This window comes from Gelidibacter salicanalis, assembly GCF_007997285.1.
In the GTDB taxonomy this organism is placed as follows: Bacteria; Bacteroidota; Bacteroidia; order Flavobacteriales; family Flavobacteriaceae; genus Gelidibacter; species Gelidibacter salicanalis.
Genome location: NZ_VORX01000006.1, coordinates 115,343 through 230,685, shown reverse-complemented (window position 1 = coordinate 230,685; position 115,343 = coordinate 115,343). Strand labels below are relative to the sequence as shown.

The 115,343-nt window shown below is 38.6% G+C and carries 98 protein-coding genes and 2 riboswitches (2 of these 100 running past the window's edge); of the genes, 21 read left to right on the top strand and 77 right to left on the bottom strand.

Annotation, left to right across the window (positions count from 1 at the left end):
• The 6 genes from ES711_RS13235 to ES711_RS13210 all read right to left on the bottom strand — a co-directional run.
• Positions 1 to 1,093, bottom strand: the 5' portion of a protein-coding gene (locus ES711_RS13235) for a putative porin (RefSeq protein WP_146893774.1). The gene continues 830 nt to the left of window position 1, outside the view; only the first 1,093 of its 1,923 coding nucleotides appear in the window; the start codon lies at positions 1,091 to 1,093; its stop codon lies off the left edge, out of view.
• Between the two features lie 540 nt (positions 1,094 to 1,633).
• Positions 1,634 to 2,473, bottom strand: coding sequence for a hypothetical protein (locus tag ES711_RS13230; protein WP_146893773.1), 840 nt, complete (start codon positions 2,471 to 2,473; stop codon positions 1,634 to 1,636).
• Between the two features lie 14 nt (positions 2,474 to 2,487).
• Entirely contained in the window at positions 2,488 to 3,963 is a 1,476-nt protein-coding gene (locus ES711_RS13225) for a SusD/RagB family nutrient-binding outer membrane lipoprotein (protein ID WP_246139192.1), read from the bottom strand.
• A 28-nt stretch (positions 3,964 to 3,991) separates the two neighbouring features.
• Positions 3,992 to 7,081, bottom strand: coding sequence for a SusC/RagA family TonB-linked outer membrane protein (locus ES711_RS13220; protein ID WP_146893771.1), 3,090 nt, complete (start codon positions 7,079 to 7,081; stop codon positions 3,992 to 3,994).
• 658 nt (positions 7,082 to 7,739) lie between these two features.
• A complete protein-coding gene (locus ES711_RS13215) occupies positions 7,740 to 9,215 on the bottom strand; it encodes a RagB/SusD family nutrient uptake outer membrane protein (protein WP_146893770.1) in 1,476 nt (491 codons plus the stop codon).
• Between the two features lie 14 nt (positions 9,216 to 9,229).
• Positions 9,230 to 12,484, bottom strand: coding sequence for a SusC/RagA family TonB-linked outer membrane protein (locus ES711_RS13210; RefSeq protein WP_146893769.1), 3,255 nt, complete (start codon positions 12,482 to 12,484; stop codon positions 9,230 to 9,232).
• Between the two features lie 591 nt (positions 12,485 to 13,075).
• Between ES711_RS13210 and ES711_RS13205 the strand changes: the two genes are divergently transcribed.
• The 4 genes from ES711_RS13205 to ES711_RS13190 all read left to right on the top strand — a co-directional run bounded on the left by ES711_RS13205 (position 13,076) and on the right by ES711_RS13190 (position 18,729).
• Positions 13,076 to 13,678, top strand: coding sequence for a ribonuclease HII (locus tag ES711_RS13205; protein ID WP_146893768.1), 603 nt, complete (start codon positions 13,076 to 13,078; stop codon positions 13,676 to 13,678).
• Positions 13,679 to 13,704: 26 nt separating this feature from the next.
• Complete coding sequence (locus ES711_RS13200; RefSeq protein WP_146893767.1) at positions 13,705 to 16,134, top strand: PQQ-binding-like beta-propeller repeat protein; 2,430 nt, start codon at positions 13,705 to 13,707, stop codon at positions 16,132 to 16,134.
• A 105-nt stretch (positions 16,135 to 16,239) separates the two neighbouring features.
• A complete protein-coding gene (locus ES711_RS13195) occupies positions 16,240 to 17,562 on the top strand; it encodes an OmpA family protein (protein ID WP_146893766.1) in 1,323 nt (440 codons plus the stop codon).
• A 117-nt stretch (positions 17,563 to 17,679) separates the two neighbouring features.
• Positions 17,680 to 18,729, top strand: coding sequence for a nucleoid-associated protein (locus ES711_RS13190; protein ID WP_146893765.1), 1,050 nt, complete (start codon positions 17,680 to 17,682; stop codon positions 18,727 to 18,729).
• Between the two features lie 176 nt (positions 18,730 to 18,905).
• Here ES711_RS13190 and ES711_RS13185 read toward each other — a convergent pair whose 3' ends face one another.
• The 4 genes from ES711_RS13185 to ES711_RS13170 all read right to left on the bottom strand — a co-directional run bounded on the left by ES711_RS13185 (position 18,906) and on the right by ES711_RS13170 (position 20,778).
• Entirely contained in the window at positions 18,906 to 19,388 is a 483-nt protein-coding gene (locus ES711_RS13185) for a hypothetical protein (RefSeq protein ID WP_146893764.1), read from the bottom strand.
• A 3-nt stretch (positions 19,389 to 19,391) separates the two neighbouring features.
• Entirely contained in the window at positions 19,392 to 20,108 is a 717-nt protein-coding gene (gene lipB / locus ES711_RS13180; RefSeq protein ID WP_146893763.1) for a lipoyl(octanoyl) transferase LipB, read from the bottom strand.
• 201 nt (positions 20,109 to 20,309) lie between these two features.
• Positions 20,310 to 20,444: a YqaE/Pmp3 family membrane protein gene (locus ES711_RS16635; RefSeq protein WP_146893785.1), complete on the bottom strand. Its 135-nt coding sequence runs from the start codon at positions 20,442 to 20,444 to the stop codon at positions 20,310 to 20,312.
• A gap of 175 nt (positions 20,445 to 20,619) precedes the next feature.
• Entirely contained in the window at positions 20,620 to 20,778 is a 159-nt protein-coding gene (locus tag ES711_RS13170; protein WP_133757367.1) for a YqaE/Pmp3 family membrane protein, read from the bottom strand.
• Positions 20,779 to 20,920: 142 nt separating this feature from the next.
• On the opposite strand from ES711_RS13170, the gene lysS reads away from it, so the two are divergent.
• The 3 genes from lysS to ES711_RS13155 all read left to right on the top strand — a co-directional run bounded on the left by lysS (position 20,921) and on the right by ES711_RS13155 (position 26,155).
• Positions 20,921 to 22,609: a lysine--tRNA ligase gene (gene lysS, locus ES711_RS13165; RefSeq protein WP_146893762.1), complete on the top strand. Its 1,689-nt coding sequence runs from the start codon at positions 20,921 to 20,923 to the stop codon at positions 22,607 to 22,609.
• A 5-nt stretch (positions 22,610 to 22,614) separates the two neighbouring features.
• A complete protein-coding gene (locus ES711_RS13160) occupies positions 22,615 to 23,520 on the top strand; it encodes an endonuclease/exonuclease/phosphatase family protein (RefSeq protein WP_146893761.1) in 906 nt (301 codons plus the stop codon).
• A 160-nt stretch (positions 23,521 to 23,680) separates the two neighbouring features.
• Positions 23,681 to 26,155: a zinc-dependent metalloprotease gene (locus tag ES711_RS13155; RefSeq protein WP_146893784.1), complete on the top strand. Its 2,475-nt coding sequence runs from the start codon at positions 23,681 to 23,683 to the stop codon at positions 26,153 to 26,155.
• A 90-nt stretch (positions 26,156 to 26,245) separates the two neighbouring features.
• Here the strand turns inward: ES711_RS13155 and ES711_RS13150 are convergent, their stop codons facing one another.
• Positions 26,246 to 26,800: a GDYXXLXY domain-containing protein gene (locus ES711_RS13150; protein WP_146893760.1), complete on the bottom strand. Its 555-nt coding sequence runs from the start codon at positions 26,798 to 26,800 to the stop codon at positions 26,246 to 26,248.
• 4 nt (positions 26,801 to 26,804) lie between these two features.
• Positions 26,805 to 28,088: a DUF2157 domain-containing protein gene (locus ES711_RS13145; protein WP_146893759.1), complete on the bottom strand. Its 1,284-nt coding sequence runs from the start codon at positions 28,086 to 28,088 to the stop codon at positions 26,805 to 26,807.
• A 199-nt stretch (positions 28,089 to 28,287) separates the two neighbouring features.
• Here ES711_RS13145 and ES711_RS13140 point away from each other — a divergent pair, with 199 nt between their 5' ends.
• Complete coding sequence (locus ES711_RS13140; RefSeq protein WP_146893758.1) at positions 28,288 to 28,731, top strand: hypothetical protein; 444 nt, start codon at positions 28,288 to 28,290, stop codon at positions 28,729 to 28,731.
• A 64-nt stretch (positions 28,732 to 28,795) separates the two neighbouring features.
• Here the strand turns inward: ES711_RS13140 and hemL are convergent, their stop codons facing one another.
• From hemL to ES711_RS13120, 4 genes are read right to left on the bottom strand one after another with little or no spacing between them, the layout of a single operon-like run.
• Positions 28,796 to 30,082, bottom strand: a complete 1,287-nt coding sequence (hemL, locus tag ES711_RS13135; protein ID WP_146893757.1) for a glutamate-1-semialdehyde 2,1-aminomutase — start codon at positions 30,080 to 30,082, stop codon at positions 28,796 to 28,798.
• Between the two features lie 9 nt (positions 30,083 to 30,091).
• Positions 30,092 to 30,934, bottom strand: coding sequence for a glucosaminidase domain-containing protein (locus ES711_RS13130; protein WP_146893756.1), 843 nt, complete (start codon positions 30,932 to 30,934; stop codon positions 30,092 to 30,094).
• A 7-nt stretch (positions 30,935 to 30,941) separates the two neighbouring features.
• Entirely contained in the window at positions 30,942 to 31,850 is a 909-nt protein-coding gene (locus ES711_RS13125) for a 1-aminocyclopropane-1-carboxylate deaminase/D-cysteine desulfhydrase (protein ID WP_146893755.1), read from the bottom strand.
• Positions 31,847 to 32,179: a hypothetical protein gene (locus tag ES711_RS13120; protein WP_146893754.1), complete on the bottom strand. Its 333-nt coding sequence runs from the start codon at positions 32,177 to 32,179 to the stop codon at positions 31,847 to 31,849. Before ES711_RS13120 ends, ES711_RS13125 begins: the two co-directional genes overlap by 4 nt.
• Before the next feature lie 47 nt (positions 32,180 to 32,226).
• Here ES711_RS13120 and ES711_RS16285 point away from each other — a divergent pair, with 47 nt between their 5' ends.
• From ES711_RS16285 to ES711_RS13105, 4 genes are all read left to right on the top strand, one after another.
• Positions 32,227 to 32,388, top strand: coding sequence for a DUF5522 domain-containing protein (locus tag ES711_RS16285; protein ID WP_166643253.1), 162 nt, complete (start codon positions 32,227 to 32,229; stop codon positions 32,386 to 32,388).
• A 14-nt stretch (positions 32,389 to 32,402) separates the two neighbouring features.
• The gene (locus ES711_RS13115) at positions 32,403 to 34,397 is read left to right on the top strand and encodes a urocanate hydratase (protein ID WP_146893783.1); all 1,995 of its coding nucleotides are present in this window, start codon (positions 32,403 to 32,405) and stop codon (positions 34,395 to 34,397) included.
• Between the two features lie 17 nt (positions 34,398 to 34,414).
• Entirely contained in the window at positions 34,415 to 34,963 is a 549-nt protein-coding gene (locus ES711_RS13110) for a DUF4136 domain-containing protein (RefSeq protein ID WP_146893753.1), read from the top strand.
• 120 nt (positions 34,964 to 35,083) lie between these two features.
• Positions 35,084 to 36,766 carry a SulP family inorganic anion transporter gene (locus ES711_RS13105; protein ID WP_246139191.1) on the top strand — a complete coding sequence of 561 codons (1,683 nt, stop codon included), beginning with the start codon at positions 35,084 to 35,086 and terminating at the stop codon, positions 36,764 to 36,766.
• A 44-nt stretch (positions 36,767 to 36,810) separates the two neighbouring features.
• Here ES711_RS13105 and ES711_RS13100 read toward each other — a convergent pair whose 3' ends face one another.
• The 19 genes from ES711_RS13100 to ES711_RS13010 all read right to left on the bottom strand — a co-directional run bounded on the left by ES711_RS13100 (position 36,811) and on the right by ES711_RS13010 (position 55,354).
• Positions 36,811 to 37,074 (bottom strand): DUF4097 family beta strand repeat-containing protein, encoded by a 264-nt coding sequence (locus ES711_RS13100; RefSeq protein ID WP_146893752.1) that lies wholly within the window; start codon positions 37,072 to 37,074, stop codon positions 36,811 to 36,813.
• Between the two features lie 61 nt (positions 37,075 to 37,135).
• Positions 37,136 to 39,220: an alpha-ketoacid dehydrogenase subunit alpha/beta gene (locus tag ES711_RS13095; protein WP_146893751.1), complete on the bottom strand. Its 2,085-nt coding sequence runs from the start codon at positions 39,218 to 39,220 to the stop codon at positions 37,136 to 37,138.
• Positions 39,221 to 39,352: 132 nt separating this feature from the next.
• Positions 39,353 to 40,663 (bottom strand): dihydrolipoamide acetyltransferase family protein, encoded by a 1,311-nt coding sequence (locus ES711_RS13090; RefSeq protein ID WP_146893750.1) that lies wholly within the window; start codon positions 40,661 to 40,663, stop codon positions 39,353 to 39,355.
• Positions 40,664 to 40,718: 55 nt separating this feature from the next.
• Positions 40,719 to 41,312, bottom strand: coding sequence for an acyltransferase (locus ES711_RS13085; protein ID WP_146893749.1), 594 nt, complete (start codon positions 41,310 to 41,312; stop codon positions 40,719 to 40,721).
• Positions 41,313 to 41,425: 113 nt separating this feature from the next.
• Entirely contained in the window at positions 41,426 to 42,178 is a 753-nt protein-coding gene (locus ES711_RS13080) for an enoyl-CoA hydratase/isomerase family protein (RefSeq protein WP_146893748.1), read from the bottom strand.
• 48 nt (positions 42,179 to 42,226) lie between these two features.
• The gene (locus ES711_RS13075; protein WP_146893747.1) at positions 42,227 to 42,529 is read right to left on the bottom strand and encodes a GIY-YIG nuclease family protein; all 303 of its coding nucleotides are present in this window, start codon (positions 42,527 to 42,529) and stop codon (positions 42,227 to 42,229) included.
• A 71-nt stretch (positions 42,530 to 42,600) separates the two neighbouring features.
• Positions 42,601 to 45,099: a phenylacetic acid degradation bifunctional protein PaaZ gene (paaZ, locus tag ES711_RS13070; protein ID WP_146893746.1), complete on the bottom strand. Its 2,499-nt coding sequence runs from the start codon at positions 45,097 to 45,099 to the stop codon at positions 42,601 to 42,603.
• A 169-nt stretch (positions 45,100 to 45,268) separates the two neighbouring features.
• On the bottom strand, positions 45,269 to 46,480 hold the full coding sequence (pcaF, locus tag ES711_RS13065; protein WP_146893745.1) for a 3-oxoadipyl-CoA thiolase: 1,212 nt from the start codon (positions 46,478 to 46,480) through the stop codon (positions 45,269 to 45,271).
• A gap of 68 nt (positions 46,481 to 46,548) precedes the next feature.
• Positions 46,549 to 47,412: a KPN_02809 family neutral zinc metallopeptidase gene (gene ypfJ, locus ES711_RS13060; RefSeq protein WP_146893744.1), complete on the bottom strand. Its 864-nt coding sequence runs from the start codon at positions 47,410 to 47,412 to the stop codon at positions 46,549 to 46,551.
• Positions 47,413 to 47,464: 52 nt separating this feature from the next.
• Positions 47,465 to 47,872, bottom strand: a complete 408-nt coding sequence (locus tag ES711_RS13055; RefSeq protein ID WP_146893743.1) for a PaaI family thioesterase — start codon at positions 47,870 to 47,872, stop codon at positions 47,465 to 47,467.
• A 76-nt stretch (positions 47,873 to 47,948) separates the two neighbouring features.
• On the bottom strand, positions 47,949 to 49,130 hold the full coding sequence (locus tag ES711_RS13050; protein WP_146893781.1) for a 3-hydroxyacyl-CoA dehydrogenase NAD-binding domain-containing protein: 1,182 nt from the start codon (positions 49,128 to 49,130) through the stop codon (positions 47,949 to 47,951).
• A 57-nt stretch (positions 49,131 to 49,187) separates the two neighbouring features.
• Entirely contained in the window at positions 49,188 to 49,550 is a 363-nt protein-coding gene (locus ES711_RS13045; RefSeq protein WP_146893742.1) for a four helix bundle protein, read from the bottom strand.
• Between the two features lie 77 nt (positions 49,551 to 49,627).
• Complete coding sequence (locus ES711_RS13040; protein ID WP_146893741.1) at positions 49,628 to 50,407, bottom strand: enoyl-CoA hydratase-related protein; 780 nt, start codon at positions 50,405 to 50,407, stop codon at positions 49,628 to 49,630.
• Positions 50,408 to 50,510: 103 nt separating this feature from the next.
• On the bottom strand, positions 50,511 to 51,011 hold the full coding sequence (paaD, locus tag ES711_RS13035) for a 1,2-phenylacetyl-CoA epoxidase subunit PaaD (RefSeq protein WP_146893740.1): 501 nt from the start codon (positions 51,009 to 51,011) through the stop codon (positions 50,511 to 50,513).
• Between the two features lie 85 nt (positions 51,012 to 51,096).
• Positions 51,097 to 51,852 (bottom strand): 1,2-phenylacetyl-CoA epoxidase subunit PaaC, encoded by a 756-nt coding sequence (gene paaC, locus ES711_RS13030; RefSeq protein WP_146893739.1) that lies wholly within the window; start codon positions 51,850 to 51,852, stop codon positions 51,097 to 51,099.
• Between the two features lie 90 nt (positions 51,853 to 51,942).
• Positions 51,943 to 52,230 carry a 1,2-phenylacetyl-CoA epoxidase subunit PaaB gene (gene paaB / locus ES711_RS13025; RefSeq protein ID WP_133757339.1) on the bottom strand — a complete coding sequence of 96 codons (288 nt, stop codon included), beginning with the start codon at positions 52,228 to 52,230 and terminating at the stop codon, positions 51,943 to 51,945.
• A gap of 88 nt (positions 52,231 to 52,318) precedes the next feature.
• On the bottom strand, positions 52,319 to 53,308 hold the full coding sequence (gene paaA / locus ES711_RS13020) for a 1,2-phenylacetyl-CoA epoxidase subunit PaaA (RefSeq protein ID WP_146893738.1): 990 nt from the start codon (positions 53,306 to 53,308) through the stop codon (positions 52,319 to 52,321).
• Positions 53,309 to 53,470: 162 nt separating this feature from the next.
• Entirely contained in the window at positions 53,471 to 54,544 is a 1,074-nt protein-coding gene (gene paaE / locus ES711_RS13015; protein ID WP_146893737.1) for a 1,2-phenylacetyl-CoA epoxidase subunit PaaE, read from the bottom strand.
• Between the two features lie 219 nt (positions 54,545 to 54,763).
• Positions 54,764 to 55,354, bottom strand: a complete 591-nt coding sequence (locus ES711_RS13010) for a TetR/AcrR family transcriptional regulator (protein WP_146893736.1) — start codon at positions 55,352 to 55,354, stop codon at positions 54,764 to 54,766.
• Positions 55,355 to 55,420: 66 nt separating this feature from the next.
• On the opposite strand from ES711_RS13010, the gene ES711_RS13005 reads away from it, so the two are divergent.
• A complete protein-coding gene (locus ES711_RS13005) occupies positions 55,421 to 55,729 on the top strand; it encodes a rhodanese-like domain-containing protein (protein ID WP_133757335.1) in 309 nt (102 codons plus the stop codon).
• Here the strand turns inward: ES711_RS13005 and ES711_RS13000 are convergent.
• Genes ES711_RS13000 through gldB form a run of 3 tightly spaced genes read right to left on the bottom strand, consistent with a single transcriptional unit; the run spans position 55,724 to position 57,638 of the window.
• Positions 55,724 to 56,335: a DUF4230 domain-containing protein gene (locus ES711_RS13000; protein WP_146893780.1), complete on the bottom strand. Its 612-nt coding sequence runs from the start codon at positions 56,333 to 56,335 to the stop codon at positions 55,724 to 55,726. The genes ES711_RS13005 and ES711_RS13000 overlap by 6 nt on opposite strands.
• Positions 56,336 to 56,343: 8 nt before the next feature.
• Positions 56,344 to 56,679 carry a gliding motility protein GldC gene (gene gldC / locus ES711_RS12995; protein ID WP_146893735.1) on the bottom strand — a complete coding sequence of 112 codons (336 nt, stop codon included), beginning with the start codon at positions 56,677 to 56,679 and terminating at the stop codon, positions 56,344 to 56,346.
• Entirely contained in the window at positions 56,679 to 57,638 is a 960-nt protein-coding gene (gldB, locus tag ES711_RS12990) for a gliding motility lipoprotein GldB (protein WP_146893734.1), read from the bottom strand. Before gldB ends, gldC begins: the two co-directional genes overlap by 1 nt.
• 96 nt (positions 57,639 to 57,734) lie before the next feature.
• On the opposite strand from gldB, the gene nadE reads away from it, so the two are divergent.
• Both nadE and ES711_RS12980 read left to right on the top strand, forming a co-directional pair.
• Positions 57,735 to 58,523, top strand: coding sequence for an NAD(+) synthase (gene nadE, locus ES711_RS12985; RefSeq protein WP_146893733.1), 789 nt, complete (start codon positions 57,735 to 57,737; stop codon positions 58,521 to 58,523).
• Positions 58,524 to 58,672: 149 nt separating this feature from the next.
• On the top strand, positions 58,673 to 59,302 hold the full coding sequence (locus ES711_RS12980; protein WP_146893732.1) for a response regulator: 630 nt from the start codon (positions 58,673 to 58,675) through the stop codon (positions 59,300 to 59,302).
• 2 nt (positions 59,303 to 59,304) lie between these two features.
• Here ES711_RS12980 and dnaG read toward each other — a convergent pair whose 3' ends face one another.
• The gene (gene dnaG / locus ES711_RS12975) at positions 59,305 to 61,269 is read right to left on the bottom strand and encodes a DNA primase (RefSeq protein WP_146893731.1); all 1,965 of its coding nucleotides are present in this window, start codon (positions 61,267 to 61,269) and stop codon (positions 59,305 to 59,307) included.
• Positions 61,270 to 61,366: 97 nt separating this feature from the next.
• Here dnaG and ES711_RS12970 point away from each other — a divergent pair, with 97 nt between their 5' ends.
• Entirely contained in the window at positions 61,367 to 62,560 is a 1,194-nt protein-coding gene (locus tag ES711_RS12970; RefSeq protein ID WP_146893730.1) for a DUF748 domain-containing protein, read from the top strand.
• Between the two features lie 77 nt (positions 62,561 to 62,637).
• On the opposite strand, the gene ES711_RS12965 is transcribed toward ES711_RS12970, so the two are convergent.
• The 16 genes from ES711_RS12965 to ES711_RS12885 form a co-directional block, all read right to left on the bottom strand.
• Entirely contained in the window at positions 62,638 to 63,699 is a 1,062-nt protein-coding gene (locus ES711_RS12965) for a hypothetical protein (RefSeq protein ID WP_146893729.1), read from the bottom strand.
• Between the two features lie 257 nt (positions 63,700 to 63,956).
• The gene (locus ES711_RS12960) at positions 63,957 to 64,688 is read right to left on the bottom strand and encodes a hypothetical protein (RefSeq protein ID WP_146893728.1); all 732 of its coding nucleotides are present in this window, start codon (positions 64,686 to 64,688) and stop codon (positions 63,957 to 63,959) included.
• A complete protein-coding gene (locus tag ES711_RS12955) occupies positions 64,663 to 65,238 on the bottom strand; it encodes an RNA polymerase sigma factor (RefSeq protein WP_146893727.1) in 576 nt (191 codons plus the stop codon). Before ES711_RS12955 ends, ES711_RS12960 begins: the two co-directional genes overlap by 26 nt.
• Before the next feature lie 129 nt (positions 65,239 to 65,367).
• Positions 65,368 to 66,345 (bottom strand): polyprenyl synthetase family protein, encoded by a 978-nt coding sequence (locus ES711_RS12950; RefSeq protein ID WP_146893726.1) that lies wholly within the window; start codon positions 66,343 to 66,345, stop codon positions 65,368 to 65,370.
• Positions 66,346 to 66,515: 170 nt separating this feature from the next.
• A complete protein-coding gene (gene rlmN, locus ES711_RS12945; protein WP_146893725.1) occupies positions 66,516 to 67,556 on the bottom strand; it encodes a 23S rRNA (adenine(2503)-C(2))-methyltransferase RlmN in 1,041 nt (346 codons plus the stop codon).
• Positions 67,557 to 67,836: 280 nt separating this feature from the next.
• Entirely contained in the window at positions 67,837 to 68,886 is a 1,050-nt protein-coding gene (gene queA, locus ES711_RS12940) for a tRNA preQ1(34) S-adenosylmethionine ribosyltransferase-isomerase QueA (protein WP_146893724.1), read from the bottom strand.
• A gap of 184 nt (positions 68,887 to 69,070) precedes the next feature.
• Positions 69,071 to 70,303 (bottom strand): 3-phosphoshikimate 1-carboxyvinyltransferase, encoded by a 1,233-nt coding sequence (locus ES711_RS12935; protein ID WP_146893723.1) that lies wholly within the window; start codon positions 70,301 to 70,303, stop codon positions 69,071 to 69,073.
• 505 nt (positions 70,304 to 70,808) lie between these two features.
• On the bottom strand, positions 70,809 to 71,135 hold the full coding sequence (locus ES711_RS12930) for a nucleotide pyrophosphohydrolase (protein ID WP_146893722.1): 327 nt from the start codon (positions 71,133 to 71,135) through the stop codon (positions 70,809 to 70,811).
• 2 nt (positions 71,136 to 71,137) lie between these two features.
• Positions 71,138 to 73,147, bottom strand: coding sequence for a transglutaminase domain-containing protein (locus ES711_RS12925; protein WP_146893721.1), 2,010 nt, complete (start codon positions 73,145 to 73,147; stop codon positions 71,138 to 71,140).
• A 4-nt stretch (positions 73,148 to 73,151) separates the two neighbouring features.
• Positions 73,152 to 75,053, bottom strand: a complete 1,902-nt coding sequence (locus ES711_RS12920; RefSeq protein WP_246139190.1) for a DUF3857 domain-containing protein — start codon at positions 75,051 to 75,053, stop codon at positions 73,152 to 73,154.
• A 51-nt stretch (positions 75,054 to 75,104) separates the two neighbouring features.
• On the bottom strand, positions 75,105 to 75,557 hold the full coding sequence (gene dtd / locus ES711_RS12915) for a D-aminoacyl-tRNA deacylase (protein ID WP_146893720.1): 453 nt from the start codon (positions 75,555 to 75,557) through the stop codon (positions 75,105 to 75,107).
• Between the two features lie 141 nt (positions 75,558 to 75,698).
• The gene (rsgA, locus tag ES711_RS12910; RefSeq protein WP_146893719.1) at positions 75,699 to 76,646 is read right to left on the bottom strand and encodes a ribosome small subunit-dependent GTPase A; all 948 of its coding nucleotides are present in this window, start codon (positions 76,644 to 76,646) and stop codon (positions 75,699 to 75,701) included.
• A gap of 226 nt (positions 76,647 to 76,872) precedes the next feature.
• Complete coding sequence (locus ES711_RS12905; RefSeq protein ID WP_146893718.1) at positions 76,873 to 77,955, bottom strand: bifunctional 3-deoxy-7-phosphoheptulonate synthase/chorismate mutase type II; 1,083 nt, start codon at positions 77,953 to 77,955, stop codon at positions 76,873 to 76,875.
• Between the two features lie 160 nt (positions 77,956 to 78,115).
• The gene (locus ES711_RS12895) at positions 78,116 to 78,967 is read right to left on the bottom strand and encodes a prephenate dehydrogenase (RefSeq protein WP_146893716.1); all 852 of its coding nucleotides are present in this window, start codon (positions 78,965 to 78,967) and stop codon (positions 78,116 to 78,118) included.
• A 1-nt stretch (position 78,968) separates the two neighbouring features.
• On the bottom strand, positions 78,969 to 80,114 hold the full coding sequence (locus tag ES711_RS12890; protein WP_146893715.1) for a pyridoxal phosphate-dependent aminotransferase: 1,146 nt from the start codon (positions 80,112 to 80,114) through the stop codon (positions 78,969 to 78,971).
• Positions 80,111 to 80,938, bottom strand: coding sequence for a prephenate dehydratase (locus tag ES711_RS12885; protein WP_146893714.1), 828 nt, complete (start codon positions 80,936 to 80,938; stop codon positions 80,111 to 80,113). Before ES711_RS12885 ends, ES711_RS12890 begins: the two co-directional genes overlap by 4 nt.
• A 776-nt stretch (positions 80,939 to 81,714) precedes the next feature.
• Between ES711_RS12885 and gldA the strand changes: the two genes are divergently transcribed.
• Complete coding sequence (gene gldA / locus ES711_RS12880) at positions 81,715 to 82,608, top strand: gliding motility-associated ABC transporter ATP-binding subunit GldA (RefSeq protein WP_146893713.1); 894 nt, start codon at positions 81,715 to 81,717, stop codon at positions 82,606 to 82,608.
• Between the two features lie 6 nt (positions 82,609 to 82,614).
• On the opposite strand, the gene ES711_RS12875 is transcribed toward gldA, so the two are convergent.
• The 19 genes from ES711_RS12875 to ES711_RS12785 all read right to left on the bottom strand — a co-directional run bounded on the left by ES711_RS12875 (position 82,615) and on the right by ES711_RS12785 (position 105,658).
• A complete protein-coding gene (locus tag ES711_RS12875; RefSeq protein ID WP_146893712.1) occupies positions 82,615 to 83,364 on the bottom strand; it encodes a head GIN domain-containing protein in 750 nt (249 codons plus the stop codon).
• Positions 83,365 to 83,374: 10 nt separating this feature from the next.
• Positions 83,375 to 84,469, bottom strand: coding sequence for an acyloxyacyl hydrolase (locus ES711_RS12870; RefSeq protein ID WP_146893711.1), 1,095 nt, complete (start codon positions 84,467 to 84,469; stop codon positions 83,375 to 83,377).
• Positions 84,470 to 84,568: 99 nt separating this feature from the next.
• Entirely contained in the window at positions 84,569 to 85,525 is a 957-nt protein-coding gene (gene metF, locus ES711_RS12865; RefSeq protein ID WP_146893710.1) for a methylenetetrahydrofolate reductase [NAD(P)H], read from the bottom strand.
• A 147-nt stretch (positions 85,526 to 85,672) separates the two neighbouring features.
• Positions 85,673 to 88,348, bottom strand: coding sequence for a methionine synthase (gene metH / locus ES711_RS12860; protein WP_146893709.1), 2,676 nt, complete (start codon positions 88,346 to 88,348; stop codon positions 85,673 to 85,675).
• 83 nt (positions 88,349 to 88,431) lie between these two features.
• The gene (locus tag ES711_RS12855; RefSeq protein ID WP_146893708.1) at positions 88,432 to 89,433 is read right to left on the bottom strand and encodes a homocysteine S-methyltransferase family protein; all 1,002 of its coding nucleotides are present in this window, start codon (positions 89,431 to 89,433) and stop codon (positions 88,432 to 88,434) included.
• A gap of 49 nt (positions 89,434 to 89,482) precedes the next feature.
• A riboswitch (SAM riboswitch) is annotated at positions 89,483 to 89,602 on the bottom strand.
• A 57-nt stretch (positions 89,603 to 89,659) separates the two neighbouring features.
• Positions 89,660 to 90,550, bottom strand: coding sequence for a cysteine synthase CysM (gene cysM, locus ES711_RS12850; RefSeq protein ID WP_146893707.1), 891 nt, complete (start codon positions 90,548 to 90,550; stop codon positions 89,660 to 89,662).
• On the bottom strand, positions 90,547 to 91,308 hold the full coding sequence (gene epsC, locus ES711_RS12845; RefSeq protein WP_146893706.1) for a serine O-acetyltransferase EpsC: 762 nt from the start codon (positions 91,306 to 91,308) through the stop codon (positions 90,547 to 90,549). The genes cysM and epsC overlap by 4 nt, the downstream gene beginning before the upstream one ends.
• Positions 91,309 to 91,370: 62 nt before the next feature.
• Positions 91,371 to 92,420: an NAD(P)/FAD-dependent oxidoreductase gene (locus ES711_RS12840; protein ID WP_146893705.1), complete on the bottom strand. Its 1,050-nt coding sequence runs from the start codon at positions 92,418 to 92,420 to the stop codon at positions 91,371 to 91,373.
• Position 92,421: 1 nt separating this feature from the next.
• Positions 92,422 to 92,997: a precorrin-2 dehydrogenase/sirohydrochlorin ferrochelatase family protein gene (locus ES711_RS12835; protein WP_146893704.1), complete on the bottom strand. Its 576-nt coding sequence runs from the start codon at positions 92,995 to 92,997 to the stop codon at positions 92,422 to 92,424.
• A gap of 3 nt (positions 92,998 to 93,000) precedes the next feature.
• A complete protein-coding gene (gene cobA, locus ES711_RS12830; protein WP_146893703.1) occupies positions 93,001 to 93,768 on the bottom strand; it encodes a uroporphyrinogen-III C-methyltransferase in 768 nt (255 codons plus the stop codon).
• Positions 93,769 to 93,819: 51 nt separating this feature from the next.
• Positions 93,820 to 95,913, bottom strand: a complete 2,094-nt coding sequence (locus ES711_RS12825; protein ID WP_146893702.1) for a HEPN domain-containing protein — start codon at positions 95,911 to 95,913, stop codon at positions 93,820 to 93,822.
• Positions 95,914 to 95,918: 5 nt separating this feature from the next.
• Positions 95,919 to 97,166, bottom strand: coding sequence for a sulfate adenylyltransferase subunit 1 (locus ES711_RS12820; protein ID WP_146893701.1), 1,248 nt, complete (start codon positions 97,164 to 97,166; stop codon positions 95,919 to 95,921).
• 120 nt (positions 97,167 to 97,286) lie between these two features.
• Positions 97,287 to 98,192 carry a sulfate adenylyltransferase subunit CysD gene (gene cysD / locus ES711_RS12815; protein WP_146893700.1) on the bottom strand — a complete coding sequence of 302 codons (906 nt, stop codon included), beginning with the start codon at positions 98,190 to 98,192 and terminating at the stop codon, positions 97,287 to 97,289.
• Positions 98,193 to 98,204: 12 nt separating this feature from the next.
• Positions 98,205 to 98,819, bottom strand: a complete 615-nt coding sequence (locus ES711_RS12810; RefSeq protein WP_211363075.1) for a phosphoadenosine phosphosulfate reductase domain-containing protein — start codon at positions 98,817 to 98,819, stop codon at positions 98,205 to 98,207.
• Positions 98,819 to 99,088: a DUF2061 domain-containing protein gene (locus ES711_RS12805; protein ID WP_146893699.1), complete on the bottom strand. Its 270-nt coding sequence runs from the start codon at positions 99,086 to 99,088 to the stop codon at positions 98,819 to 98,821. Before ES711_RS12805 ends, ES711_RS12810 begins: the two co-directional genes overlap by 1 nt.
• A gap of 125 nt (positions 99,089 to 99,213) precedes the next feature.
• On the bottom strand, positions 99,214 to 99,627 hold the full coding sequence (locus ES711_RS12800; RefSeq protein WP_146893698.1) for an RrF2 family transcriptional regulator: 414 nt from the start codon (positions 99,625 to 99,627) through the stop codon (positions 99,214 to 99,216).
• A gap of 18 nt (positions 99,628 to 99,645) precedes the next feature.
• Positions 99,646 to 100,821 (bottom strand): trans-sulfuration enzyme family protein, encoded by a 1,176-nt coding sequence (locus ES711_RS12795; RefSeq protein ID WP_146893777.1) that lies wholly within the window; start codon positions 100,819 to 100,821, stop codon positions 99,646 to 99,648.
• A 78-nt stretch (positions 100,822 to 100,899) separates the two neighbouring features.
• Positions 100,900 to 104,295: a bifunctional aspartate kinase/homoserine dehydrogenase I gene (thrA, locus tag ES711_RS12790; RefSeq protein ID WP_146893697.1), complete on the bottom strand. Its 3,396-nt coding sequence runs from the start codon at positions 104,293 to 104,295 to the stop codon at positions 100,900 to 100,902.
• 70 nt (positions 104,296 to 104,365) lie between these two features.
• Positions 104,366 to 105,658: an O-acetylhomoserine aminocarboxypropyltransferase/cysteine synthase family protein gene (locus ES711_RS12785; RefSeq protein WP_146893696.1), complete on the bottom strand. Its 1,293-nt coding sequence runs from the start codon at positions 105,656 to 105,658 to the stop codon at positions 104,366 to 104,368.
• A gap of 118 nt (positions 105,659 to 105,776) precedes the next feature.
• Positions 105,777 to 105,899, bottom strand: a riboswitch (SAM riboswitch).
• Between the two features lie 406 nt (positions 105,900 to 106,305).
• Between ES711_RS12785 and metK the strand changes: the two genes are divergently transcribed.
• Complete coding sequence (gene metK, locus ES711_RS12780) at positions 106,306 to 107,601, top strand: methionine adenosyltransferase (protein WP_146893695.1); 1,296 nt, start codon at positions 106,306 to 106,308, stop codon at positions 107,599 to 107,601.
• A gap of 122 nt (positions 107,602 to 107,723) precedes the next feature.
• Here metK and ES711_RS12775 read toward each other — a convergent pair whose 3' ends face one another.
• The 3 genes from ES711_RS12775 to ES711_RS12765 all read right to left on the bottom strand — a co-directional run bounded on the left by ES711_RS12775 (position 107,724) and on the right by ES711_RS12765 (position 113,243).
• Complete coding sequence (locus ES711_RS12775) at positions 107,724 to 109,271, bottom strand: M20/M25/M40 family metallo-hydrolase (RefSeq protein WP_146893694.1); 1,548 nt, start codon at positions 109,269 to 109,271, stop codon at positions 107,724 to 107,726.
• A 315-nt stretch (positions 109,272 to 109,586) separates the two neighbouring features.
• On the bottom strand, positions 109,587 to 112,343 hold the full coding sequence (locus ES711_RS12770) for a carboxypeptidase regulatory-like domain-containing protein (protein ID WP_146893693.1): 2,757 nt from the start codon (positions 112,341 to 112,343) through the stop codon (positions 109,587 to 109,589).
• A 42-nt stretch (positions 112,344 to 112,385) separates the two neighbouring features.
• Positions 112,386 to 113,243 carry a GLPGLI family protein gene (locus tag ES711_RS12765; protein ID WP_146893692.1) on the bottom strand — a complete coding sequence of 286 codons (858 nt, stop codon included), beginning with the start codon at positions 113,241 to 113,243 and terminating at the stop codon, positions 112,386 to 112,388.
• Positions 113,244 to 113,445: 202 nt separating this feature from the next.
• On the opposite strand from ES711_RS12765, the gene ES711_RS12760 reads away from it, so the two are divergent.
• The 3 genes from ES711_RS12760 to ppk1 form a co-directional block, all read left to right on the top strand.
• Positions 113,446 to 114,225, top strand: coding sequence for a hypothetical protein (locus ES711_RS12760; RefSeq protein ID WP_146893691.1), 780 nt, complete (start codon positions 113,446 to 113,448; stop codon positions 114,223 to 114,225).
• A gap of 2 nt (positions 114,226 to 114,227) precedes the next feature.
• Positions 114,228 to 114,842 carry a deoxynucleoside kinase gene (locus ES711_RS12755; RefSeq protein ID WP_146893690.1) on the top strand — a complete coding sequence of 205 codons (615 nt, stop codon included), beginning with the start codon at positions 114,228 to 114,230 and terminating at the stop codon, positions 114,840 to 114,842.
• 114 nt (positions 114,843 to 114,956) lie between these two features.
• Positions 114,957 to 115,343: the beginning of a polyphosphate kinase 1 gene (gene ppk1 / locus ES711_RS12750; protein WP_146893689.1), read on the top strand. The gene runs 1,656 nt beyond the window's last position; only the first 387 of its 2,043 coding nucleotides appear in the window; it begins with the start codon at positions 114,957 to 114,959; its stop codon lies off the right edge, out of view.

Sequence of the window (115,343 nt, the reverse complement as noted above, 5' to 3'; positions counted from 1 at the left end):
TTCCAAAAACACTTCCTTTTAACCGGTTGGTAATTTGCTTGCCATCAATTACGGTTACAGCATCATAGCCGTAATTATAATTGGCATAATCCGCATTAAATTGCAGCTCACCCAAAATCTTGTTTTTATACTGGACAAAAAATTGGTTTGAAAACTCTTCTAAGGTTACTCTATCTTTAATTGCGTTCCCTAAAAAAGACTCCCCAAAAAAGTCATTGCGGGTGGCTTGGGTATATTGATAGAATTTATCTTCAAAGGAAATCACCTGTCCTACACGTATACTATTGGAAGTACTATCTGAAGGTTTAAGCAGATTGTATTGATGGTCTAACAAAAAACGTTTGCCTTCCAAGCTGTTTTCAGCATCTTCAAAATTTGGCGCAAAGACGGATCGATCAATGAATTCAGGGTCTCCCGATTGAAAGTTTGCAACATCAGCATCCGTTAAACCACCATTCTCTTCATTGAGGATGTCCTGCATGACCACATGGGCCCGGGCTTGATACCTATTGTTTTTAGTGCTGTAACTTGTGGTAAACCTGAAATTTCCGGTACTGGTTAATGCATGTTGGTATTTACCCAAAGAACGCAATCCTTTATAAGCTATTGAAAAATTAAATTGTTTGGATGTATTTACGGTGAAAAATGCATCTAACAATTGCCCTTGTTCAAATGCTGTTTTATACATCATCTCAGATAATGGCGTTGGTACATGGTAATAGTGAATATCTTCAATTTCCATATAGTTGAAATGTTTGGCACGTGCGCCAAATACTGGGAGAGACCGATTGGTTTTATAATCGTGAGTGAGACTGTTATAGGTTTGTCCGAGGTTGGCAAACGGCAATAGGCCAAAATCATCACGTCTTAGATAATTGAATTTATAGTCTTTTTTGAGGGATAGTGTAGAATCGACAAAAGTAGTATCTCTGTTTTTATCAATAATCAGATACTGCTCAATTTTGGCAACCTTGTTTTTAGGTGCAGACTGCAGTGTATCTCCTCCACCGCCAGTTCTCGACAACGTGGTTTGACTCATTACGGTACTAAAATTAAAAAGCAGGAGAACCCCAAGTAGAAATACTTTATTCATTATCTGTTATTGTGTGACAAAAATAATCATATAACTTCTATTTGGCTTCTATATTATATAAATATCAATACGTATTGCATGACATCTCATCTATAATTTGTTCGAGAGGACTACTTATATATCATTGAGGTCAATGACTATCAACTATTAACATATAGTCAACCCGATACTGCTATTGACATCTATCAATTAGTTATAATTACAATTATTAGTGTCCGACAATAACTTAAGACCACTGCGCTGATAGACATATGACATAAGACTTGATTCGCAAACCTTTGAAAATTAAGAATATCCGATTTTCCATTTTAATTTCAAAAACAAAAACGCTCTTTAAGGGGCTTTATCAAGATGATATATCTCTAATTTTCCTAACAGCTTGCTGCTGTTAGCAAGATCAAATTTGCTAAGATTTTAATGGGACAACAATGAAATACAATAGATCTTTAAAACAAAAAAAACCTGAACAATATCATATTGTTCAGGTTTAATTAAAATACTATTCTAAAAATCGAAGTGATTAATTAGAAATTTAAATGGTTACTGTTTTACAAGTGTAATTTTTCTTGATCCACCAAAACAACCAATGCTTACACAACGTTTAAACTCTAAATTCATTGAGTAATCACAAGAATTGTAAGTGGATAAACCAGGACTTATTGTTGTAGCCCAAAGATCTCCATAAGTTGCATGCACATATAGAATGGCTTCTTTCTCAATAAAAGTAATTGTAGGTTTTGTAACATCACCACTTAATACTGCTAAAATTTCATCTGTACCATATGCTTCTGCATTAGTAATTAATAATGAATTAGGATAAGGACCCAACTCAACTTTAGATGTTCTTTCACCAGCTACTCTAGTAGTTGTAGACGTATAGTCCCCAACGAAACTGCTCATATCTAGTTCACAAACTGCCTGAAGCACAATATTAGTTTTATTAGATTCAGATACCCCTTGTGATGAGGAATCAATTCGCAACACCAAGGTTTTGGCATCAAAAGGATCTAAATTTTTAGTATCAACTTTAATTTCAGCATTTACAGACATATCTCCTGGCATGATGGTATAAGTCGTCTTTTCCAAAGCGAATTCTACTCCGGCCTGAGCTGTAGAACTTGGGTCAACACTAATAGTAATATCAACAGGTTGACTTAATGGCAAGTTATTTCCTCCAACAATGGCTATGGGCACATTATACGTTGCAACGGTCCCATCTGTAATAAAATTGGCTGTCGTACTTGAACTTTCAAACTGAGCCAAGATTGGACCTTTGCCAAAATCGGTTTCGTTTTGGTCAAGTAGCGTATCGCAAGACACCATAAAGAATACACTTAAAATGGTGGCAATATTTCTTATTTTAAATATTTTATTTTTCATAATCTATTATGTTATTATTTCCAGAATGGAGCTTTAGTAAATACATCTGCCGCAGTTAATTTAGGAACATTTGCAGTGTTTCTTGATACTTCAGAAGCAGGATATAATAATCGTACAGGTCTGCTACCAGCCGATTCAGCAGGAATTGGTAAGCCTAACGGGAATCCAGTTCTTGTAAGGTCAATCCATGACTCAATAGACGAAGTGCCATTTAATGCCACCCATTTTTGAGTGATTATTGCTTCAATTTTATTAGGAGACGCATCCCAAGACACATTTTTAATAGGTTGTGTGTAGTATATTTCAGCTTCTTCAACTGCATCTTCTACGCCGAGTTGAACAAATGATGCCTCGACACCCATTTCATAAAAATCTTTTGCATCTCCAGTAATATAACCTCTTTGCGCAGCTTCCGCCTGAATGAATAAAGCTTCAGCTAAAGACATGATAATTTGATCTTGATTGGCGCTTTTTAGCAATCCAGGTCCAACTTTTGCTAAATCATTACTTGTAAAACCGGTACCAGGTAACGCCGTTGATTGTACTGTACCTTTAAATGCACTTCCAGTTCTTGAAGGAGCATATAACCTTGACAACCTAGGGTCTGCATTATTTTGTAAAAATGAAATTGCAGTGGTCGTAGCAACTGTAAAATCCCCCCTATTTTGCTCGTCTCCAGTTGCAGGCTTACGGAAGTAATCCCAAAATGGATTTTGCTTATTTTCATCCGATGTATATCCAGGATTTGAAGCTACATCATCCATAATGTAACCACCACCATTAGCGTTGATTAAGCCAACTTGGGAGGTGATATACGAATCTTGACCAGTGTTGCTCATACGCACAAGCATTCTTAACTTAATGGTATTGGCAAATTCAACCCAATGGTCCATATCGCCACCAAAAATGATATCCTGACCTCCAGGATTTTCTGCATTGGCAGGTGCATCATTAATCATATCAACTACATCCGTTAGATTATCAATTACAGTCTTGTAAATTGTCTCACCATCGTCATAAGCAGGGGTGGTATTCTCACCACGTAAGTTAGCTTCTGTAAAAGGAACATCCCCATACAAATCAACTAACAATTGGTATTGAAAGCCTTTTATAATTGTTGAGATAGCCTTATAGTTGGTATAATCAACAGCACCCGATGGATCTTCATAATTTTCAATGTAAGTCAAATTCTTAAAGATATCAGCATAAGACGTTTCGAACACATTAGCAAAATCTTGTGAGGTAAAATCATATCGTGAAAAGATAGCATTGGCCTGCCAGTTAGAGGGTGTAGCCCAATTCACTGCCAAGAAATTACCTAAATAGGTCAGGGTTCTCGCATTTAATGCTGCAAAATCTTGCTGTGCAACGGGCAAAGTCAAGCTAGGTGTAGAAATTGGCGGATTGTTAGGATTATCATTAACATCCACAAATTTACTACAGCCCACGCTAATCAGAGCGAGCGATAATATATATATTACTTTTTTCATATTATTTGTTTTCATTTTCATTTTTTTTTTAGAACGTTACATTCAAACTCATACCAAATTGTCTAGTAGGAGCTGTTTGGCTTTGAGTCCCAATACCTACAGCATTACCAGTAGTGAAATTAAATTCAGGGTCAGTGTACACGTTATCCTTAGGTCTCCAAGTCACTAAATTTCTACCAAATAAACTTAACTCAAAAGCATCCACACCAATTTGATCTAAAATTTCACCGTTGAAAGAATACTTTAAGGATAATTCTCTAAGTTTTAAAGTCGTCGCATCGGTAACATAATTTTCCTTGACGTCATTATAACTATCCCAGAATGCGTTACCGCCACCTGAAGTTAATCTGTTGGTGTTTTCAGCATAGGTAGGATTATCTGCTGTACCCGTATTATAAGATGAATTAGGGAATACGAAAGGTTGTCTTCCCGCAGTTGCACTGTGTTTAGATAAACCCGTAAACTCAAGTGCATCTACAAGACTGTTATAAAACACATGACCAGTTCTATAATCAGCTACAGCATATAAACTCCAGTTTTTATAACGAATAGTTGTATTTGCTCCGACAATATAATCTGGTGTTGTTTTACCTTGAATTTGATTATCACTATCTTGAAGAGGGTCTCCATTAGCTCCTACAATAACACGACCTTGAGAATCTCTTTGGTAAGCAGTAGTTTTAATTTGTGGATAAGGCTGGCCCACTTTCGCAATAATTTGGGCGGTTGCAAACCCTCCAAGATCTAGCTCATCAACACCATCAGTTAATGAAATAACTTCAGTTTTTAAAGGTGCCCAATTGACTCCCATGTCCCAAGAAAAATCAGTTGATCTTAAGATGGTTCCAGTCAATCCAACTTCCAAACCTTTATTTTCAATTTCACCAACGTTTACAATAGCTCTTCTAGCTCCTGAAGCCTCAGAGATTTGTACTGGGATGATTTGATCTACAGAATTAGATTGGAAGGCAGCAATTTCTGCTCTTAATCTACTTCTAAAAAAAGCCATTTCCACACCCACTTCTACTGATGTTGTAAACTCTGGATTTAAATCTGGAGCAGCCTCTGTACTTGATTGAGACAGACCAACAGTATTACTGTAAGGGAAATTAGTTGGAGCAAAGAAAATACCTTGCGTTTGATAAACCGAAGGGTCATTTCCTGTCTTCGCATAACTCGCTGTAAACTTTAAATAATTAAGGCCTTTATCAGACACCATACCTGGGAATGCGCTAGTTGGAACAAATGACACACCACCACCATAGTAAAAGAAGGAGTTGGCATCTACAGGTAACGTAGAAGAAATATCATTTCTACCAGTTCCCGTTACATAAAGAAAATCTTTATAACCTACAGTTGCTTCACCATAAAAACTAACTCTTCTATAATTAATTGTTTCTTCTGATACTGATGCTTCTCCTGTTCTTGTAGAAATATTATAAAAATCAGGAATGATTAAATCACCACCGGAGATATCAATTTCTTTAGACTCCGTAAGTCTAATGTTTTGTCCCACGGTCGCCTTAACGTTGATATTCTCACTGACGTTTTTATCAAATCTCAATATAAAATCCGAATTAAAACGAGAGGAATTATATGAACCGTCCGCAGTACGCGCACCGTATTCGTCAATTCTAGAATAGACATGCTCCAATTCAAAAGCATACTTTAACGCTCCAAACTCTCTTTTGTTGGTTTGTCCTGAAAAGGTATAGCCTAGATTTAAAGAAGCAGTTAGCCAATCAGTAATTTGATAATCGGCATTAGCTAACACATTAAATTCATTGTAATCATTTTTTTCTCTTTGCGTATCTACAATAAAATATGGGTTTTCGTAGAAAGCAAAATAAGACGTCTCATTTCGGGTAAACTTCCCTGTTCTCCAGTCCTTCAACTGCTCCATAGGTAAATGTAATGGCGTATTAAGAATGTTCCAGTACAATGCTCTGTCCTGACGTCCACCTTCACCAACAACATTTGAATGCGCTCTAAAGAATGATAAGTTACCACCTACTGATAATTTCTCGTAAGTTCTAGATCCCTTTAACCTAAAGTTAGTTCTGTTATACTCATCCTTAGGAACAATCCCAGAAGTATTGGTTTGATCAAGAGACATTAAGAAGTCTCCAGAATCATCACCTCCACTAACAGTAACACCATGTCTTGTAGTATTCCCAGTTTTAAAGAAGTTCTTGTGATTATCTTTAATAGGAGAAAAAGGCACTTGCCAAACTTCACCGTTGTCTAAAGTCTCACTGGCATCAACGAGTCTTCCGTCAAAACGCGGTCCCCAAGCAACATTTTCCAATGGATATAGTGTTCCATCAGGAAAACCACCCACACCAAATTGATCTTGAACTTCTGGCAAATATGCAGCGTTTTCTATAGTAACTGATCCTGCATAAGAAACTTTTAATTTTCCTTTACCTCTTTTAGTAGTAATTAAAACAACACCATTGGTCGCTTCAGAACCATAAATGGCTGCTGCATTTGCACCTTTTAAAATACTGATATTTTCAATATCATTAGGATTGATACGGTCTAACACCCCTCTACTGGATGGGAAACCATCCACCACAATCAGTGCTTGATTATTTCCCAATAAAGATCTGTTACCCCTTAAAACAACGCGAGTGTTAGGATTAACACCATTATTAGTTGTATTAATTTGTAAACCTGCTACTTTTCCGACCATAGCCGTTGCTACGTTAACTGCTTTAGTTTCCGTAACAGCGTCACTTTCTAATGTGGTAACTGCATAGGAGAGCTCTTTAGCATTTCTCTTTATCCCCAGTGCCGTCACTACTACTTCATCTAAGGTATTGTCTGGTTGTAAGGATACATCCAAAGTATTGGATGTGCCAACCGGTACGTTTTTAGTAGCGTACCCTACGTAGCTGAACACAAGTGTTTGACCTGAGCTTGCTTGAATGGAATACTTCCCATCGAAATCTGTTGAAACACCTGTCGTTGTGCCCCTAATTATTACGGTAGCTCCTGGTAACGGTAAGCCACTTTCATCAGTGACAGTTCCGGAAACCCCTTGCTGCTGTGCAAACGTAATTTGCACCACAAACGCCAATAATAGCGTCAGTAAACTTGTTATTTTTAATTTCATAAAACAATTATTTGAGTTAGTCCTGCACAAACTTCACAATAAAATATTAAAAAAACAAGTAGAATCCTTAAAATAATGTTAATAATTAAAAACCTAAATTTCTTATTTAAAGAGTTAATTAGTTAACCTTTAAATCGTTGAACAAAAAAAGTGATGGCCGATCCAAAATTTAAAACGTATTATTTTTATACATTTATTTTATTTTCCTCTCATAAAGCCTATAAAATTTATAATAAAATCAAAAATGAGCGCTGTTTTATACATTAAATAAAATGATTCTGTTGTGTTACATATCGCAGTATCTAAAACTTAAAATTTGTTAAATCATTAGTTTTTTGTTAATTGTAGATTTGATTGAATCTTATAAGTGTATATATCTATGAACAATGATTTTTTTATAAATATCATGCAGCAAGATTCGAAAAATAATAGTTCGATTTTTAGTGTATAAAAAGAAGTTTATGTAATATCATTAAAAAGGGAACTATGTCTCCAGAAGTTCCTCCGCTTCTTTATATAAAACCTCAATTGAATTACAAAAGGAACACACTAATTGTTCACGGCGCAGTTTTAGCTAATCAGATCAAAAGAACAATTTAAACCAAAAAAAAAGGCAACCTTTTCAGGTTGCCTTTACAATATAAATACTTAAGATGTACTAATTCTGAGTATTGATGAATGGATTATTTTGAATTTCTGATTCTGGAATTTCAAAAGTCAAACGCTCATCATCATAAGGAAGTGTTTGGCCAACATTAGACAAGTGGTTTGTACCTCTTGTTGTTGATTTCTTAAATCTCTTTAAAGCTAAATAAGATTTCCCTTCACCCCAAAGCTCAATACGATTTTGAAGGTAGATTTCATCAAGTAAATTCGCACCTGACAAACCATTTAAATACGCAGAGTCAACGCCTCTTTTTGCCAATAACTCTCCCAAACGGGCTCTAGCTCCAGCTTCATCACCAAGACGTGCAGCTGCTTCAGCATTTAAAAGATACATTTCTGCAATTCTCATATACACATAATCAGTGGTAATTACTCTTTGTCCGCCAATTACTTTAGCTGGATCATAGAATTTATTCAATGGCATTAAGTAATCTCCACCTGGCTCATTAAAAAATTGTCCTTTTCTCACATCGTTAGCAGGAATGGCATCAAAAAGACCTTTATCGATAGTTTTAGGATCTCCTGCCCAAGCATAGCTATACGTATACAAGTCCATTTGTCCCCACCAAGAAACTAAATCCAATCCTAAATCTGTAGTGATATCCTGACCCCACATCCAACCTGGAGTGTTTACATCATTAAATCCACCTACTACTTCAGTAGCACTCATTAAAGGAAAACCACCGTTGTTGATGATGTCTTCAGTTACAGTTTTCATTTGTGCAGCGTCTCCGGTAACCCCATAAACATATGCTAACACACCTTTTGCTACAAAATCATTGATTTGACTTTTGTTTTCACGATTGAAATCAGAAAGCAATGAAATAGCGTCGGTCAAGTCAGCAATAATATAATCAAAAACTTCTTTGGTTGATGATCTTGGCAACGCTTCTTGAGCTGGCTCAACATACAAAGGTAAAATCTCTGCAGATGGGTCATAGCTGTTAGCGAATAATTGTGACAAATAAAAATAAGAATGTGCTCTTAGCGTTTTGGCTTGACCCAATACCCATCTGTTTTCTGCCAATTCTGGCACTGCATCATTCCCACCAAGTGTAGCTATAACCTCATTAGAAGATCTAATGATTCTGTAATAGTATCTCCAAGGCTTATAATTGCTGTTTGATGTAAAGTCTTGCGTCGGAACATATTCCGTGACGCCTCTATACCAGCCATAGTTGGTAGCAGCTAAAACTACGTCTGACGATAAAAAGTCAGAATACAGATCATAGCCTTTTTGACCAAAATCATCATGATCTAAATCAGTACCACCGGTACCAGTTTGAACCATTGTCGTGTAAATACCAGACAAGATACCTGCTACAAGGTCAGGATTATTCTGCGCTGCATCTTGCAAATCTTCAGCAGAAATAAACTCTGTAGGAGCTGTTTCCAAGTAATCTTCTGAACAACCAAGCGCTAAAAAGAGCGAGGCTACGAAAATTGAACGTTTTATATTATTTTTCATATATATAATTATTATTAAAATTTAACTCTTACACCCATTGTGAATGAAGTTAATGGCGTGTATCTGTATTGGTTTGAAACACCTGATTCAGACGTTGAAGGGTTGAAACCGTCTCTTTCACTGAACAAGAACAAGTTGTCACCCGATACCCAGATATTTAAATTATCAATTCCAGCCGCTGCAATTGCATCTGATTTTAAGGTATATCCTAATTTAATATTGTTTAAAGAAAGATAATCAGACTTAGTTAAAAAACGTGTAGAAAGTGATGAGAAACGGTTATCAGTTGCATAGTTATCAGACAATCTAGGTACGTTTGTAACATCACCTGGTTGTTGCCATCTGTCTAAGATATCAACATGCCAGTTATTAGCACCAGCTTGCGCGTTTTGCATCAAGTTAGCATAAGCTGAATCATACGCATAACCACCAATGCTGTATAGGAATTGTGAACTGATGTCAAAATTCTTGTAAGTTGCAGCTATTCTGAATGCTCCTCTTACTTTAGGAATTGCAGATTTACCTACATACTTTGTCGTTGCATTAGCATAGGTTTTAGTAGTTTCTTTCTGAACATTAGCATTTGGATTTTTGTCTAAATACTCAATCATAGAGCCAGATCCATTATCTGCTGTATCAAAACCTTCACCAGCATCAAATTGACCGTTGCTGTTTGCGTCGTCAAAATAACGGTACCACATTGCTCTACCATCTGCAGGATCAACACCAGCCCATTCTCTCATGTAGAAATCGAAAATAGAGTGTCCGTTTGCATATGCAAAACTACTTGCAGCTGTATCAATATACTTTGGCAATCCAGTTGATGGATCAATTGGCATCGTTTTGATTTCGTTGTTTAAAACCTCACCGTTTACAGATACGTCTAGAGTGAAATCATTTGTTTTCACGACATGAGCCGATAAGTTGAACTCAATACCGCTGTTCATTAATTCACCATCATTAACGGTTGTTACCGCAATTCCAGATGATGGGTTATTACGTCTGTCAAATAATAAATCTTTAGTTAATTTTCTATAGTAATCTACAGAACCTTCTAAGAAACCATTTCTACCTAAAGTAAACTCAACACCAGTTTGGAACTGAGTAGATGTTTCCCAAGTTAAGTTAGGGTTCCCGTAATCTCTATTTGAAAGTGCAAAACCATCATTAAGGTTTCCAACGTTATAACTGTTGATCCCTGGATATAGTCCAACACCCGCTTGTTCTCCTACAAGACCGTAACTTGCTTTTAATTTTAAGAAATTAACAAATGATGATCCTTGTAAGAAGTTTTCATTTGATAATACCCAAGCAGCACCTACTGATCCGAATGTACCCCATTTGTTGCCTGGAAGAAATCTTGAAGAACCATCACGTCTGATAGACCCTGTCAAATAGTACTTTTGATCAAAATCATAATTGATCTGTCCAAAATAACTTTCAAGAATCGCTTCTCTTGTCCAAGATGTTGGAGGAGAAGATACAATGATAAAGTTGTTTAAGTCATCAACATAAGGACTTACAGCACCATGCATACTTGCAGTGTTACGTCTTTGTGTCCAGTCGTTTGCTTCATGAGCTGCTAACACTTCAAGGGAGTGATCTCCCCAGCTGTTCTTATAACGTAACAACTGTAAAAAGTTTTTAGCAAAATATTCCGTATCTCTTCTGTAGATCGAACCACCTTGTCCAACAGCCGAACCGTAGAAAGGATTGTTTAAACTAAAGTACTTATCGTTATAATATTGGAAACCAAATCTTGTTTCAAACGTAAGGTTTTTAGTGAATTTCACATCAAAAGAGAAATTACCGTTCAATTCATGTCTTTTAGCACGACTTCTGTCATAATTTGCATCAGCAATTGCATTCGTTAAAGCACCAAAGCCTCTACCGTTGCTACCGTAATCATATACATTGCCGCCAAATTTATCATCAGCAATTGTTTGACCGTTAGCATCTCTTAAATAAAGTGGGTAGATGCTTGGTAAGTTGTCTACAAACCAGAATACACTTCCTGAATCTTCTGATTGACCATTGTTGTTTGTTTCTGAAAGCGCGTAACCTAAGTTTGCACTCGCCTCTAACCATTCTTTTGGTTTGTGAGAAACATTAAGACGTGCAGAATAACGTTCGTAGTCTGAATTGATTAAATATCCTTCTTCATCCAAATAACCGAATGAGCTGAAATATTTAGTTTTGTCATCACCACCACTAAAGCTTAAGTTAGCTTCTTTTCTGTAAGAGGTTTGGAAACCGTAATCTTCCCAATTTTCAGGATTATATCTTCTTGTAACCCCAGATCTTACTGAACGAGTTGAAGGATCAATAAGTTCTCCACCATCAGCTACATTCCACATGTTGTAAAAAGGGGCGATACCACTTGAAGAAAACAAACTGTTGTTTGCATAGGCTTCTGGATCAGCTTCTCCTAAAGCAACACCTTTATTATACTTAGCTTCCCAAGCTAAACCAATATATTGCTCAGGGTTTCTAATCACTTCGTTTCTTGGCAATAAACTTACGTTAAAGCCAGTTTTAACATCCACATTAATTGAAGACTCACCTGCTCTACCAGTTTTAGTAGTAATTAAAATAACACCATTCGCTCCCCTTGCACCATAAATAGCGGTTGCAGTTGCATCTTTTAAAACCGTAGTCGATTTAATGTCAGCAGGATTGATTGCATTAATGTTTTCTGTACCATTATAAGGCACACCATCTACTACATAAAGTGGGTCTCTGTTACCATTTACAGAACCGAAACCTCTAATACGAATTGTTGCGGCAGTACCAGGCTGACCTGAAGTGTTAATTACATTAACACCCGCTACCTCACCAGCTAATGCTTGAGAAACGTTTGAAAATGATTTTACCTCGAGGTTCTCTGCGCTTACAGTTGTTGCAGATCCTGTAAAGGATTGTTTCGTTGCGGTTCCATAACCAACAATTACTACTTCATCTAATGCAGCGACATCTTCTTCCATCGCAACATTGATTGTATTACTAGCACCTACTAATTTTTCAGTACTTTTCATACTTACAAAAGAGAACGCTAATGTTTCACCAGAACTCACGTTAATGGTATAGTTACCATCAAAATCAGTTTGGACTCCACGAGTCGTGCCTTTTACAATTACACTCACGCCAGGCAATGGCAACCCATCTGAAGCAGAGGTTACTGCACCTGACACACTTTTCTCTTGTGCAAGAGAAATTTGCATCACAAACGCCATAAAAAGCGTCATTAACCATGTTAATTTTAATTTCATAAAACAATTATTTGAGTTAGTCTTGCGCAAACATCATAATAAAAACCAAATTAAGCAAGCCTTATACTTAATATTATGTTAAGCTTGAAACGCCCGCTATTACTCATAAAATTGGCTAATTGACTGAGAATTAAGGACCTCAAAAAATCACTAAAAAAAATCTCATGGTTAATATTTTATGAAAAATAAAATGAATCAATCCTCTAAATAAACAAACGATTTATATTTTGGCGATAACCGTATTTTTCGCTAATTTTTTAGCTAATACCTTGCATTTTTACAATTGGCAAATTATGATGTGTTAAAAAATCAACTTATTTTCTTAAAATTTAAGTATCTGAGCCCACAACTTGAGATTTAACCTTAACATCATCTTAAAAAATTGGAAATTAAAAAAGGATATAACAAAAAAAATCTCGGAACATTGACGTTCCGAGATTTATAATATTGGTGACTAAGTATTAGTCCAGATTGTCAGTCAACCTAATTTTGGTCAGCTTCAGAAATATTTGGATTGGCATGCTTTAAATCATTACTTCCTCAATGCCCAAGTAAAAAATTATAACTTTGTCAAAAACTATTTTAAGGCTTTTGAAACTCCAACTTTCGTATACTTTAGATCCTTTTGAATGTGGCACTGATGAAGCGGGCCGAGGCTGTCTTGCAGGACCCGTAACCGCCGCTGCCGTGATTTTACCCCAAGGTTTTAAAAACAAGGTGTTAAATGATTCTAAGCTGCTTACCGAGCTGAAACGTGATCTTTTAAAACCAATTATTGAAGATCAAGCCATCGCTTTCGCGGTTGCTCACGTCTACCCTGAAGAAATTGATAGTATCAATATTCTTAACGCTTCTATTTTGGCCATGCACAAAGCCATTCAAGATTTAAAAACGATCCCAACATTTATCAGTGTAGATGGCAATAGATTCAAACCATTTAATTCTATTCCACACCAAACCATCATTAAGGGCGATGGCAAACACATGAATATTGCGGCAGCTTCCATTTTAGCCAAAACAGGTAGAGATGAATATATGTGCCAAATTCATGAAGAATTCCCCATGTATAATTGGAAGCAAAATAAAGGCTATCCTACCAAAGAGCATCGAGAAGCCATCAAAAGGTACGGCATTACCAAATATCATCGCAAAAGCTTTAGATTAGTGCCACAACAATTTCAATTAGATCTCTAACTTTTTATATTTGCAAGAAACCCTCTATGAGAACAATTTGGTTATTACTTACGTTTATGCTCGTGATCAGTTGTGATACTGACTCTAAGGAACACTCCAATCTCATAAATCTGATACCTGAGAATAGCTCAGTTATTGTAAAAACCACATCCATAGAAGGTCTGATCAATGTTTTTAAGAACAATAGCTTGCTCAGCCAATTCGCCAAAAGCGATGCCCTTATCGATTTAAATTCTAAACTGGAATTTTTAGACCACCTCAAACCTTCGGAAGAGGTATTGCTGACTTTGGGGAATGTAAAAACAGACAGCCTGCAGGTGGCCATTATTACAAAATACCACAAAGATCTTTTTAATTTAGACTCTGTGCCCAACCATTCTGTAGAGACCTTATCTAACAAAGGAAATACGGTTACCAAAACCACAATCGACAACACCATTATATATAGTGTAGTTAAAGACAGTATTTTTTTCGCCTCCAATAATCGTGCGCTCACTGAAAAAGCCTTTAATAAAAGCAGTACTGATCCTGAATTAAAACGCCTGTATGAAACTTCCGGAAATGGCGGCTCAGTAGCCTTTATCATCGACACCAAAGACAAAGCTTTTAAACCAAATTTGTTTTCAGATTCCAACCTCAATGCTGTACAATTGAGCAACTATATGCTGTTGGATGCTGAATTAACCCAAGATCAGCTTAAGTTTAATGGCATTACTACAGCGAAAGACTCCCTTAAAAGTTTAATTAACGTCTTTAAGAACACTGTTCCCCAAGAAAATCAATTACCAAAAATTGCCCCGGCTGACGTGGATGGTTTTTTGAGCTTTTCCTTCAATTCCTATAAAACATTCAATGAGCAGCTGATCTCCTTTAGAAGTGCAGATACTATTGTTGAGAATCCAATTTTTGAAAGCGTGTTGGAAGCAGGAATGCTCTATAAGAATGATCAGCAGGCCCTATTTTTACACAGTATTGATGCGCCTAACATGAGCAATTTTTTAGGCGTGTTGAACACCGTAGAAACCTATAGAGATATTACAATTTATGAGTTCGACCAACCCCAACTTTTTTCAAAAGTGTTTGACCCTTTTATAGCTTATGCAAATGCCACAAACTACATCAGAATAGACGATTATTTTGTGTTTTCAGACTCCATTGATTTTCTTAAGGATGTGGTGAGCAATTACCAAAATAGCACCACCCTAATTACTGATGCCGCATTTGAAAATATGATGGAACACTTAAGTGATGAATCGTCCCTTTTTGTGTACGCGAACTCCAACCATCTTAAATCTATTGTCAACTCCAATTTTAAGGCTGATCCTACTATTAATACAGATGATTTTAACACCTCTGCCATTCAGTTTGTTTACGATACAGATTTTGCCCACGTACACGCCATTACATTAAAGAACAAAAAGAAAGCGACATCGAGTGCTGTTTATGAAGATATGAGTGTTACCCTGGATGCTGACCTGCTTACCAATCCGCAATTTGTAAACAATCATACCAACAGTCAAATGGAAGTGGTGGTGCAAGATGTCAATAATAATGTATACTTGATTTCTAAAGACGGGAAAGTACAGTGGAAAAAGCAATTGAAAAGCAGAATCCTCGGTCGTGTTGAACAGATGGACATCTTCAAAAACGGCCAACTCCAATTGGCATTTGCTACCCAAAACGAAGTGTATGTCTTAGATAGAAACGGCAAGGATGTTGGAGGATTTCCTTTAAAACTTAAGGATAAGATCACGCAACCCCTTTCAGTTTTTGATTATGATAATAATAGAGATTACCGCCTGATGGTTACTCAAGGCAATGCAGTATTGATGTACGACAAAAAAGGCAAAATCGTTTCCGGCTTTACCTATAAAAAGGCCGAAAAAACCATCAACACCCAACCGCAACATTTTAGGATTGGCAAAAAAGATTATATTGTATTTGTACAGGGCAAAGAACTTGAAATTTTGAGTCGTGTAGGTAAAACACGCGTCAACATTAAAAACAACATCGATTTTAGTGACAGCGGCATTTATCTGTACAACAACAAATTCACCACCACTACAGTTAAGGGAGATCTTATTCAAATTGATCAAAACGGAAAACTTTCGAGTGTCAATTTGAGTTTAGGTGAAAAGCACGCCATTAACGCTACTAGTAAAACGTTGGTCACTCTATCTGAAAATGTATTGCACATTAAAACTAACAAAATAGAGCTAGATTACGGCGATTATTCGCCCCCAAAAATCTTTTATGTAAACGATAAAATTTACGTGTCCGTAACTGATTTACAGACCAAAAAAGTTTACCTATTTGACAGTTTAGGCAAATCGATTGACAATTTCCCCGTCTATGGGAATTCCGCCATTGACCTCGATAATATTGACAAGGAAAAACGTCCAGAATTTGTAACTATAGGCGATAAAAACAGTATTATAATTTACCAAATCAATTAAACCTGCCATTCGTACATAAAGTCCTACCATTCATACAGTTTGTTTCCGTTCATCAGAAGTTTTGATTATGTTAAACTTTGCTATTAATCTAAAACAGTATTGATAATGAAAACATCCTTAACATTTAAATACTTATTGAGCATTACGCTTTTAGGTTTCATTTTTATCCCTACGGCCAATGCGCAAGTATGGAAACGCATACAAAAAAGTGCCGAGCGTACCGTAGAACGAAAACTGGAACAAAAAACAGAGAAAGAGACGGGAAAAATGATGGACTCCATTTTGGACCCGAAGGACACATCGTCTAAAAAACCCACACCCAATAAGCCAACACACGGCCCGACTTCAGATGACTCTTCATCACAACCTAACGCTTCAACAGCGTCCCAACAAAAAAATGTATCCGATGATTTAAAAGTGTACAGTAAATTTGATTTCGTTCCTGGTGACAAAATCTTATTTTATGATGATTTTTCTCAGGATTTCGTTGGAGACTTTCCTTCAAAATGGAATACGAATGGTACCGGTGAAGTTGTGAAAATAAACAATGTGGAAGGCAATTGGTTTGAACTAAAATCAGGACACAACGTTTTCTATGTGCCCGATCTTAAAAACCTGCCTGAAGATTATACGATAGAGTTTGACGTTGTCACCCAAGGTTTGGACAAGGATACGAGCTCTAGCGCTTATTTGAAATTAATCTTGAGTGATTCTGACAAACTCACTGCAAGCACCGCTAATTATATTCAAAGCTCTTTTTCCTTATGCCAATACTATTCCTATGGCATCCGTTCTACCAATTTCTTTAAGGGCAAACCTGGTGGTATTACCAGCAATGCAACGGCGGATATTAGAAAAGATTTATTGAACCAACCCCATATATCCATTGCAGTTACAAAAAACAGATACCGACTATGGGTCAATGAAAAAAAATACTTGGACATCCCTCGTATGATTGAAGAACTCAACTTTTTAAATCACATAAAATTGAGTGTTTTATATACTAAAGATAGTAAAGAACGCATTTTCATAAGCAACCTTAGAGTTGCTGAGGGTGGTGAGGACTTAAGAAGAAAACTCATCTCTGATGGTAGAATTTCTACAAATGGTATCCTGTTCAATTCTGGTTCATCCAAAATTAAACCACAGTCGCTCGGTATTATATTACAAATATCCCAAGTGTTACAGCAAGATGAAAATATGAAACTAAATATTGTAGGCCATACAGATTCCGATGGCAATAGTGATGCCAATTTAAAGCTATCTAAAGAACGCGCTTTAGCTGTTAAAGATGCTTTAATAAACCTCTATAACATTCCTGAAAACAGATTACAATCGGACGGAAAAGGCGCCAATAGTCCAGTCGCAGATAATTCCACGCCCGACGGGAAAGCACAAAACAGACGCGTTGAATTTATTACGCTCTAAATGCAAAAAACATCCTTTTAAACTACAAACGCCATCGATTTTTCTTTGGCGTTTTTTCGTTGATTTCGATCAAATTTATGTAGTATTGCAGACCTCAAAAACATAATAAGCATCGTCATGATCAAACGTATTAAAGCCTCCCTTTCTAAAGCCATTCTTCATAAGGTGGGAAACAAATTCAACAGCACTAAAAACGCTTTTTCTGAACAGGAGCTTGACTTTGACGAGATTAGTTATGATTTAATGTTACCGTATTTACTACGTCCTTTTGGAAGCTTGGTAGAGAGTTATCGGTTTAATCACCATTCCAACATCAGCCTTAACGAGATTAACAGTTATGCTTCTCAATTATTTGCTGATGAAAGCAATTTCGTAGATGTTTCAAAGCACATCGTCACCCATCTGTTTGAGCAGAGTAATTCCGCACAAATTAAAACTGGTGATGTTTTAGTGTGTCTTTTTAATGACATTCAGTATGAAGATTTATTTGTGAATGCCGTGGGGATTTTCAAAATTGAAACCCGAGCTGAATTTTTTCAAACCTATTTGGAGAACAACAGCTATGACATCATCACCCAAAAAGGAATTCCCACCAAAAAAGTGGACAAAGGCTGTTTGATTTTAAATACTTCGGATACTGAAGGCAACATCATTTTAAGTGTCGACAACAACTCATACGACACGCAATATTGGATTAAACATTTTTTAAATGTAAAATATCCTGATGACCATAACCAACACACCAAAAATTATATTGAACTCTGTAAAGATTTTTCTGAGGAAATTTTAAAGCCTACGTACGGCCTTCAAGAGCGTAGTACATTTTTAGCGAAAACCATCGATTTTTTCAAGGAAAACGAAGTCATAAATGTTGAAAGTTTCAAAGATGACGTGTTTGAAGATGATAGTTATAAAGATCTTTTTGACGATTATAAAAAAGGCTTTGAAACGGATCACTCTTTAATTATCCGTAATCAATTTGACGTTTCGGAGAGTGTCCTAAAAAAGCAAAAACAAAAGATTAAGACAGAGATCAAACTCGATACCAACATCCAAATTAAATTAGACGTTGATGCGCCTGACGCTTCCGCAGAATATTTAGAACGCGGTTACGATGATGTCAAAAAAATGCATTACTATAAGGTGTATTTTAATGAGGAAAAATAGAGGAATTGAAGATTGTTGATTGTTGATTGAGGATTTGGGAGTTACGATTTCCATATGTAATGAATTTTTGAAGTTTCAATACTGCGTACCGACATCTCCTAATTGCCGAACAACTGATAACTGAAAACTGAATACTGCCAACTGAAGACTGCAAACTGCCTACTGAATCCTGCCAACTAAGCACTAAACCCATCACCCTTAATTTCCTCAATCTCTATATGGCGGTGTGCAAACTTATGGATCTGTATTAATTTATTCAGATAGAACGCCTCCAACAAGGTCCAAATACCTGCAATAAATAACGGAATTATAAAGGCCAGCATGATGGTATATTCCCTCATAGGCTTTAGCTGATTCATCACATACATCAAATACAGCGACATCAGGGTATAAACCACTCCAAATCCAATGTCGAGTATCCAAAACAAGGGTTCCACCTTCGGAATTGAGTCTTGTTTATTGAGCAGCTTATAAAAGTTTTTGGTTTTAAAATGAAAAATCAAACTGCATATCCCTAAAATGGTCATTCCCACTGGAATCCACATCGTGGTTTCAAATGCTAGTTTCTCAAAGAGCAAGATATAAGAAATCAATCCGCCTGGGAAAAGGGCTAAGGGCACAATGACAACCAACAATATGATTTTTTGGATGTGCCCCATACTCTATAATGTGAAGTTCTCGTGTTGTGGAATCGCTTCAAAAAGATTCAGAAAATGGCTCAGCAGTTTCGCTTTAATCTCAGCCTCATCCACAGTATCAACCCCTAATTCGACATTTAGTGTTGTTACCGCCTTGCCGCGAATACCACAAGGGATGATATGATCAAAATACCCCAAATCGGCGTTAACATTCAGCGCAAATCCGTGCATGGTTACCCAACGACTCGCTCTCACACCCATGGCACAGATTTTACGTGCAAAAGGTGTTCCCACATCAAGCCAAACACCGGTTTCACCAGGACTGCGTTCTGATTTGACACCGTACTCAGCAAGGGTTAAGATGACCATCTCTTCTAAAAGTCGCAAATACTTATGAATATCTGTAAAAAAGTTCTCCAAATCCAGGATGGGATAGCCTACTACCTGACCTGGTCCGTGATAGGTAATGTCGCCGCCTCTGTTGATCTTATAAAATGTAGCCCCTTTTTGAATCAGCTGTTCTTCATTTAACAACAAATTAGAAACATCACCACTTTTTCCTAGAGTATACACGTGAGGATGCTCTACAAACAACAGGTAATTTGAAGTTTCTAAATGGGCATCTTCCCTCCTGTTCTTAATTTTAGTAGCTAAAACAGACTGGAACAATTCCTCTTGATATGCCCAAGTGGCTAGGTAATCCTTTTGGCCTAAATCTTGAATTTCAATGGTTCTATTCATAGACTACAAATTTAAACTATTTTGAATGGATGCGCTGTGATGTGGGATTGAAATAATCCAGACTGTAACCTCATTTGATTAGAAGACGGAAGACAGATGACATAATACTATACCACGGAGTTTCACAAAGAAGCACAGAGTTACACTAAGCGCTATTGTTCAAAACTAGCCCACTGAAGACTGAAAACTGAAAACTGAATCCTACCGCTTCGGCTTATTCAGAATGACTAATGCAGCAATGACGCCAAGAACCCATCCACAAAGCCACAGTAAGAACACGATAATAATAATAATAATAATACGCAATAACGGAATTACTGATAATGGAAGAAACAGGGAGTAAGACCATCTTAATACTCATTATACTGTAGATTTGGATGATCATAATACTTTTAACTTAATGCTATTCCACAGAGTTACACAGAGAAGCACAGAGTTACACAAAGCGCTATTTTTCAAAACTAGCCCACTGTAAACTGAAGACTGAAAACTGCCTACTTAAAACTGAATCCTACCGTTTCGGATTATTCAAAATAACCAAGGCGGCAATGACGCCTGGTACCCATCCACAAAGCCACAGTAAAAACACGATGATAATGGAGCCGCAACCCCGGTCAATAACTGCTAATGGTGGACAAAAAATAGAAAGCAAGACCCTCCAAATACTCATAATTTTAGTGATTTTGATGATTGATGTATTTATAAGACGATAAATAAACCAATTTGTTACGTTATATCGGCAATCTATCCCCAAAATTAGGTGGCTAATTTTGAGTAAATAGTGTAATTTTGCAATTCAAAAATTTAAGAGCATGCAACTTTCAGAACAAGAACTCATTCGAAGAGAGAAATTAGACAAATTACGTGAGTTGGGTATCAATCCGTACCCAGCCGATTTATATCCTGTAGACCACACGTCCAAACAGGTAAAAGCGCAATTTGAAGAAGGAAAGAAGGTTGTCATTGCTGGCCGTTTAATGTCTATGAGAGTTCAAGGGAAAGCAAGTTTTGCCCAAATCCAGGATTCTGAAGGCAAGATTCAGGTGTATTTCAATAGAGATGAAATTTGTACTGGTGAAGACAAAACCAAATACAATGAAGTCTTTAAAAAATTATTGGATTTTGGAGATTTTGTTGGCGTGGAAGGCGAACTTTTTACCACTCAGGTGGGCGAAAAAACAGTGAAAGTTAAAGATTTTACACTTCTGAGTAAATCATTAAAACCTTTACCACTGCCAAAAGAAAAAGACGGTGTTATTTATGATGCGTTTACAGATCCTGAACAACGTTACAGACAACGGTATGCAGATTTGGTGGTCAACCCGAAAGTTAAAGAGGTGTTCATTAAACGCACCAAGTTATACACAGCCATGCGTCAATTTTTTAATGATGCGGGTTATTTTGAAGTGGAAACACCTGTATTACAACCAATTCCTGGTGGTGCTGCAGCCCGACCATTTACAACCCATCACAACAGCTTGGACATTCCGTTATACATGCGAATTGCCAATGAGCTCTACCTAAAACGATTGATTGTAGGTGGTTTTGATGGCGTCTATGAATTTTCTAAAAACTTCAGAAATGAAGGAATGGACCGTACACACAATCCGGAGTTTACAGCTATGGAAATCTACGTGTCTTATAAAGATTACAATTGGATGATGGAATTCTGTGAGGAGTTATTGGAGCATTGCGCTATTGCGGTTAACGGCACTACAGAAGCCACTTTTGGCGAACATAACATCAATTTTAAGGCGCCTTATGCACGCGTTACAATGACCGATTCTATCAAACATTTTACTGGTTTTGATATTACCGGAAAAACAGAAGATGAGATCAGACAGGCTGCCAAGGGCATGGGTATTGCAGTAGACGATACCATGGGGAAAGGCAAATTGATCGACGAAATTTTTGGCGAAAAATGTGAAGGCAACTACATCCAACCCACTTTTATCACAGATTACCCTAAGGAAATGAGTCCGTTGTGTAAAGAACACCGCGATAATCCTGAGTTGACAGAACGTTTTGAACTGATGGTTTGTGGTAAAGAAATTGCCAACGCCTATTCTGAATTAAACGATCCTATTGACCAACGTGAACGTTTTGAACACCAGAAAGAATTGGCTCAAAAAGGCGATGATGAAGCTACCGGTGTAATTGATTATGATTTCTTACGTGCTTTAGAATATGGGATGCCGCCAACATCAGGTATGGGGATCGGGATGGACCGTCTCATCATGTATTTGACCAACAACCAATCGATACAAGAAGTGCTGTTCTTCCCACAAATGAAGCCAGAAAAGAAAGCAGTGGCGATGACAGAGGAGGAGAAAGCGGTATTCACCCTTTTGAAATCTAATGCGCCAATTAATTTGAATGCTTTAAAGGAACAATCCGGATTGAGCAATAAAAAATGGGATGCCACCATAAAAGGATTGACCAAGAATAAATTGGCCAAAGTCTCTAAAACAGATGATGGATTGTTTGTCGACATCGCATAATAACCATGAAAACATCCAAATTAATTCTAAAAGCATGTGCATTAGTGGCATATGCTTTTCTATTAATGATGCACTTAGTGCTTAAAGATCACTTCCAAAGTTTACAAGTCTTCTTTTATGCCGTACCACTTCCCTTTTTAATCTTCTTTGGGATTATTGTTACCTTACTATGTTATAGATGGAAGCTCCTTTTTATTGCCCTAATTGGTATTACGTTAAGCATAAGCGTCTATTGGTTTTATACAGCTTACAATTTTAAGAGCGATGGGGACATCCCAAATGAGACCACCGTGGTGCTATTCTGGAACGCTGCTGACGCATGGGAATTCCCTGTAGAGGTACTCATGGCGCACATTAAATCAGCACAACCGGATATCATTGGTCTGGTAGAAACCGAATACGCTTCGGAAGATGACCTACAATTATTATCAAAGACTTTCCCTTCTTATGAATTTAAAATTCTAGAAGGTTTTATGATGGTGGGCGTCAAAGGCAACATAACCGCAGTAAATTACCAGAGTAAAGAAGCCAGCTATAAAATCAATTTTGTTGAAGCTAACTTGAACGGCAATACACGAACGTTTTTGATCACGGACATCTATCAAAGTCCAACCATGAACAAGGAAAAAGCCATTGGAGCCGCCTTGCAATTCGCACTTCAGAACAATGCTGAAATCATCATGGGCGATTTCAATACCCCGCAAAAAAGTGTGCATTTCAAACGTTTTACACCTCACTACGAGAGTTTGCGAAACTATGGCCAAGGATTCACGGCCACCTGGCCTTTTGGAATTCCATTATTGGAACTTGATCAAATTTTTACAAATAACATGTTCACTCCTGTGCTTCTCCAAAAGTTTTATCAGCCTGAATCTGACCATGCCTTACTCGTTGGGTATTTAAAAGAATAAAAGCCTCTCCATAAAAAGGAAGTAGAGGCATCAACGCCTTACAATAGTTAAATAAATATTAAAAAAAATGCCAACACACTATCTACGATAGGTATTGCGTATTTTCCCTTTTTTAAATTTCAAAACCTCTAACAACGTGAAAAGAATTTCCCTAAGCGTGATGCTTATGGCTTCATTTTTTTTAGTTGCCTCTTGTGCAACCGCTAAAAAAGCCTCCAAATCATCATCTACCGCTTCCGCTGATGCCTCAGCAAAAAAACCTGGAAAAGATGACATCCAGCCTTACAACAAAGTTATTACGAAAGACGCCAAAAGTGATCCTGGTTTGTTTACTGTTCACAAAGTAGAAGAAGACTACTTTTATGAAATTCCAGATTCATTATTTGAGCGTGAAATGCTGATGGTAACGCGTATTGCAAAAACAGCTAGTGGTTTAGGCTTTGGCGGTGGAAAGCAAGATGAGCAAGTGCTGCGTTGGCAAAAAAAGGATAAGAGAGTATTATTACGTATGGTTTCTCACAGTGTGGTTGCCAATGACACCCTTCCAGTACATGAAGCAGTGGTAAATTCTAACTTTGAACCGGTTATTTTTAGTTTTCCAATTAAAGCCATCGGCAAAGATTCCTTATCTATAGTAATTAATGTTACTGATTTATTCAACAAAGACGTGAAGCCATTTGGCTTACCGGATAGGACCAGAAAACAATATAAAGTCACCCGTTTGGAAAGTGATCTTTCGTATATAGAAAGTGTAAAAAGTTACCCTTTAAACATTGAATCACGCCACGTAAAGACCTACAGCGCAAGTGAGCCACCTTCTAATGCTGCTAGTGGTGCCATCTCCATAGAATTAAATAATTCCATGGTGCTTCTTCCAGAAGTGCCCATGAAACGCAGAATTTTTGACCAACGTGTCGGATGGTTTACAAGTGGACAGACGGACTACGGTTTGGATGCTCATGAAAGTAAAAAAGTAACCTATTTAGACAGATGGCGTCTTGAAGTAAAAGATGAAGATCTTGAGAAATTTAAGCGTGGCGAATTGGTAGAGCCTAAAAAACAAATTGTCTATTATATAGACCGCGCTACACCTGAGCAATGGCGAAAATACATTAAAGAAGGTATTGAAGACTGGCAAGTTGCGTTTGAAGCAGCAGGCTTTAAAAATGCAATCATCGCCAAAGATCCACCAACGGTTGAGGAAGATCCAGAATGGAGCCCTGAAGATGCCCGTTATTCTGTTGTCCGTTATTTGGCCTCTCCAATCCCTAATGCTAATGGACCTCACGTTAGTGACCCAAGAAGTGGTGAGATTTTAGAAAGTGACATCAACTGGTACCATAACGTAATGACCTTGTTGCGCAACTGGTTTTTCGTGCAAACCGCAGCAATCAATCCAGATGCTCAAAGCGTGAAATTTAAAGATGATATTATGGGCCGATTGGTGCGTTTTGTGTCCTCTCATGAAGTAGGTCACACGTTAGGTTTACCTCATAATATGGGCAGTAGCGCAGCTTATAAAGTGGACGATTTAAGAGATCCTGAATTCACTAAAAAATACGGAACGGCACCATCTATTATGGATTATGCCCGTTTTAATTACATCGCACAACCGGGCGATGAAGGCGTTGCCTTAATGCCAAATATCGGTATTTATGACAAATATGCCATCTCATGGGGCTACCGTCCTATTTTAGACGCAGCAACGGCAGAAGATGAAAAGAAAACTTTAGACAGTTGGATTTTAGAACATGCAGGCGACCCGATGTATCGTTTTGGAAGACAACAGAGCGGTGGGGTTATTGACCCAAGTTCTCAAACTGAAGATTTAGGCGATGATGCGATGAAAGCAAGCGCTTATGGTATTGCCAACTTAAAACGCATCGTTCCCAACCTTATCAAATGGACTGCTGAAGATGGCAAAGATTATAGCGATTTAGGCACAATGTACGAACAAGTTTTAGGACAGTACAACCGTTATATGGGCCACGTGACCGCAAATATCGGTGGAGTTTACGAAAACTACAAGACTTACGATCAGGAAGGTGCTGTTTACTCTCCGGTTGACAAAGCCAAACAAAAAGAAGCTTTAAATTTCCTTCAGGATGAATTGTTTACAACACCAGAATGGCTCATAGATGCCTCTATTTTCGATAAAATTGAATATGACGGTAGTTTAGAGCGTATCCGTGGCATGCAAATCAATACCTTAGATAATATTCTTGATTTTGGAAGAATGCAACGCATGATTGAGAATGAAACCACAAACAACAAAGAAGCCTACGGATTATTGACCATGATGCAAGATTTGCGCAAAGGCATTTTTAGTGAGTTGAATAGCGGAAAATCAATTGATGCCTACCGAAGAAATCTTCAAAGAGGCTATATTGACCGTATGAATTATTTGATGACGAAAGACCAAACGCCAGTACCTTCCCAGTTTAGACGTTTTCTTTCTAGAACCAATGTTGATGTCAATCAATCAGACATCAGAGCCATTGCTAGAGCAGAACTAAGATCATTGGAAAGCGCGATTAGATCTGGTTTATCAAGAACTGGAGATACGATGAGCAAAATCCATTTGAGAGATGCTTTAGAGCGTATTGATGCAATTCTAAATCCTTTAGGCAAATAGAAATAATTGCACACACATAAAAAAAATGCTTCGAGATCTTCTTGAAGCATTTTTTATTTACACCCTTTTTGAGTGGCTATGTCTAATAGCTTACTTTTCAACATAGTCTGCAATAGGAATATCATTAATAAACACATTATCAAGTACCGCTTTCCCCTCAAAAACATAAACCAAGGCATACGTGTTGTTAGGAAGGGAATCGCTTTGTGCGTTCATGTGCGCCACTTCTGCTTCATAAGCCTTCGCTTCATTCATATAAAATTCAGTAAAGGGAAAAGAAAAATGTACGGTTTGGTTCATCTTGTTATACCAATCTACTTTTGCTTGAATATAGTCGGAATCCTCAAACGCAGTTCTTGAAAATCGTTTCACCGTTGCAAATCCTAAAGCATCCGTAGCGAGAGCGATGTAAATTGGACTCCCATTTACCCAAGTGGTATCTTTGGAAACGGCGGAATTGATTTCATAATTCAAATAAATATATTTCCCTTTAAAAGGATCAGAAGGATCTACAGGTTGGGTTTTGAATTTATAAGAAACACCTTTTGTGAGGACCTTTTCTTGATCAAAAATCATTTTAGCAGGTACAAACAATTGCGCCAAAACGAGCACTAGAAATATCGAGATGATATGGACTGTTTTCATTGTCTTAAAGTTTTGGAGTTACTATTGCTTTTTTCCTTTTAAGCATCACATAATTCGTTACAAAAAATCCAATCCCAACGCCAACAAATAAAAGCCCTCTTATGGCAAAACTCATATCCGTATCAAAAAAGCGACTCACAATTAGGGCGGTAAGAATGACTAGGCCGTAATTGAGAATTCCAAAATGCAACTTGTCAGCACCAAATTTGATCGTAATCAATCCTAGCGAGAGTACCAAAAGATTAACGATGACGGTAGCCATTATGTTATTTCCCATTCCACTAAAAAACACGATGACAAAAATGATAAAGACATAGTGAAAGAGGTTTATATATTGCACTAATCGTTTTTTATGTAAATAAATTAGTAGTGCCAGTCCTATAGCATAGCATACAATGGTCATTAAAAATTCATGTGATGCAAATAGCGCCGCATCCCACTCAAAATCCCAAACCCCATTGAAACTCATAATCAACAGCATCACTACGGTTCCTACCGAGCCTAATACCACATACCCATTCCGTCTTAATTTTTGATCAGCAAACTGAGGTAGCCTACCAATATTATAAAAAATACCAAAAAGAATCACGTACATCACGTAACCCATTTCACCATGTTCCTGTAAAAACGTGCCCAAGGTAATAATGACACTCAAAGGCAATAGCCAATTGAAAATCGACACCCGATTCGATTGGGGTTGGCGCTTTAGCATGGAAACATAGTAGGGCAAAACAAACGCCAAGAGTAGCAGATAGTACCACGGAGCAACGCCAAACCCATCATAGCCTAAACTGCTAGCGTAAAATGTTGAAAATACCAAATGCAAAATGACTACGGCATGAGATTTTAGCAGATATATTAAGGGCATAACCAATACCACCCAAGTCAACACATATACACTTAAATCGCCAGGAATGTTATAAATCTGACTGATCAAGGCGATACTCGAGCCCACCGCAAAAAACAGAAATGTACCCGAAGCCTCTCTCCATGTGGCACTTTTCTTTTTAAGAATCGTGTAACCCACCAAACCTTGACCGATGATTAAAGGCAAGAACGCAAGCAGCGTTTTTAGGGATCTTGGAAAATAATCCCAATTATGAGCCAACATTAAAATCACGCCCAAGCCGATGAGCAATGCGCCTAAAATACCAAACACCGTAAATAACCGATTGGGGGCATCTTCATGTTTAGAGTCGAAGTAAGTTTGAATTTTTAAGGCCGTCTCTTCAGAGATGATATTGTGCGTAACTAAATCAGGCAGTTCATCACTTAATTTTGATTTCATCGAATTCTATTTAAAGTTTAAATGTACTTAATATTTCTTTTAAGAGTAGTATATGCCTTTAACCACAAAGGTAGACTACAGGTGATTTTGGGTTCTCAAATCATCTTAAATTAGGCCCAATGCATCCCGTAACCTTATACAGTTTAAACCTTTTGGTACATAGAGAGTCCAAACACAAGAACTTTAAAAGAAAAATGGTATGAAAAAATTAGTTATGATAGTAATTGCTTTTGCAACGCTACAACTTTCAGCACAAGAGCAAAAAACAGAAATGAGAAAAGATCGAACCGAGTCTAAAATGGACTACTCCCCAGAAGCGATGGCCCAATTAAAGGCCAAGAAAATGACTTTAAAACTCGATTTGAGCGATAAACAACAACAAGAGGTTTCGTCTTTATTTTTGGAGGAAGCAAAATTTAGAGCCGATAAAAAATCAGACATGTCTAAGGACAAGGCTGAACAATCCATATCTAAAGAAGAGCGCTTAAAATTGAAAAATGAGCGTTTGGACCGACAGATTTCAATGAAGAAGAAAATGAAAACGATTTTATCTGCAGAGCAGTATGAAAAATGGGAGAAAATCGGTGCTAAGCGTGGACATAAAGGTTCGCATAAAAAAGGGGCACACAAATCAAAACAGTAATAATCAGTAGCTAGGAAATTAAATGAAAAGGGATTTAAAATAATTTTAAATCCCTTTTTTGTTTTTATAAAGTTTTGCAGACAGTATCGACCGCCGCAATCGTGGCATCTAAATCTTCATAGGATAGTGCATCACTAATAAACCAAGTTTCGAAAGCGCTGGGAGCAATATAAATGCCCTCTTTAAGCATGCCGTGAAAGAAGCGTTTAAAGCGCTCATTGTTGGCTTTGGCTGCCGTTTCAAAATCAACCACTTCATGAGCTTCAAAATGAATAGAAATCATAGAGCCCATTCTATTAATGGTATGTTCTATGTTATTCGCCTGAAGTGCTGTGGCGATACCTTTATGTAAATATTCTGTTTTTTCAGCCAAACGTGTAAATACAGTGCGGTCTTTATCCAAATGTTGTAACATGGCCAAACCTGCAGCCATGGCTAACGGATTTCCGCTTAAAGTTCCTGCTTGGTATACAGGACCATTGGGCGCTAAATAATCCATGATGTCGTTACGAGCTGCAAATGCACCTACGGGCAATCCGCCACCAATTACCTTCCCGAAGCACACAATATCTGCATCTACATTATACAATTCCTGAGCGCCACCTGGAGCTAATCTAAAACCGGTCATCACCTCATCAAAAATCAACAGCACATCGTGTTCATCACACACAGCTCTTAATTTCTTTAAAAAGTCATTTTTTGGAGGAATACATCCCATATTTCCGGCAACTGGCTCAATAATAATACAGGCTATTTCGCCTTTATTAGCTTCTAGCAATTGCCTAACGTTAACAATATCATTGTATGTTGCGAGGAGCGTATCTTTTGCAGTGCCTTGAGTCACCCCAGGACTGTTAGGCGTTCCAAAAGTGATCGCCCCAGAACCCGCAGCAATTAAAAAGGAATCACTATGCCCATGATAACACCCCGCAAACTTGATGATTTTATCTTTTTTAGTATAGCCCCGTGCTAAACGTACCGCGCTCATACAAGCTTCAGTTCCGGAATTAACAAAACGTATCTTATCGATATTGGGCACCATTGACGTTGCCAATTGGGCGATTTCTGTTTCTATAGCCGTTGGCATCCCAAAAGAGGTGCCTTGCTTAGCTTTCTCAATGACTGCATTTACAACCGGTTCAAAAGCATGGCCGAGAATCATCGGACCCCAAGAATTGATATAATCGATATATTGATTACCATCTTCATCTTGAATATAAGCTCCTTTAGCCGACTTGGCAAAAATTGGCGTGCCACCTACGGCACCAAATGCTCTTACAGGCGAATTAACGCCTCCAGGAATAACTTTTTCTGCTTCCTTAAATAAACTACTACTGCGTTGGTATAACATGAACTAAATTTATTTTACAATGAGAACTTGTCCAACCTGTAAATTAGAGTTGGTCATTCTGTTGAGTTTCTGTAAGTCGTTAACTGAAATATTATAACGTTTTGAAATGGAATACATGGTATCTCCGGGTATTACCTTGTGCGTCAAATTATTGGCAATATCAGTGGATCTCGTTTTAACTTTTCGGGTCCCCAGAACTTCTTCATCAAAGATATATAACTGAAAACGCTCAATCAAACTGATTAATTTTTCAGGATATTTACGATCGGTGGCGTAACCTGCTGCACGCAACCCTTTTGCCCAACCTTCATAATCATCTAAATCTAATTTAAATAAGTCTCCATAGCGTCCACGAGATGTTAAAAATTCAGAATGGTCTTTAAAGGATTGTTCCGCATGCCCGTATTTTCTAAAACATTCTTGAGACGCGTCATCATCATGGTGTATTTTATCACCGGACCACCCATGACACTTGATCCCAAAATGATTATTACCTTCTACCGCCAAACGGCCTCTACCAGAACCAGATTCTAAAATCCCTTGAGCCAATGTGATACTCGCCGGAATCTTATGCTGTCGCATATTGTTCTTGGCAATTTCACTATAGGTAGCAATATAAATTTCGCTAATATTTAAGTTCCCTGAAGATCCAGACGTCGTCCCCCCTGGGACCTTATCCGTAGAAGTTTTAGCTGATGGTTTTGTAGATGTAGGACGTTCGTGTCTTACGACAACTCGTTCGGTTTTTGCTTTAGACTGCTTTTTTTTGGTCACAATTCGCTTCTTACCGCCGCAGCTTGCAAGCATCAAAGCCAACATCAACATCATCATTATTCGAACACTAAACTTCATAATTTCATTATCTAATTAAAGGTAACTGCTTCTTTCTCAATACCGCATTCATTCCTGACACGCCCTGAAGTCCGCCCGTATGGATCACTAAAATCTTTGAGTGTTCAGGAAAATAGCCCTGATGCAACAAATCCATCACGCCAAACATCAATTTTCCGGTATAAACAGGATCTAAAGGAATATCAAAATCGGCCTTAAACTGATTCATAAAACTGATTAATTCCGTATTTATTTTAGCATAACCGCCAAAATGATACTCAGTAATAAGGTCCCAATTTAAATTTGGGGCAAATTTACTAATTTCTTCCCTTAAAAAGTCACCTTTTAACGCCGGAAATCCCAGAACTGTTTGGTGGGGTTTTGAGGCATTAATAATTCCGGAAATGGTTCCGCCCGTGCCCACTGAACAGCAGATATAATCATATGCACTATCGGCTTCTGCTAGTATTTCTTCACAACCTTTTATAGCCAATTCATTGGTGCCACCTTCGGGGATTAAATAAAATTCTCCAAATTCACGTTTCAATTTCTGAATAAAACTTTCTGCCGTTTTAAATTTAAAAATTTCTCGACTTACAAACTTAAACTGCATCCCGCAGTGTTCCGCAAATTGAAGGGTCGGATTGGTGGCCACTTTGTCTACGAGTTCCTCGCCCCTTATAACGCCGATGGTATGGAAACCGGATTCCTTTCCTACCGCCGCCACGGCCGAAATATGGTTGGAATAGGCGCCTCCAAAAGTCAACAAAGTCAGCTTGCCCTCAGCTTTTGCCTGCGCAATATTGTATTTTAGTTTACGGTATTTATTTCCAGAAATTTGAGGATGAATCCGATCCTCTCTCTTAATAGCCAGCGATTGCGTGCTATTCTTACCAAGATTTATAGTTTGATTTGTGGAAAGCAAGTTGAATGTCATGGGGTGTAAAGATATTTCAAAAAGTTCCAAAACGGTCGGATTTTTAAAAATTCTAGGTTTTCTTCCTCATGATATGCTTCGCGCTCAAAAGAAATATTTCTGTAGGCGAGATACCAATTTCTATAGTGGGCATAGCGCACCAAAAACTCTAATGCATACCATATAAAAAATGGTATAATCAGCAGTTCTATTTGTTGCTTGAGATGTATACGTTCATGGTTTACAAATACTTTATTTTCCTTAAGTTGAGCATATTTTACGAATACAAAAGGAAACAGCGTGATGCCTGTGAATCCTTTTGGAACCATAAATTTTGAAACTAGAATCATACGTTTACGCCTTCAAAAATCTTTCCAATTTACACTATATTTGTAATATGAAGAAAATTATCCCTGTTGAAGAAGGTGATTATTACCTAACACCAGAAGGCTATCGCTGCTTTACAGAACAATACCACCTAAAACGCGGTTATTGTTGTGAAAGCGGCTGCAGACATTGCCCCTACGGTTTTGACAAGAAAAAATTAAAGACAAACTAATGCAAATAACCTCCATTTCTTTTAAAGATCAAATTTTAGAAGGTATCCCAAGTGTCTTACCGCCCGTGAAACCGTATGATGAAACCATCAATCATGCGCCAAAACGAAAAGACATTTTATCTGATGAAGAAAAGAAACTGGCCTTACAAAATGCCTTGCGTTATTTTGAGCCAAAACATCATGCCGAACTGCTTCCTGATTTTAAACATGAATTAGAGACCTACGGTAGAATTTATATGTACCGCCTTCGTCCGGATTACAAAATGTACGCCCGACCGCTTGAGGAATATCCAGCCAAATCTCAACAGGCCGCAGCCATCATGCTCATGATTCAGAACAATCTCGACTATGCCGTGGCCCAACATCCACATGAATTAATCACCTATGGCGGGAATGGCGCTGTGTTTTCTAATTGGGCACAATACCGATTGACCATGAAATATCTGGCTGAAATGACGGATGAACAAACGCTGACGATGTACTCAGGACACCCAATGGGATTATTCCCAAGCCATAAGGAAGCGCCAAGAGTTGTGGTGACCAATGGGATGATGATTCCTAATTATTCCATGCCTGACGATTGGGAAAAATTCAACGCTTTGGGCGTTACCCAATACGGGCAAATGACCGCCGGAAGTTATATGTATATCGGCCCACAAGGCATCGTACACGGCACCACCATTACTGTTTTGAACGGATTTAGAAAGATAAACAAATCACCTAAGGGTAATTTATTTGTCACTTCAGGCTTAGGAGGCATGTCAGGAGCTCAACCGAAAGCAGGCACCATAGCCGGTTGTATTACGGTGTGTGCTGAAGTGAATCCGAAAATTACCCAAGTACGACTGGACCAAGGTTGGATTGACGAAAAAATTTCCGATTTGGACGAATTGGTATTACGCGTCAAAAAAGCGAAAACCGATAAGGAAACGGTATCCATTGCCTACTTAGGTAATATTGTAGACGTCTGGGAAAAGTTTGATCAGGCCAATGTCCATATTGATTTGGGAAGTGATCAGACCTCGCTTCACAATCCGTGGGCTGGAGGTTATTATCCTGCAGACATTTCCTTTGAAGCGGCAAATGAAATGATGGCTAACACTCCGGATTTATTTAAGGAAAAAGTACAGGAAACCTTGCGCAGACATGCCGATGCTATTAATAAACATACGGCTAAGGGCACGTATTTCTTCGATTATGGTAATGCATTTTTACTGGAAGCATCCCGTGCGGGAGCTGATGTAATGTCTGATAACCCAACTTTAGGTCGGGAGTTTAAATACCCGAGTTATGTACAGGATATTATGGGACCGATGTGTTTTGATTATGGTTTCGGACCTTTCAGATGGGTGTGTACTTCCGGAAAACCTGAGGATCTCGCAAAAACCGATCAAATTGCCTGTGCTGTTTTAGAAACTATCAAAAAGCATTCGCCTGAAGAAATTCAGCAGCAAATGACAGATAATATTCAATGGATCAGAGGTGCACAAGAAAATAAATTGGTGGTTGGCTCTCAAGCTAGAATTTTATATGCAGATGCAGAAGGGCGCACCAAAATTGCACAAGCTTTTAATGATGCCATTGCGAGAGGAGAAATTGGCCTTGTGGTTTTAGGACGTGATCATCACGATGTATCTGGCACTGATTCTCCTTACAGAGAAACCTCAAACATTTACGATGGCTCCCGTTTTACTGCGGATATGGCCATTCAAAATGTGATTGGCGACAGCTTTAGAGGCGCTACCTGGGTAAGTATTCATAACGGCGGTGGCGTTGGTTGGGGCGAAGTTATTAATGGCGGATTTGGTATGGTTCTTGATGGAAGTAAAGAAGCGGAAAGACGCTTAAAATCTATGCTATTTTGGGATGTCAACAACGGAATTTCCAGACGTAGTTGGGCCAGGAATGAAGAAGCTATTTTTGCTATTAAACGTGCTATGGAGGCGGAACCTAATTTAAAGGTGACCCTTCCAAACCTCGTAGACGTTGATTTATTGAACTCATTATGAACCTAAATAAAAATGCAATGAATAGAATATTTAAAGTAGTTCCCGTTTTGATGCTGTTTGTATTAATGGCCTCCTGCAGCTCTGTAAAAGTGGCCTCGGATTTTGACAAGAATGCCGATTTTAACCAATTCAAAACCTTCGCGTTCTTCAAAACCGGTATTGACAAGGCTGAAATTAGTGATCTTGATAAACGTCGTATCTTAAGAGCGATCGAATCTGAATTGATGGCAAAAGGATTTACGAAATCTGAAAACCCAGACATGTTAGTGAGTATTTTCACCAAATCAAGAGAAAAAGTAAACGTTTATAATAACAATTATGGTTATGGCCCTTACGGATACGGTTGGGGATGGAGTCCTTATTATTGGAATTCAGGATATAACTCAGTTTCCACCTCCACAGAAGGCACATTATTTGTAGACTTTATTGACGCTAAAAAGAAGGAATTAGTTTGGCAAGGAATGGGCATCGGTTACCTCTCCCAAAAAATGGATAAAAAGGAAGAACGCATCAACGAATTTGTAGCCAAAATCATGGAGAAATATCCTCCAGGAATGGATAAGTAAAAGTAAATCAATACAATTACAAGTAAAGCATCAGACATTCGTCCTGATGCTTTTTTTTTATTTTAAGGGGATTCTCAAAACTTTGCTTCGGTTCAAAAACCTTATATTTGCACCTTTTCAATGGCAAAAATTATGATTTTTAGCAAAACCACCAGACAAAATTTTACCCAAAATCCCAAAAATGATATTCTAGCAGGAGTCACCGTATCCTTGGCGATGATCCCAGAAGTGGTCGCTTTTGCCTTTGTTGCGCAAATTGATCCCTTAGTGGCCTTATCCGGTGCGTTTATGGTGGGCCTGATAACCGCGCTTTTTGGTGGTCGTCCAGGGCTGATTTCTGGGGCAGCCGGTGCCGTAGCAGTTATCTTTGTGAATCTTATTTCAGAAGGTCACGCCAAAGGCATGTTATTCGACACACCCATTGACAATATGGGCTACTTCTATTTATTGGCCGCAGTTATCTTAATGGGAATCATTCAAATTAGTGCTGGTGTACTTAAATTAGGACGTTTTGTAAGATTGATTCCGCATTCCGTAATGATGGGATTTGTTAACGGATTGGCCATCGTTATTTTTCTCGCACAAGTGCGTATGTTTTCTCATAAAGAACTCGAAAATGGCGCTGATGGGTTGAAGAAATATATCAACATCCCTATGCAAGGCACAGAATTATATGTGATGCTAGGGTTAGTAGGACTCACCATGGGGATTATTTGGTTACTGCCTAAACTCACCACAAAAATCCCTGCAGCACTAGTCGCAATTCTTATTACCACAGGCATTGTAGTGTTTGGCGGACTGGATGTCAGTACGGTGGGCTCCTATATAATTGAAGGCGGTGGCGACGGTTTAAAAGGTGAATTCCCGACACCAAACACTGAACTATGGAACAACTTACCTATTAATGTTGACACCCTAATGTTTATCCTACCTTATGCCTTTTTAGCGGCATCCGTAGGACTTATAGAATCTTTAATGACCATGAACCTTGTGGATGAACTTACGGAAACCAGAGGTGACGGCAATAGAGAATGTGTAGCGCAAGGTGCTGGAAATATGGTGAGCGGATTATTTGGTGGCACTGGTGGTTGTGGCATGATTGGCCAAACGGTTATTAACATCAATGCTGGTGGCCGGGGACGTTTATCAGGAATCGCGATGGCGTTAACCTTATTGACTTTTATTTTATTTACCGCACAATACATTGAACAAGTGCCTATTGCTGCCTTAGTTGGAGTGATGTTCATGATGGTGATTGAAACTTTTGCATGGTCGAGTTTCAGGATTATGCGAAAAATACCGGTAGCTGATGCGGTGGTATTGGTAGTGGTATCTGCCGTGACCGTAATTTTAGATCTGGCTATAGCCGTATTTATTGGTGTGATACTATCGGCGTTGGTGTTTGCCTGGAAAAGTGCGACCATGATTAGAGCTCGTAAACGGGTTAAAGAAGACGGAACAAAAGTTTACGAAATATGGGGTCCCTTATTTTTTGGATCTGTTCAGAATTTCAATACAAAATTTGATATTAAGACCGATCCTCAGCATGTAGAAATAGATTTTGTGGAGTCGCGCGTTAGTGATCATTCGGCTATTGAAGCGATATTTAATTTGGTGAACAAATACGAAGCAGAAGGAAAAACCATCCGTTTAAAACATTTGAGTGAAGACAGTAAGGTGTTACTACATAAGGCCAGTCCGAAATTCATGGAGGTCATTATTGATGACATTGATGATCCAAGATATCATTTAGCGGCAGACCCGGAGAAGTTTACGAAACCGCTTTCAGAATATAAGCTATAAAAAAAGCGACTCCCAGGAGTCGCTTTTTCAATTTTAAATTTTAATTAGTTATCGTCATTATCCGTTTTGACTTTAACTTTAACATCGCCGTCATCTTCTTTAATTTTGACTTTTTTGTCGTCAGTTTCCATTTTTATCTTTGTATCACCATCATCTTCTTTCACTTTTATCTCGGCACCTTCAGCCTTCATGTCATCAATAATACGTTCGCTTTCTGTACGAACATCTTTCTCTTCTGTTTCTCTACAAGAAGTTAATGACACTGATAAAAATAGTGCCATTGCTGACATAAACATTACTTTTTTCATAAATATTGGTTTTAGTATAAGGTGCAAAGTAATCTATTACAACTAATAATACTGCCTGTAATCAATAATTTAGTAGCTCATTTATTTTCACCATCACTTTTTCAGTTGATGGAATCATCGTTTCTTCCAAGGTAGAATTCAACGGAATCGCTGGCATATTCTCACTTCCGATGGTCATTACTGGCGCATCTAAATATTTAAAACATTCCTCTTGAATTTTCCCAGCTAATGCTCTCGCAAAACTATTATTTGAAGGTTCTTCAGTGACCACAAGACATTTGCCTGTTTTCTTAACAGATGTCATCACCGTATTTTCATCCAAAGGAAATAACGTCCGCAAATCGATCACTTCAATTTGATCTTTCATACCTAAGGCTTCTGATGCATTCATGGCCCAATGCACGCCCATTCCGTAAGTAACAATGGTTAAGGTTTCAATATTTTCCTGTTTCCAGATTTCCTGAAGTACCCACGCTTTCCCAAATGGCAATACATAATCTTCCGCTGGCTCTACAGAAGTGGCACCTTTTGTTCCTAGCACTTTACTCCAATACAGTCCTTTATGTTCTAAAATGACCACAGGGTTTGGATCGTAATAGGCGGCTTTCATCAACCCTTTCAAATCGGCACCATTACTTGGATAGGCAATTTTGATGCCCCTAATGTTAGTCACAATGCTTTCTACGGATGATGAATGATAAGGTCCGCCGCTACCATAAGCGCCAATTGGCACACGCAATATCATGCTGACCGGCCATTTCCCGTTGGACAAATAACAACTTCTGCTGACCTCTGTAAACAATTGATTCAAGCCAGGCCAGATATAATCCGCAAACTGCACCTCAACGATTGGTTTTAATCCCACAGCACTCATCCCGACGGTTGATCCGACAATAAATGCTTCCTGAATTGGCGTGTTAAAAACACGATCGTCTCCAAACTTTTGAGCTAAAGTAGCTGCTTCTCGAAACACACCACCTAATCTACCTCCAACATCCTGGCCGTAAAGCAAACACTCTTTGTGCTTTCGCATCAATTCTTCTACGGCAAACAAGGCACAATCGACCATCACCACTTTTTCCGAGCCTTGTGGAGATCGCTCCCCTGCTTCTTCTGTAATTGGCGTTGGCGCAAAATCGTTGGTAAATAAATCTTCAGGTTTTGGATCTTCAGCGGTTAGCGCTTTTTCAAAATCTTGCTGAACCTTGGTCTTCGTACTATTTTCAATATCTAAAATATCGTCTGCCGTAATTCCGGCATCTCGTAATTGTTGTTTAAGTACAGGGTAAGGATCACGCGTTCTAGCCTCTTCCAAATCATCACGATACCATTCCATGCGCACGCCAGACGTGTGATGGTTTAATAAAGGAACTTTAGCATGTACTAAAAACGGTCGGCGTTCTTCGCGAATAGTTTTGATGACTTTTTCAAGTGCTTCATAACTTTCTATAAAGTTGGCGCCGTCAATTGTTATGGCTTCTAAACCATTAAACCCTTTGGCGTACTCATAGGCGTCTTGAGCTCTCGTTTCTGCTGCGTTGGCTGAAATATCCCAACCATTATCTTGTACCAAATACAGGATTGGCAACTTTTTTAAAACCGCCATTTGAAACGCTTCCGCAACCTCACCTTCAGTTACGGACGCATCCCCGAGACTACAAACGGTAATCGGTTTAAGGTTTCTCGACTCTGAAAATGGCGATAGTTTTGCCGCGTAATCTTCTATGTTTTGCAACTCTTTATATTGCATCCCCATCGCGACACCCGTTGCAGGAATAGCCTGCATCCCCGTTGCGGAAGATTGGTGCGGGATTTTAGGTTTGTCAAAATCCTTTAAACTTGGATGCGCATAGTAGGTGCGTCCTCCAGAAAACGGATCATCTTTTTTTGCAAGTAATTGCAACAATAAATCATGCGGCTGTAATCCGAAAGACAGCAACATGGCATCATCTCGGTAGTACGGAAACGCATAATCCTGTGGCACTAATTGCATGCCCACAGCAATTTGAATGGCCTCATGACCTCTAGAGGTGGCATGGACGTATTTAGAAACCTGCTTAAAATTAGCTTCGTACAATTCGGCCATGGCCTTGGCGGTACAAAGGGTTGAAAATGCTTTTTTTAAAATAGCTTTAGTTACTGACATGTGTTATGTTTTGGGCGTTCGGGCGGGCTTTTCGTTACAAGTCCTCGCAAGCTCCGGGCTTTTCACTGCAATCCCTAACGCAAAATTTAGGATTTGACAAAATACGATGCATGTGTCAAGCCTTATTTATTATTATATTTTTCTATTGATATCAAACTGCTCGAAATAATCGGCTACGCGACGTACAAAACTTCCCCCTAAAAAACCATCTACAACGCGATGGTCAAAGGATAATGATAAATACATCATACTTCTGATGGCGATCTCATCACCTGTTTCTGTTTCCATCACTTCAGCGCGTTTTTTGATGATTCCCAACGCTAAAATGGCAACTTCCGGCTGATTGATAATTGGTGTTCCCATCACACTTCCAAACGTTCCAACGTTGGAAATCGTAAAGGTGCTACCTTTAATATCATCGCCGCCCAATTTATTTTCTCTGGCTTTATTCGCCATGTCATTGACATTTTGCGCTAATGTTTTTAAATCCTTTTGATCCGCATTTTTCACCACGGGGACAATTAAATTTCCACTTGGCAATGCGGTGGCCATCCCGATATTGATATCTTCTTTAACGATGATGTTATTTCCATCGACAGAGGCATTAATGTTTGGAAAATCTTTGACCGCTTTCGCTACGGCTTCCAAAAATAATGGCGTAAATGTTAGGCGTTCGCCATATTTTTCTTCAAAAGCTTTTTTGTTGGCATTTCTCCAATTGACCATGTTGGTCATATCGGCTTCCACATAGGCCGTAACGTGTGGCGATGTATGTTTCGAATACACCATATGATCTGCAATTATCTGACGCATCCGGTCCATTTCGATGATCTTCCCTTTGCCCTTATCAAATTTTAATTGTGGAATACGATACGCCGTTGGATCTTGGGTTACGGGCTGCGCAAACTTGTAAGGTCGACCGTCTTCTATATAATTAAAGACATCGCTTTTGCGCAATCGGCCTTCATGTCCTGTTGCTGGAATTCGCGCCAATTCTTCAAAACTGATGTGCTGTTCTTTGGCTATTTTTTGGATTAACGGCGAGAAGAAGGTGCTCGAAGGGGAACTTGAAATTGAAGTTGAAGTTGAAGAAGTTTTTGTTGCTCTTGGTTGTGGGGCTTTTTGCTTATTTGGAAGCGTCTCGACTGCGCTCGACGTGACAACCTTTTTACTTTCAGATGTGGTCACTTCTAAAACAGCAATTACTTCACCTACGGGCACCACGTCTTTTGCTTTAAAAAGGGTTTTCACCAAGGTTCCCGATTTTGGGGCTGGAACTTCATTATCTACTTTATCAGTCGCTACTTCCAAAATGATGTCGCCTTCTTTAAAGGAATCACCTTCGTTGATGAGCCAATTGATGATGGTGCCTTCTGTAATGCTTTCGCCCATTTTGGGCATCCGTAGTTCCCACGAAAGTGGGAATCCTTTTTCTTTACTCATGTTCGTTTATTTTTGAACTTAAAGTTTTTTTAAATTCATAAAATTTTGTTTCTTATTACTTCATAAAATCACGAAGCGTTTTATAAACATCTTCCTGCATTTTCATATGCTCCGGAACTTCTCTTAAAGGTTCTACGGCTCTTAAACTTTCATGACAATCCGCTGGTAATTGCTGGTATAATTGTGTGCCTTTAGTTTTCCAAGCAATCATCTCATCACTCACTTCTTTAATCACTTTTGCGGGATTCCCCACTGCCAGACTTCGCTTTGGAATAATGGTTTCGGCCTTAACAAACGACATGGCTCCAATGATACTTTCATCACCAATTTCAGCGTCGTCCATAATGACGGCATTCATGCCGATGAGGCAATTCCTGCCCAAATTAGCGCCGTGAATGATGGCGCCATGGCCCACATGAGCGCTTTCTTTAAGGGTGATGGATTTTCCTGGAAACATATGCACCGTACAATTTTCCTGAACGTTGACGCCGTCTTCCAAGATGATTTGACCCCAATCGCCACGAATTGCCGCTCCTGGTCCGATATAACAGTGCTTGCCAATAATGACATTGCCCGTTACGGCCGCGAGTGGATGTACAAAACTACTTTCGTGAACGACTGGCGTGTAGCCTTTGAAACTGTAAATCATGGTGATTGTTGATTGTTGACCCGCCCGAACGTGCCTTTTCGGGACGGGCGGGTTGTTGATTATCGATTTTTGGATTTCTCGAAAATTGAATTGTCCAAATCGTAATTCGCTAATTATTTAAATCCTTTCAATTTTTCTTTGGTGAACTCGCTTAAGACCAAACGGCCGCTGATTGCTGCGCGTTCCGCCAATAAATCATCCCAGTCGTCCGTACCACTCCAGAATACCTTTTTCATTTCGACCATCGCCTCCGGATTGTAGGTGCACAAGTGCTCTGCCGTTGCTTTTACCTCAGCGTCAAGCTCATCTGTAGACTCGTAAACTTGGGTAAAAAGGCCTTTGTCTTTTGCCCAATCGGCCGGATAAAAGGTGTTGGCGTCAATAGCGATTTGCGACATGGCGCTCAAGCCCATTTTACGCTCAATAGCAGGTCCAACAACAAATGGTCCGATACCGATATTGAGCTCGCTTAATTTAATAGCTGCAAATTTGGATGCCATGCAATAATCGGTGGCTGATGCCAATCCGACACCGCCTCCAACGGTTTTGCCTTGAATACGCCCAATTATGAATTTTGGGCATTTACGCATCGCGTTTATGACGTTAGCAAATCCTGAAAAGAATACTTTCCCGGTAGATTCATCATTGATATTTATTAATTCTTTAAAACTTGCGCCTGCACAAAAAGTGCGTTCGCCACCACTCTTAAGGACGAGTACTTTAATAGCGTCATTTTTGCCTGCGGCAGTAATGGTGTCCGCTAATTCTGCCAACAAATCTCCTGGCAGTGAATTGTGCGCTGGGTGAAAAAATTCGATGTAAGCGACTTCGTTTTCTATGGTTTGTTTTACGTAGGGTTGTGTCATGCTTCTTAATTTGTCAATGCGCACCTGTTGCGCATTCGTTTAGTTCTTTCAATATTTTGATAAATCCCACCCGTTACTTAAATCGTTCCATTCGGGATTCATCTGGGTGATTATATTTATTTTCCACTCTCGTTTCCATTTTTTAATAGTCTTCTCCCTTTTGATGGCTAGTCTAATATCAGTATGGGTTTCATAGTAGACCAATTTCTTGATATTATAATGACCAACGTGAGTTTTAAAAGTCGCTGCTTTATGTTCACTCATCCGCCTAGCCATATTATTTGTTACACCAACATACAAGATATGATTTCTTTCGTGCGTTAAGATGTAAGTATAATATTCTCTGGACATCAAGATGACTTATTAAAATCATAATTTAACCTTTAAAATGAGCGACTGCGCAACGAGTGCGCAGTGACTTTCTACAACAATCCGAACTGTTCGAGGTGATGATTCAAATGCTTTCGTTCCAACAAATAAGCCTCATACTTATTCAATTCTCCAAACACCAAATTTTTTAATTTTGCTTCTGAATGTTCTTTATAAAACTCTAAATATTTTGCTCTTTGATCGAAAAACTTCTGTTTTGCTGTCTCTAAATCTGGGTGAATTAAATCTTTTAACTTCCCTTTTTCGAGTGTTGGGAAATGGGTATTCCTTGGAAATTTCTCGTAGTTATATAAACTTGCGTGAACTTTCTCTAAAATTTTCTCTGGCGTCGCTACTTCAAAATCTTGAATTTCTCCGGCCGCAATTTTATAGGTGTATTCCAAATGCTCCAACATATGTTGTGGCGTCATGATGCCCCATTTCGGCTTCAGATCTGGCGTCAACTTTGATAGATAGTTTTTGATAGTGTCGTCCGTCATTTCGACAAAAACCTCTTGTTTTTTCTGAACCATTGTCAGAATTGTGGCAACGGCGACCAATTCATCTGCACTGTCAAAAACCTCAACAAACCATTTGACGATTCCGCTAGGATGTTCTGCTGAAGCGACATCTCGGTCAATTTTCTGTTTACAAGTGAGACGCACATAAATGGTGTCATTATGATACAATGGGCGAAGAAAACGACAGTCCTCCAATCCGTAATTAGCAGCCACAGGACCTTTGTTAGGATAGACGAACAATCCTGCAGCGGCGGCAATGATAAAGTAGCCGTGAGCAGTTCGTTTTTCAAAAATACTGCCGTCTAGAGACGTGATATCGGTATGGGCATAAAAATGGTCCCAAGTCAAGTTTGCGAAATTGATAATGTCTGTATCCGTCAGGGTTCGTTTATGGGTTTTTAAAGACATTCCTGCTTCAATGTCTTCCCAATGGTATTTGAACGGATGCTGTTCCGCTTCTTTATATTTTGCGTTGGCTTGATAGATGCCAGTGATTTCAGTAAGGGTTGTTGGCGAACCTTGGATTGCGGTACGTTGCAAATAATGCTTGATGCCACGCACACCGCCCATTTCTTCGCCACCGCCTGCACGACCTGGTCCACCGTGAACCAAATTTGGTAATGGCGACCCGTGACCGGTGCTTTCTTTGGCCATTTCACGATTGATGACCAAAATACGTCCGTGGTGACTTGCTGCGTTGATGACATAGTCTTTGGCGATTTTATCATCGTAAGTTGCGATGGAAGACACCAATGAACCTTTCCCCATTTGGGCCAAAGTAATGGCTTCATCTAAATTTTTATAAGGCATAATAGTACTTACCGGACCAAAAGCTTCCGTTTCATGAACTGCCAAATTTTTAAATGGATGATCTTCGCGAAGTAAAATCGGACTTAAGAAAGCGCCTTTTTTAGCATCAGCCCCTATGGTTTCAATCTTATCTAAATCGCCATAAACGATACTAGCCGTTTTAGCGAGTTCCTGAACGCGATCTCTTACTTCATTGGCTTGATCTTTACTGATTAAAGCGCCCATGCGTACTTCTTTCAATCTAGGATCTCCAATAGTGACTTTATCTAGGGCTTTTCCTAAAGCGATTTGAACATCTTCCACAAGGTTTTCAGGAACGATAACACGACGAATAGCGGTACATTTCTGTCCACATTTAACGGTCATTTCGTTACGGACTTCTTTGATAAACAAATCGAATTCACGTGTTCCCGGAAGTGCGTCTTCACCTAAAACAGAACAATTTAAGGAATCGGCTTCCATATTGAAAGGCACTGATTCTTCGATAATGCGTTTATGGGATTTTAGAAGTCGCCCGGTAGTCGCAGAACCTGTAAAGGTGACCACATCTTGAGATTCGACTGTATCTAAAATTGCTCTTGCAGAGCCTGTAATTAATTGTAAAGCACCTTCTGGTAAGATTCCAGAGGCGATGATTTCACGCACTACGGCTTCCGTTAAGAAGGAACCATTGGTTGCAGGTTTAACTACTGCTGGCACACCTGCCATCCAATTAGTCGCACATTTCTCTAACATTCCCCAAACTGGGAAGTTAAATGCATTGATATGAATGGCGACACCACGTTTTGGCACCATAATGTGATGTGCCATAAAGCGTCCGCCACGAGATAAATCGATAGGTTCACCTTCTACATGATACGACTGATTTGGGAATAGTTTTCTTAACGACGCATTGGCAAATAAGTTTCCGAACCCGCCTTCAATATCAATCCAGCTGTCCACTCTAGTGGCACCTGTTCGGTAACTTAATTCGTAAAACGCTTCTTTCCTTTTGGTGAGATATAGCGCAAGGCTTTTCAACATATTACCACGTTCCTGAAAAGTCATTTTACGCAAAACTTCGCCGCCTTTGGTGCGTCCGTAGTGTAAAATTTCAGCAAGATCTAATCCTTCTGTATCAGAAAGCGCCACGACTTCTCCTGTGATGGCGTCAAACATAGGAACGCCTTCTCCTTTTCCTTCAATCCATTGTCCTGTGACGTAATTTTGTAATTTCTTCATAGTAATGCCCACAAAAGTGGATATCTTATTATTAAATTATGTACTCTAATTTTTATGTAGCAACTTGTTCTATCATGTCTGACCGTGCTCGGAATTACTCACCAATTTCTATTAGATAAATAGGAGTCCGTGTATATTTCGCATTTGAGGCAAGACAGGCACTCAAACTCTACAAGTTCGCGTTTTCAATTATGGCGGCGTAGCCTTGACCAACGCCAATACACATCGTAATTAACGCATATCTTTTTCCTGTTTCTTGCAATTCTAGAGCTGCAGAATACGCTAATCGGGTTCCCGTCACACCAAGTGGATGACCAATAGCGATGGAACCGCCATTCGGGTTCAACCGTGGATCATTATCTTCCAATCCCCAAGCTCGCGTACAGGCTAATGCTTGTGCAGCAAAGGCTTCATTGAGCTCGATGATGTCCATATCATCCATGGTCAATCCGGCTTTCGCCAAGGCTTTATTAGAAGCTTCAACAGGACCAATACCCATTATTCGTGGCTCAACACCAACTACCGCAGAACTTACGATGCGTGCTAATGGTTTTAAATTGTATTTTTTTACAGCAGTTTCTGAAGCGATGATTGTTGCCGCTGCACCATCATTTAAACCTGAAGAATTTCCAGCGGTCACGCTGCCACCTTCAGCTTTGAATGCGCCACGTAGTTTTCCTAATACGTCCATTGACGTGTTTGGCTTTACAAATTCGTCTTTTGAAAACTGAATTGGATCCTTTTTGCGCTGCGGAATTTCGACCGTCACAATTTCTTTTGCTAATCGACCATTTTCTTGCGCTTTTGCAGCTTTCATCTGGCTCCAAAAGGCAAACTTATCTTGGTCTTCTCGCGAAATAGTGTATTGTTCCACCAAATTTTCAGCAGTTTGACCCATTCCATCGGTGCCATACAGTTTTTGCATCTTCGGATTGATAAATCGCCATCCAAAACTAGAATCGTACATTTTAGCATCCGTACCAAACGCACTTGAAGGTTTCGCAACGACATAGGGTCCTCGAGTCATGTGCTCAACACCACCCGCAATAAATACATCGCCGTCGCCCGCTTTGATAGCGCGATTAGCATGAATAATCGCAGAAAGTCCTGAACTGCACAAACGGTTAACGGTTTCACCCGGAACTGTGACTGGCAGACCTGCCAAAAGCGATGCCATTCTTGCCACGTTTCGGTTATCCTCTCCTGCTTGATTGGCACAACCTAAAATGACATCTTCATAAGCTTCTTTTGGGATGTTTGGATTCCGTTTGACGAGTTCTTCTATCACTAATGCCGCTAAATCATCTGTTCTTATAGTTGATAATGCGCCTTGATAACTTCCAATTGGTGTTCTAATACCGTCTATAATGTATGCTTCCATGTATGAGATTGAAGTCGAAATTGAAGTTGAAAATTGAAACTTCAATTTCGAATTATTGTTTCTAAATTTTAATTCATGATTTCAGAGAAGGTATCGCCTTGCTTGATATCGCCGGTTTTATAACCTTTCATAAACCAATACTTGCGTTGTTCTGAAGTTCCGTGTGTAAAACTATCAGGTTTTACACTGCCTTGGGTTCTTTTTTGAATAGCATCATCACCAACAGCGTTGGCTGCACTCAATGCTTCATCAATGTCACCTTCTTCTAAATAATCTCTGTTGTGATGCGCCCAAACTCCGGCGTAAAAATCCGCTTGAAGTTCTTGTGCCACTGACAATTGATTAGCTCCCGCTTGATTTGTTTGTTGTTGTAACTGTCTTACTTTTTGAGAAGTTCCCAAAATGGTTTGGATGTGATGACCAATTTCATGAGCAGTAACATATGCAATTGCAAAATCGCCACCTTTTGCCCCAAAACGTGTTCTTAACTGATCAAAAAATGACAAGTCCATATACACTTTCTGGTCGGCAGGACAATAGAAAGGTCCCGATGCTGCACTTGCAGTACCACAGCCAGTTCTCACAGCATCCGTAAACAACACTACATTAGGCTCTTTGTAAGCTCCTAAATTATTCTCTTTAAAAATTCGACTCCAAATATCTTCAGTGTCTACGATGACAGCATTCATAAAAGCACCGAGTTCTTTCTCTTCTGCAGTCAGCTCGCGTTGCTCTCCGGTTTCTGATACGGATTGTGATTGTGTTACACCTTCAAGAATTGGTGCCAATACTTGTCCCGTATCACCTCCAAACATTTGTAATAATACCACTACGACGGCGATTATACCACCGCCAGCAGCCAATTTACCTTTACCGCTCATGCCGCGACGGTCTTCTAAATTCCCACTTTGTCTTCTACCTTGCCATTTCATATTGTTTTGTTTTTAATGTTAGTATTTTTTTTATAAAATTAAACAATATTGGTTATTCTATCCATTCTTTGTTTGTCCTATATACGACGCCTTTAAACAAAGCCACCACTTCCTCTTGGCGTTTGACTTCAATAATATTAAAACCTAACTTGTTCTTTACTTTCTCAATTACTGACTCCGCAGTTATATAATCGCCTTCATTTAAAGTTTCAATATGGTTGATGCTGGTTTCAATAGACACCGCATATTTACCATGCGTATTGGCAGCAAACCCAAAGGCCGTATCTGCCAAGGCATAACTAATGCCTCCATGAGCTTTTCCCATGCTGTTGAGCATTTCCTTGCGGATGGTCATCCCAACTTTGCATCTGCCGAGTTCAGATTCTAAAATTTCGATGCCTAGCCAGGTGCTGTAGGGGTCTTGGCTTAACATTTTAAAGGGGATTTTTTCGCCGTTCATTACAATTATTTTAGATTGTCGATTAACGATTGTTGATTTTTGAAGTGATCATCCATACTTCAAAAATCTGCAATCGTTAATCAAAAAACCTCAAATCTTGTCTACTCATCCTCCGCAATATCGGGCTGCAACGGTAACGGTCTTCATGATACTCATTGTACAATTCGTCCATTTTGGAAACACACCAATCGATACCTTTTTCATTAGCCCACGCCAATAAACCTTTTGGATAATTTACCCCTTTGGTCATGGCGTTATCGATATCTTCTGCGGAAGCAACATTCATATGTAAGGCATCAGCAGCTTCATTGATCAGCATGACCAACACACGGTCGAAAATTTGTTGTGCTTTTTGAGACTCTTCGACTGCGCTCAGAGTGACGTTGGAAATCGGTGCTACAAGAGCGCCTTTATCATCATATTTATAATAGCCTCTTCCTGATTTTCTTCCTAAATAACCAGCTTCTGCAAAACGTTTTTGAGTGAAGGCTGGTTTATATCTTGGGTCAAAATAGAAGGCGGTGAATACGGTTTCCGTGACGGTGTAATTGACGTCATTCCCAATAAAATCCATTAATTCAAAAGGTCCCATACGGAATCCTCCTAATGATTTTAAACTTTTATCTATGGTTGCAAAATCAGCAATGCCTTCTTCATAAATTCTTAATGCTTCACCGTAAAAAGGACGTGCGACTCTATTCACAATAAACCCAGGAGTATCCTTTGCAACGGCAACTGTTTTTGTCCAATCGCTGATGATTTTAGTTGCTTTTTCTATCACCTCTTTTGAAGTTTGAATAGCAGGAATTACCTCTACCAATTGCATTAATGGTGCGGGATTGAAGAAATGAATTCCAATACAACGTTCTGGTTTTTTTAAGGATGCTGCAATAGAAGCAATGGATAAACTTGAGGTATTTGAGGCGATTATACAGTCATCAGACACATAAGTTTCTAATTCAGAAAACACCTTTTTCTTAATGTCCAAATTTTCTACAATCGCTTCAATAGTTACATCAGAATCTGATAAATCCTTTAGCGTATCGACGTAGGAAATGTTGTTTTGAATTCGCGTTTTATCGGATTCCTCAATCCGCCCTTTTGTGACCAATCTTGACAAAATATTTTCTAATGCATGTTTCGCCTTATCTAATGCATCTTGATTGGTATCATATAATTTAACTAGACACCCTGACGTTGCAGCCACTTGTGCGATGCCGCTTCCCATAGTGCCACTACCTATAATTCCGACCTGCATCATTGAAGAGTGTTGATTGAAGATTGTTGATTTTTGAAGTAAAGTCTCATAAATAAATTAAGATTTTAATTTTGATGATGCCGTTTTAACACTGGCAACAAATATGGATATCAATTCGTTATTTTCTTTTAATAAAATATTTAAAGATTCATTATCGGAGATAAGATTAGCACCATGTTGAATCTTCATATTGATTAGACATTCTCGTAATTCTTTTAAACAGATTTTCATCTTGTGTAGAAAGTCACGAGTTGATTCGCCACTCTGCGCTTCACCATAATTCAAGGCTGCTGATGTTGCAGATCTTATCAATTGTTTTGCTAGATGTTCCGATGCAAAAGAATTATCGATCTTTTTACATATCAAGATCACATTAATTGCGAATTGAATAAGCCGTTCTTCTAATTGATTTGGTCTCATATTTTTTTATCATCATTTAATTCTTCAGAAATTCTAACTTCTAAAATCAGCAATCCTCAATCAACAATCTTCAATACTTATCTACCTTTAAACTCTGGTTTTCTCTTTTCTACAAAAGCAGTAACGCCTTCCAAATAATCGTCTGTTTGAGCGGCTTCTATTTGCAATTTAGATTCTAAAGCTAATTGCGCTTCGAGATCGTTAGTCATGGACTTGTTGAATAACTCTTTAATCATGCCCAAGGCTTTGGTTGGCATATTGGCGAGTTTTACGGCAAGCTGATTGACCTCCTCTTCAAAACTTTCTAAAGGCAAGACTTTATAAATCATTCCCATTTTTTCTGCTTCTTCTGCCGATATTTTATCACCTAACATGGCCAATGCCAAGGCTTTTTGAAATCCGATGAGTCGCGGTAAAAAGAAAGTGCCGCCACTATCAGGAACGAGCCCAATAAGGCTGAAAGCCTGAATGAAACTAACTTTTTCATGGGCAACCACAATATCACAAGCCAAAGCGATATTTGCTCCGGCACCTGCTGCTACACCATTAATGGCACCGATAATTGGTTTTTTAATAGATCGAAGTCTGGTGACGATCGGATTGTAATGTTCCTCAAGAATTTTTTTAAATCCAGGATTGAGTTCTGGTGTGGTCACTTCTTTTAAATCTTGACCCGCACAGAATGCTTTTCCATTTCCGGTTAAAACAATTGCTCTGACCTCATCATTGCTTTCACAAGCATCCAAAACATCGTGAAGCCTGAACGCCATTTCACGATTAAAACTGTTAAACACTTCAGGCCTATTAAGCGTGATGATTGCTACTCCGTTTTTAATTTCTAATAAAATTGAATTCATATTTTTTTGATATCAATATCGATTTTGAATTTCCGAATTTTGAAATGAAATCAATTCCACATTCTTGATTCGGTATTCATGAATCAGTATTCATTATTATATTTTATTTCAAACATTTAAAATAATCAAAAGGTTCTAGACAGTCCTCACATTGGAATTGTGCTTTACAGGCCGTAGAACCAAATTGGCTCACCATTTTTGTGTTTATCGAGCCACATTGTGGGCATTTAACCAAGCGTTTGCCGTGCAATAACACGTCTTTATCTGCTTCAGCCCCCAAAGGCGCAGCAATACCATAATCCTCCAAGGCTTTTCTCCCTCTTGGTGTAATCCAATCGGTGGTCCAAGCAGGCGTTAAAATTAATTCCACCTCTGATTTGTAGCCAGCTTCTTGTAATGCTTTTTTAATATCGTCTCCAATAACATCCATCGCAGGGCATCCGCTATATGTTGGGGTGATCTGTACTTCTACAATGGCGCCCTCAAAAATTGCAGACCGCACCACACCCATGTCCATTATAGAAAGCACAGGGATTTCCGGATCGGATACTGTTTCCAGAATCGCGATCAGTTTTGGGTCGATATGTTGTTGGGTTGTGATCATAAATTATTTAAGATTGTTGATTGCCGATTTTTGATTTATGAAGTCTTCTAAAATTGTCAATCGTAATTCAACAATCAGCAATCTCCTACCATTCCATATTAGGATACGTGCGTTGCATGTATTGTAATTCAGTTAATAGATAGCCCATATGTTCCGTATGGATGCCTATTTTACCTCCTTTTTGGAAGTACTTGGATTCAGGAATTGATAAGGTGGCTTCTTCTAAAATTGCATTCACTTTTTCATAGTAAGCCGCTTTTAATTTGGTGACATCTACACCGATACCTTCTGCAACCATCGCTTTATCTGCATCTGTTTGATGGAATAATTCGTCAGTATAGGTCCACAAATCGTTGATGGCGTTTTGCATTTTTTGGTGACTTTCTTCAGTACCGTCACCTAAACGCTTGATCCAATCTGTTGAAAAACGTTGGTGATAACTCACTTCTTTAAGCGATTTTGTGGCGATGGCCGCCAACGTCAGATCCTTACTCTTTTGTAACTCGGTTAAGAACAAAAAGTGATACACATCAAATAAAAAGTGACGCGCCATGGTGTAAGCAAAATCGGTGTTGGGTTGTTCTGCCAATAACACGTTGACGTAATCACGCTCCTTACGCAGCATCGCAATGTCATCTTCCGTACGACCGTCATTGGCAATTTTAGCGGCATATTTGTAATAGCTGCGCACCTGCCCGAATAAATCGAGTGAAATATTGGTGCAGGCAATATCCGTTTCCAAACTTGGCCCGTGACCGCACAGTTCGCCCATGCGTTGCCCGAGGATTAAGGAATTATCGGCGATGCCGAGGATATAGTGATACAGATTGGTATTATTCATTCTATCTATAATATTGTTGATTGATGATTTTTGATTGCTGATTTTAAACTTCTGAAATCAAAAATCTTAATTCGTCAATCGTTAATCTATTTACATGTATTTCACCTCGTCAGGCAACTCGTAAAACGTAGGATGGCGGTAGACTTTATCTTGGGCCGGTTCAAACATTTCGCCGTTGTGTTCAGGATTGGAGGCTGTAATGTTCTTGGATTCAACCACCCAAATGCTGATACCTTCATTTCTTCTGGTGTAGACATCGCGTGCATTCTCTAGCGCCATTTCCGCATCAGCGGCATGGAGACTTCCAAAGTGGCGATGTTCCAATCCGTTTTTACTTCTGACGAAGACCTCCCAAAGTGGCCAATTTTTTGTTGACATAATTCTCTGTAATTTGAAATTGAAATTGAAATCGAATTTGAAGTTGAATTGATTTCGGTTTCAAGTTCAAGTTCAATTTCATTTTATATTATACTGCTTCTTTTTCTTTTCGTTCGGCGTTTTTGGCCGCGTGTGCCATGGCTGCATCTCGTACCCATGCGCCACCTTCCCATGCATCTACTCTAGCTTTCATGCGTTCTTTATTCATTGGGCCGTGACCTTTGACTACTTGCCAAAACTCGTCCCAATCAATGGCACCAAAATCATAGCTGCCGCGTTCTTCATTCCATTTTAAATCAGGATCCGGAATGGTAAGTCCGATTAAATCTGCTTGCGGTACGGTTTGATCAACAAACTGCTGACGCAATTCATCGTTAGATTTACGCTTTAATTTCCATTTCATGGATTGCTCCGTATGCACTGATTCCGCATCTGTAGGACCGAGCATCATTAAGCTTGGCCACCACCAGCGATTAAGGGCGTCTTGTGCCATATCCTTTTGCTCTGGTGTTCCGTTCGCTAATTTGATCATGATTTCATAACCCTGACGCTGATGGAAACTTTCTTCCTTACAAACTCGTACCATTGCTCGTGCATACGGCCCAAAAGATGTATTACACAGCGGAACCTGATTAATAATGGCTGCGCCATCTACCAACCATCCAATCGCACCCATATCAGCCCAAGTGACTGTGGGATAATTGAAAATGGAAGAGTATTTTGCTTTGCCTGAATGTAATTGTTCGTACAACTCATCACGAGAAATCCCCAAAGTTTCACAGGCTGAATACAAGTATAAACCATGGCCTGCCTCGTCTTGGACTTTCGCCAATAAGGCTACTTTTCGCCGTAACGAAGGTGCTCTGGTAATCCAATTGCCTTCTGGAAGCATCCCTACAATTTCAGAATGCGCGTGCTGCGACATCTGACGGATGTGGGTTTGACGGTATTTCTCCGGCATCCAATCTTTAGGTTCGATTTTCTCGTCTCTTGCGATCCGTTCTTCGAACTGGGCTTCTAAATTTTCAACGCCCGTACCTAACGGTACGTTCGGGCGGGTTATTTGTTCTTCACTCATCTTATTCTGTATTAGTGAACTATTATTTTGTATTCAGATTTGCGTTAAGGATTGAGGCATTGTCGGAGCTCCTCGCAGAGAGCGACTGCCGAAAGCCTGACCCTTTAGGGTAACGCCCAAATTATTTTATTAACAGCACTCAAAATTATTAAGTGTTAAAAGCTACACATCAAAATCGACCACCACCTTTTTACTGGTTGGGACGGCCTGACAGCTCAATACATAATTTTGTGCCACTTCCTTATCTTCTAACGCGTAATTCTTTTTCATTTGTACTGATCCTTCCTTTACTTGACACTTGCACGTGCTGCAAACGCCACCTTTACAGGCAAAAGGCAAATCGGCTCCTGCGGCCAAAGCGCCATCGAGTATATTATCGAAATCATCATCCATAATGAAATGGAATTCCTTCCCTCCATCGATAATCGTTACTTGTGTGCCATCAATTCTTTGCTCTAGAACTTCGGCAATCTGTTTATTTTCTTCTTCAGAACTTCCCGTAAAGAACAGTTCATAATGAATGTTTTCTTTAGGCATTCCCGCCGCTTGCAATTCGTCGCGAATTAAAAAAATCATGTCTTGAGGGCCACAGATAAAGGCGTGATTAGTATCAGGCACATCTATGAACGACTTGGTCAACACGGCTAGTTTTTCCTTGTCAAATCGACCGTTTAAAAATGGGATATCACGCTGTTCTTTGGTCAAGAAATAAAAGACCTGAAACCTATCAAAGAACTCATTTTTAAGCTGTTCTATTTCTTCTTTAAAGATAATGGATTTTACAGTCCTGTTCAAATAAAACAATTTAAAGGTACTGTCTGGCTCTTCGTGCAAATGGGTTTTGATGATGGACAACAAAGGCGTAATACCACTTCCTGCAGCAAAGGCGATATAATTGTTGTTTGCTTCAACATTCACATCTACCGTAAACTCACCGTGTGGCGCCATCACCTCAAGGGTATCTCCTTTTTTCAAATCGTTAAATGCAAAATTTGAAAATACACCATCGTGAATGGTTTTAACGGCCACTTTCCACTCGCCATCCAACGGACTTGAGCACAACGAATAATTACGTCGAATATCTTCGCCATTAAGTTCCTTTCGTAAAGTCAAATGCTGACCTTGACGAAACTTAAATTTTTCTTTTAGCGCATCGGGAACATCGAAAGAAATGACAACGCAATCTTTCGTTTCTTTATAAATATCTGCAACTTTAATGTTGTGGAATTCTGCCATAGTCCTTTATAAATCCCTCTTAAACCAAGAGTTCTGCTATTAAAATTCGTTTTCTCGTATAACTCAAAGGTTTTCGTAAACCGAGAGCAACTAACTAACAACCGTTAGTCTACATGACAAAACTACAAATTAAATTTGATATGTTTTGTTAAAACAATGATGGTGTTGATTAGATGTGCTTAGATAAAAGTACACTTAATTGCACTAAGGATGCAGGGATTACTCTGTAATGCTTTGATGGTTTATACCATTAATAAGTACATCTCCTAAATTCTTTGCCAGTTCTTCTCTATTGAGATCATCCTTTTTTGGGAGCCACAGGTATAAAGATCTTAGGGTGGTTAATATTGAAAACATAATAATTTCAGGATTCGAATCGCGAATTTCCCGAGCTTCTATCCCTGATTTTATAATCTCGACAAAATCCTCTTCGTAATTCTTTCTAAGCGACAAATAATACTCCAATTGATCTTCAAGATGCATCCAGTCATTATTGAGCGATGCCATTCCGTAGGTATTGTGAATGGTAATGTTGACATGCAACGAAACAATAGCGCGTAGTTTATCAATTATTGAAACATCTGAACTTTTGATAGTTTCCATGCCACGGGTAAACTCTTCCGCCAACGAAATAATGATGGTTTTCAGAAGGTCTTGTTTGGAATCGATATGATTGTACAGACTTGCCGCCTTCATGTTCAACGCCTTAGCCAAATCGCGCATAGTCACCGCACTGTAACCTTTCTCTTTAAAAAGTTTTGCGGCTGTTTTAATGATTTCTTCTTTGCGGGTTTGTCCTGTAGTGTTCAATCGTTAAAATTTTACTCAAATTGCTTCGAGTGGTGGATATTTTGTAAATTTAAATAAAAATAAACTATGGGATTTTTTGACTTTTTATTTGGTACGGACAAGAAACAACAAGTTCAGGAAATGATGAGCAAAGGCGCCATTATTTTGGATGTGAGAACCAAAAGAGAATGGGATAATGGCCATATTGCCAACGCCAAGCATGTGCCTTTAGACGACTTACAAAATCAGGTAGAAAAATTAAAAAAACTAAATAAACCTATCATAACCTGTTGTGCAAGTGGCATGCGTTCAGCTAAAGCTGCTCAAATTTTAAAATCAAAAAACATTGAGTCCATCAATGGTGGCAGTTGGTTAAGCCTGAAAAAGAAATTATAGTTTGATGTTCTGCAATTCGTCTGACGATTGGATAGAATTGCCATTGTACTGAAGTGTCCACCCTAAGGAACTGGTTAAAATATAAAACTTAGACAGTTCGCTGATCAATCGGTTTTGTGCGTTGCTTTTTAAGTTGGATGCCTCAATCTTTTTCATAAGCTGGGCGTTCACTTTATTTTTGATTTTATTGTAATCTTCTGCTTGAAACGGGTTCAGAAAATCGGCAGTCACATCATAATATTCAAAATCAGGACTGATATTGATCTCCTCTTTTGGAATGCTCAGAATTTTAAGGGTCTTGGATTTTTCGTCAAGCTCGTATTCAATCTGGCTCAAATCATAAGAAACCGTAACATTAGCATTGACCACTACCAAAGCCTTCTTTTCAACATTTACCAAATTTACAAAAATGGCTTTCGAATTTTTATAGGTAAATACCTGACTGAAATGCCCTTCAGTAACTACCAATTTGCTGACATTCCTGATTTGTTCCTGAATGAGCGCAGAATTCTCCTGTAATATGGTTTCATCTTTATCATTAAAAAAATAACGATAGCCGAAGAGGACTACCATCACTAATATTAAAACGTACAGGAGTTTGCGCATCATAGTTTTTACTTCTTTAGTTCGAGTTTCTCTGCAAAATAATCGCAGAAATCCTTCATGGTTGCCGTCATTTTTTCATCTTGGGTAGCCCGCTGAAACGTATTACTCATTTCAACCAAAGTTTGGTGGAAAAATAATTTCATTTCATCTACAGGCATATCTTTGGTCCATAAGTCAATTCTCAAAGTTTCCTGAGCATTGCTATCCCAAACCGAAAGCATCATCGCTTTAGCTTCTTCATTATTTATGCCACCATCTTGCGCCGTCCAACTTAATTTTTCTGGGACTTTGTTTTCATCTAATTCCACATGGAGTTCAATGGTAGAGGTTTTTGTATTTGACATTATTTACGAGGTTTAAATTTTGAGTTATTAAAAATTTCGTCGGCATTTTTCTGGAGCATTTCCATGAATGGAACATCGTTAGTATTCATATACGCCCTGACAATCTGCCAACCTATATACCGCCCTAACCGCCCTGGGGACTCACTGTCCAATTCCAAATAAAATTTTGAAAAAGGCGCATCGGCAATAAAACGGCTAGCCAAGGTATTATCTGTACTGAACAGCAACTCGCGCTCAATAAAGTAGCGCCATATTTCGCTTTCATTTTCACCTGCCCATGCCAATTGCGCTTCGGTATATCCAATTTTATCAGCATCAGAGGCAAACGGAATCATTTTATCCTTAAAATACAGCTGCTTCCCGAAGTAAACCATATCGTCCAATAAGGTTGTTGGCTTGTCTTGAAGAATATACTGCTCAGCATAATTGGCTGCTAAATCGCTCACAATTTGGGAGCGTTTCATATTCTGGGTGAGAAACTTTTGGATGCCTTCGTAGAAATGATGCTCTGATCCCAAATAGGTATCTAACGATATTAGCACAATCGTATCCGTTACAATGGTCTTGTTTCTATAATCTACATCAGAGGTTACCGTGATGACGCGAGGAACTTTAAATGAGCGATCGTAATATTTTAAATGTTGAAAAAGCGACACGATTGCGTCTTCCTCTTTGCCGAAGTTAGAAAACGTCGATTTCACTTCACCCGATAATTCATGCTGCAGCGTGTCTTGCATGCGTTCTACCCAAATAGAATCAGGAATGCGCTCAGAAAATAAAAATGGATACTCCTGTTTTAATTTTGGCAAATCTTTAGGTTCTGCATCGGCATAGACCAAATCAAAACGTTCTATGGTAACATTGACATCAATTTTAGAAATTTCATTTTCTAGTTGATTATCGTCTTTACAAGCACTAAGAAAAAGCAAGAGGACTATTAGAAAAGCAGCATTCTTCATGGGCAATTTTTAAAGGTCTTTAATTTTTATTACTTAGGTGATTACTTTATTTTTGTTGTACAAAGGTAGTATTCTTTGTGTTAAATCATTCAAAAAATGCAAACAGAAAAAGTTATTGACCACATTGTAAAATGGCTAAAAGACTACGCCACAAACGCGAAGGTAAATGGGTTTGTCATTGGTATTTCTGGCGGAATTGATTCTGCAGTCACTTCAATTTTATGCGCGAAAACTGGATTTGAGGTGTTGTGTATTGAAATGCCAATACATCAACCACCAAGTCATGTGTCCAGAGGTCAAGAACACATTCAGCAATTGAAATCGAGATTTACCAATGTGAAAGAGGTTTTAGTGGATCTCACCCCTGTTTTTGAAGAATTTAAAACTGAGGTGTCATTAGATGGCAAGCAAGCCATTGTAGATATGGCGCTCGCCAATACACGCGCGCGCTTAAGAATGACTACCTTATATTATTATGCGGGATTAAAAGGCTTATTAGTGGCTGGCACAGGAAATAAAGTAGAGGATTTTGGGGTTGGATTTTACACCAAATACGGCGATGGTGGTGTCGATTTAAGCCCTATTGCTGATTTGATGAAATCTGAAGTCTATGCCATTGCTAAACATTTAGGTGTCGTCGAATCTATCTTAAATGCTGCACCTAGCGATGGGTTGTTTGGTGATGACAGAACGGATGAAGACCAAATTGGTGCTTCCTACCCTGAATTGGAATGGGCCATGACGATGATCGAAAATGGTAAAACAGCTGAAGATTTTGAAGGGCGACAACTCGAAGTCTTTAATCTCTTTACGAGGCTAAACAGGATTAATCAACATAAAATGGTACCTATCCCCATTTGCGAAATTCCATTGCTTTTGAAATAGTCCTGATTATTGTAAGTTAATTCACTGAAAATTAGCAATTATCAGTGAAATCTATGTTTTTTTTTATACATTTACGTAAGACATCTCCACAGATAAGACCCCAGATCTTAGTATAGCGACCAACATTACTAACTAATACATGATATATTATGATTAAGGTACTGGTTGTGGACTACCATCCAATAGTTAGAGAAGGCATCACACTACTTTTCGAAAAGGATCCAGATATTGAAGTTGTTGGCACAGTGGCAACAGGTATAGAGATCTTCGAATTTATTAGACGTTATCCAATAGATGTTATAATTTCTGAAATTGACCTCCCGGAACTTAACGGGATTACGGCGTTAAGAGCTATCAAAAAAGAAAATACCGAGTTAAAAGTAATTATGTTCAGTCACCAACCTGAAGAAATTTACGCCATCAGCACCATCAGAGCTGGTGCTGCAGGATATCTTTCTAAAACGGCAGACACGGCGACTCTCAAAGAAGCGATTCTCAAGGTGTATAACGGCGAAATTTATTTGAGTGAGGTGATGGCCAAACACTTAAATTATGACGATACACGCAACAAGAAAAGCAAGCTCTATAAACGTCTTTCTACCCGCGAAGTGGAAGTTTTAAAACTACTTTCATCGGGCAAAAAGAATAAGGAAATTGCTTTGGAACTTGATATCAATGAAAAAACGGTCAGCACTTATAAAGCTCGACTTTTTAAGAAATTAAATGTGAGCAATTTGGTCGATTTAATTCACCAAGCGGAACATATGGGGACAATTTAAACCTAACCACTGACAACCTTTCCTAATTTTTTTGACAGGAGCGTTTTGAGTCTTAAATAATCTCTTACATCTTCCATGATGCTCATGGTGTTCACATTGGGTCGCGTAATGTCAGATTGGTATTCGACGACTTTTTGATCAATTAGAAAACATCTAAGACTTAATATGGTTTGTGTAACCAATTGAGCTATGGTTTCCTTTTTTTCTTTAGGAACGATATGGTTACGCTCCCAATCGTGTAGACTATAACGCTCATCATTCATCAAAATAGTAGTGACTTCATTAGCCATATTTTGATCGAGCTTATTTATAAAATCTTTTAATTGGAATTCCTTCGATTGGTGCAACGCGTCAATGATAACGTAGTATAGGTTTTTAAATCCTTCATCGGAAAACTGCATTTCATCCTCCTGAAGGTCCAAATATATCTTTTCAAACACCTTGGCTTCGTGAATAACAGGCTCTAATTTCAACTCGCCAGATTTTTCATCTTCCTTCAACACCAAATCTTCAAATTGCTCGGTTTCATTGCCGTAAAGCAATAAGATTTCGATAATTTTAAGTTCCAGCTCATATTGATGGTTAATCTTTTGAGTGGGCTTTTCCGTACGCATTACCTCAAATGCACGCTGTTCAGGTGGCTGTTGATTTCCCGGGTCTTGAGACCCTTTTTTATTGATCTGTGCTAAAGTAGTAAACAACACTTGCTCACTAATATCCATAATATGAGAGCATTCTCTAATATAGATTTCGCGCTTAATCGGATCGGGAATTTTGGCAATACTATTCACAATTTCACGGATGGTATCCGCTTTTTTTATAGGATCATTCTTGGCATCCTCAACTAATAAGGATGCTTTAAACTGAATAAAATCTTTGGCATTTTCATCCAGATATGCAGAGAGCTCCTCCAAAGTATTCTGTCTGGCAAAACTGTCCGGGTCTTCTCCTTTAGGAAAGGTGCACACCTTAACATTCATACCCTGCTCCAATATCAAATCTATTCCTCTAACCGATGCGCGCAAACCTGCAGCATCGCTATCAAAGAGGACAGTTATGTTTTTGGTCAGACGATTGATCAATCTGATCTGTTCCGGCGATAAAGCTGTCCCTGATGACGCCACCACGTTTTTAATGCCTGTTTGATGAAATTGGATAACATCCGTATAGCCTTCAACCAAATAACAATTATCTTCTTTAGCAATTGCTTGTTTGGCGTGAAACAGGCCGTAAAGAATCTTACTTTTATGATACACCTCACTTTCCGGTGAATTCATGTATTTTGCTGCCTTCTTATCGGTACCTAAAATTCGACCACCAAATCCTAAGATTCGACCACTCATACTGTGGATAGGAAACATGACCCGACCTTTAAATCGGTCAAAACGTTTGTCCTCCTTAACAATCGTCAAGCCTGTTTTTTCAAGAAATTGAATTTGGTAACCTTTTTTTAAAGCTTCATCAGTAAACCCTTGCCACTCATCAAGAGAATATCCAAGATTAAAGGCTTTTATAGTCGCATCCGTAAATCCTCGTTCTTTAAAATAACTGAGTCCTATGGATTTTCCTTGATCAGTTTTATAAAGAATTTTCTGGAAATACGTATTCGCAAATTCATTGACCAAGTACAGACTTTCGCGCTCATTGGCTTCTTCTTTCTGTTCGTTGGTTTGCTCTGTTTCTTCAATTTCTATATTGTACTTTCGGGCCAAATATTTTATGGCTTCAGGATAGGTAAAATGCTCGTGCTCCATTAAAAAAGTAACGGCATTTCCTCCTTTTCCACTACTAAAATCCTTCCAAATTTGCTTTACCGGACTCACCACAAAACTTGGCGAACGTTCATCACTAAAAGGGCTCAAGCCTTTAAAGTTACTGCCCGCTTTTTTGAGGTTGACGAAATCGCCAATAACCTCCTCAACACGGGCGGTTTCAAATACTTGTTCTATGGAGAATCTTGAAATCAAAGTAGATTATAATTTTTTGTAAAAATAGGGTAAACAAATTAATTTAGTCAACGCAATTTGAAACCATCAAGATTTTCGTAATTTTAATAAAAAAACTATGGGCACAGCAACAAAACGGAGCGCCTACACAAAAAAAAAGTATATAATTTTACTTATTATTGTTGTAGTGTTGGTGGCTTTTAGACTTTATTTACCAACATTGGTCAAAAATAATCTTAATAAAATTCTTGCAGATATTCCAGGCTATTACGGGCAAGTAGAAGATGTAGATATTGCTTTAATACGCGGTGCTTATGTAATCAATGGCATGTATTTGAACAAGCTCAACGCCAAAACTCAGATCCCGTTCTTAAACTTTCCCAAAAACGATATCTCTATTGAGTGGAAATCGCTTTTTAATGGGAAAATTGTAAGCGAGATCATCATGACAAATCCTGAGGTTATCTACATCTTTGAAGATCAAAAAACAGCATCTGAAGGCGAAACTGCAGATGTTGACGATTGGACCAAAGCCTTAACCGAAATTGTTCCTATTGATATCAACCACTTTGAGGTCCACAACGGTAAACTTGCTTTTGTGCAGTTACAAGCGGAACCAAATATTGATTTGAATATTTCAAAAATAGAATTGTACGCCGATAACTTACGGAATGTCACTTCAAAAGAAGGCACATTACCTTCGCCCATTCATGCCACTGGGGTAACTTTTGGAAACGGCAACATGACCTTAGATGGCGATATTAATTTGATTAAGGAAATTCCAGACATGAATTTAGAGTTTGCGCTGAAAGCATCTAATGCTACAGCCCTAAATGATCTTACGCGCCATTATGCAGGTATTGATTTTGAAAAAGGAACCTTTGAACTTTATAGCGAAATAGCCATTGCCAACGGCTATTTAAAAGGCTATATCAAACCAATGCTGACAGATTCCAAACTGATTGGAAAAGAAGATGGATTTATCGGGGTGCTCTGGGAGGGCTTTGTGGGATTTTTCAAATTTTTACTTAAAAATCAGCGCACCGACACTTTGGCCACAAAAGTGCCTATTGAAGGCGACTTAAACCAAGTTGAATCTGGCGTTTGGCCAACAGTAATAAATATTTTTGGCAATGCGTGGATTAAAGCTTTTAAGGGTGAAGTTGATGATGATATCGATTTTGAAGATGCGCTTCAGCAAGCCAAAGACGATGCCAATAAAACCTTAGAAAAAGAAAAACGAAGGGAAGAACGAGAAAAACGAAGAAAACAGCGGAAAAAGGATCGGGAAAAACGCAAAGCAGAAAACTAGCAGTTCAGCAAAAAAAAGCCTTGAAAAATTCAAGACTTTTAAGACTAACACTGAATAATAACTCTATTTACTATTTTTTAATCTAAAGCCCAACGTAGTCCTAAAGAGACATTACGCTGATCTACCTCTTGGTTTTTGAACAATGTATTTAAATTATATTTCGCATAGATACTAAAGTCGCCCAACCCAACATAACCACTTAAACCGTACATTAAACTATTGGTATTAAAATCTGATTTTACTTTTTCCTTTTGATTGTCGCCATCAACTTTAAACTTTACTTTCTGCATCGTATTTAAATTTAGACCGGCAAACCCACCTAAACCAATTTTAAACTGATTGTCATTAAAATATCTGATGCGGTCTCCATAATCCTTCAATTTTGACGGACCAAATTCAAAATGTACCGGAACAACCAAACTCGTGGTTCTGAATTTTGATTTTTTCAGGTTGAGAGGATAGGTTTCTAAAACAGTTTCTTTTCCATTCTCTACAAAATATTGGTTGTCCTTGATGCTTAGTTTATTCCATTGAAAGGCCAATCCATAATTAACCCGCACAAAATTTGAATTTTTCAACACTCTCGTACTCCAAATCCAACCCAATTCTACAAAGCCGGAGCCTCCAATTTCGTAAGGCGAATCCTCTAAACTTTGGCCGTCCATGATCGTATTGTTGAATCCGATAGCAAACAGCAGCATATTGCTGGATCGGATATCATATTTTGGGGTAGAATCCCTAGCAAATGACATAATTTTTTTAGAGCCAATAGAAAACACAAAATTTGTGTCTGAAGTCTGTTTAGCCGCATAATACTCCGGATTTCGCTTGATAAGCGCTATCTGACTGTCTGCAATAGCTAACCGATTCTCAATGTTTAAGGCGCGCTTTTTCGCCATCTCTTGTTTTAACGCGTCTGCTTGCAGTTTGGTAATCTCTCCTCTTTCAAGACGCTTATTAATGGTCTCAACTTCTGTTTTTAAAGAAGCCTTTTCATTTTGAGTGATGCTATCCTTAAACTGAATTAATCTTTCAATTCTTAGTTCAGCTTTGTTTTTTTGCAGCGTGTCTTGGGCCTGCGTATTTCCCATAATTAAGCATAAGCTTGCCAGCACAATACATTTGACAATTGTGTTCATAGTGTTCGATTTTTGATTGATAATTGATGAATAATAAATGGTAATTGGTGACCCGCCCGAACGTACCTTTTCGGTACGGGCGGGTTGTTGATTGTTGATTGTTGATTGTTGATTGTTGATTGTTGATTGTTGATTGTTGATTGTTGATTGTTGATTGTTGATTGTTGATTGTTGATTGTTGATTGTTGATTAAAATGTATAATTTTCCAGCTTTGTTTAGGTAGATTTTTTATTAATTATAAAGAATTTATTGCACTTTAGTTTTGACGTTCGGCAACCGCAGTTCTGATGGTTTCATAACTATTTTTAAGGGCTTCAAATATTTTATTTCTGAAAGATTCCTGCAAATCTGCTTCAACGTCGCGCAACAGTGCGTTGGCGTCAACCGTATAATTGGGTTCATGGAGAGCAGATTGGTAATTGAGGTCTCTTTGGGCCTTAGTCAACAACGCCTCTATATCCGCATCGGTTACAGCTTGTCCCTGACGTTTTAAATATTCGAAGTGAGCCACAATTTCTGTCACCTTTTGATTTTCCAAAGTTTCCAATGTATTCTCAGAGACTACTGACGATTCCGGTGCTATATGGCTATTCTTAACTATTTGAGTGTTTTGGGAGGTCATCGACCGTTTTGGTTCTTGTTTCCCTTCTATAGGATCTGCTGAATTTAGCAGGTCCTTTTGCTCCACCACTTGTTGCTTTGGTTGAAGTTGATCCAATTCAAAGGTTTGCTCATCGCGCTGTTCTTGTGTATCCACAAGAATTGGATTTTGAATTTCAGGAGTATTCCCGCTAAAAAACATAGTCGTTATCAGCAATACCGCCGTAACGCTGGCTGCGATGCCAATCCACCAATACATTGGTTTGATTTGCCGTTTTTCAGACGCATCCAATCGATCAGATAATGTACTCCATGAGGTTTCAGAGGGCTTTATCACTCTCTTCTCAAGCGCATCTTTTACCTCATCTTCCCATTTCACTTGTTTCATTGTGTCGCTTATTTAATGTGTTAATTTTGTGCTGTAGCACTTGTTTTGCCTTAAACAACTGCGATTTTGAAGTGCCCTCAGTGATGTTCAATACCGTTGCAATTTCTTGATGTTTATAGCCTTCAATAGCGTACATCACAAAAACCATTTTATAACCTTCGGGCAATGCATCAATGTGCCGCTGAATCTCATCCACTTCAATGTCAGATTCAATAGTGTTGTCCTGCTGGTGTACAATTTCAACATCTTCAACTGAAAATTCAATAGTTTTTTGTTGCCTCAAAAACGAAATGGCTTCCCGTACCATAATTTTTCGAAGCCAGCCTTCAAAACTACCTTCATCCTTAAAATTTTTTAAATTGGTAAAAGCTTTCAAAAAGCCGTTAAGCATCACATTTTCGGCGTGCTGAAGATCCTTTATATAATAGCGACAAATACTCAACATTTTTGGGGCATGTGTTTCATAAAGCACATGTTGCGCCTCCCGGTTATGTTTAGCCGCTTTGTTAATGAGTTGGATGTTGTTATTATGTAATTGGATAACTTTCAAGAATTGCTCTGATTAGGTCTTCTATATATAAAGACGTTAATTTAAGGCAAAAGGTTGCCTAAGGTTGTAAAAAAAAGTAGATCAATTAAAAATTGTATGGAAAGTAGAGAAACGAAAGTCTAAAAATTTCTATTTCTTACGGTCAATCACGTAATTGACCATGAGTAATAGCGACGCTTTAAATTGAGATTCTGGATAGGTATTGAGGAGTTGTAGGGCTTCGTCTTGAAAAGCCATCATTTTTGTAACTGCATAATCAAGTCCGCCTTTACTTTTTACAAAAGCAATCACTTCCTTGACGCGCTTTTTATCTTTATTCTTGTTTTTGACCGAATTGATCAACCAGGATTTTTCCTTTTTTGTGCAATTGTTGATGGCGTAAATCAGCGGTAAGGTCATTTTTTGTTCCTTAATATCGATACCCGTTGGCTTACCGATGGCTTCGTTGCCATAATCGAACAAGTCGTCTTTAATTTGGAATGCCATACCAATCAGTTCTCCAAACTTGCGCATAGTTTCAACATCAGGAGAGTTTGGTTTTACGGATGCCGCACCCAGACTACAACATGCCGCAATGAGCGTTGCTGTTTTTTGGCGGATAATTTCGTAATAAATGTCTTCTGTAATATCGAGCTGGCGCGCTTTTTCAATTTGGAGCAATTCGCCTTCACTCATTTCCCTTACGGCAACGGAGATGATTTTAAGAAGATCAAAATCGTTATTATCGATGGAGAGCAACAAGCCTTTAGACAAGAGATAATCGCCAATAAGCACGGCAATTTTATTTTTCCACAAGGCGTTGACGGAGAAAAATCCGCGTCTTCTGTTACTATCATCAACCACATCATCATGAACTAAGGTGGCGGTATGAATCAATTCGATGACGGCAGCTCCGCGATAGGTGCGTTCGCTCACATTCCCGTTGTTAACCATTTTGGCCACAAGAAACACGAACATAGGCCGCATTTGCTTCCCTTTTCTGTTAACGATGTAGGTGGTAATCCGATTTAAAAGCGCCACTTTTGAAGACATAGAAAGCAGAAACTTTTGTTCAAAAAGTTCCATTTCATATCCAATGGGCAGCTTTATTTGTTCAACAATTTTCAATTGAATGTCGTCCTGTAGAATTTGATAACAAACGTACTAAAAATGGCCATGATATGCTATTATTAAGATCAGAAAGACCAGTTGAAAAGTCAAATAATGTCAAGAAATAATCGACTATTCTTTAGACGGTTAGATTTTTACAAGATATTGAATTATAAATCCAAGGGGATTTAAGACTTATTCGCCAATTGACCGCAAGCAGCGTCAATATCTTTTCCTCTTGAACGTCTTACCGTAACGGTAATATTATGGGCCTCCAACATAGAGATGTACATGTCTATCGCTGCATTATCTGCTTGCTGAAACTCTCCGTCATCAATAGGGTTATATTCAATTAAATTAACCTTGCTTGGCGCAAACTTGCAGAATTTAATCAGAGCTTCCACATCCTTTTTCTTATCGTTGATGCCATCCCAAACCACATACTCGTAGGTAATGGTATTTTTAGTTTTCGTATACCAATATTCCAGAGCCTCTCTTAAATCGGCCAATGGGAAGGTGGCGTTAAACGGCATAATAGAAGTTCGGACCTCATCAATCGCCGAATGCAGAGAGACGGCTAGGCCGAATTTAACCTCATCATCCGCCATTTTCTTGATCATCTTAGGCACTCCGGAGGTTGACACAATAATACGTTTTGGAGACATGCCCAAACCTTCTGATGAAGTGATTTTATCAATAGCCTTCAGCACATTATTGTAGTTCATGAGCGGTTCTCCCATACCCATAAACACAATATTACTCAACGGTCTATTAAAATATAGGCGACTTTCTTTATCAATGGCCACTACCTGATCAAAAATTTCATCAGGATTTAGGTTACGCATGCGTTTCAGACGAGACGTGGCACAAAACTTACAATCTAAGCTACAACCTACTTGAGATGACACACAGGCCGTAGTACGTTTTGCCGTAGGAATCAATACAGATTCTACAATCAAGCCATCGTGAAGACGCACAGCATTCTTGACGGTACCGTCAGAGCTACGTTGCATTTGATCTACTTCAATGTGATTGATCACAAAATGATCTTCAAGCACCTGACGCATCTCTTTGGAGATATTCGTCATATCTTCAAATTTATGCGCACCTTTATTCCAGAGCCACTCATAAACTTGATTGCCTCTAAATTCTTTATCGCCTTGCGCGACAAAAAATTCACGGAGTTGTGCTTTTGATAATGCGCGTATGTCTTTTTTAGTTGTTTCCATTGCAGTTGCAAAAATAATGAAAGCAAACTACTTCAGGGTGTAATTGAAGTTGAAATTGAAAATGAAGTTGAGGGTGAAATTGAATTTGACATTGAATTTGAAGCCGAATTAGGACTTAAGTTAGTTGCTGTAAGATTATTCACAAAAAAATCTGACTGAAACCGAAAACTGAAAACTGAGGACTGCACACTACAGACTGATAACTGAGGCCTGAATACTGCCGACTAAAAAAAAAGCCCCATCCAAAAGAATGAGGCCCATAAATAATATTTTTTTATGTTTAGATAATCAACATCGCGTCTCCGTAAGTGTAGAAACGGTACTTTTCTTTCACGGCTTCTTCATAAGCTTCTTTCATAAAATCATGACCAGCGAATGCCGATACCATCATCAACAACGTTGATTTTGGCGTGTGAAAGTTGGTAATCATACAGTTGGCAATGCTAAACTCATAAGGAGGGAAAATAAATTTATTGGTCCAACCTGAAAATTCGTTAAGCGTTCCGCTTGAAGACACTGAACTTTCAACAGCTCTCATAGCCGTAGTTCCTACAGCACACACTCTCTTCTTCTTAGTTTTGGCATTATTGACAATATCCGCAGCTTTTTGATCAACAAAAGCTTCTTCACTATCCATTTTATGTTTGGACAAATCTTCTACCTCTACTGGGTTAAAAGTTCCTAATCCAACGTGAAGTGTCACTTCAGCAAAATCGATGCCTTTAATTTCCAAACGCTTTAATAAGTGTTTTGAGAAATGCAACCCTGCAGTTGGTGCCGCCACAGCCCCTTCATTTTTCGCAAAAATAGTTTGGTAGCGCTCTTCATCTTCCGGCTCCACATCTCTTTTGATGTATTTAGGAAGTGGTGTTTCGCCTAATTCGGTTAATTTTTTACGGAATTCTTTATAAGAACCATCGTATAAGAAACGTAAGGTACGCCCTCTAGATGTTGTATTATCAATGACCTCAGCTACTAAGGTTTCATCATCACCAAAATATAATTTGTTACCAATACGAATTTTACGGGCCGGATCAACCAAAACATCCCATAAGCGTTGCTCTTCATTAAGTTCTCTTAACAAAAACACCTCAATTCTTGCACCTGTTTTTTCCTTGTTTCCGTATAAACGTGCAGGAAAAACTTTAGTGTTATTGAGGATCATGACATCTCCTTCATCAAAATAATCAATAATATCCTTAAACAATTTGTGTTCAATTGTCTTATTTTTTCTATCCAAGACCATCAAACGCGCCTCATCTCTGTGTTCAGCAGGATGTTCAGCTAATAATTCTTCAGGAAGTTTAAAATTAAAATGGGATAATTTCATGTTTTAATATGTTTATTTTAATTGATCAGTTCTGTCTGCCAACAAAACTCAGGACGACGTTTTCTACCACACCGAGGGTGTATTACTCAGATATAAGTAATTCACTGCGCGATTTGTATAGATTTTTTTGCAGGCTGCAAATATACAATCTCAAAGTAGGCGTTGTCAAGTAAATGACTGATTATTATTTTGATATTTTAAATCCGATGCTTTTCAAATCTTCCCAGAAGGTGGGATAGGATTTTGAAACGACCATGGCGTCTTCAATATTTAGATTTGTTTTTAAGGCTAAGGGCGCAAAAGCCATAGCCATCCTATGGTCGTGATAGGTGGCAATGTTAACATTACCGGTAATTTGGGTTGAAGTATGTAATTGTAAAGCATCATTGGTGATGTCTACCCGAGCGCCTAATTTTTCCAATTCCGTTTTTAAGGCTACCAATCGGTCTGTTTCTTTGATTTTTAGGGTGTGCAATCCGGTTAAATGGCAGGACATTCCCAATCCGAAACAGGTCACGGCAATTGTTTGAGCAATATCGGGCGCATTCTGAAGTTCACAATCGATGGTTTCAACTTGCGAATCTGTTTGCTTTAAAAGTGTGATGGAATTGTCATTAAAAGTCGTGATAACCCCAAAATCGATATAAATGGAGGCCAATACAGAATCGCCTTGTAGACTATCTTTTTTGTAATACGATAAATTGATTTCAGTTCCCACAGGACTCAAGGCAACGATGCTGTAAAAATAGGACACAGAAGACCAATCACTTTCTACCGTGAGCTTTTGCTGTTGGGAATTTAGATTTTCGAGCGGACGCACTTTGATACTGTTATTTGTAAAATTGGTATCAACTCCTATTTGTTTGAGCAAATCTAAAGTCATGTTGATATAAGGCACGGAGGTAATTTTACCTTCTAAAGTTAATTCCAAGCCGTTTTTTAGTTTTGGCGCAATCAACAATAAGGCGGAAATATACTGACTGCTGACGTTCGCTTTAAGAGTTACTTTATCTTTTGACAGTGATTTCCCTTTAATCTGGAGCGGAGGACAGCCTTCGCTCTCTAAATAAGAAATATCGGCGCCTAACGCGTTCAACGCTTCCACCAACACTTGAATAGGACGTTCTTTCATTCTTGCAGAACCGGTGATCACCAATTCTCGACCTTCTTGGGTAACAAAAAATGCGGTTAAAAAACGCATGGCTGTACCGGCATGAGACACATCAATTTGATTTGAGGTGGACGCTAATGCCTTTTGCATCACTTCTGAATCGTCAGAATTGGATACATTGTCAATGCTGAGTTCTGGATACAAGGCTTGAAGCAACAAAAGCCGATTCGATTCACTTTTTGATCCGGTGATGACAATATTTGGGAGCGTTTCTAATAAAGTAGATTTATGAAGGGTAAACAACATGAGAATTGGGATTTACGATTTTTGAATTTACGATTTACGAAAATATAAAAGCTATTTCACAAAGTGCCACAAAGATTCACGAAGTTTCACAAAGCAGGAGTGGGATTGGTGATTTCTGATTTTTGATTTACAATATTTGATTTACGATTACGATTGAGGATTTTTATAGGGTTTCAGTCCTCAGTTCTCAGTCCTCAGTTCTCAGTCCTCAGTTCTCAGTCCTCAGTTCTCAGTCCTCAGTTCTCAGTATTCAGTATTCAGTGTTCATTTTCGATTTCAATTTCATCTTCAATTTCAAAAAGCTATTTCACAAAGTGCCACAAAGATTCACGAAGTTTCACAAAGCAGGAGTGGGATTGGTGATTTCTGATTGATGATTGCTGATTTACGATATTTGATTTACGAATTACGTTCTCATTATTCAGTCCTCAGTAGTCAGTCTTCAGTAGTCAGTGTTCATTTTCAATTTCGATTTCGATTTCGATTTCGATTTCTATTTCAATTTCTACTTCAATTTCTCATTATTGTGATGCCGATCGTGATCGCGTTTGGTTTTCTTGTCCATTTTCTTGTCGAAGGCATCTTGCAGATCGATGCCTGTTTGATTTGCTAAACATAACACCACAAAAACAACGTCGGCTAATTCTTCACCCAAATCTTTGTCCTTATCGCTTTCCTTTTCACTCTGTTCGCCATAACGCCGGGCAATAATCCGAGCTACTTCGCCCACTTCTTCCGTGAGCTGAGCCATATTGGTCAACTCATTAAAATAGCGAACGCCGTGGGCTTTTATCCATTCATCGACATCTAACTGCGCGTTTTTAAGTTCCATAATTATATTTTTTTAAGAACAATTTTTTCTGATTGCTTGTCGGTCATCAACTGATTAAATTGTTTAAAATCTGCATAGTCTTCTGGCAGAATTAAGCTTTGTTTCAAATCGATGGTGATGACAAATTGCAACATCTTTCCGTTTTCATTGGCAATATACTTAAACTCGCCCTCACTGTCATTAAACTGAACTACCATACTTTCAGGCATCGACTCTACAGCATAGCCTTCAGGAATCATGATATTGACTTGATATTTGTCGTTATACGGATAAATATAATCGATTGGATAGTTCCGTTTGTCTTGCTTAAACGGATTTTCTTTAAGTGCAAAAAACAGCATTGGTGTCACAAAAACCTTATCCCCTATTTTCTCGACACCACTTTTTAAAGAATAATCGAACACATAAACGAGCGGCTGATGCACATCATGCTGATCCTTAATATCATAATTTGTGATTTCAATTTCACCTTTGTCTTTTTCTACTTCCAATAACTTTTCATCGGCACTAAAATTTTGATGTTTGCTCCTGAAATCTTTCGCCGCAAAAGAAGTCATTTGATGTTTTACTTTGCCGTCAATCGTAAAATCATCATTAATTTTTGCGTTTAATATCACCACTTCTCTAACTGCCTCCTTAGGCGTTAAATCATACCAGGCTGACGTTCCTGATTCTTTAACAATCATCCCTTGCCAATTAATGGCGTGAATTGGTAACACATTAGGCGTAGAAAACTTATCAGTGGCATCCAAAACAATCACATCATTTTGCATTTCTACTGCAGCCACGACATAATTAAATCCGCCAGTGCCTGGAAACAGCGGAATGTCATTAGCACGGGTGCTAATTAACATTGGGTTCGCATTAATTTTGGCAAATCGCAACATGGCCGTGAGCATCAAATTAATATCCGCCACATTACCAGAACCTTCTTTATAAGCTTGTTTGACGCCGTTTTCAGTGATGTAGCCGAAATAATTATTCCATTTGACTTTTGATTTTACAAAATTAAAAATCAAATTAATCTTTTCTAAATCGGTTTTGGCATCCTTTAGAAGCATTGTGACATCCTCTTCAAAATAATGGCTCTGCTTTAATTGGCCTCCAAAATCAGACTCCTTAGAAATGGTTTTTGCCACCTCATCCCAAGTAGTTGCATAATTGGTGTAAGAGCCATTCGGATCTCTGAAAAACGCATATTCCCATACTAATTTAGTGCGATAGGTGTTTAAATTACTGACGTATTCCTCATTCTTGAGGGCAGGAACATTAGAAGCCTTTACCTCAGTTTTATTCTCTTTAAACTCCCATGTATTACTAGAAAAGGTGGTTGTACTTGTTTTACCGTTGTGCGTTCTATTCTTACTATCAACATTTTCTGTACGCAATACCTGAACATCATTAATTTTAGGAATATAGGTCGCCCTTGGATTTACAAATTTATTAAAGTTAAAGTATTCCGGAATCCTCACGGAAGCTTCTAATTCTTTAATAGGGATGCCGTATTGTAAATTCACATCATCAATACTCATATAAGGCGAGGTGATACGGTATTCAAACTCCACAACAGACCCTTCTTTAATATTTGGCATAGTAAACTTCTGATTATTCAAAAATTTATTGACCTTTTCATTGAAAATACCATCTTTTTTGAGTTTCGTTTCTTCAATTTTTCCGTTTACCAAATTGTAGGTTGTAGCTTTTAATCCCACAACATTTTCTCTTTTTGATCCGTTTTCTCTGACGCGAATCGTTTCTGTGGCCCAGTCAAACCCATCTTTATTGTAGATTTTTATGCGCTTAAAAACATCGGTTACCTGAACAAAACCATCATTGGAATTGTAATCATAATAGGTTTTATGGTTTACATATAGAATTGTAGCATTTGCCTCAGGATCTTTTGGATTTTGAATTTCTTGAAGTTCTTCGGTAGAAACTTTTCCATATCTAAAATCCTGAGAGTAGGACCAATGGAAGATCAAAAAAACGAGTAGGCAGGTAATTGTTTTCATGGGGCTATAATTTTGATTTTAAAATGATTCTCGATTTATCGTGTTTCACCACGTCTATCCAAAAATTTCTAAACGCTTCGTAATCTTCTTTGGCATACGCTCCTGTGTTTAAAATGAAGGTTCGGTTAAAGACGAGTTTGTCGTCTGATAATTTGACAATTGAAGATTTATATTCTCCAAACGGCGTGGTCATAAGTACATCATCTTGTAATGCCTCTATGTCAAAATTCTCCGGAATTGAAATTGTATAGGTGTCTTTATCATGGTAGCCGCGTTCTATAATGAAAGGCAACTTCCTGTCGCGGTAACGTGTGGGAACGTTAGACAATACATTGAAAACATTCGGACTCAACAATAATCGGTCTCCTGTTTTTGATGCATATTTTTTCGCACGTAAAGAAATATCTTCTGTAAAAGCAATGGTTGCTTTATCGTTGCGATGCCCCATTGAAATAACATCTAAATTATTGATATAATTCCAGTAATCTTTATAATGCAAGGCTTGGTCCTTTGCTGGTTTATTCTGCACGTCTTCGTGATAGCCATATTGGGTGCCATAGGACTGCATTTGAATTTTGGCATCCATATCACCATCAGCGGTTAACACTATATCGGCGGTTGTTTCCAACAAGTTTTCGGAAGGCCTGTAAATTTTAGTATGCACAATTTTCCCACCTTCAGGCGTTAAAATAAGCGCATCTCTATCATCAGTAAAATTGGCGTTGTAACCAAAAGGCGAGGTCTGGCTGGTACATTCAAGCCAAATAAAGTCATCGTCTTGAGGAATAGCCAAAATGACATGGGTGCCCTGAATGGAAGAAAACGAAGGGTCTATATTGACAATGTCCGGACCGCCGTGGATTACGGTATAATAACTCTCAACACCTACTTCGTTGAGCAAGGCTTTGGTGTAATTGGTTAGCCCTTTACAGTCGCCATAACCCAGTCTGTGCACATCAGCAGCTAACATGGGTTTCCAGCCGCCAATTCCAACCTGAACACTGATGTATCTAGTTTTATTTTGCATATACTGGTACACTATTTTCGCCTTTTCTACATCTGACGGTACCGCTGCGGTTAGATTTTTAATTTCTGTTTTAACGCCCGCTGGAAGTGTTTGGGTGTGAGAAACCAAACTTTCATTCATCCATTTGCCAAAATCTCTCCAGTTGGCGTTGGACCCTTTTACCCCTTCCATTTCAAACGTTGTTAAGGTTGCCTTTAACACTGGTGCAAATTGAGAAAAATCTGGACTGTATGCCTCCGATTTTAAGGCTTCCAAATTACTGGCGCGATAAGAAAGTTCGCCCAGTTTTTCGATTTTAAAATCTTCAAAATTGGTCGTTTTAATTTTTATCTCAATACCTGATAGGTTGCTGATGTGATACGTTGCCTGTTCTGTACTGATAAAATAGCCCTCAATAGGCCGCCATCCAGGCACAAAACCAGTGGAGTTGAATTCAATTTCGCTTTCAAATAATACTGTGTAAGGATACTCTGTGGGCGTATATCTCAAATATTTTAAGCGACTGTCTGAATAGAGCGTGCCTCCAGGCACCGCACTCATATCTTCAAAATCATTCTTCTTGATTTTTTTAATCTCTTCACCTGAGGCATTAAAGATTCGGGCCTCCAACTTTTTGATGGAAATATTCTCATCATATCCTACCGTTGTGCCTACTTTAGAGTTGCCGGAAGAATTTAAAATGGTCACAATCCTTTTGTTGGTGTAGACCATTTTATTAAACGATTTGATTTCAATATGATTGTCATCAAGCCTGACTACGGCATTGGCGTTTTCTCTAAGATTTTCTGGAATGGTGTGGAAGCTCAATAGTTTTTCAGTCTGCGCGGTACAGAACAGCGGAAAAACCAGAACAAAAATTAAGCGGTAAAATTTGATCATGGGGACTTGTTAGTACGCTAATTTAGAACTTTTTAGGTAATATCAAAGACCTTACTCTAAATTTTTAGAATCTATAATAATGGTTACAGGACCATCATTTAAAAGCTCAACTTTCATATCTGCACCAAATTGACCTGTCTGAATTTTCTTGCTCAGTTGACGTTCCAATTGCGCAACAAATTTTTGGTACAACGGAATAGCCAAATCTGGTTTGGCTGCTTTGATATAACTGGGTCTATTACCTTTTTTGGTGGACGCGTGAAGGGTGAATTGACTGACCACAATGGCATCGCCATCAACATCTAACAGCGACTTGTTCATAACACCTTGTGCGTCTTCAAAAATGCGGAGATTGGCTATCTTACGGGTGAGCCATTGAATATCGTCATCAGAATCATCATGAACAATACCCAATAATATTAATAAGCCTTGGCCAATAGAAGCCACTTTTTCAGTGGCAATGGTTACACTCGCTCTAGAAACTCTTTGAACAACTACTTTCATGATTGGTTAGGTCTCGGAAAGAAAAATTTTAATTAATAAACGACTTTTTTATTAGCAATCCAACTACCAACTGAAAACTGAAGACTGCTCACTGAGATCTAAAAACTGAGGACTGAAAACTGAAGACTGTAGACTAAACCTCTACTTCATCCATTCCTCCGTGCGGTAGTGCTCATCATCACCTTCTAAAATTTGCAGGTAACTTCTGTAACGGGAAAAGGAGATTTCATCTTTATCCAAAGCTTCTTTTACCGCGCACTGAGGTTCTTCCACATGCAAGCAATTATTGAACTTACAGTCTTGTTTTAATGCAAAGAATTCCGGAAAATAATCGCCGATTTCTTCTTTATCCATATCTACGACACCAAAACCTTTAATTCCTGGGGTATCGATAATTTTAGCATCGAAGCTTAAATCGAACATTTCCGCGAATGTTGTGGTATGCTGACCTTGCATATGCTGCATAGAAATTTCTTTGGTTTTCAAATCCAAACTAGGTTCTATGGCATTGACTAAAGTCGATTTTCCAACACCCGAGTGCCCAGCAAACATGCTGGTTTTGCCTTTCATCGTATGTTTTAGATGGTCGATATGCAATCCGGTTAAGGCAGATACTTCCATACATTCGTACCCAATTTTGCGATATACAGAGGCCAAGTATTTTACCTCCATAGTATTATCTTCATCATAGCTATCCATTTTATTAAACACTAGAATGGTTTTAATGCCGTAAGCTTGTGTCGTTACCAAAAAACGGTCTATAAAACTGGTCAGTGTTGGCGGATTATTGATGGTAATTAATAAAAACACCTGATCAATATTGGAGGCAATGATGTGGGTTTGCTTGGAGAGGTTGACCGATTTTCTAACGATATAATTTTCACGATCATGAATGGTATGGATCACACCTGTAGTGACATTATCTAAAGTTTCCACATCAAAATCGACCACATCGCCAACCGCAATCGGATTGGTACTTTTAATACCTTGCAGTCTAAATTTTCCTTTTATTCGGCAATCATACACAACACCTAATTCTGTTTTAACGGTGTACCAACTTCCTGTGGATTTATAAACAGTTCCTGTCATTACTCAAATTTGAAAAACAAAATAACGCTTTTTATGTGTAGAAAGCGCATTCTCTAATTTAATATTCTTGCGTTAAAGCGCACTTTAAAAGCTATATCCCATAATTTTCACCGCCACCTTATATTTAAAAGCTTGTTTGTCAGGTGGAGCAGAGTCGGAGAATTTTATAAATGCAAAATTCCCAACTCTACTCTTCCAACATATAAAAAATTACTTAGAACACAACTTATGCGTTAATAATTTTTTCTTGGTGATTGATAGATTCCTGGTGAATGGCTTTGAACATTTTAAGGATAAACTCTTCGCTTAGCCCATTTTGCTCGCCTTCCAGTACCATATTGCCTAAAATTTCGTTCCAACGTTTACTTTGTAAGACGGCAACGTTTTTCTGTTTTTTCAAGGCGCCAATCCCATCAGCAATTCTCATGCGTTTGCCCATCATTTCAATCAATTGATTGTCTACCACATCAATTTGTGCGCGTAAATTATTCAGATTCGTATTGTATTCCGCTTCAGGATCGGACTCTTTTCTGATTTTTAAATCGACCATCATTTGGATCAATGCTTTTGGGGTAACTTGCTGTGCAGCATCACTCCACGCATTATCAGGATCAGTGTGCGTTTCAATCATCAAGCCGTCAAAATTTAAATCTAGGGCAGTTTGCGAAACGTCAAAAATCATGTCGCGCTTTCCTGTAATGTGCGATGGATCATTGATTAATGGCAAATCAGGGAATTTGGTCTGTAATTCAATTGCCAATTGCCACTCCGGATTATTTCTGTATTTTGTTTTGTCGTAAGTAGAAAACCCTCTGTGGATGGCTCCCAATCTTTTGATATCGGCAGAAGCTAAACGCTCAATGGCACCTAACCATAATGGCAAATCTGGATTTACCGGATTTTTGACCAGTACAATTTTATCAGTTCCTTTTAAAGCATCGGCAATTTCCTGAACAATAAAAGGGCTTACGGTAGAGCGCGCACCAATCCAAAGCAAATCGATGTCATGCTCTAGAGCCAATTCAACGTGTGCTCTGTTAGCTACTTCCGTAGCGGTTTTCATACCCGTTTCAGCTTTTACTTTTTGTAGCCATTTTAAACCTAAAGCACCCACCCCTTCAAACATTCCTGGGCGTGTACGTGGTTTCCATATGCCAGCCCTAAAGTAACTCACATCCGTATCTTTCAACTGATGGGCGATGCCTAAGACTTGTTCTTCTGTTTCTGCGCTGCATGGGCCTGCAATGACCAATGGGTGATCTAATTTTAAATCATCCAACCATGTTCTTAACTCTTTCTTGTTTTCCATGTTACTCTTAATTACTATTACTATTCTTATTTTGTCGAGAAAAAGTCACAAAAATTCAAATTCTCTGTTCTCTTCTCTCTATTCTATGTTCTATTTTCTGTTTTCTTTTTTCTTTTTTCTTTTTTCTGTTTTCTGTTTTCTGTTTTCTATGTTCTCTAACCTACTGTATGCCGTTCAAAATCTCCTTAATGTGATTGGTATCCTTCATTTCTGAATAAATGGCCTCAAAATCATCCTCGTGCATCAGCGCTCTAAATTTTGAAAGATTACTGATGTATTCATCTAAGGTTTCAAGAACATTTGCTTTGTTTTGCTTAAAAATTGGGGTCCACATTTCTGGGGAACTTTTTGCCAAACGTACGGTGGAGGCAAATCCACTGCCCGCCATATCAAAAATATCGCGTTCGTTTTTCTCCTTATCAATGACCGTTTTCCCGAGCATAAACGCACTGATGTGCGATAAATGCGAGACGTAAGCAATGTGTTTGTCGTGTGCCTCAGGATTCATATAACGGATGCGCATGCCAATATCCGAAAATATCTGCAAGGCTCTTTCCTGAAGCTTAAATGCCGTTTTTTCAACCTCACAAATGATGTTGGTCTTGTTTTTATAGAGGCCTTGAATGGCCGCCTTAGGTCCAGAAAATTCCGTCCCGGCAATGGGATGGGTGGCTAAAAAATTGCGTCGCTTTGGATGTTGATCGATGGCTTTACAAATTTCAGCCTTGGTGGAACCAACGTCCATAACCAATGTGTCATCTGAAACTGAATTTAACACCTCACTGATTTCTTTGACAGCCGCATCAACTGGAATGGATAAAATCACCAAATCGGCCTTTTTTAAATCCTCATAAGTGGCTTTGGCATCTATCACTTTTAATTGAAGGGCTTCTTCCAGATGTGCATCGTTATGGTCTATCCCGAACACTTTAATGCTGGCATCATGTTTTTTGATATCAAGCGCCAAACTCCCACCAATCAATCCAACCCCTATGATATATATATTTTTCATACTATTTTACTCTAGCAATCGCTATATCCAACTCTTCGATAGGCGCACATAATGAAAACCTAATATAGCCTTCGCCATTACTTCCGAATATAGTGCCCGGTGCCACAAATATGGAATGCTCTTTTAAAATTTTGTCGATATAAGCTTCAGCTGTTATGTCTGCTGGTAATTTTGCCCAGACAAATAGGCCTGTAGAGGTTTCGTCATAGGTACAGTTTAAAGCGGTTGCCAATTCCCAAACTTTTTGACGGCGCTCTTCATAAACACTATTGAGACTGATGAACCACATTTTTGAACATTTTAGAGCTTCGACTGCACCCTTTTGGATCCCGTAAAACATGCCAGAATCCATATTGCTTTTTACTTTTAAAATTGCATCAATATATTCTGCTTTCCCAGACACCATGCCCACACGCCAGCCGGCCATGTTGAACGTTTTGCTTAAAGAATTGAGCTCTAAACAAAAGTCTTTTGCGTCCTTGTATTTTAAAATACTTCGCGGATAGTCATTCAACACGAAACTGTATGGATTGTCATTGATGACCAAAATGTTGTTCCGTTTGGCAAAGACGATGATATCTTCAAATACTTTGTTACTTGCGGTAGCTCCGGTTGGCATATGTGGGTAACTGATCCACATCAGTTTTACCTTTGAAAGATCGCTTTTTTCTAAGGCTGCCAAATCTGGACACCAGTCATTCTCCGCTACCAAGTCATAAAAAATGGGCTTTGCGCCTAGCAATTTTGTCACGGAAGCATAAGTTGGGTAGCCAGGATTGGGGATCAACACCTCATCCCCTTCATTTAAGAATGCCATAGAAATGTGCATAATCCCTTCCTTACTTCCCATTAGTGGCAACACTTCCGTAAGCGGACTCAAGGACACTCCAAAATGTTCCTTATAAAATCCGGCCATGGCTTCGCGTAGTTCTGGCAAGCCTTGATAACTCTGGTATTTATGAGCTACGGCATCCTGTAGGCTCTCCATCATTGCCTCCACCACACGCGCTGGCGGCTCCAGATCAGGACTTCCTATGCCTAAATTAATAATTGGTTTGCCTTGAGCTTTCAACAAGTTGACTTCTCGTAATTTCTTAGAAAAATAGTATTCTTCTACAGTTTGTAATCGATTTGCAAAGGTGATCATTGTCGTGCATTTTTATATTCGCCCAAAACCTTAAAGTCTTGAGCCATAATTTCCATTATTGATTTTGCTTTTTGATAGTCCTGATAGGCTTCAAAGGTGACATCCACGAAAAAAGCATATTTCCATGGCGTTTCTATTTTTGGTAAGGATTGAATTTTGGTAAGGTTCAAATTACAATCACTCATCACATTTAAAATGGAAGCCAAACTGCCACGTTTATGATCCAATTCGAACTTTAGGGAAGCCTTGTCAATTTTGACTTCATCTACTTCAGAATTGGTGGTTTTCGCAATCACAAATCTGGTTTCGTTGTGTTTTATCGTTTGAATGCTTTCTGAAATAATTTTCAATTCAAACAATTCAGAGGCCAATTGACTGGCAATAGCGCCTACATGTTTTAATTTTTTTTGTTGAATGCGTTGGGCTACCTCAGCGGTGTCCTTATCTTCCACTAACTTAATGTGCGGATAGTTTTTAAAAAATTGTTTACACTGCAATAGTGCCATGGGGTGTGAATATACTTCTTGAATGTCTTCAATAGTTTGTCCCGGCAAGCCCATTAAATGATGTTGAATGTCTAAATAATGTTCGCCAATAATATGTAAGTCATTATTATCTAGCAAGGCATAATTGGGAATAATGGAACCGGCAATTGAATTTTCAATCGCCATGATGACCGCATCTGTTTTATGGGCCAGAACACTTTGCACGGCGCCATCAAATGTTAAACATTCGTCAACAGCTACCGGAACATCAAAATATTGCAGGGCAACGATGTGGTGAAACGATCCTTTAATTCCTTGTATAGCAACAGATTTTATCATGTGTTTAGTTTCAGTTTTCCGTTATGGGGACTCATTTTTATAATTGTTACTTGGCAACTTTTTATATAAACACCTTAATATATATGCTTATAATCCTTTTTATGATCCCGCCTTTCTGCGGGATTAGTTTAACTAGTTTATTTTATTTCGTTCTTCGAACTTATAAAATGAACGTTTCACTAACTTGAATTCAATAGCCTCGAACTTTTTATAGATCCCGCCCTATGGCGGGATTAGTTCAACTAGTTTATTTTATTTCGTTCTTCGAAATCATAAAATGAACGTTTCACTAACTTGAATTCAACAGCTTCGAAACTTTTATAGATCCCGCCCTTCGGCGGGATTAGTTCAACTAGTTCATTTTATTTCGTTCTTCGAACTCATAAAATGAACGTTTCACTAACTTGAATTCAATAGCCTCGAAACTTTTATAGATCCCTCCTTTCGGTGGGATTAGTTCAACTAGTTCATTTTATTTCGTTCTTCGAACTTATAAAATGAACGTTTCACTAACAAAAAAAGTCCCGATTTTCATCGAGACTTTTACATTAAATTTATAAGCTATAAATTACACATACGAAGTCTCGTTCCTTTTGCTAAAAAAGAAATAATTCCAAGTTTGATATGTGTAAACTGTTGTATTCATCGTTTGATATCGCTAATGTAACCAATAAATTGAATAAACAAAATGTTTTTTTTATTCTTTTTTTATTACAACGATTTCGTTAGTTCTTTACATTTCTAAAATGATTATTTTTGACCAAATATCCTGAATCATGTCCATTGAAGTCTCTCATCTTAGCAAATTATACGGCAATCAAAAAGCACTTAATAATATTTCCTTCAAGATCAATAAAGGTGAAATTGTTGGTTTTTTAGGTCCAAACGGTGCTGGTAAGTCCACTATGATGAAAATTTTAACCACTTACATTGAGGCTACGGAAGGAGATGCAAAAGTAAATGACTTTGACGTGCGAACCAATGCTCGCGAGGTTCAAAAACGGGTAGGCTATTTGCCGGAACACAATCCGTTGTATTTAGATATGTACGTAAAAGAATACTTGGGCTTTAATGCTGATGTGTATCACGTGCATAAGGAACGAATCAGCGAAGTGATCGCGCTGACAGGCTTAACTCCTGAAGCTCATAAAAAAATTGGACAACTATCAAAAGGGTACCGCCAGCGTGTTGGATTGGCCAATGCCTTATTACACGATCCGGAAGTATTGATTTTAGATGAACCGACAACGGGATTAGATCCCAATCAGTTGGTAGAGATCCGGCAACTGATCAAATCTCTGGGCACCAAAAAAACAGTCTTCCTCTCTACCCATATCATGCAAGAAGTAGAAGCTATTTGCGACCGTGTGATCATTATAAATAATGGAGAAATTGTTGCCGATAAAAAGCTCACTGAATTAAAAGCCGATCAGAAACAAATAGTAGAAGTAGAATTTGACTATCGCGTAGAAGATGTTCTATTAAACCGTCTAAAACATGTTCAGAGCGTCAAGAACACACACGACTTTATTTATGAACTGACGTTTTCGACCAAAGAAGACATGCGTCCTTATGTATTCGATTTTGCGCATGACAATGGTTTGAAAATTTTACAACTCAATCAAAAAAATAAAAATTTGGAAAGTCTGTTCAGGGAATTAACGGCTTAATTCTATTTACTCAATCATTAAACGTCCTTTATAAAAAGTTTTCACGTCTACAAGAGGCGGTTCGTGTACTAAAATAACATTACCAGTACTTCTAATTTCGCCTGTAACGGACACCTGCGGATTAAGAATCATGTCATTACTACTCCGTTGAAAAATTGAAATATTTTGGGCTTTTAGATTCCGGCCTTCAAAGCGGGAATCTCCAGCATAAAAACCGATAAACAAATTCTCTACCGTGCCACTAAGAAATAGGTGAGACAGGTTGTTGTTGATCACATTCAAGTTTTGACAATTCAATTCCAATTTAAAGTCGCCATCCGTATGGTAGACACCCTCCGCCCCAAAATCTTCGGAAACTAAATTTAAATCAGGATAATTGAGAATTCCATCACTTAATACGGGTAATCCTGTGCTCGATCTAATTTCGGTAATATTGGGTGCGTGAACGTATATCTTAGTAATACCGTAATCTCTACTGATATTACACCCATTGTTATTGCGTAATACCAGTTGGCTATCTTGAACGCTGACCTCAATGTCATTTCTCAAATATTCGCCAGTTTCGACAATTACTTTTTGTTTAGGCGCCTCTTTTAAAATCAACTGGACCCGTTCAAAAACAATGATCTTGCTAAATTCAGAGACCACAACTTCTTCTTGAATGATATTTCCTGAGTTTTGAAAACAGTCGGGTACGTTTTTGTTATCACACGAAAGTAGGAGGAAGATGACTAAAAGGGATAGAAATTTTTTCATGTTTTTAACTTTATAAGCGTACACCCACTCCAAATTCTACCGCTTCAGCTTTTGCGCCGTGAGATTTAAGGGTTATTGCTCCAAACAAGCGCTCTCCAAAATAGCGTTTCAAGCCAATTCTGTTGTATACGCGTCCTTCAAAATCGTAGGGATAATACACATAGTAGCCCAGTTGTGTGATAAAAGACATTTTATTGATAAACAATTCGTGGCCAACAAAAGCGCCCAATCGTTTGTAATCTGTATCCCCATCAATATTGCGCTCTGGATAAGCTACGGAGTAAAAATAAATGAGCTCTTTTAAAAATTCAGCAAAAAACACATCTGTACCCAACTGAAAAGCACTTTTTCTATTGATGCGCTTGTCGGCGTAAAAGGATACATTGTAAAACGGAAATTGGCCTGTCCCTATTATATCACTTTCGTTGATACCTGTTCTGAAAGCCAAATTATATTTTATCTTTTCGGTAAATTTTTTCTCTTCTGTAATAGGTTGGAATTCCTGTGGTTCTTTATAATCTACCATATAGTTAGCGCCTACATTAAAAGCAAAGGTATTAGTAGAATTATTTGGCGCCTTCACGTTGGCATTGGAATAATGGATGATTGAAAACCCTGCCTGAAATCCCAAACCTTTACAAATGTTTTCCTTTTTATAATTGAGCATGATATAGGTTGAACTCAAAAGATCTGATCCGTAGGCATTGTTGATATAGTTGGTTTCTTTCTCATAAGGACTGGAAGCAAAAGCAAGCCCCTGACCAATTCTGAAATTGACATTTCGCTTTAAAAAATAAAAATTGTAATGGGCATATAATCCGTAGTTTTTGCCCAAATAGTTATTCTTTAGATCTTGATATACAAACGAAAAACCCCAATCAGGATAGTTATACCGGCTCTCCCAAGGTTGGAACCCATAGGTTTTTTTGTTGTAACTTAAAATCAATCCTGAAGGATGATCGGTAATAAGATGGGCTATACTTGGATTATGTTCCAATACAGTGCCGTAAAAATAATTGGCGTCTAATGTAAAGATATCAGGATCATCTTGGGACCAAAGGAATGAACTCGTTACTAACAGCAACCCAACTACGAAATACTTCATTCATATAAATTATGACACAAATTTAATGCAATTATTAAAAAGGAGGCGCTCATAAGATCCTATCTTTTAGATTGAGCATTTTTAGACCCTCTTGGTCATTTAAAATATCTGTGATGCTATGGTTTGAATGTTATCACTTTTACCCATGGAATAATAATGCAATACTGGGATGCCTGCCTTTTGCAATTCTTTTGATTGTTGGATACACCATTCTATGCCTACCTGTTTCACTTCTGAATTATCCTTGCATTTAATAATTTCTGAAATTAAGGCTTCGGGTAAATCAACATGAAAACGGTGTGGCAACAAATTTAATTGCTTTTTAGTGGCGATGGGTTTTAATCCTGGAATGATGGGAATGGTAATGCCTTCACTTCGGCATTTGTCGACAAAGTCGAAGTATTTCTGATTGTCAAAAAACATCTGGGTTACGACATATTCGGCGCCATTTTTAATCTTTTTCTTTAAAAAGTGTATGTCACTTTCTAAGCTTGGGGCTTCCATGTGTTTTTCAGGATATGCGGCTACACCCACGCAAAAGTCGGTTTTGGAGGAGTTTAAAAGTTCTTCATCTAAGTACACCCCTTCATTTAAGGCATTAATCTGATTTACCAATTCATTGGCATAGTGATGTCCCTCCTTTTCTGCTCGAAAGTAGGTTTCATTCTTCACGGCATCACCTCGTAACGCCATCACATTCTGAATGCCTAAAAAATCGAGATCAATCAAGAAGTTTTCGGTATCTTCTTTGGTAAAACCACCGCATAAAATGTGCGGAATGGCATCTACCTTATATTTATTTTGAATTGCCGCACAAATACCCACGGTTCCTGGACGTTTCTTCACCACCTGTTTTTTAAGCAGTCCGTTTTCTTGTTCCTTAAATACATATTCCTCCCGATGGTAAGTCACATCAATAAACGGCGGTTTAAACTCCATCAACGGATCAATATTATCAAAAATAGATTGGATATGTTGCCCTTTTAATGGGGGTAGAATTTCAAAAGAAAACTGGGTATTTCCGTTGGATTGTTTGATGTGATCTGTTACTTTCATGTGTAATTTCCCCTTAAGTGGGATTTTTTTTTGCCACGAATACACGGATGTATTCTTGGCCGTTTTATTATATTTAAATTTCTCTGTGCTGCTCTGCGTACTCTCTGGGGATCTTTGTAAAATTTTCTTCACAAACGCCAACTGGCTTTAATCCGCTAAATTAGGATTCAACCATTTCTCCGCTTCCTCATTGCTAATACCTCGTCTTTTAGCGTAATCTTTCAATTGGTCTAATGTAATTTTCCCGAGTCCAAAATACTTGGCTTCCTTATTTCCAAAATAGTAGCCTGAAACACTAGCTGCAGGCCACATGGCTAAACTGTCCGTAATCTCAACACCGATATTTTCCTTGACTTGCAACAGCTTCCAAATTGTTTTTTTCTCCAAATGATCAGGACATGCCGGATAACCTGGCGCTGGGCGAATGCCTTTATAGCTTTCCTTAATCAAGTCGTCATTAGATAAATTTTCGTCAGAATCATAACCCCAATGCTGGGTTCTGACTTTCTTGTGCAAATATTCAGCAAAAGCTTCCGCAAGTCGGTCAGCTAACGCTTTAATCATAATGGAATTGTAATCGTCAAGATCTTTCTCAAATTGTGCTGCTAATTCTGCGGTTCCAAAACCCGTGGACACACAAAAGCAGCCCACATAGTCTTGTTTTCCTGAATCCTTAGGCGCTATAAAGTCTGACAGTGCAAAATTTGGAAGCCCTTCCCGTTTTTCTAACTGTTGACGCAGGGTTAAGAAAGTAACTTGAGCCTTTCCTGAAGCATCGTAAATTTCAATATCATCATCATTTATAGTATTTGCCGGATATAATCCGAAGATGGCCTTTGCCTTTAGAAGTTTTTCATCTAACACCTTTTTCAATAAGGCTTTTGCATCCGCAAACAATTCTGTAGCTTGTTCACCAACAACCTCATCGGTAAGAATGTCAGGATATTTACCATGCAAATCCCAACTTCTAAAAAACGGACTCCAATCAATAAAATCTTCTAATTTTTTAAGCTCAAAATCTTCAATAATCTGAACACCCAATTGGTTAGGTTTGACAATTTCAGCAGTGTTCCAATCGATTTTAAATTTCCGTTTTCTAGCTTCTTCAATAGTCACGAAATTTTTCTGTTTGCCACGCTTTAAAAACTGCTCTCGAAATTTTTCGTACTCTTCGCGAATTTGCTCTTTATAAACGCGATTGTCCTTTTGAAGTAAATTACCCACCACGGTTACTGCTCTAGAAGCATCATTAACATGTACTACAGTATGGCCATAATTTGGTGCAATTTTAACGGCAGAATGCGCTCTAGATGTTGTAGCACCACCAATTATCAACGGAATATTGATGTTCCTTTTTTCCATTTCTTTAGACACATACACCATTTCATCCAAGGACGGGGTAATCAATCCACTCAATCCAATGATATCAACATTTTCTCTAATGGCAGTTTCAATTATTTTTTCTGGTGGTACCATCACTCCTAAATCGATAATTTCATAATTATTACAGCCTAACACCACGCTGACAATATTTTTACCAATATCATGAACATCACCTTTAACAGTGGCCATCAAGACCCGACCAGCAAAGGATTGCTTGCCATCTTTTTCAGCTTCAATAAAGGGTTGTAAATAGGCCACTGCTTTTTTCATCACCCGCGCCGATTTGACCACTTGGGGCAAGAACATTTTTCCGCTCCCAAAGAGGTCTCCAACAACGCTCATCCCAATCATCAAATGGCCTTCAATAACTTCAATAGGGCGTTTAGTTTGCTGACGCGCTTCCTCTACATCTTCAATGATAAAAGTTTCAATACCTCTAACCAACGCGTGGGTGATGCGATCTTGGAGGGCATCGTTTCGCCATTCCAAAACCTTGGCAACATCTTCTTTTTTATCTCCTTTAACGGTCTCGGCAAAATCCAACAAGCGTTCCGTGGCATCCTCGCGTCTATCGAACAGCACATCTTCAACATGCTCTAATAAATCTTTAGGGATTTCATCATAAATCTCCAACATGGTCGGGTTTACGATTCCCATATTCATTCCGTGTTGAATGGCATGATATAAAAATGCGGAGTTGATGGCTTCACGCACTACATTATTTCCTCTAAAGGAGAAAGACACGTTACTAACACCACCAGAAACATTGGCATAGGGCAAGTGTTCGCGAATCCATTTGGTTGCTCTAAAAAAGTCCAAGGCATTTAATCGGTGCTCGTCCATGCCAGTTGCGACTGGAAAAATATTAGGGTCGAATATGATGTCCTGAGCAGGAAATTTGACTGTATCTACTAAAATATCGTAGGAACGTTTACAAATTTCAATACGTCTTTCAAAGGTATCTGCTTGGCCGTCTTCATCAAACGCCATCACAATTACGGCCGCACCATAGCGTTTTACCAATTTGGCTTGTTTAATAAAGGTCTCTTCGCCTTCTTTTAAACTTATAGAATTAACAACTGATTTCCCCTGAACTACTTTTAGGCCTGCTTCTATGATTTCCCATTTGGAACTGTCAATCATAATCGGCAACTTGGCAATATCAGGTTCTGAGGCAATTAAATTCAAAAATTTGGTCATGGCGTACACGCCGTCCAACATGCCTTCATCCATATTGACGTCTATAATCTGGGCACCGCCTTCCACCTGGTCACGGGCTACATCTAAGGCTTCACTATAGTTTTCGTCTTTAATAAGTCGCAGGAATTTACGAGATCCAGTAACGTTGGTACGCTCGCCTACATTTATAAAATTACTTTCAGGGGTCACGATTAACGGTTCGAGTCCTGAGAGGGATAGGTATTTAGTTGTCTTGCTCATGTTCTTTTTGTTTTTCACCCTTCCGACTTCATTTCCTTTACGGGAAATGAAGCCACCTTCCCTTGAAAAAAGGGAAGAAATCTTTAAATGATTACTTCAATTCTTCTAGGTTGGTAATTTTTAGCGGTGTCTGCAATTTTCTTGATGTGTTCTGGGGTAGTTCCGCAACAGCCCCCTATAATATTAACCAGACCATCTTTCAGATAGTCTTCAATTAAAACAGTCATTTGATCAGCAGTTTGTTCATATTCTCCAAACGCGTTAGGCAGACCAGCATTGGGATGGGCTGACGTATAAAACTCAGTTTCGTTAGATAAGCGTTGCAGGTAAGGTTGCAACTGATCGGCGCCAAGTGCGCAATTAAATCCGACACTGAGTAAAGGAATATGGGAGATTGATAATAAAAACGCTTCGACGGTTTGTCCTGAAAGTGTCCGTCCTGAAGCATCGGTAATGGTTCCGGATACCATGATAGGAATATCAATGTGTCGTTCTTCCTTAACTTCTTCAATGGCAAATAAAGCAGCTTTGGCATTTAAAGTATCAAAAATGGTCTCGACCAAAAGGACATCAACGCCGCCATCAATTAATGCCTCCACTTGTTGCTTATAGGCAACGCGCAGTTCGTCAAAGGTAATGGCTCTAAATTCTGGTTTGTTAACATCAGGAGATAAACTCGCCGTTTTATTGGTTGGCCCAATGCTTCCGGCAACAAATCGGGGTTTGTCAGGATTGACCTTGGTAAATTCTTCGGCAACTTGTTTCGCAATCTTAGCCGATTCATAATTCAGTTCGTAAACCAAATCTTCCATGTCATAATCGGCCATGGCAATGGTAGTTCCTGAGAAAGTATTCGTTTCCACAATATCCGCACCCGCCTCAAAATACTTACGGTGTACATCAGCAATTGCTTGGGGTTGGGTGAGCGACAACAAATCATTATTGCCTTTAACGGAGCTTGGATACTCTTTAAAACGCTCGCCACGGAAATCTTCTTCTGAGAAATTATAGCGTTGTAGCATGGTGCCCATAGCACCATCTAAAACTAAAATACGATGTTGTAATGCGGTTTTTATATCTGACATTCTTGTAAAAAAATAAAAATGTCATCAGGAAAGTGAGAGAAATACACTTTGGTTATCTGTCTAAATCCTGAAAAAAAATCAGCATAAAGTAGAATTTAGCACCTTCTTTATAAGTAAAGGGTTGCTAAGGCTTCAACGGGTCTAATCCCTCTGCCTTTCGTGATAACAATTATTAATAGTATGAACTAATGGCGAATTTAAGTCATAAAAAATGGTTTACCAAGTTTTAAGCAAATAAATCTGACGACAAATACCTATCACCGATATCGCAAATGATGGCAACGATAATACCTTGATCTAAACTTTCAGCAATTTTTATTGCCGATGCTACTGAACCTCCGCTGCTCATGCCAGCAAAAATGCCTTCTTCTTTTGCTAATCTATTGGTCATCGCGGTAGCTTCTTCTTCACTAACTTCAATAACCTCATCTACTTTAGAGCGATTGAAAATTTTGGGCAGATAGGCTTCAGGCCATTTACGAATTCCGGGGATTTTAGCACCGTCTCTAGGTTGCGCACCCACAATGGTGATGTTTTTATTCTGCTCTTTAAGATATGTTGAAACTCCCATGATGGTTCCTGTGGTACCCATAGCGGACACGAAATGTGTGACTTCGCCGTTGGTATCTCGCCAGATTTCAGGACCGGTAGTTTTATAATGGGCTTTCCAATTGTCGTCATTTGCAAATTGGTTCAGCATAACATACCCTTTGTCCTTTTCTAGTTTTTCTGCAAGATCTCGAGACCCCTCAATCCCATCATCAGCTGGGGTTAAAATTAATTCGGCGCCGTAAGCACGCATGGTTTTGATACGCTCTTCGGTAGAATTTTCAGGCATTATCAAGATCATTTTCACGCCTAACAATTGCGCTATAAAAGCCAATGCAATGCCTGTATTCCCACTAGTAGCTTCAACTAAGGTGTCGCCTTTTTTAATATCACCCCGTTTTAAAGCTTCAGAAATCATATTAAAGGCTGCGCGATCTTTCACACTTCCTCCTGGATTCTTGCCTTCCAATTTTAGAAATAATCGCACTCCTTTTTTAGAAATGATATGTTTCACTTCCACAAGTGGCGTATTCCCTATTTGATCTAATATCGATTGACTTTTAATCATTTGTTGCGCGTGCTAATCTTAATTTCTGTTTGATAGGTCACTAACGAATTCTCCGGAACGGATTGCGTAATCCATACGTTAGCACCGATGGTACTATTGGCACCGATAACAATATCGCCTCCCAAAACGGTAGCGTTTGCATAGATGGTGACGTTATCTTCAATGGTTGGATGCCTTTTGGTGTCTGAAAACTCCTTTTTAATTTGAATACCACCCAAAGTGACGCCTTGATAAATTTTCACGTTATTTTTGATGATGGCTGTCTCACCGATAACAATGCCCGTACCATGATCTATATAGAATGAATCGCCGATGGTGGCGCCGGGATGAATATCAATGCCGGTTAAACCGTGCACATGCTCACTCATCATTCGTGAAATTACAAAATATTTCAAATTATATAAGGCATGACTAAGTCTATGGATGGCAATCGCGTGAAATCCTGGATACGCTAAATAAATCTCTGTTAAACTCCTCGCTGCAGGGTCGCCCTGTTCAATCGCCATGGCGTCTAAATCGAGCTTTTCTCGAATAGTACTGAATTGATTTTCAAATTGTATCCAAGTTTCTTCCCCATCCTCCAATTTCAGTTTTTTTGTAATCTTAAGAAAAGTATCCTTTACAAACTGACAGTTATGATTCCGATATTCTTCATCAAACAACATATAAAACAAGGCCTTAGTGAAGGTCTCTACAGGATCTTTTAAACAGATATTAAAAGTTTGAAACTGGTTTAAATGATGCGATACTTTACTCATATATTGATATTAGGTGTTATTCCTATTTGTAATATCAAAATTAAGCATTTATTTTCTGCCATCTATTGAATCGCTTGTACAACTGCTTTTGGCGCTTCTTTTCGAGATCCATCAAAACCATTAATACCACTAACCGTTGTGTACTTAAGCACATATTTTTTACCAGGGTTAAGGATCTGATATGCTGATTGGCACATGAGCGTCGCTTCATGAAAGCCACACAGAATCAATTTCAATTTTCCTGGATACGTATTGACATCGCCTATGGCAAAAATTCCTGGAATATTGGTTTGGTAGTCAAACGTATCCACTTTTATGGCATTCTTTTCAATCTCCAATCCCCAATCTCCAATTGGTCCTAATTTTGGCGACAACCCAAATAGCGGAATAAAATGGTCCGCTTCATATAAAATTTTCTCTCCGTCGTGTTCTATGGTAACACCTTCCAATCTTTTGTTACCGTGTAATGCAGTAACTTCAGATGGTGTGATAAGATTGATTTTTCCTAACAATTTTAATTCCTGAACTTTTTCTACGGAATCCAAAGCACCCCTAAATTCATTACGTCTATGGATGAGAGTCACTTCTTCTGCAATATCAGCTAAAATAATACTCCAATCTAAGGCCGAATCCCCACCTCCAGAAATCACAACTTTTTTATTTCTGTACACTTCAGGATCTTTGATAAAATAGTCGACCCCTAAATCTTCGTAATACGCAATATTGTCAATCAAAGGTTTTCGAGGCTCAAATGACCCCAATCCGCCAGCAATAGCTACAATTGGCGCATGATGTTTGGTGCCTTTATTTGTGGTGACAATAAAACTGCCGTCTTCTTGTTTTTCTATTGTTTCTGCACGTTCGCCTAAGGTAAAGCCCGGTTCAAATTGTTTGCCTTGCTCCAATAGGTTTTTTGTCAAATCGCCCGCCAAGATATCAGGAACACCTGGAATGTCGTAAATGGGTTTTTTAGGATATAATTCTGAACACTGGCCACCTGGTTGGGGTAATGCATCAATCAAATGGCATTTGAGTTTTAACAATCCGGCTTCAAAAACGGTAAATAGTCCTGTAGGTCCTGCTCCTATTATTAAAATGTCTGTTGTAATCATGTTATTTACTAATTAAGGTTTCGGTTATTTTGTTGAGTGCATGCACTTTTTGCTCAAAATTTCCTTTTATTGTTTTTCTGTACTGATTTAAATTTTCTACCATTTCATTCACATCTTCTGGAATGACATCTTCAAAAAACTGACGCAGTCGTTTCGCTGTTGTTGGCGATTTTCCGTTGGTAGAAATGGCTATTTTGACGTTGCCCTTTGTAACAATTCCTCCCAGATAGAAATCGCAATACTCTGGCGTATCCGCAACGTTCACCAATAAATGGCGTCGTTTTGCATCACTATAAACTTGCTTGTTGACCTCCAAGTTATCCGTCGTGGCAATCACCATATCTTTATCGCATAAAAACGCTTCATCATAAGCCATCACGATCAGATTGATGTTGAATTGTGCAGCAAGCGTTTTGACCTCATCCCTAAAAAAAGGAGCGACCATCTCCACATTGGCATTGGGGCTCGATTTTAATAAGAAGGTAAGTTTTTCTAAGGCTACATTTCCACCGCCCACGATAAGGGTTTGGAGGTTATGCATTTTTAAGAAAATAGGATATAAATTATTTCGTTCCATGGTTTATGCCGTTAGGAGTTGATGGTTTAGGTCTGTTAATGCCGAATCGAGTTGGACCCGTTGGTTAACCACTTCGCCAATAACAATAATTGCGGGGTTGGCAAGGTTTTGTTTTTTGACAACATCACATATAGTCGCTACCGTACCAACACCAAATTTTTCATCTTTAGTGGTCCCATTTTGAATGATGGCAACAGGAGTGTGCTCTTTTCCTTCAGATGAAAATACAGCCACAATTTCAGACAACTTACCCATGCCCATTAAGATGACGACCGTTGCTTTAGATTGGGCAGCAAGTTTCACGTCATTAGACAATTGATGAGATTTTGTGGTACCGGTAATGACCCAAAAACTTTCAGAAGCACCCCGTTTTGTCAATGGAATGCCCTGGTAGGCAGGAACAGCTAAAGCTGATGAAATGCCTGGCACTACATACGTTTCTATCCCATGTTGATGCGCAACATCAATTTCTTCTGCACCACGACCAAATATAAAAGGATCTCCTCCTTTTAATCGGAGTACGTGTCCGTGAGATTTTGCCCGTGCCACAATCAAATCGTTAATTTGATCTTGCTGATAGGCATAACATCCTTTGCGTTTGCCTACAAAAATAAGTTCTGCGTGTGGCGACGCATAGTCTAATAAAGCCACATTGATTAAGGCATCATATAAAATAACATCAGCAGATGCAATCGCTTTTATAGCTTTTAAAGTGATGAGTTCTGGATCTCCTGGCCCTGCACCAACGACTGTTAATTTTGGAGTTTTCATTTTTTTGTTTTTTGAAACCTACAAAGCTTTGAAAACTTCACAGATTGGTTTTTAAATTGCAATAGATTGTTTCTTCGCTCTATAAGCTCTTGCTGTGGCTAAAAACACCGATGCGTTTTTAATATATGCCTTAGCGAATGCTTCTGTTGGTGCGTTTTCTTTAATTTGATAGATGACTTCTGAAAAAGACGTTTCCAAATTTATTTTCTTGGAGTCTATAAACACTTCATCAAACTGACTGATAATTCCGGCTTGGGTATTTGTAGTGATGTCCTCAGAAATTAGGAGCGCTTTTGCCGTATTTACCATCGCACTATACCCAAAATAGATGGCGTTAGAATATACTTTATGACCTAAAGCTTCATTGGCCCTATCAATTTTTTCTTCACTTTCCAAAAACAAGGTGGCTATCAAATCAATCATTACACCAGCACATTCGCCAATTCCAATGGCCTTTACATAAGCTTCATTGGTACCCCAATCAATAAAATCGTCCTGAGATAAATTGGTCACGTCAGACAAGTTGGTTAAAAGATTATAAAAATACTTTTCGCCTTGGGCTATATAATAGTCTAAGAAAGATTGACCATTGGCATTAGCTTCAAAATCATTCAAAATTCGGCGTAAAGCCTCTGGTCCTCTTTTACTCGGAATTTTCACCACTTTGTCTGCATATACGCCTTTCCCGTTCCCTAAATTTCCGCCGCCAAGCAACACCTGAAGTGCAGGCGCTACGAGTTTGTCTGGAGTTCTTACAGACATTCCCTGAAACCCAATATTGGCCATATTGTGTTGACCACAAGCGTTCATACATCCGCTGATTTTAATGACCAAATCATTATTATTGACATAGTGTGGATACTCGCTTTTAATGACACGCTCCAATTCTTCCGCAATGCCTGTACTACTGGCAATTCCTAAATTACACGTATCTGTGCCGGGACATGCCGTAATATCAACCGCTTTATTATAGCCCACTTCCGTAAAACCGAGTTTATCTAATTCCTGATAGAAGTAGGGCAACAAGTCTTCTTTCACAAACGGAATAAGAATATTTTGACGTAAGGTCAATCGGATTTCTCCTGCGGCATAGGTCTCAACCAAATCAGCCAACAAACGTGCTTTATCCGTATAGAAATCGCCCAACAAGACTTTTATGCCTATAGCCACATAGCCTTCCTGCTTTTGAGGAATGATGTTGGTTGATTTCCACAGATCAAAAGCCTCTTTATTTTTGAGGACTACTTTAGGCGTTTCAATGTCGACTGGTACTGAAATTGGATAATCTTTAACATCAATAGGAATAGTCGTTTGCGCAATTGCCTCTTGTTCTTCATCAACCAAGCGCTTAAACTCTTCTAATCCAATAGCATTAATGAGGAATTTCATCCGGGCCTTAGCGCGGCTTTTACGTTCGCCATGACGGTCAAACACTCGTAACACGCCTTCCATCAATGGAATAATTCTATCCGATGGCAAAAATTCATAAAGCACATCTGCAAGTCGAGGTTGCGAGCCCAAGCCGCCACCCAACATCACTTTAAAACCTCTGACACCATGTTCAGTTTTTGCTATAAACCCTAAATCGTGCATGTATGACAAGCCAGAATCTTCAACGGATGCCGAGAAGGACACCTTGAATTTTCGTCCCATTTCTTGACAAATAGGATTTCGCAAAAAGAATCGAAATACTGCATCAGCATAAGGCGAGACATCAAAAGGTTCGTTGATATCAATCCCTGCCGTTTCGCTTGCCGTAACATTTCTAACGGTATTGCCACAGGCTTCGCGGATGGTCATCGCATCTTTTTCTAATTCCGACCAAAGTTCTGGCGTTCTGTCAACATCCACATAATGAATTTGAATGTCCTGCCGTGTTGTGATATGTAATCGTCCGCGGGAATATTCGTCAGAAACATCCGCAATCCGTTTTAATTGTTGACTCAATACTTTTCCGTAGGGCAACTTGATGCGCACCATTTGCACCCCCGGTTGTCTTTGCCCATAAATACCGCGTGCCAAACGCACACTTCTAAATTGATCGTCATCAATCTTGCCATATTTGAAGAGCTCAATCTTATGGGCTAAATCGATAATGTCCTTTTCGACAATTGGGTTTTCTATTTCTGATCTGAACGTTTGCATGATTCTTATTGTATAAAGCCCGCACCAACGGTATTATTGGATTGTGAATCGATTAAAATAAACGAGCCGTTGGTTCTATGGTTTTTGAAAGGGTCGAAAAAGATGGTCTTATTCAACTTAAATGTGACAGAGGCAATATCATTCATCCCTAAGGCACTTATATGTTCTTCAATGCCTGAATAGTCTGGATGAATCTTATGGTGGATGGCATCTACCTTTGCCAAAACCTTATTCACGCCGTGTTGTAATACATATTTATTTCCCGTAACTAAATGTTGCGAATCCATCCATGAAATGGTCGCGGTAAACTGTTTGTCAATAGTTGGTAAGTCGTCAACTTTTACCAACATATCCCCTCTACTCACATTGATATCATCTTCTAAAGTGATGGTTACTGAAGAGCGTCTGGAAGCCGTTTGGTAAGATTGGTCATACAGGTAAATCTCTTTTATTTTTGACTTGGTTTGTGATGGTAAAGCAACCACCACGTCTCCAACACTTAATTCACCGCCATATACTTTGCCCGCATAACCCCTAAAATCATGGAATTCTTCTGTTTTGGGCCTGATGACATATTGCACAGGAAATCTTGGAGTCCCTACATTATAAACATCTTCAGTATCTAACAGCTCAAAATGCTCTAATAAGGTTTGTCCTTTGTACCATGGCGTGTTTTTGGATATATGCACGACATTATCACCTTTTAACGCACTTACTGGAATGAAAGTGATGTTCTGATCCTGATAATCACGTTTCTCCATCAAGGTTTCAAAATCAGCTTTGATCTTGTTATAGATGTCTTCAGAAAAATCGACTAAATCCATTTTATTGATCGCCACGATTACCTCTTTGACCCGCAATAAATTATTGATAAAAAAATGACGGTTGGTTTGCTCAATAACGCCTTTTCTGGCATCAATTAAAATGATGGCCGCTTGTGAAGTAGACGCGCCTGTAACCATATTTCTTGTATATTCTACATGACCAGGGGTATCTGCTATGATATAACTTTTGGTTTGAGTTGAGAAATAAATGTGTGCCACATCAATGGTGATGCCCTGTTCTCTTTCCGCTACTAATCCATCCGTAGCCAACGAAAAATCAAGATAATCGTAACCTTTTTGTTTACTAGTTTTTTCTATGGCTTCGAGCTTATCACTCGTTAATGATTTTGTATCGTAGAGAATTCTTCCTATTAAAGTGCTTTTCCCGTCATCTACACTTCCTGCTGTTGCTATTTTTAAAACTTCCATTTTTATTTAGTATTAAGTATTAAGTAGGTAGAATTAAGAATTTACCTTGGTTATACTTATATGTTTATTATAATGCGATGATACTCTTAGTACTCAATACTTTGTACTAATTACTTATATTTAGAAGTACCCTTGTTGTTTGCGTTTTTCCATGGCGGCTTCTGAGCGTTTATCGTCAATTCGCGCACCACGTTCTGAAATGGTGGAATCTCTGATTTCCTGTACTACAGAAGCAATATCTGCTGCATCTGAGAGCACTGCCGCGGTGCAACTCATATCTCCAACCGTTCTAAAGCGTACCAATCGTTCTTCAACCACTTCATTTTCATCTCTGTAAACCACATCGTCATCTGAAGACCAAATCAATCCATCTCTTAGAAATGTTTCTCTAGTATGGGCAAAATAGATGGACGGAATTTCAATGTTTTCTCTTTCAATATAAGACCAGACATCCAATTCTGTCCAGTTAGAAATAGGAAACACGCGTACATTTTGTCCCAAATGAATTTGACCATTCAACATATCAAATAATTCTGGACGCTGATTTTTTTCGTCCCATTGTCCAAAATCGTCCCTTACAGAAAAAATACGTTCTTTAGCCCTTGCTTTTTCTTCATCTCTTCTAGCACCTCCAATACACGCATCAAATTTAAATTCTTCAATAGCATCTAAAAGCGTTGTGGTTTGGAGACTGTTTCTACTGGAATATCTGCCTGATTCCTCTTTAACTTTTCCTTCATCAATAGAATCCTGTACATTTCTCACAATTAATTCCAAGCCCAACTCTTTAACAAGTCGATCTCTAAATGCGATGGTTTCCGGAAAGTTATGACCGGTATCAATGTGCATTAAGGGGAACGGTATTTTTGCAGGATAAAAGGCTTTTTGCGCCAATCTCACCAAAGTAATGGAGTCCTTCCCCCCAGAAAATAATAGGACGGGTTTTTCAAATTGTGCAGCTACTTCTCTAATAATATAAATAGCTTCATTTTCTAACGGGTTAACTTTTGAGGTATCTTTTATCATAAGTCTATTTTTTTAGGCATGTAAGCCACATTCTCTATTCTCTAGTTGCTTTGTTGGATCAAAATATTTGAACTCATTAGGTAGATTATGTTCATTTAAGTACGCATCAAGTTCTTCATCTGACCAATAGTAAAATGGACTCACCTTTATAATTCCGTCAGCGCCTTGAGAGACAATGTCAATACTATTTCTAAAAGCCGTTTGGCCTTTGCGCAAATTTGTGAACCACAAATCAGGCTGGTGCTCCGCCATTGCCCTTTTAAAAGGCTCAAGTTTTACCTGCTCCGTAAAAAGTTTATGTTTTGGATCATCAACATGAGGAATTCCTAATACGATATCACGATGGGCAGTGGTCTGTTTCGGGACGTACAAATGAATATTTAAATCCAGTTGTTTGATAATTATTTCAGCATGCTTATAAGTTTGCGGTGTATTGTAACCCGTATCACACCAGATCACTTTCAAGTCCGCTTTAACGGTGTTGATAGCGTGCAAAATAGCAACTTCATAAGGCCTGAAATTGGTTGTTACCACCGGTTTCTTGGCAAAGTCAATTGCCCATTGGATGATTTCCGACGGCGTTTTAGTCCGTAATTCCGAATTGATCTGTTCTATATTTATGTTCATTATTTCCCCCATTTTATAGTATTCCACGCACGTTCATGAAAAAAGTATAAGGCCATTTTTGAGACCAGCTCTATTGCTCCTATTGAAAATGCCAAGGCTAATGTCCCGGTTATAACATAGGAAATGACCACGGTAGCCAATGTTCCTACAACGCGCCAACTAATGGTTTTTAATATGGTTCGTTTGATATTTTCTTTGGTTTCCACACCCGAACTTGTGGTAGTCTCGCTTTGTTCTTGTCTTATATCAGATTCAAAAATCGTGTCCATTATGATAACTATTTTATTATTTCACTTTACTCCTATAGAATTAGTAGGGTAATATGCAAACCTAAATATTATTTTTAAAAAGGGCAACCTGAAATCAATAAAAATAATAGGTTTTTTTTGCGGATTTAATAACTGATCAAGTCGGCTAAAGAGGTTTCTCCGTATATTTTTAGGTTACTATCCCGTACCCGAATCATCAGATGATGTACGGCACATGCTGTCTCATCCGGACAGTCCGCGCACTTTTCGTAATAATTTAAACTCACACAAGACACCATAGCAATAGGTCCTTCCAACACTCTCATGACCATGGTCATTTTAACATCTTTTGGATCTTTAAGCAGGTAGTAACCGCCTGCTTTACCTTTTTTAGAGCCTAATAATCCACTTTTACGAAGCGTTAGCAGAATGCTTTCTAAAAATTTAAGAGAAATATTTTCCATTTCAGAAATGGTCGCAATTGATACTGGAACGCCTGTCTCCTGCTTGGCTAGATAGGTGAGTGCCTTTATCCCGTATTTCGTCTTTTTTGAAAGCATCCCGCAAAGATACTTTTTTTAAACATATTCTAATGCCTGTTTCAAGTCAGCAATAATATCATCCACATGTTCTAAGCCCACCGAAATTCGAACCAATCCGTCAGAAATGCCAACTTCCAAACGGTCCGCTTCGCTCAATTTACTATGCGTGGTACTTGCCGGATGCGTGGCTATAGAACGCGTATCGCCTAGGTTAGCCGATAGTGAGAGCATTTTTAATTGATTTAAAAATTGCCGTCCTGCCTCTATGCCTCCTTTAACTTCAAACGCTACAACATTACCACCTTGTTTCATTTGCTTTTTGGCCAACTCATACTGCGGATGCGATTTTAAAAATGGGTATTTCACTAAGGCTACTTTACTATGCATTTCTAAAAACTCGGCCACCTTGAGCGCATTTTCACAGTGTCTATCCACTCTTACACCCAACGTCTCTAAGCTTTTAGAAAGAATCCAAGCGTTAAACGGCGATAAGGCAGGCCCTGTATTTCTGGAAAAGAGATAGATTTCTCGCATCAAATCAGCCCGTCCTACAGTAACGCCCCCTAACACACGCCCCTGACCATCAATCAATTTCGTGGCGGAATGAATCACTAAATCAGCGCCAAACTTAATCGGATTTTGCAAATAAGGAGTCGCAAAGCAATTGTCAATAACGAAGATTAAATTGTGCTTCTTAGCGATGTTTCCCAACACCTCTAAATCGAGAATATCAACGGCTGGGTTTGTGGGACTTTCCACATATAATATCTTGGTGTTGGGCTGAATCAAACTTTCAATGTTGTCAACTTCATCCACCTTAAAATAACTGGTTTCTATATTCCATTTGGGTAGAAACTTGGTGAACAAGGTATGGGTAGATCCAAAAATACTCCGCGCTGACACAATGTGATCTCCTGCGTTTAACAAAGCGGCAAAGGTTGAAAACACAGCGGCCATTCCCGTTGCAAACGCATAGCCACTTTCTGCACCTTCCAACTTACACATTTTATCTACAAATTCTGACGTGTTCGGATTGGTAAAACGGCTATATATATTTCGCTCTTTTTCTTCAGCAAATGACGCTCGCATGTCTTCAGCATCTTCAAAAATAAAGCTTGATGTTAAATGTAACGGTGTGGAATGTTCCAGAAATTCTGAACGTTCCATTTGAGTTCTAATAGCGTCGGTTTCGAATTTATGTTCTCTACTCATCATATGATTCTATTGGTCAGATCGAGCGCAGTCGAGATCTCTAGGTTAACCTCTCGACTGCGCTCGAGGGACAGGATGTTAATTTATGTGTTTTGACAATCTCAAAATATCTCCAAAGACTCCTCTAGCAGTCACTTCTGCTCCTGCTCCTGCCCCCTGAATAACGATAGGTTGCTCGCCGTAAGATTCTGTAAAAATTTCAAAAATAGCATCGGAGCCCTTAATATGCCCCAACGTGCTATCCAATGGAACGGACACCAATTTGACTTCAAGACGTCCTTTATCTTTTGTAAGGTCACCGGATAAGTCGCCTACATAACGCAACACATGACCTTCCTTTTGTTCAACCTTTATCGTCTGGAACTTCTCGTCCAATACCTCCAATTGCTCTAAAAACTTTGCGGTAGTAATATCTCTATAGGCTTCAGGAATCAGATTTTCTACAGAAATATCCGTAAACTCATTTTGCAAATCGAGTTCTCTTGCCAATATCAACAATTTTCTGGCCACGTCATTTCCTGAGAAATCCTCCCTTGGATCTGGTTCTGTAAAGCCTTTATCAATAGTTTCCTGAATTATCGTGCTAAACGGTTGATCTTTAACGGAGAAATTATTAAACAAATAGCTCAAGGTTCCTGAGAACACTCCTCTAATACGGGTAATATTCTCACCTGATTCGTGTAGTAATTTAATAGTATCAATCAAAGGTAATCCAGCACCAACCGTAGTTTCGTATAAATAATTCTTTTTATTCTGCTCCAAATTTTCTCTAAGTTCTGTATAGAAATCATGAGAAATCGTATTGGCGATTTTATTAGAAGACACCAAATCAAATCCGGCCTCCACCAACGGAATGTAATTATTATAAAACTCTGAACTTGCCGTATTATCTACAGCAATAAGATTCTCGAGATGGTGTGTTTTTGCAAAGTCAATAATATCTTGTACCGTATAGCTTTCTGATGTGTTCGCTAGCGACTGTTTCCAATTTTCATCAGCGCCTTTTTTATTGAGAAGCACATGCTTGGAATTGGCAATGGCAAAAACATTTAAATTGATGCCTTTTCGTTTTTCAATATCCTGTTTTGATTTTAAAATTTGATTGATCAGTGCTCCACCAACCCCACCATGTCCGAATATGGCAATATTGATTTTCTTGGAAACTCCAAAAACTTCGCCATGAATAACATTAACCGCTTTGTGTAATTGTTTTTTCCGCACTACCAAACTCACGTTTCTACCCGTTACAGTGTTGTTAAACAATAATGGCGTGATTTGGTTTTTAATTAATGCATTGAACGGTTTATGAAACGACCCCAATTCAATCCCAATTATGGAAATTACCGACACATCATCAATGACCTCAATTTTATTGACATCTTGAGAATAGAAATCATTTTCAAACTCACGTTCCAAGGCAATAACGGCCTGAGTGGCTTTATCCGCATCAATTACCAAACCAATGCCCCGCTCAGAAGATCCTTGTGAAACAATACTGACACTGATATTATGTTGGCTCAATGCTTTGAATATTCGTGCATCCACACCTACCTTTCCGAGCAAGCCGCGTCCTTCTAAATTCAATAGGGCCACATTATCCAAGACAGATAAGGACGTCACTTCTTTAGAATTTGCTTTCGCCGAGATCAACGTGCCTTCATCATCTGAGTTAAAAGTATTTAAAATTCGAAGTTTGATATTCTTTTCCAACAATGGAATGATGGTTTTAGCGTGCAATACCGTAGTTCCAAAATTGGCCAACTCATTGGCTTCTGAAAATGACAATTCTCTTATTTTTTGAGCATCAGGCACCAGATCAGGATTTGCCGTGTAAATTCCGTTAACATGTGTATAATTTTGAAGCTCTTCGGCATCGAGATAATTTGCCAACAAGGATGCCGAATAATTGCTGCCATTCCTACCCAATAGGGTGATTTCGTTTTTGGAGTTCGAACCTATAAAACCAGTGACAATATTCACTGTTGTACCATTGAAATTTTTAAAATGCGCCAAAACATTCTCACGGGATTGCTTTTGATTAGGTTGGGCATTAAGGAAATCATCGTCTGTTTTAATGAGCAATGCGGCATTTGTGGCATTCGCATTAATGTTGTTGTTCCTTAACAAGGCCGTAATCAACTTTGCCGAAAGGAGCTCACCATAGGCCAAAACTTCCGCTTTTATTTTATTGCTATAATCGCCTAAAAGTCTGACGCCGTGAAAAATATTCTCTAAAGCTGTAAATTCCTCTTTAAAATCTATTGTTGGCAAAGGTTCCGTTTGATACGTTTTGAAGGCATCAAATTCTGCTTGATAATCCTCGCGCCGTGATGCTTGTGATAAAATCTGTTCCAAGTCATCAGTAGCGTTACCACGTGCTGACACTACCACGGCTATCTTATCTTGAGCTGTTACTTTATTTTTTATGATGGCTAGGGTATGTTTTAAACCTTCACCATTGGCCAAGGATCTTCCTCCAAATTTTAATATTTTCATTTTCTTATGTGCTGTATTTGGCCTAAATATGGGCTCAATAATTTTTTCCAATTGTTCAAATTCTATTAAAAAAGCGTCGTGCCCGTGGTCTGAATTGATTTCGCTATAGGTGACATTGGGATGGGTTAGGGCGAGTTGCTTTTGAGTTTCCCTATTTTCTTCAGCCGTAAAGAATAAATCAGAATCTACACCAACAATGGTGATGTTTGAATGGATGGCGTTCAAAATATCAGGATTATTACCATTGTTTTTAGTCACGTCAATGGTTTTTAACAACTGGTTCATCAGCTTATAGGCTGACAATTGAAAACGTTCCTGCAATTTATTGCCGTGGTGCAACAACCAACTTTCCACATTAAAGATTTCCAAGTCGTCATTTTTACTGCGTTGAAACCGCTCTTTAAATGACTTAGGAGTTCTGTAGCACAACATGGCGTGCATCCGAGCATCGTGCACAGGATTGCTGGAATTGACTAAAAACTGCTCTTGAATCTGGCAATTGGCAATAAGCCAGTCGGTAGACTTCCAATCGGTTGCGACAGGAATGAGATGCTCGGCCAATGTTGGCGCTAGGAACGCCATTTCCCAAGCAATTCCTCCACCTAACGAACCTCCAATTAAAGCAAACAATTTAGAGATTTTGAGCTGTTTTAGGCCTTCCAAGAATAATTTAGCAATATCCCGCGCTACAAAATCTTTATAATTGTCAATTACGAAGCCGTCATAACCATTTCCTGGGATATTAAATGATAAAATTGTATAGACGTTGGTATCAATCACTTTTTCAGGACCAATCACATCTAACCACCAACCACCTTCGCCCGCCACATTACTATTACCAGTCAACGCATGATTAACCAATACAATTTGTGCTTCATGCAACGGCTGACCGAATAGCTCATAGGACAATTGAATGTCTACGTCAGTGCCATTTTCAGTGGTGTACTTTTTAATTTTTAGAAAATTCAGTGGAATCATAAAACACATATTAGGTATATTACAAAAAGCAAGTCTGCTTTACAATAGCAGACTTGCTTTTAAATAAGTATTAAGCTTCTGCCTTTGCTTTAATTAGTGAGAAGGCGTGTTTCAAATCGGCTTTTAAATCATCAATATGCTCCAAACCAACAGACAAGCGGATTAAGTCTTTAGTCGTTCCTGTAGTTTTCTGAGCCTCATCAGATAATTGTTGATGCGTGGTACTTGCTGGGTGAATGATCAGCGATTTCGTGTCGCCAATATTTGCTAATAAAGAGAATAATTGAGTTTTATCAGCTATGGTTTTGGCCGATTCATAACCACCAATAACGCCAAATGTAACCAGGCCGCTTTGTCCTTCAGGCAAATATTTGTCTGCCAAAGCTTTATACGGACTGCTGTCAAGTCCAGGATAATTTACCCAGGTCACTTCTTTTTGATCTTGCAACCATTTGGCTAATGCTAACGCACTTTTACTGTGTTGTTTGATACGGAGCTCTAAGGTTTCCAATCCTTGAATAATTTGAAACGCATTAAACGGACTCAAAGCTGAACCATAATCGCGCAACCCTTCAATACGTACTTTAGCAATAAATGACGCTTCTTTTAATACATCAGCATACACCAAACCGTGATATCCTGCAGAAGGCTCCGTAAACTCTGGGAATTTTCCATTTGTCCAATCAAATGTTCCCGCGTCAATAATAGCACCCCCAAGAGCGGTACCATTACCATTAACGTATTTTGTTAAGGAATGAATGACAATATTGGCGCCATGTTCAATGGGTTTTACCAAATATGAAGTAGCAATCGTATTGTCTACAATTAATGGAATTTTATGCGCTTTTGCGGCTTTTGAAATGCCTTTGATATCTAAGACATCCAATTTCGGATTTCCTAAAGACTCAATAAATACAACTCTCGTGTTTTCCTGAACGGCTTTATCAAAATTTTCAGGATCGGAAGGATCTACAAATGTTGTAGTGATGCCGTGTCTTGGCAACGTAACGCTTAATAAATTGTAAGTTCCACCGTAAAGGCTACTGGAGGCTACAATATGATCTCCAGCTCTTAACAAAGTTAATAAAGTTGTAGCAATTGCTGCAGTACCAGAAGCGGTTACCACGGCTGCAATTCCACCATCTAGTGCTGCTAAACGCTGCTCTAAAATGTCGTTGGTAGGATTGTTGATTCTTGTGTAGATGTTTCCCGGTTCTGCCAAGGCAAATAAGTTTGCAGCATGGTCAGAATCTTTAAAAACATAGGCTGTAGATTGGTAAATTGGCACAGCTCTGGTGCCTCCATTTGCTTGAACATCGTGTCCGGCGTGCAACGCTTGGGTTGCGAATTTGTGTGTACTCATTTTTCTAGTTTTTTGAGTTAATAAATGAATTAAAACAAAAGCCAAATGCGTCATCACTGACGTACCAAATAGAAAAATGTTAAAAAGAAAATTATAATTACAGATGAGTAATTATGTTTAGTTATCTATCCAATTAGCCGATAAATGAATCAGCAATTAAGTAGAATTTAGCACCTTCTCCATTGCTAGAGGGTTGCTAAGGCTTCATCGGGTCTAATCCCTCCGCCTTTCTTGATAACACTTCAATAAGTTTTGAACTTTGTGAGCACAAATATTGCAACACAAATGTTACAATTCCAAATTATTTAGGATTTAATTTTAAAAGCGGCCTCATATCGCAAGATAAAAACAACCCACTAAGCCCATATTAACTAAGGGTTACAACATATTTTATTGATCCGAAAATAAAATTATAAGTTAATTTTAAATGAAATAGATTTAAAAGGATTTGCCATCCGTTTAATTTTTTTACTTTTGCCTTATATTAATTAAGAGGAAAGATTTGACTGATTGCAACCTCTTCTGAATCGGAACATCCGAGGACGAGATTCCCTATCAAGTAGGGGATGAAAAATGCTAAAGGCAGTGCAAACTTCCTTCGACGCGCAACGTCAAATCTTCCGTAATCCTATAATAAACAAAAGGATATGGCGTATTTATTCACCTCAGAGAGCGTTTCTGAAGGACACCCTGATAAAGTAGCAGATCAAATTAGTGATGCTCTCATCGATAATTTTTTAGCTTTTGACAAAGACTCAAAAGTAGCTTGTGAAACCTTGGTCACCACCGGACAAGTTGTGCTGGCAGGAGAAGTAAGGTCTAACACGTACATAGACGTTCAAAAGATAGCTAGAGATACCATCAATAAAATTGGGTACACGAAAGGTGCCTATATGTTTGATGGCAATTCTTGTGGCGTATTTTCCGCCATCCATGAGCAGTCTGAAGACATCAACAGAGGTGTGGACAGGGCAAACAAAGAAGAGCAAGGTGCAGGAGACCAAGGGATGATGTTTGGTTATGCCACCAACGAAACGGATAATTACATGCCTTTGGCATTGGATCTATCGCATCGGTTGATGATTGAATTGGCTGCCCTGCGCAGAGAGGAAAAAGACATTACGTATTTGCGCCCGGATTCTAAGAGTCAGGTTACTATTGAATATAGTGATGACAACGTGCCGCAGCGTATTGATGCGATTGTACTATCGACGCAGCATGACGATTTTTTAAAGCCAAAATCTTCCGCAAAATCGGATGTTGATGCGGCCGAAACAAAAATGTTGGAGAAAATCCGCAAAGACATGGTTGAAATTTTGATCCCTAGAGTTGTGGCAGGTCTTCCTGAACATATTCAGGTATTATTTAACGATGATATCACTTACCATATCAACCCTACTGGAAAATTTGTGATTGGTGGGCCACACGGCGATACGGGATTAACAGGCCGAAAAATCATTGTGGACACTTACGGTGGTAAAGGTGCTCACGGTGGTGGGGCTTTTAGCGGTAAAGATCCTAGTAAGGTAGACCGCAGTGGCGCATATGCTACACGACATATTGCAAAAAACTTAGTGGCTGCCGGTTTGTGTGACGAAATTTTGGTTCAGGTGAGTTACGCTATAGGCGTTGTAAAACCGACCTCCATTTATGTTGATACGTATGGTACCTGTCCGTTTAATTTAACAGATGGCGAAATTGCTGAAAAAATAACAGAAATCTTTGACATGCGACCTGCTGCAATTGAAAAACGTTTAAAACTTCGTCAACCAATGTACAGCGAAACTGCTGCCTATGGACATATGGGACGCATTAATGAAACGGTTTCTAAAACCTTTGAACAGTTCAATGGCGAATCAGTTACACTTGATGTCGAGTTGTTTACTTGGGAGAGATTAGATTATGTAGAGAAAGTGAGATCAGCATTTGGGATTTCTGAATAATATTAAGACCGTTGCGTTATTAAAATTAAGACTGCTGCGCTGTTAGAAATAAAATTGGAAATTTAGAAAATAAAAAACCTTCAACATTGCTGCTGAAGGTTTTTTTTATAGGATTTAAAGAATTAATCCAATCCACCTTTACGCTCTGGAGAACGTTGGGTTGGCCATTCTAATTGCTTTCCTGTACGGTCACTTACCGGCAAGATGATTCTTTCAGTAGACACTTTGGCATCATCCTCACTCGCCATATACGCTAAAATAGCTGTTAAAATAGCGTTGCTTCTCACGTCGTCAAACACAATTTTATCATAAGTATCTCTGTTGGTGTGCCAAGTATAATTCCAATACGACCAGTTTAAAGAGCTCAAGTTAAACGCCGGTGCGCCAGCCGCAACAAAAGAGGCGTTGTCTGAACCACCACCGCTTGGAGACCCAGGGAAACTCGTTTCAATATGTTTGGTGATTTCTTTGGGAGCTGCACTCAACCAACGGGTTAAGTAGTCATAGGAATGTAAAAATCCAGCGCCATTCATGGTTACGACACGTCCTGTACCGTTATCCTGATTGAATACTGCTTGAATGTTTTTAATCATTTCAGGATGATCTTCAACAAATGCGCGGGAGCCATTTAAACCTTGCTCCTCACTACCCCAATGTCCTACCAAGATGGTGCGTTTTGGGTTAGGATAAAACTTTTTTAACAAACGCATAGCCTCCATCATTACAATAGTACCGGTTCCGTTATCCGTGGCTCCGGTAGCACCATCCCAAGAATCAAAATGTGCAGAAAGAATCACGTATTCATCTGGTTTTTCGGTTCCCTTTATTTGAGCTACTGTATTAAATGTTGGTGCTACGCCTAAATCCTTAGACTCTGCCACCACTTTAATCTGTGGTTTATCGCCATATTCTACCAAACGATACAACATTCCATAATCTTCCAATTCTAAATCAATCGTTGGAATTTTTTTGGTTCTTGAAGAGAATATTTTATTCGCTCCAAAGCCTTTAGACCAATTGGAAGACACAATACCTACAGCACCTGCACTTTCCAAAGCTTCAATGATCGTACGAGAATTGTAGCCTGTTCTCCTCATATTTTCTCTAAATTCACTAGATAATGAATCGCGATCCTTTTTCATTTTCTCAAATGATTCTGGCGTTGCAAACTCTTCCCAGTTATAGTCCGGACGTCCAGTGATTTGGTATTCTGAAATCATGACGAATTTACCTTTGGCATTTTTTAACCAGTTTTTAAATGCCATTGAATCTTTTACCGTTGGAAGCGTAATAACCTCAGCAGTTACACCTTTAGGGCCTGTACTTGGGCTCCATGCCAATTGCATCCCGTTCAAACTTTGAACACGTGGTGATACCATATCAATATGGCTAATGCCACGTTGCCAAGCTTTCCACTCGCCATATTGCTGATTTTCTGCAGGAATTCCCCATTTTTCGTATGTTGCAACAGCCCAATCATGAGCTTGTTTCATTTCTGGTGTACCCACCAATCGTGGACCGATAACATCTAATAATTCGTGCCCTAAATGCTCCAACTGGGAATTTTCAGTAGCTTCTTTAATCATGTTCTCAATAACTGCATTTTTCTCTTGTGCCGTTACGGTTAGTGTAGCGCATAAAAGGAATGCGCCCAAAAAAAGTCTTTTCATTTGTAGTGGTTTTAAATAGTAAATTAAGCGTATGAAAATACAACTATTATTTCAGACTAGCCTTGAAAACACTTTTCAAAACACTATTAACAGTGCTTTACTGTCTGAAATATTCTAAAATTTATAAACGTTGAATTATTTGAATTCTGCCAGCGGTCTATAAGCTGCTAAGTGAAATTACTAGATACTATTAGGCATCTTAAGAACCCTCAAATGATCGTATCGGCCGTAATTGATAGCATGAGCAACTGAAAGCTAATAAAAAAAGGCAATCTCCTGGAAATTGCCTTTATAGATTGTAAATTTTAAAGTTGCTTATAAGGTATAGATCAATCTAAAGGTTACAAATCGTGGTAACACAAAAGTTTCTGTACTGTAAACTGAAATATTGTTTGAACCGTTGTTGATGTTGGAATCAATGTTCAACAAGTTGGACGCCCTTAACTCGTATTCCCATTTCGCATCCTTATCTTTCCGATAGGCCAAACTGGCATTCCAGGTTTGGTAAGCATCTGACGGGCCGACATCACTGGTCTGTTTGGTGTAAGAATAATCTGTACGTAAAGTAAACGCATTCCAGATATACGCATCAAACTCTATAGATGGCGCATTGGTGATGAATTTGGTATCATTACTACCTTGATTATTTTCAGTGATTCTATACTGATATCTTAAAGTTAAATTAGGTGCCTTCTTAAAATTGGTTCGTAATTCTGGCGAATAGCTTTGAGAAAAACTCTCATTAACCGATCTTCTCCCTTGTATAAATTGATTGTTTTTGCTGTAATTGTAATTGACACCTAGGCTTGCTCTCAACTTGCCAAAAGTACGCTGCATCCGCCCAAACGCTGAGACACTCTCATCAGCAAAGTTAGAATTGAAATAGGTACTGGTCCTAATGACATTATCAAATTGGGTGACAGACCTGATTTGGTCAATATTTTTGTTATAGTTGAGCGACGCAAAAATATTGGTGTAGTTAAACAAATTGAAACTGAAGTAGCGGAAACTTAAATTGTGCGATAAGGCATTTTGCAAATCTGGCGTCCCGTATTGAATGCTGTTATAATTATTTAAAATTAAGCCTTCCGCTAACTTAGTAACATCAGTAAATGAGTTTTGCATGCTATAACGAAAAGTCAAACTTTCGCTCTTCTTAAATTGTATTAAGGTTTCAAAATCGGGAAGAATTTTAAAAAAATCATCTTGGTAAGTGTCTCCAAATTGGGTGTTTTTATTACCATACTCATGCAAAGAGAAGCCAGGTGTGAAGGTAAAGATTCCCGATTTCAATCTGTAATGCACGCCCAAATATACATCGCTAAACGCATATTCCGTATCGTTCTCATTTCGAAGCACATTCCCGTCACTATCTGTTAACACTGCTTCCGGATCAAAGTAAGACCCATCGTCTAAAAATTGGAAGATATTAGAATCGAATTGTTGATGGCTCAATATCGTCCCTAAAGTAAAATTGATATTACTCTTGGCATTCAAGATATAATAATAATCGAGCTTGGCATCCAACTGGTTAGACTTGATGCGCCGCTCTTGATTTAAATTGTATCCAAATTGATCTCTATTGAGCCCTAAACCTGCGGCCGTATTGTCAAAAGCATCCTGTTCATCAATTGGTCCCTCGTTATTTGTAGGATCATTAACCAACATGGCATTATAAAACGGATCCTCGTCCTTAAACAAATGTTGGGCTTCAAATGCAAAAATATTCTTTTCGTTTAAAGTGTAATAATAACTGACATTTTGATTGATGCTAAAAGGTTTCGCTTCATCCAATTGATTGGTATTCCCTACAACTGAGGAAAAAACACGATTGTCTTCAGAATCATTGGAAATGCGTCCCAGCACATCATAATCCAACTGATTATTTACATCGGGTTTGTAGCGAAGACTCAATTTGCCCAGACCTTGATTGGTGGCTTCACGACCCGTTTCAATTTTCTCTTCATCAGGAATACCCAAATCAGAATCGGTATAGCGCACAAAACTTTCTTGGCGCGTTTTTAATCTATTGCTGTTATAGATAGCGAATCCGCTAATATCTAAGGCTTTGTTGGGTGCGTAACTAAAGTTGAAAGCACCTAATTTAGATTCTATAGATTGCGCATTCCCCAAATTGGTTAAACTCCCCAACCCATTATCACCTAAATTAATACTCGTACCGCTGTTGCTGCTCGGGCGTCTAAAGCCGCCGCCAAAATTCCGAATATCGCGACCAGTTAGTGCCACTTCTCCAGTATTATTGATGTCGCCTATCACATTGACACTGTATTTAGGACTGTAATAAAATAATTTGGGCTGCACCAAATACAACTCGTCATTGGGCGATGGCGCAACACCTCCGCCTACAGTAACATTACCAAACCAAAAATTTTCCTTACCTTCTTTTAATTTAATGTTGATGGCCACATTGTCTTGGTTATTTTGAACCCCACTTAACTGCCCAACTTCAGCGTAATTGCGTAGTACCTGAATTTTATCCACTGCATTTGATGGAATGTTTTTAGTGGCTAATTTTGAATCGCCGTCAAAAAAATCCTTCCCGTTGACCATTAATTTATTGACCACTTTACCCTCTACTTCAATTTTCCCATCGGCATTAATTTCTACGCCAGGCAAATTCTTTAAAACATCTTCTAGTTTTCGTTCAGTGCCTTTATTAAACGAATCGGCATTGTAAGTCAGCGTATCCCCCTTAATGGTTACTGGCATTTCATAGGTCAGATGAATCGCATCTAGCGTATTGTCATCTTTTAAGGTGAAATTCTTGGTGAGCTCCGACTCTTTAATGGTCAAGACTTCTTCAAAAGTCTTCATCCCTATATAACTTACTTGAATGGTATAGGTGTTATTTTTGGTCAAAGCAAGTTTGTATTGGCCCTGTGCATTAGAAATCCCGTAAGACTCCAAACCCTTGGTTTCTTGATTGATGGCGATAACATTAGCAAGCTCTAATGGGTTGCCAATACTATCTTTTACAACGCCTTCTATTTTTATTTGAGCAACAGCCGTGCCTACTACTAAAAGTAGCGCCAGTGTAATGAAATGTTTCATTCTAAAAATTTTGATGTGGTTAGTTAAGTTGGATCAGTGAAATTAGTTACGGCCACGACCTCTACCGCCGTACATTTCCCGCATTTCTTCTGTTTTTTCTTTTACGATAGCTTCATAATCCTTTTTGGTAACCTCTTTACCTTTTGATGGCGCCTTAATCTCCACTTTATCTGTAGGATTGATTTCAATTTTTGTGCACAAAATTGTGGTGCGACCTGCATTGACTTCCAATATCAGACCCGGAAGTCCCCAATACTCGCCAGGGCCTTGGTTGACCGGAATTTGTGGCGTATACCAAGCGGTAACTATTATTTCCTTGGGCACTTCAATGACATCGCCCGAATTCGTTTTGGTCGAATCCCTTGTGCTTTCGTTATTTCTATTGCGACGTCTCATATTACCGAAATCCAAATCATTCCCTTTTTTAATCGCCGTTGCCTTAAAACTTAAATACTGCCCAATTTGTTTGGACTCATTTTCCATTTTCCATTCCAGTTGAGGGATGGAATCCTTAATCAGAAACTGTTTGCCAAAAAACTCCTGATCTTGGATCAGCTGTTGATCTTTCACGTTTTTATATTGAGAACCCGCGGTAAAACTACCCATCATACCGCCCATTCGGCCACCGCCTCCACCACCTGGAGTTACTAATTTTTCTTCTTCTTTATAAATGGACTCCGTTCTGTTAAAACTTAAGATGTATGTTTTCTCTAGCATATTTTTCATGCGTTCCGCAATCATTTTCTTCTGCTGTTCGCTCATTTGGTCACCACCAAAATTGTTCATGTCCATGGTGGTTTTGGACATGTAATGTGCCCTTCCCTGAAATTCTTGCGCCATCAAGCTCGCAGAACCTAAAAGCATTAGTAACGAAAAAAATGTAATTGTGACTGATTTCATATTTTAAAGTTTATATCGGGATGCTGTTCAGATGACATACCCTTGCGGTTTGACTCTCAAAAGATTGAATAGTCAATCGGTTAAACGTTAAATTTATCTTAAAATGAAATTATTCACCCAAAGAGGCAGAGCTAAATAATTTACCTGCGCAGTAATTTTAATTGTTAGTTTATGTTTTGATTTTTGTAATTTCCCCTCCACCATGAAGACGTTTTTTTATCTCATCTTTAGTATTTCAGCACCATTTTTTGCTCAACCGCAAATTGAAGTTACCCATATAGGAACGATGCCTTTAAAGGTCGATTACATTGCCCATGTGGAAAATTTAGGAAGCCTTTTAGTTGTGATTAACCATACGTTTTATAAAACTGATCCCGAAAACAATTATACGTATAGCAACTTGCAGTTGGGAAATATAACCTCCGCAGAGGCCTTCAATCCTCTAAAAATCCATTTGTTTTATAAAAACTTCAATACCGTGGTGGTCTTAGACAATCGGCTGTCGGAAATCTTTAAATTCGATTTTAATAGCATACAGTCCTACAAAAACGTGACGCATATCGCCTCAGCTTACGACAACAGCCTTTGGCTTTTTAACCAGGACAGCCAACAATTGGAACTTTTTGATTTGAGAACACATCAGGTCAGAGCGGTAACCCTGCCTGTAGAATCCAAAGTATTGGACTTAAAAAGCAATTACAATTATAGCTGGTTATTGACGGAAGACTTTCTATACGCTTATAATTACTTTGGTAGTACGCTCTCAAAAATTAAAAATGATAAGTTTCTTAAAATTGCCGAAACCAATGGGAATTTGATCATTCAAACCGCAAATGGACTTTATTTTTTAGCCAAAGATTCTACCCAACTCGTACCGATTCAGCTCCCTGAAATGTTGATAAAACAGTTTTTAGTAACCAATGAAAGCTTGTATATTTACGCCGATGAAACACTTCATCACTTCCAACTAAAACTAAAATAAATATGCATGTTGCAATAGCCGGAAATATTGGTGCAGGGAAAACCACGCTTACAAAATTATTAGCCAAACATTACAGATGGGAACCCCAATTGGAGGATGTTGTTGACAACCCGTATTTGGACGATTTTTACAATCAGATGGAACGTTGGAGTTTTAATTTGCAAGTGTATTTCTTAAACAGTCGTTTTCGTCAAGTCTTACAGATTCGTGAAAGCGGAAAAGACATCATTCAGGACCGTACCATTTATGAAGATGCTCATATTTTTGCGCCTAATCTTCATGCTATGGGCTTAATGACCAACCGCGATTTTGAAAATTACCGATCGTTATTTGAGTTGATGGAATCTTTTGTACAAGGTCCTGACTTGCTTATTTACTTACGCAGTTCCATTCCTAACTTGGTCAAACAAATCCATAGCCGTGGCCGTGAGTATGAAAACTCCATTAGTATTGATTATTTAAGCCGATTGAATGAACGGTATGAAGCGTGGATTCATGGCTACAACAAAGGAAAACTCCTGATCATTGACGTCGATAATTTAGATTTTGTAACCATTCCTGAAGATTTGGGAACCATTATCAACACAATTGATGCTGAGATTAATGGATTGTTTTAAGACCTTATCATTTTTCTAACATATTTTTACGCTTAAAATTGTAATTTTCCCATCTTGAATTTCTTTTAAAAATTTAATACCTCCGCTAAAGGAGATAGACTTTAGACACAATTTATGGCTTCACCACTTTACAATTCTAAGTATTACCATCGTGATCTTTCGTGGTTACGATTTAACCACCGCGTTTTACAAGAAGTTGCAGATAAACGAAATCCCCTCTATGAACGGATCAAGTTCATGGCTATTTTTTCATCTAATTTAGATGAATTTTTTAGGGTAAGGGTTTCAGATATCAGGCAAGTAAAAGATTTGGACAAATCACTGCGTAAAAAACTGGTCACCAAGCCTAACCGCGTGCTGGCTGAAATTAAAGTGCAGGTTGATGAACAGCAGCAAGAATTCGGACAATTATTTCAAAATGAAATCATTCCTGATCTAAAAAAGGAAGGTATCCATTTAATCAAATATAGAGATTTCTCCGCAGCTCAAAAAAAGGTGGCT

Bases quoted from the DNA above. Each gene is read 5' to 3' on its own strand.
- ES711_RS13230 (WP_146893773.1), bottom strand. From the start codon at position 2,473: ATGAAAAATAAAATATTTAAAATAAGAAATATTGCCACCATTTTAAGT.
- ES711_RS13225 (WP_246139192.1), bottom strand. From the start codon at position 3,963: ATGAAAAAAGTAATATATATATTATCGCTCGCTCTGATTAGCGTGGGC.
- ES711_RS13220 (WP_146893771.1), bottom strand. From the start codon at position 7,081: ATGAAATTAAAAATAACAAGTTTACTGACGCTATTATTGGCGTTTGTG.
- ES711_RS13215 (WP_146893770.1), bottom strand. From the start codon at position 9,215: ATGAAAAATAATATAAAACGTTCAATTTTCGTAGCCTCGCTCTTTTTA.
- ES711_RS13210 (WP_146893769.1), bottom strand. From the start codon at position 12,484: ATGAAATTAAAATTAACATGGTTAATGACGCTTTTTATGGCGTTTGTG.
- ES711_RS13200 (WP_146893767.1), top strand. From the start codon at position 13,705: ATGAGAACAATTTGGTTATTACTTACGTTTATGCTCGTGATCAGTTGT.
- ES711_RS13195 (WP_146893766.1), top strand. From the start codon at position 16,240: ATGAAAACATCCTTAACATTTAAATACTTATTGAGCATTACGCTTTTA.
- ES711_RS13190 (WP_146893765.1), top strand. From the start codon at position 17,680: ATGATCAAACGTATTAAAGCCTCCCTTTCTAAAGCCATTCTTCATAAG.
- ES711_RS13185 (WP_146893764.1), bottom strand. From the start codon at position 19,388: ATGGGGCACATCCAAAAAATCATATTGTTGGTTGTCATTGTGCCCTTA.
- lipB (WP_146893763.1), bottom strand. From the start codon at position 20,108: ATGAATAGAACCATTGAAATTCAAGATTTAGGCCAAAAGGATTACCTA.
- ES711_RS13170 (WP_133757367.1), bottom strand. From the start codon at position 20,778: ATGAGTATTTGGAGGGTCTTGCTTTCTATTTTTTGTCCACCATTAGCA.
- lysS (WP_146893762.1), top strand. From the start codon at position 20,921: ATGCAACTTTCAGAACAAGAACTCATTCGAAGAGAGAAATTAGACAAA.
- ES711_RS13160 (WP_146893761.1), top strand. From the start codon at position 22,615: ATGAAAACATCCAAATTAATTCTAAAAGCATGTGCATTAGTGGCATAT.
- ES711_RS13155 (WP_146893784.1), top strand. From the start codon at position 23,681: ATGCTTATGGCTTCATTTTTTTTAGTTGCCTCTTGTGCAACCGCTAAA.
- ES711_RS13150 (WP_146893760.1), bottom strand. From the start codon at position 26,800: ATGAAAACAGTCCATATCATCTCGATATTTCTAGTGCTCGTTTTGGCG.
- ES711_RS13145 (WP_146893759.1), bottom strand. From the start codon at position 28,088: ATGAAATCAAAATTAAGTGATGAACTGCCTGATTTAGTTACGCACAAT.
- ES711_RS13140 (WP_146893758.1), top strand. From the start codon at position 28,288: ATGAAAAAATTAGTTATGATAGTAATTGCTTTTGCAACGCTACAACTT.
- hemL (WP_146893757.1), bottom strand. From the start codon at position 30,082: ATGTTATACCAACGCAGTAGTAGTTTATTTAAGGAAGCAGAAAAAGTT.
- ES711_RS13130 (WP_146893756.1), bottom strand. From the start codon at position 30,934: ATGAAGTTTAGTGTTCGAATAATGATGATGTTGATGTTGGCTTTGATG.
- ES711_RS13125 (WP_146893755.1), bottom strand. From the start codon at position 31,850: ATGACATTCAACTTGCTTTCCACAAATCAAACTATAAATCTTGGTAAG.
- ES711_RS13120 (WP_146893754.1), bottom strand. From the start codon at position 32,179: ATGATTCTAGTTTCAAAATTTATGGTTCCAAAAGGATTCACAGGCATC.
- ES711_RS16285 (WP_166643253.1), top strand. From the start codon at position 32,227: ATGAAGAAAATTATCCCTGTTGAAGAAGGTGATTATTACCTAACACCA.
- ES711_RS13110 (WP_146893753.1), top strand. From the start codon at position 34,415: ATGAATAGAATATTTAAAGTAGTTCCCGTTTTGATGCTGTTTGTATTA.
- ES711_RS13105 (WP_246139191.1), top strand. From the start codon at position 35,084: ATGGCAAAAATTATGATTTTTAGCAAAACCACCAGACAAAATTTTACC.
- ES711_RS13100 (WP_146893752.1), bottom strand. From the start codon at position 37,074: ATGAAAAAAGTAATGTTTATGTCAGCAATGGCACTATTTTTATCAGTG.
- ES711_RS13095 (WP_146893751.1), bottom strand. From the start codon at position 39,220: ATGTCAGTAACTAAAGCTATTTTAAAAAAAGCATTTTCAACCCTTTGT.
- ES711_RS13090 (WP_146893750.1), bottom strand. From the start codon at position 40,663: ATGAGTAAAGAAAAAGGATTCCCACTTTCGTGGGAACTACGGATGCCC.
- ES711_RS13085 (WP_146893749.1), bottom strand. From the start codon at position 41,312: ATGATTTACAGTTTCAAAGGCTACACGCCAGTCGTTCACGAAAGTAGT.
- ES711_RS13080 (WP_146893748.1), bottom strand. From the start codon at position 42,178: ATGACACAACCCTACGTAAAACAAACCATAGAAAACGAAGTCGCTTAC.
- ES711_RS13075 (WP_146893747.1), bottom strand. From the start codon at position 42,529: ATGTCCAGAGAATATTATACTTACATCTTAACGCACGAAAGAAATCAT.
- paaZ (WP_146893746.1), bottom strand. From the start codon at position 45,099: ATGAAGAAATTACAAAATTACGTCACAGGACAATGGATTGAAGGAAAA.
- pcaF (WP_146893745.1), bottom strand. From the start codon at position 46,480: ATGGAAGCATACATTATAGACGGTATTAGAACACCAATTGGAAGTTAT.
- ypfJ (WP_146893744.1), bottom strand. From the start codon at position 47,412: ATGAAATGGCAAGGTAGAAGACAAAGTGGGAATTTAGAAGACCGTCGC.
- ES711_RS13055 (WP_146893743.1), bottom strand. From the start codon at position 47,872: ATGAACGGCGAAAAAATCCCCTTTAAAATGTTAAGCCAAGACCCCTAC.
- ES711_RS13050 (WP_146893781.1), bottom strand. From the start codon at position 49,130: ATGCAGGTCGGAATTATAGGTAGTGGCACTATGGGAAGCGGCATCGCA.
- ES711_RS13045 (WP_146893742.1), bottom strand. From the start codon at position 49,550: ATGAGACCAAATCAATTAGAAGAACGGCTTATTCAATTCGCAATTAAT.
- ES711_RS13040 (WP_146893741.1), bottom strand. From the start codon at position 50,407: ATGAATTCAATTTTATTAGAAATTAAAAACGGAGTAGCAATCATCACG.
- paaD (WP_146893740.1), bottom strand. From the start codon at position 51,011: ATGATCACAACCCAACAACATATCGACCCAAAACTGATCGCGATTCTG.
- paaC (WP_146893739.1), bottom strand. From the start codon at position 51,852: ATGAATAATACCAATCTGTATCACTATATCCTCGGCATCGCCGATAAT.
- paaB (WP_133757339.1), bottom strand. From the start codon at position 52,230: ATGTCAACAAAAAATTGGCCACTTTGGGAGGTCTTCGTCAGAAGTAAA.
- paaA (WP_146893738.1), bottom strand. From the start codon at position 53,308: ATGAGTGAAGAACAAATAACCCGCCCGAACGTACCGTTAGGTACGGGC.
- paaE (WP_146893737.1), bottom strand. From the start codon at position 54,544: ATGGCAGAATTCCACAACATTAAAGTTGCAGATATTTATAAAGAAACG.
- ES711_RS13005 (WP_133757335.1), top strand. From the start codon at position 55,421: ATGGGATTTTTTGACTTTTTATTTGGTACGGACAAGAAACAACAAGTT.
- ES711_RS13000 (WP_146893780.1), bottom strand. From the start codon at position 56,335: ATGCGCAAACTCCTGTACGTTTTAATATTAGTGATGGTAGTCCTCTTC.
- gldC (WP_146893735.1), bottom strand. From the start codon at position 56,679: ATGTCAAATACAAAAACCTCTACCATTGAACTCCATGTGGAATTAGAT.
- gldB (WP_146893734.1), bottom strand. From the start codon at position 57,638: ATGAAGAATGCTGCTTTTCTAATAGTCCTCTTGCTTTTTCTTAGTGCT.
- nadE (WP_146893733.1), top strand. From the start codon at position 57,735: ATGCAAACAGAAAAAGTTATTGACCACATTGTAAAATGGCTAAAAGAC.
- ES711_RS12980 (WP_146893732.1), top strand. From the start codon at position 58,673: ATGATTAAGGTACTGGTTGTGGACTACCATCCAATAGTTAGAGAAGGC.
- ES711_RS12970 (WP_146893730.1), top strand. From the start codon at position 61,367: ATGGGCACAGCAACAAAACGGAGCGCCTACACAAAAAAAAAGTATATA.
- ES711_RS12965 (WP_146893729.1), bottom strand. From the start codon at position 63,699: ATGAACACAATTGTCAAATGTATTGTGCTGGCAAGCTTATGCTTAATT.
- ES711_RS12960 (WP_146893728.1), bottom strand. From the start codon at position 64,688: ATGAAACAAGTGAAATGGGAAGATGAGGTAAAAGATGCGCTTGAGAAG.
- rlmN (WP_146893725.1), bottom strand. From the start codon at position 67,556: ATGGAAACAACTAAAAAAGACATACGCGCATTATCAAAAGCACAACTC.
- queA (WP_146893724.1), bottom strand. From the start codon at position 68,886: ATGAAATTATCCCATTTTAATTTTAAACTTCCTGAAGAATTATTAGCT.
- ES711_RS12935 (WP_146893723.1), bottom strand. From the start codon at position 70,303: ATGTTGTTTACCCTTCATAAATCTACTTTATTAGAAACGCTCCCAAAT.
- ES711_RS12930 (WP_146893722.1), bottom strand. From the start codon at position 71,135: ATGGAACTTAAAAACGCGCAGTTAGATGTCGATGAATGGATAAAAGCC.
- ES711_RS12925 (WP_146893721.1), bottom strand. From the start codon at position 73,147: ATGAAAACAATTACCTGCCTACTCGTTTTTTTGATCTTCCATTGGTCC.
- ES711_RS12920 (WP_246139190.1), bottom strand. From the start codon at position 75,053: ATGATCAAATTTTACCGCTTAATTTTTGTTCTGGTTTTTCCGCTGTTC.
- dtd (WP_146893720.1), bottom strand. From the start codon at position 75,557: ATGAAAGTAGTTGTTCAAAGAGTTTCTAGAGCGAGTGTAACCATTGCC.
- rsgA (WP_146893719.1), bottom strand. From the start codon at position 76,646: ATGACAGGAACTGTTTATAAATCCACAGGAAGTTGGTACACCGTTAAA.
- ES711_RS12905 (WP_146893718.1), bottom strand. From the start codon at position 77,955: ATGGAAAACAAGAAAGAGTTAAGAACATGGTTGGATGATTTAAAATTA.
- ES711_RS12895 (WP_146893716.1), bottom strand. From the start codon at position 78,967: ATGAAAAATATATATATCATAGGGGTTGGATTGATTGGTGGGAGTTTG.
- ES711_RS12890 (WP_146893715.1), bottom strand. From the start codon at position 80,114: ATGATCACCTTTGCAAATCGATTACAAACTGTAGAAGAATACTATTTT.
- ES711_RS12885 (WP_146893714.1), bottom strand. From the start codon at position 80,938: ATGATAAAATCTGTTGCTATACAAGGAATTAAAGGATCGTTTCACCAC.
- gldA (WP_146893713.1), top strand. From the start codon at position 81,715: ATGTCCATTGAAGTCTCTCATCTTAGCAAATTATACGGCAATCAAAAA.
- ES711_RS12875 (WP_146893712.1), bottom strand. From the start codon at position 83,364: ATGAAAAAATTTCTATCCCTTTTAGTCATCTTCCTCCTACTTTCGTGT.
- ES711_RS12870 (WP_146893711.1), bottom strand. From the start codon at position 84,469: ATGAAGTATTTCGTAGTTGGGTTGCTGTTAGTAACGAGTTCATTCCTT.
- metF (WP_146893710.1), bottom strand. From the start codon at position 85,525: ATGAAAGTAACAGATCACATCAAACAATCCAACGGAAATACCCAGTTT.
- metH (WP_146893709.1), bottom strand. From the start codon at position 88,348: ATGAGCAAGACAACTAAATACCTATCCCTCTCAGGACTCGAACCGTTA.
- ES711_RS12855 (WP_146893708.1), bottom strand. From the start codon at position 89,433: ATGTCAGATATAAAAACCGCATTACAACATCGTATTTTAGTTTTAGAT.
- cysM (WP_146893707.1), bottom strand. From the start codon at position 90,550: ATGATTAAAAGTCAATCGATATTAGATCAAATAGGGAATACGCCACTT.
- epsC (WP_146893706.1), bottom strand. From the start codon at position 91,308: ATGAGTAAAGTATCGCATCATTTAAACCAGTTTCAAACTTTTAATATC.
- ES711_RS12840 (WP_146893705.1), bottom strand. From the start codon at position 92,420: ATGATTACAACAGACATTTTAATAATAGGAGCAGGACCTACAGGACTA.
- ES711_RS12835 (WP_146893704.1), bottom strand. From the start codon at position 92,997: ATGGAACGAAATAATTTATATCCTATTTTCTTAAAAATGCATAACCTC.
- cobA (WP_146893703.1), bottom strand. From the start codon at position 93,768: ATGAAAACTCCAAAATTAACAGTCGTTGGTGCAGGGCCAGGAGATCCA.
- ES711_RS12825 (WP_146893702.1), bottom strand. From the start codon at position 95,913: ATGCAAACGTTCAGATCAGAAATAGAAAACCCAATTGTCGAAAAGGAC.
- ES711_RS12820 (WP_146893701.1), bottom strand. From the start codon at position 97,166: ATGGAAGTTTTAAAAATAGCAACAGCAGGAAGTGTAGATGACGGGAAA.
- cysD (WP_146893700.1), bottom strand. From the start codon at position 98,192: ATGATAAAAGATACCTCAAAAGTTAACCCGTTAGAAAATGAAGCTATT.
- ES711_RS12810 (WP_211363075.1), bottom strand. From the start codon at position 98,819: ATGAACATAAATATAGAACAGATCAATTCGGAATTACGGACTAAAACG.
- ES711_RS12805 (WP_146893699.1), bottom strand. From the start codon at position 99,088: ATGGACACGATTTTTGAATCTGATATAAGACAAGAACAAAGCGAGACT.
- ES711_RS12800 (WP_146893698.1), bottom strand. From the start codon at position 99,627: ATGCTTTCAAAAAAGACGAAATACGGGATAAAGGCACTCACCTATCTA.
- ES711_RS12795 (WP_146893777.1), bottom strand. From the start codon at position 100,821: ATGAGTAGAGAACATAAATTCGAAACCGACGCTATTAGAACTCAAATG.
- thrA (WP_146893697.1), bottom strand. From the start codon at position 104,295: ATGATTCCACTGAATTTTCTAAAAATTAAAAAGTACACCACTGAAAAT.
- ES711_RS12785 (WP_146893696.1), bottom strand. From the start codon at position 105,658: ATGAGTACACACAAATTCGCAACCCAAGCGTTGCACGCCGGACACGAT.
- metK (WP_146893695.1), top strand. From the start codon at position 106,306: ATGGCGTATTTATTCACCTCAGAGAGCGTTTCTGAAGGACACCCTGAT.
- ES711_RS12775 (WP_146893694.1), bottom strand. From the start codon at position 109,271: ATGAAAAGACTTTTTTTGGGCGCATTCCTTTTATGCGCTACACTAACC.
- ES711_RS12770 (WP_146893693.1), bottom strand. From the start codon at position 112,343: ATGAAACATTTCATTACACTGGCGCTACTTTTAGTAGTAGGCACGGCT.
- ES711_RS12765 (WP_146893692.1), bottom strand. From the start codon at position 113,243: ATGAAATCAGTCACAATTACATTTTTTTCGTTACTAATGCTTTTAGGT.
- ES711_RS12760 (WP_146893691.1), top strand. From the start codon at position 113,446: ATGAAGACGTTTTTTTATCTCATCTTTAGTATTTCAGCACCATTTTTT.
- ES711_RS12755 (WP_146893690.1), top strand. From the start codon at position 114,228: ATGCATGTTGCAATAGCCGGAAATATTGGTGCAGGGAAAACCACGCTT.